Origin of the sequence: Micromonospora fiedleri (assembly GCF_016774385.1) — a bacterium.
GTDB lineage: Bacteria > Actinomycetota > Actinomycetes > Mycobacteriales > Micromonosporaceae > Micromonospora > Micromonospora gifhornensis.
This window is the reverse complement of sequence record NZ_JAETXL010000004.1, coordinates 283899-397650: the sequence shown is the minus strand read 5'-3', so window position 1 is coordinate 397650 and position 113752 is coordinate 283899. Positions and strand designations below refer to the sequence as shown.

107 protein-coding genes, 2 tRNA genes, 2 pseudogenes and 1 riboswitch (1 of these 112 running past the window's edge) are annotated in these 113752 nt (G+C 70.6%); of the genes and pseudogenes, 72 read left to right on the top strand and 39 right to left on the bottom strand.

What is annotated here, in order from left to right; all coding sequences use genetic code 11:
• Positions 1-57 precede the first annotated feature (57 nt).
• The 4 genes and pseudogenes from JMF97_RS12820 to JMF97_RS12805 all read left to right on the top strand — a co-directional run.
• Positions 58-966, top strand: coding sequence for a hydroxymethylglutaryl-CoA lyase (locus JMF97_RS12820; protein WP_203221981.1), 909 nt, complete (start codon positions 58-60; stop codon positions 964-966).
• A gap of 197 nt (positions 967-1163) precedes the next feature.
• The gene (locus JMF97_RS12815) at positions 1164-2696 is read left to right on the top strand and encodes an acyl-CoA carboxylase subunit beta (protein ID WP_203221773.1); all 1533 of its coding nucleotides are present in this window, start codon (positions 1164-1166) and stop codon (positions 2694-2696) included.
• An 86-nt stretch (positions 2697-2782) separates the two neighbouring features.
• Positions 2783-3931: an acyl-CoA dehydrogenase family protein gene (locus JMF97_RS12810; protein ID WP_203221772.1), complete on the top strand. Its 1149-nt coding sequence runs from the start codon at positions 2783-2785 to the stop codon at positions 3929-3931.
• A gap of 112 nt (positions 3932-4043) precedes the next feature.
• Positions 4044-5807, top strand: a pseudogene (locus tag JMF97_RS12805) (ATP-binding protein); the annotation flags it as partial.
• A gap of 242 nt (positions 5808-6049) precedes the next feature.
• Here JMF97_RS12805 and JMF97_RS12800 read toward each other — a convergent pair.
• Positions 6050-6562, bottom strand: a complete 513-nt coding sequence (locus JMF97_RS12800; protein WP_203221770.1) for a MarR family winged helix-turn-helix transcriptional regulator — start codon at positions 6560-6562, stop codon at positions 6050-6052.
• A 103-nt stretch (positions 6563-6665) separates the two neighbouring features.
• Here JMF97_RS12800 and JMF97_RS12795 point away from each other — a divergent pair, with 103 nt between their 5' ends.
• Entirely contained in the window at positions 6666-7247 is a 582-nt protein-coding gene (locus JMF97_RS12795) for a YceI family protein (protein ID WP_013730747.1), read from the top strand.
• Between the two features lie 334 nt (positions 7248-7581).
• Positions 7582-9060, top strand: a complete 1479-nt coding sequence (locus JMF97_RS12790) for a glutamate-cysteine ligase family protein (RefSeq protein WP_203221769.1) — start codon at positions 7582-7584, stop codon at positions 9058-9060.
• Positions 9061-9064: 4 nt separating this feature from the next.
• Here JMF97_RS12790 and JMF97_RS12785 read toward each other — a convergent pair whose 3' ends face one another.
• Entirely contained in the window at positions 9065-10483 is a 1419-nt protein-coding gene (locus tag JMF97_RS12785) for a hypothetical protein (protein ID WP_203221768.1), read from the bottom strand.
• A 121-nt stretch (positions 10484-10604) separates the two neighbouring features.
• Here JMF97_RS12785 and JMF97_RS12780 point away from each other — a divergent pair, with 121 nt between their 5' ends.
• Both JMF97_RS12780 and JMF97_RS12775 read left to right on the top strand, forming a co-directional pair.
• Positions 10605-11294, top strand: coding sequence for a PASTA domain-containing protein (locus JMF97_RS12780; protein ID WP_203221767.1), 690 nt, complete (start codon positions 10605-10607; stop codon positions 11292-11294).
• 72 nt (positions 11295-11366) lie between these two features.
• Positions 11367-12119 (top strand): PASTA domain-containing protein, encoded by a 753-nt coding sequence (locus tag JMF97_RS12775; RefSeq protein WP_203221766.1) that lies wholly within the window; start codon positions 11367-11369, stop codon positions 12117-12119.
• 8 nt (positions 12120-12127) lie between these two features.
• On the opposite strand, the gene JMF97_RS12770 is transcribed toward JMF97_RS12775, so the two are convergent.
• Both JMF97_RS12770 and JMF97_RS12765 read right to left on the bottom strand, forming a co-directional pair.
• The gene (locus JMF97_RS12770) at positions 12128-12616 is read right to left on the bottom strand and encodes a hypothetical protein (RefSeq protein ID WP_238359248.1); all 489 of its coding nucleotides are present in this window, start codon (positions 12614-12616) and stop codon (positions 12128-12130) included.
• A gap of 102 nt (positions 12617-12718) precedes the next feature.
• Positions 12719-13006: a hypothetical protein gene (locus tag JMF97_RS12765; RefSeq protein ID WP_203221764.1), complete on the bottom strand. Its 288-nt coding sequence runs from the start codon at positions 13004-13006 to the stop codon at positions 12719-12721.
• 564 nt (positions 13007-13570) lie between these two features.
• Between JMF97_RS12765 and JMF97_RS12760 the strand changes: the two genes are divergently transcribed.
• The 3 genes from JMF97_RS12760 to JMF97_RS12750 all read left to right on the top strand — a co-directional run bounded on the left by JMF97_RS12760 (position 13571) and on the right by JMF97_RS12750 (position 15247).
• Complete coding sequence (locus JMF97_RS12760; protein WP_203221763.1) at positions 13571-14452, top strand: helix-turn-helix domain-containing protein; 882 nt, start codon at positions 13571-13573, stop codon at positions 14450-14452.
• On the top strand, positions 14422-14643 hold the full coding sequence (locus JMF97_RS12755; protein ID WP_043719173.1) for a DUF397 domain-containing protein: 222 nt from the start codon (positions 14422-14424) through the stop codon (positions 14641-14643). Before JMF97_RS12760 ends, JMF97_RS12755 begins: the two co-directional genes overlap by 31 nt.
• 199 nt (positions 14644-14842) lie before the next feature.
• Positions 14843-15247 (top strand): hypothetical protein, encoded by a 405-nt coding sequence (locus JMF97_RS12750; RefSeq protein ID WP_013730756.1) that lies wholly within the window; start codon positions 14843-14845, stop codon positions 15245-15247.
• On the opposite strand, the gene JMF97_RS12745 is transcribed toward JMF97_RS12750, so the two are convergent.
• The gene (locus JMF97_RS12745; protein WP_203221762.1) at positions 15215-15817 is read right to left on the bottom strand and encodes a hypothetical protein; all 603 of its coding nucleotides are present in this window, start codon (positions 15815-15817) and stop codon (positions 15215-15217) included. The two genes, JMF97_RS12750 and JMF97_RS12745, sit on opposite strands and share 33 nt — an antisense overlap.
• 219 nt (positions 15818-16036) lie before the next feature.
• Between JMF97_RS12745 and JMF97_RS12740 the strand changes: the two genes are divergently transcribed.
• On the top strand, positions 16037-17911 hold the full coding sequence (locus JMF97_RS12740; RefSeq protein WP_203221761.1) for a S8 family peptidase: 1875 nt from the start codon (positions 16037-16039) through the stop codon (positions 17909-17911).
• 70 nt (positions 17912-17981) lie between these two features.
• Here JMF97_RS12740 and JMF97_RS12735 read toward each other — a convergent pair whose 3' ends face one another.
• The 3 genes from JMF97_RS12735 to JMF97_RS12725 all read right to left on the bottom strand — a co-directional run bounded on the left by JMF97_RS12735 (position 17982) and on the right by JMF97_RS12725 (position 20059).
• Positions 17982-18812, bottom strand: coding sequence for a WecB/TagA/CpsF family glycosyltransferase (locus tag JMF97_RS12735; protein ID WP_412101274.1), 831 nt, complete (start codon positions 18810-18812; stop codon positions 17982-17984).
• Positions 18776-19909, bottom strand: coding sequence for an NAD-dependent epimerase/dehydratase family protein (locus JMF97_RS12730; protein WP_199743911.1), 1134 nt, complete (start codon positions 19907-19909; stop codon positions 18776-18778). The genes JMF97_RS12735 and JMF97_RS12730 overlap by 37 nt, the downstream gene beginning before the upstream one ends.
• Positions 19910-19973: 64 nt before the next feature.
• Positions 19974-20059 (bottom strand) — tRNA-Leu (locus tag JMF97_RS12725).
• Positions 20060-20286: 227 nt separating this feature from the next.
• Here JMF97_RS12725 and JMF97_RS12720 point away from each other — a divergent pair.
• From JMF97_RS12720 to JMF97_RS12685, 8 genes are all read left to right on the top strand, one after another.
• Positions 20287-21075, top strand: coding sequence for an FHA domain-containing protein (locus JMF97_RS12720; RefSeq protein WP_043719182.1), 789 nt, complete (start codon positions 20287-20289; stop codon positions 21073-21075).
• 6 nt (positions 21076-21081) lie between these two features.
• Positions 21082-21570: an FHA domain-containing protein FhaB/FipA gene (locus tag JMF97_RS12715; protein ID WP_013730762.1), complete on the top strand. Its 489-nt coding sequence runs from the start codon at positions 21082-21084 to the stop codon at positions 21568-21570.
• Positions 21567-22994 carry a PP2C family protein-serine/threonine phosphatase gene (locus tag JMF97_RS12710; protein ID WP_203221759.1) on the top strand — a complete coding sequence of 476 codons (1428 nt, stop codon included), beginning with the start codon at positions 21567-21569 and terminating at the stop codon, positions 22992-22994. The genes JMF97_RS12715 and JMF97_RS12710 overlap by 4 nt, the downstream gene beginning before the upstream one ends.
• Positions 22995-23021: 27 nt before the next feature.
• Positions 23022-24509 carry an FtsW/RodA/SpoVE family cell cycle protein gene (locus tag JMF97_RS12705; protein WP_203221758.1) on the top strand — a complete coding sequence of 496 codons (1488 nt, stop codon included), beginning with the start codon at positions 23022-23024 and terminating at the stop codon, positions 24507-24509.
• On the top strand, positions 24506-26011 hold the full coding sequence (locus JMF97_RS12700; protein ID WP_203221757.1) for a peptidoglycan D,D-transpeptidase FtsI family protein: 1506 nt from the start codon (positions 24506-24508) through the stop codon (positions 26009-26011). Before JMF97_RS12705 ends, JMF97_RS12700 begins: the two co-directional genes overlap by 4 nt.
• Before the next feature lies 1 nt (position 26012).
• Positions 26013-27419: a serine/threonine-protein kinase gene (locus JMF97_RS12695; RefSeq protein ID WP_203221756.1), complete on the top strand. Its 1407-nt coding sequence runs from the start codon at positions 26013-26015 to the stop codon at positions 27417-27419.
• Positions 27416-29245 (top strand): Stk1 family PASTA domain-containing Ser/Thr kinase, encoded by a 1830-nt coding sequence (gene pknB / locus JMF97_RS12690; RefSeq protein WP_203221755.1) that lies wholly within the window; start codon positions 27416-27418, stop codon positions 29243-29245. The genes JMF97_RS12695 and pknB overlap by 4 nt, the downstream gene beginning before the upstream one ends.
• 65 nt (positions 29246-29310) lie before the next feature.
• On the top strand, positions 29311-29811 hold the full coding sequence (locus tag JMF97_RS12685) for a SanA/YdcF family protein (protein WP_307816887.1): 501 nt from the start codon (positions 29311-29313) through the stop codon (positions 29809-29811).
• A 19-nt stretch (positions 29812-29830) separates the two neighbouring features.
• Here the strand turns inward: JMF97_RS12685 and JMF97_RS12680 are convergent, their stop codons facing one another.
• From JMF97_RS12680 to JMF97_RS12665, 4 genes are all read right to left on the bottom strand, one after another.
• On the bottom strand, positions 29831-30481 hold the full coding sequence (locus JMF97_RS12680; RefSeq protein ID WP_203221753.1) for an aminodeoxychorismate/anthranilate synthase component II: 651 nt from the start codon (positions 30479-30481) through the stop codon (positions 29831-29833).
• Positions 30482-30486: 5 nt separating this feature from the next.
• Positions 30487-30789 (bottom strand): hypothetical protein, encoded by a 303-nt coding sequence (locus tag JMF97_RS12675; RefSeq protein ID WP_203221752.1) that lies wholly within the window; start codon positions 30787-30789, stop codon positions 30487-30489.
• Positions 30789-31652: a class E sortase gene (locus JMF97_RS12670; RefSeq protein ID WP_203221751.1), complete on the bottom strand. Its 864-nt coding sequence runs from the start codon at positions 31650-31652 to the stop codon at positions 30789-30791. Before JMF97_RS12670 ends, JMF97_RS12675 begins: the two co-directional genes overlap by 1 nt.
• Positions 31653-32875: 1223 nt before the next feature.
• Positions 32876-33673: a DUF881 domain-containing protein gene (locus JMF97_RS12665; RefSeq protein ID WP_013730772.1), complete on the bottom strand. Its 798-nt coding sequence runs from the start codon at positions 33671-33673 to the stop codon at positions 32876-32878.
• Positions 33674-33896: 223 nt separating this feature from the next.
• Here JMF97_RS12665 and JMF97_RS12660 point away from each other — a divergent pair, with 223 nt between their 5' ends.
• The 4 genes from JMF97_RS12660 (at position 33897) to JMF97_RS12645 (ending at position 39262) form a co-directional block, all read left to right on the top strand.
• Positions 33897-34160 carry a cell division protein CrgA gene (locus JMF97_RS12660; RefSeq protein ID WP_013730773.1) on the top strand — a complete coding sequence of 88 codons (264 nt, stop codon included), beginning with the start codon at positions 33897-33899 and terminating at the stop codon, positions 34158-34160.
• A gap of 274 nt (positions 34161-34434) precedes the next feature.
• Entirely contained in the window at positions 34435-36633 is a 2199-nt protein-coding gene (locus JMF97_RS12655) for a (Fe-S)-binding protein (protein ID WP_203221750.1), read from the top strand.
• Between the two features lie 254 nt (positions 36634-36887).
• On the top strand, positions 36888-37901 hold the full coding sequence (locus JMF97_RS12650; protein ID WP_232510724.1) for a C40 family peptidase: 1014 nt from the start codon (positions 36888-36890) through the stop codon (positions 37899-37901).
• 174 nt (positions 37902-38075) lie between these two features.
• Positions 38076-38209, top strand: a riboswitch (cyclic di-AMP (ydaO/yuaA leader).
• 12 nt (positions 38210-38221) lie between these two features.
• Positions 38222-39262: a C40 family peptidase gene (locus tag JMF97_RS12645; RefSeq protein WP_203221749.1), complete on the top strand. Its 1041-nt coding sequence runs from the start codon at positions 38222-38224 to the stop codon at positions 39260-39262.
• Between the two features lie 73 nt (positions 39263-39335).
• On the opposite strand, the gene dcd is transcribed toward JMF97_RS12645, so the two are convergent.
• On the bottom strand, positions 39336-39914 hold the full coding sequence (gene dcd, locus JMF97_RS12640) for a dCTP deaminase (protein ID WP_013730777.1): 579 nt from the start codon (positions 39912-39914) through the stop codon (positions 39336-39338).
• A 75-nt stretch (positions 39915-39989) separates the two neighbouring features.
• Here dcd and JMF97_RS12635 point away from each other — a divergent pair, with 75 nt between their 5' ends.
• Complete coding sequence (locus JMF97_RS12635) at positions 39990-40535, top strand: pyridoxamine 5'-phosphate oxidase family protein (protein ID WP_203221748.1); 546 nt, start codon at positions 39990-39992, stop codon at positions 40533-40535.
• A gap of 67 nt (positions 40536-40602) precedes the next feature.
• On the opposite strand, the gene JMF97_RS12630 is transcribed toward JMF97_RS12635, so the two are convergent.
• On the bottom strand, positions 40603-41613 hold the full coding sequence (locus tag JMF97_RS12630) for a zinc metalloprotease (protein ID WP_203221747.1): 1011 nt from the start codon (positions 41611-41613) through the stop codon (positions 40603-40605).
• Between the two features lie 214 nt (positions 41614-41827).
• On the opposite strand from JMF97_RS12630, the gene JMF97_RS12625 reads away from it, so the two are divergent.
• Positions 41828-41901: transfer RNA gene (locus tag JMF97_RS12625), tRNA-Gly, on the top strand.
• A 303-nt stretch (positions 41902-42204) separates the two neighbouring features.
• Positions 42205-42616: pseudogene (locus tag JMF97_RS32220) on the top strand (transposase); the annotation flags it as partial.
• Between the two features lie 185 nt (positions 42617-42801).
• Here the strand turns inward: JMF97_RS32220 and JMF97_RS12615 are convergent.
• Positions 42802-43311 (bottom strand): hypothetical protein, encoded by a 510-nt coding sequence (locus JMF97_RS12615; protein WP_203221746.1) that lies wholly within the window; start codon positions 43309-43311, stop codon positions 42802-42804.
• 31 nt (positions 43312-43342) lie between these two features.
• The gene (locus tag JMF97_RS12610) at positions 43343-43603 is read right to left on the bottom strand and encodes a hypothetical protein (protein WP_203221745.1); all 261 of its coding nucleotides are present in this window, start codon (positions 43601-43603) and stop codon (positions 43343-43345) included.
• A gap of 56 nt (positions 43604-43659) precedes the next feature.
• Here JMF97_RS12610 and JMF97_RS12605 point away from each other — a divergent pair, with 56 nt between their 5' ends.
• Positions 43660-44484 carry a transposase family protein gene (locus JMF97_RS12605; protein WP_203220950.1) on the top strand — a complete coding sequence of 275 codons (825 nt, stop codon included), beginning with the start codon at positions 43660-43662 and terminating at the stop codon, positions 44482-44484.
• 228 nt (positions 44485-44712) lie between these two features.
• Here the strand turns inward: JMF97_RS12605 and JMF97_RS12600 are convergent, their stop codons facing one another.
• Entirely contained in the window at positions 44713-45444 is a 732-nt protein-coding gene (locus JMF97_RS12600) for a TIGR04255 family protein (RefSeq protein WP_307816905.1), read from the bottom strand.
• Between the two features lie 825 nt (positions 45445-46269).
• On the opposite strand from JMF97_RS12600, the gene JMF97_RS12595 reads away from it, so the two are divergent.
• From JMF97_RS12595 to JMF97_RS12580, 4 genes are all read left to right on the top strand, one after another.
• On the top strand, positions 46270-47481 hold the full coding sequence (locus JMF97_RS12595; RefSeq protein ID WP_203221743.1) for a helix-turn-helix domain-containing protein: 1212 nt from the start codon (positions 46270-46272) through the stop codon (positions 47479-47481).
• 95 nt (positions 47482-47576) lie between these two features.
• Positions 47577-47999, top strand: a complete 423-nt coding sequence (locus tag JMF97_RS31995) for a hypothetical protein (RefSeq protein WP_203221742.1) — start codon at positions 47577-47579, stop codon at positions 47997-47999.
• Complete coding sequence (locus JMF97_RS12585) at positions 47996-48262, top strand: hypothetical protein (protein WP_203221741.1); 267 nt, start codon at positions 47996-47998, stop codon at positions 48260-48262. Before JMF97_RS31995 ends, JMF97_RS12585 begins: the two co-directional genes overlap by 4 nt.
• Positions 48263-48482: 220 nt before the next feature.
• Positions 48483-49361, top strand: coding sequence for an LLM class flavin-dependent oxidoreductase (locus JMF97_RS12580; RefSeq protein ID WP_203221740.1), 879 nt, complete (start codon positions 48483-48485; stop codon positions 49359-49361).
• Positions 49362-49373: 12 nt separating this feature from the next.
• On the opposite strand, the gene JMF97_RS12575 is transcribed toward JMF97_RS12580, so the two are convergent.
• Positions 49374-49805 (bottom strand): ASCH domain-containing protein, encoded by a 432-nt coding sequence (locus JMF97_RS12575; protein WP_203221739.1) that lies wholly within the window; start codon positions 49803-49805, stop codon positions 49374-49376.
• Between the two features lie 109 nt (positions 49806-49914).
• Between JMF97_RS12575 and JMF97_RS12570 the strand changes: the two genes are divergently transcribed.
• Positions 49915-50430 carry an alpha/beta fold hydrolase gene (locus JMF97_RS12570; protein WP_203221738.1) on the top strand — a complete coding sequence of 172 codons (516 nt, stop codon included), beginning with the start codon at positions 49915-49917 and terminating at the stop codon, positions 50428-50430.
• A 111-nt stretch (positions 50431-50541) separates the two neighbouring features.
• On the opposite strand, the gene JMF97_RS12565 is transcribed toward JMF97_RS12570, so the two are convergent.
• Entirely contained in the window at positions 50542-51084 is a 543-nt protein-coding gene (locus JMF97_RS12565; protein WP_203221737.1) for a phosphoribosyltransferase, read from the bottom strand.
• Between the two features lie 180 nt (positions 51085-51264).
• On the opposite strand from JMF97_RS12565, the gene JMF97_RS12560 reads away from it, so the two are divergent.
• The 4 genes from JMF97_RS12560 (at position 51265) to JMF97_RS12545 (ending at position 55541) form a co-directional block, all read left to right on the top strand.
• Positions 51265-51900, top strand: coding sequence for a septal ring lytic transglycosylase RlpA family protein (locus JMF97_RS12560; protein ID WP_203221736.1), 636 nt, complete (start codon positions 51265-51267; stop codon positions 51898-51900).
• 100 nt (positions 51901-52000) lie between these two features.
• Positions 52001-53128 (top strand): PP2C family protein-serine/threonine phosphatase, encoded by a 1128-nt coding sequence (locus JMF97_RS12555; RefSeq protein WP_013730793.1) that lies wholly within the window; start codon positions 52001-52003, stop codon positions 53126-53128.
• Between the two features lie 128 nt (positions 53129-53256).
• Entirely contained in the window at positions 53257-55113 is a 1857-nt protein-coding gene (locus JMF97_RS12550; protein WP_203221735.1) for an acyl-CoA dehydrogenase, read from the top strand.
• A gap of 158 nt (positions 55114-55271) precedes the next feature.
• Positions 55272-55541 (top strand): DUF6458 family protein, encoded by a 270-nt coding sequence (locus tag JMF97_RS12545; protein WP_013730795.1) that lies wholly within the window; start codon positions 55272-55274, stop codon positions 55539-55541.
• A gap of 78 nt (positions 55542-55619) precedes the next feature.
• Here the strand turns inward: JMF97_RS12545 and JMF97_RS12540 are convergent, their stop codons facing one another.
• Positions 55620-56159, bottom strand: coding sequence for a SixA phosphatase family protein (locus JMF97_RS12540; protein WP_203221734.1), 540 nt, complete (start codon positions 56157-56159; stop codon positions 55620-55622).
• Between the two features lie 115 nt (positions 56160-56274).
• On the opposite strand from JMF97_RS12540, the gene JMF97_RS12535 reads away from it, so the two are divergent.
• Positions 56275-56559, top strand: coding sequence for a DUF6458 family protein (locus tag JMF97_RS12535; protein ID WP_013730797.1), 285 nt, complete (start codon positions 56275-56277; stop codon positions 56557-56559).
• Between the two features lie 59 nt (positions 56560-56618).
• Here the strand turns inward: JMF97_RS12535 and trhA are convergent, their stop codons facing one another.
• Positions 56619-57296, bottom strand: coding sequence for a PAQR family membrane homeostasis protein TrhA (gene trhA / locus JMF97_RS12530; RefSeq protein WP_203221733.1), 678 nt, complete (start codon positions 57294-57296; stop codon positions 56619-56621).
• A 107-nt stretch (positions 57297-57403) separates the two neighbouring features.
• Here trhA and JMF97_RS12525 point away from each other — a divergent pair, with 107 nt between their 5' ends.
• Genes JMF97_RS12525 through JMF97_RS12515 form a run of 3 tightly spaced genes read left to right on the top strand, consistent with a single transcriptional unit; the run spans position 57404 to position 59650 of the window.
• Positions 57404-58066: a 5-oxoprolinase subunit B family protein gene (locus tag JMF97_RS12525; RefSeq protein ID WP_203221732.1), complete on the top strand. Its 663-nt coding sequence runs from the start codon at positions 57404-57406 to the stop codon at positions 58064-58066.
• Entirely contained in the window at positions 58063-58917 is an 855-nt protein-coding gene (locus JMF97_RS12520; RefSeq protein ID WP_203221731.1) for a 5-oxoprolinase subunit C family protein, read from the top strand. The genes JMF97_RS12525 and JMF97_RS12520 overlap by 4 nt, the downstream gene beginning before the upstream one ends.
• Positions 58901-59650 carry a LamB/YcsF family protein gene (locus tag JMF97_RS12515; protein WP_203221730.1) on the top strand — a complete coding sequence of 250 codons (750 nt, stop codon included), beginning with the start codon at positions 58901-58903 and terminating at the stop codon, positions 59648-59650. The genes JMF97_RS12520 and JMF97_RS12515 overlap by 17 nt, the downstream gene beginning before the upstream one ends.
• 75 nt (positions 59651-59725) lie before the next feature.
• Here the strand turns inward: JMF97_RS12515 and JMF97_RS12510 are convergent, their stop codons facing one another.
• The 6 genes from JMF97_RS12510 to pdhA form a co-directional block, all read right to left on the bottom strand.
• The gene (locus tag JMF97_RS12510) at positions 59726-61561 is read right to left on the bottom strand and encodes an NHL domain-containing thioredoxin family protein (RefSeq protein WP_203221729.1); all 1836 of its coding nucleotides are present in this window, start codon (positions 61559-61561) and stop codon (positions 59726-59728) included.
• 129 nt (positions 61562-61690) lie between these two features.
• Complete coding sequence (locus JMF97_RS12505) at positions 61691-64237, bottom strand: hypothetical protein (RefSeq protein ID WP_203221728.1); 2547 nt, start codon at positions 64235-64237, stop codon at positions 61691-61693.
• 342 nt (positions 64238-64579) lie between these two features.
• On the bottom strand, positions 64580-64717 hold the full coding sequence (locus JMF97_RS12500) for a hypothetical protein (RefSeq protein ID WP_013730805.1): 138 nt from the start codon (positions 64715-64717) through the stop codon (positions 64580-64582).
• Between the two features lie 215 nt (positions 64718-64932).
• Positions 64933-66372 (bottom strand): dihydrolipoamide acetyltransferase family protein, encoded by a 1440-nt coding sequence (locus JMF97_RS12495; protein ID WP_203221980.1) that lies wholly within the window; start codon positions 66370-66372, stop codon positions 64933-64935.
• A gap of 5 nt (positions 66373-66377) precedes the next feature.
• Entirely contained in the window at positions 66378-67367 is a 990-nt protein-coding gene (locus JMF97_RS12490; protein WP_203221727.1) for an alpha-ketoacid dehydrogenase subunit beta, read from the bottom strand.
• Entirely contained in the window at positions 67367-68542 is a 1176-nt protein-coding gene (gene pdhA / locus JMF97_RS12485; RefSeq protein ID WP_013730808.1) for a pyruvate dehydrogenase (acetyl-transferring) E1 component subunit alpha, read from the bottom strand. The genes JMF97_RS12490 and pdhA overlap by 1 nt, the downstream gene beginning before the upstream one ends.
• A gap of 517 nt (positions 68543-69059) precedes the next feature.
• Between pdhA and JMF97_RS12480 the strand changes: the two genes are divergently transcribed.
• Both JMF97_RS12480 and JMF97_RS12475 read left to right on the top strand, forming a co-directional pair.
• The gene (locus JMF97_RS12480; RefSeq protein WP_203221726.1) at positions 69060-69902 is read left to right on the top strand and encodes a hypothetical protein; all 843 of its coding nucleotides are present in this window, start codon (positions 69060-69062) and stop codon (positions 69900-69902) included.
• A gap of 70 nt (positions 69903-69972) precedes the next feature.
• A complete protein-coding gene (locus JMF97_RS12475) occupies positions 69973-70602 on the top strand; it encodes a phosphatase PAP2 family protein (RefSeq protein ID WP_126712393.1) in 630 nt (209 codons plus the stop codon).
• 51 nt (positions 70603-70653) lie between these two features.
• On the opposite strand, the gene JMF97_RS12470 is transcribed toward JMF97_RS12475, so the two are convergent.
• Genes JMF97_RS12470 through JMF97_RS12460 form a run of 3 tightly spaced genes read right to left on the bottom strand, consistent with a single transcriptional unit; the run spans position 70654 to position 75431 of the window.
• A complete protein-coding gene (locus JMF97_RS12470; RefSeq protein ID WP_203221725.1) occupies positions 70654-71874 on the bottom strand; it encodes a hypothetical protein in 1221 nt (406 codons plus the stop codon).
• 57 nt (positions 71875-71931) lie between these two features.
• A complete protein-coding gene (locus JMF97_RS12465) occupies positions 71932-73608 on the bottom strand; it encodes a GTPase (RefSeq protein WP_203221979.1) in 1677 nt (558 codons plus the stop codon).
• A 5-nt stretch (positions 73609-73613) separates the two neighbouring features.
• Positions 73614-75431: a GTPase domain-containing protein gene (locus JMF97_RS12460; RefSeq protein ID WP_203221724.1), complete on the bottom strand. Its 1818-nt coding sequence runs from the start codon at positions 75429-75431 to the stop codon at positions 73614-73616.
• Positions 75432-75652: 221 nt separating this feature from the next.
• Between JMF97_RS12460 and dnaK the strand changes: the two genes are divergently transcribed.
• The 5 genes from dnaK (at position 75653) to JMF97_RS12435 (ending at position 80577) form a co-directional block, all read left to right on the top strand.
• On the top strand, positions 75653-77530 hold the full coding sequence (gene dnaK / locus JMF97_RS12455; RefSeq protein WP_203221723.1) for a molecular chaperone DnaK: 1878 nt from the start codon (positions 75653-75655) through the stop codon (positions 77528-77530).
• A gap of 46 nt (positions 77531-77576) precedes the next feature.
• The gene (grpE, locus tag JMF97_RS12450; RefSeq protein WP_203221722.1) at positions 77577-78353 is read left to right on the top strand and encodes a nucleotide exchange factor GrpE; all 777 of its coding nucleotides are present in this window, start codon (positions 77577-77579) and stop codon (positions 78351-78353) included.
• Between the two features lie 85 nt (positions 78354-78438).
• A complete protein-coding gene (dnaJ, locus tag JMF97_RS12445; RefSeq protein ID WP_203221721.1) occupies positions 78439-79626 on the top strand; it encodes a molecular chaperone DnaJ in 1188 nt (395 codons plus the stop codon).
• Between the two features lie 29 nt (positions 79627-79655).
• Positions 79656-80093 carry a heat shock protein transcriptional repressor HspR gene (locus tag JMF97_RS12440; protein WP_203221720.1) on the top strand — a complete coding sequence of 146 codons (438 nt, stop codon included), beginning with the start codon at positions 79656-79658 and terminating at the stop codon, positions 80091-80093.
• 211 nt (positions 80094-80304) lie between these two features.
• On the top strand, positions 80305-80577 hold the full coding sequence (locus JMF97_RS12435) for a hypothetical protein (RefSeq protein WP_203221719.1): 273 nt from the start codon (positions 80305-80307) through the stop codon (positions 80575-80577).
• 136 nt (positions 80578-80713) lie between these two features.
• Here JMF97_RS12435 and JMF97_RS12430 read toward each other — a convergent pair whose 3' ends face one another.
• Entirely contained in the window at positions 80714-81142 is a 429-nt protein-coding gene (locus tag JMF97_RS12430) for a hypothetical protein (RefSeq protein ID WP_203221718.1), read from the bottom strand.
• Between the two features lie 269 nt (positions 81143-81411).
• On the opposite strand from JMF97_RS12430, the gene JMF97_RS12425 reads away from it, so the two are divergent.
• From JMF97_RS12425 to JMF97_RS12390, 8 genes are all read left to right on the top strand, one after another.
• A complete protein-coding gene (locus tag JMF97_RS12425; protein ID WP_203221717.1) occupies positions 81412-82533 on the top strand; it encodes a hypothetical protein in 1122 nt (373 codons plus the stop codon).
• 101 nt (positions 82534-82634) lie between these two features.
• Positions 82635-85226 carry an ATP-dependent chaperone ClpB gene (clpB, locus tag JMF97_RS12420; RefSeq protein ID WP_203221716.1) on the top strand — a complete coding sequence of 864 codons (2592 nt, stop codon included), beginning with the start codon at positions 82635-82637 and terminating at the stop codon, positions 85224-85226.
• 119 nt (positions 85227-85345) lie between these two features.
• Positions 85346-85723, top strand: coding sequence for a hypothetical protein (locus JMF97_RS12415; RefSeq protein ID WP_203221715.1), 378 nt, complete (start codon positions 85346-85348; stop codon positions 85721-85723).
• Positions 85724-85875: 152 nt separating this feature from the next.
• Positions 85876-86811: a hypothetical protein gene (locus JMF97_RS12410; protein ID WP_238359244.1), complete on the top strand. Its 936-nt coding sequence runs from the start codon at positions 85876-85878 to the stop codon at positions 86809-86811.
• Between the two features lie 136 nt (positions 86812-86947).
• Positions 86948-87610, top strand: coding sequence for a hypothetical protein (locus JMF97_RS12405; RefSeq protein ID WP_203221714.1), 663 nt, complete (start codon positions 86948-86950; stop codon positions 87608-87610).
• Between the two features lie 14 nt (positions 87611-87624).
• On the top strand, positions 87625-88434 hold the full coding sequence (locus tag JMF97_RS12400; protein WP_203221977.1) for an SDR family NAD(P)-dependent oxidoreductase: 810 nt from the start codon (positions 87625-87627) through the stop codon (positions 88432-88434).
• Between the two features lie 169 nt (positions 88435-88603).
• Positions 88604-89134: an orotate phosphoribosyltransferase gene (locus tag JMF97_RS12395; RefSeq protein ID WP_203221713.1), complete on the top strand. Its 531-nt coding sequence runs from the start codon at positions 88604-88606 to the stop codon at positions 89132-89134.
• 57 nt (positions 89135-89191) lie between these two features.
• Positions 89192-89569, top strand: a complete 378-nt coding sequence (locus JMF97_RS12390) for an ArsR/SmtB family transcription factor (protein WP_007454255.1) — start codon at positions 89192-89194, stop codon at positions 89567-89569.
• Positions 89570-89618: 49 nt separating this feature from the next.
• On the opposite strand, the gene JMF97_RS12385 is transcribed toward JMF97_RS12390, so the two are convergent.
• The 4 genes from JMF97_RS12385 to JMF97_RS12370 all read right to left on the bottom strand — a co-directional run bounded on the left by JMF97_RS12385 (position 89619) and on the right by JMF97_RS12370 (position 94981).
• Positions 89619-90554, bottom strand: coding sequence for a DUF368 domain-containing protein (locus JMF97_RS12385; RefSeq protein ID WP_203221712.1), 936 nt, complete (start codon positions 90552-90554; stop codon positions 89619-89621).
• Between the two features lie 119 nt (positions 90555-90673).
• The gene (locus JMF97_RS12380; RefSeq protein ID WP_203221711.1) at positions 90674-93199 is read right to left on the bottom strand and encodes a polynucleotide kinase-phosphatase; all 2526 of its coding nucleotides are present in this window, start codon (positions 93197-93199) and stop codon (positions 90674-90676) included.
• A gap of 67 nt (positions 93200-93266) precedes the next feature.
• Positions 93267-94688 (bottom strand): 3' terminal RNA ribose 2'-O-methyltransferase Hen1, encoded by a 1422-nt coding sequence (locus JMF97_RS12375; protein ID WP_203221710.1) that lies wholly within the window; start codon positions 94686-94688, stop codon positions 93267-93269.
• An 80-nt stretch (positions 94689-94768) separates the two neighbouring features.
• Positions 94769-94981 (bottom strand): hypothetical protein, encoded by a 213-nt coding sequence (locus JMF97_RS12370; RefSeq protein WP_013730832.1) that lies wholly within the window; start codon positions 94979-94981, stop codon positions 94769-94771.
• A 162-nt stretch (positions 94982-95143) separates the two neighbouring features.
• On the opposite strand from JMF97_RS12370, the gene JMF97_RS12365 reads away from it, so the two are divergent.
• Positions 95144-95527, top strand: a complete 384-nt coding sequence (locus JMF97_RS12365; protein WP_203221709.1) for a phage holin family protein — start codon at positions 95144-95146, stop codon at positions 95525-95527.
• Between the two features lie 165 nt (positions 95528-95692).
• Complete coding sequence (gene fbaA / locus JMF97_RS12360) at positions 95693-96718, top strand: class II fructose-bisphosphate aldolase (RefSeq protein ID WP_203221708.1); 1026 nt, start codon at positions 95693-95695, stop codon at positions 96716-96718.
• 112 nt (positions 96719-96830) lie between these two features.
• On the opposite strand, the gene JMF97_RS12355 is transcribed toward fbaA, so the two are convergent.
• Positions 96831-98078 carry an LOG family protein gene (locus JMF97_RS12355; RefSeq protein ID WP_203221707.1) on the bottom strand — a complete coding sequence of 416 codons (1248 nt, stop codon included), beginning with the start codon at positions 98076-98078 and terminating at the stop codon, positions 96831-96833.
• Between the two features lie 282 nt (positions 98079-98360).
• Here JMF97_RS12355 and JMF97_RS12350 point away from each other — a divergent pair, with 282 nt between their 5' ends.
• Positions 98361-98789, top strand: coding sequence for a DUF3151 domain-containing protein (locus JMF97_RS12350; RefSeq protein ID WP_203221706.1), 429 nt, complete (start codon positions 98361-98363; stop codon positions 98787-98789).
• Positions 98790-98982: 193 nt separating this feature from the next.
• On the opposite strand, the gene JMF97_RS12345 is transcribed toward JMF97_RS12350, so the two are convergent.
• Both JMF97_RS12345 and JMF97_RS12340 read right to left on the bottom strand, forming a co-directional pair.
• On the bottom strand, positions 98983-101178 hold the full coding sequence (locus JMF97_RS12345; protein WP_203221705.1) for a MinD/ParA family ATP-binding protein: 2196 nt from the start codon (positions 101176-101178) through the stop codon (positions 98983-98985).
• 69 nt (positions 101179-101247) lie between these two features.
• Complete coding sequence (locus tag JMF97_RS12340) at positions 101248-102246, bottom strand: diacylglycerol kinase family protein (RefSeq protein WP_013730838.1); 999 nt, start codon at positions 102244-102246, stop codon at positions 101248-101250.
• 124 nt (positions 102247-102370) lie between these two features.
• Here JMF97_RS12340 and JMF97_RS12335 point away from each other — a divergent pair, with 124 nt between their 5' ends.
• The 4 genes from JMF97_RS12335 to JMF97_RS12320 all read left to right on the top strand — a co-directional run bounded on the left by JMF97_RS12335 (position 102371) and on the right by JMF97_RS12320 (position 106855).
• The gene (locus JMF97_RS12335; RefSeq protein WP_203221704.1) at positions 102371-103660 is read left to right on the top strand and encodes an adenylosuccinate synthase; all 1290 of its coding nucleotides are present in this window, start codon (positions 102371-102373) and stop codon (positions 103658-103660) included.
• Positions 103661-103836: 176 nt separating this feature from the next.
• Positions 103837-104763, top strand: a complete 927-nt coding sequence (locus JMF97_RS12330; protein WP_203221703.1) for a type IV toxin-antitoxin system AbiEi family antitoxin domain-containing protein — start codon at positions 103837-103839, stop codon at positions 104761-104763.
• 90 nt (positions 104764-104853) lie between these two features.
• On the top strand, positions 104854-106101 hold the full coding sequence (gene purD / locus JMF97_RS12325) for a phosphoribosylamine--glycine ligase (protein WP_203221702.1): 1248 nt from the start codon (positions 104854-104856) through the stop codon (positions 106099-106101).
• Between the two features lie 151 nt (positions 106102-106252).
• Entirely contained in the window at positions 106253-106855 is a 603-nt protein-coding gene (locus JMF97_RS12320) for a MauE/DoxX family redox-associated membrane protein (protein WP_203221701.1), read from the top strand.
• A gap of 7 nt (positions 106856-106862) precedes the next feature.
• Here the strand turns inward: JMF97_RS12320 and JMF97_RS12315 are convergent, their stop codons facing one another.
• Positions 106863-107840 (bottom strand): alpha/beta fold hydrolase, encoded by a 978-nt coding sequence (locus tag JMF97_RS12315; RefSeq protein WP_203221700.1) that lies wholly within the window; start codon positions 107838-107840, stop codon positions 106863-106865.
• A gap of 371 nt (positions 107841-108211) precedes the next feature.
• Between JMF97_RS12315 and JMF97_RS12310 the strand changes: the two genes are divergently transcribed.
• The 9 genes from JMF97_RS12310 to JMF97_RS12270 form a co-directional block, all read left to right on the top strand.
• On the top strand, positions 108212-108925 hold the full coding sequence (locus JMF97_RS12310) for a hypothetical protein (protein ID WP_307816885.1): 714 nt from the start codon (positions 108212-108214) through the stop codon (positions 108923-108925).
• Positions 108925-109437 (top strand): hypothetical protein, encoded by a 513-nt coding sequence (locus JMF97_RS12305; protein WP_203221699.1) that lies wholly within the window; start codon positions 108925-108927, stop codon positions 109435-109437. Before JMF97_RS12310 ends, JMF97_RS12305 begins: the two co-directional genes overlap by 1 nt.
• Complete coding sequence (locus tag JMF97_RS12300) at positions 109434-109988, top strand: hypothetical protein (RefSeq protein ID WP_203221698.1); 555 nt, start codon at positions 109434-109436, stop codon at positions 109986-109988. The genes JMF97_RS12305 and JMF97_RS12300 overlap by 4 nt, the downstream gene beginning before the upstream one ends.
• Before the next feature lie 2 nt (positions 109989-109990).
• The gene (locus JMF97_RS12295) at positions 109991-110179 is read left to right on the top strand and encodes a hypothetical protein (protein WP_203221697.1); all 189 of its coding nucleotides are present in this window, start codon (positions 109991-109993) and stop codon (positions 110177-110179) included.
• An 18-nt stretch (positions 110180-110197) separates the two neighbouring features.
• Entirely contained in the window at positions 110198-110755 is a 558-nt protein-coding gene (locus tag JMF97_RS12290; RefSeq protein WP_203221696.1) for a hypothetical protein, read from the top strand.
• Between the two features lie 77 nt (positions 110756-110832).
• Positions 110833-111339 (top strand): SigE family RNA polymerase sigma factor, encoded by a 507-nt coding sequence (locus JMF97_RS12285; RefSeq protein ID WP_203221695.1) that lies wholly within the window; start codon positions 110833-110835, stop codon positions 111337-111339.
• Positions 111336-111953, top strand: a complete 618-nt coding sequence (locus tag JMF97_RS12280) for a hypothetical protein (RefSeq protein ID WP_203221694.1) — start codon at positions 111336-111338, stop codon at positions 111951-111953. Before JMF97_RS12285 ends, JMF97_RS12280 begins: the two co-directional genes overlap by 4 nt.
• Before the next feature lie 110 nt (positions 111954-112063).
• Positions 112064-112696: a DUF1449 family protein gene (locus tag JMF97_RS12275; protein ID WP_013730849.1), complete on the top strand. Its 633-nt coding sequence runs from the start codon at positions 112064-112066 to the stop codon at positions 112694-112696.
• A gap of 166 nt (positions 112697-112862) precedes the next feature.
• Positions 112863-113752 carry the 5' portion of a flotillin family protein gene (locus JMF97_RS12270; protein WP_203221693.1) on the top strand. It continues 1132 nt past the right edge of the window, so 890 of the gene's 2022 nt are visible here — the first part of the coding sequence; the start codon lies at positions 112863-112865; the stop codon falls past the right edge of the window.

Sequence of the window (113752 nt, the reverse complement as noted above, 5' to 3'; positions counted from 1 at the left end):
GGGTGGGGTGCCATGCTGAGAGGGAGAGGAGAGGTTGAGGTGGTTGGGATGAGGGAACTGCCGGGGGTCGTGTCCATCCGGGAGGTTGGGCCGCGTGATGGGCTGCAGAACGAGGAGCCGATTCCGACCGAGGCGAAGGTGCGGCTGCTCGACGCGCTGTCCCGCACCGGGGTACGGCGGATCGAGGCGGTGTCGTTCGTGCACCCCAAGGCGATTCCGCAGATGGCCGACGCCGACGAGGTGTGGCAACGGGCCACGAAGGTCGACGGGGTTCGCTACTCGGCGCTGGTGCCGAACACCCGAGGCGCGCAGCGGGCCCTGGCCGCCGGGTTCACCGAGATCGAGGTGGTTGTCTCCGCCAGTGACACGCACAACCGGCGCAACGTCAACCGTTCCACCGCCGAGTCGCTCGACGACATCGCCGAACTGATCGACCTGCTGCACGGTGCCGGCGCGCAGGCCGAGGTGATCATCGCGACCAGCTTCGGCTGCCCGTACGAGGGGGACATCGACCCGGCAAGGGTCGCGGCCATCGTGGACCGGGTGGTCGCCGACGGCGCCGACCGCGTGGCCTTCGGCGACACCACCGGCATGGGTACGCCCCGACGGGTCCGTGACCTGCTCACCGCCGTACGCGGCCGCAACGCGGACATCCCGGTGCTGCTGCACTTCCACAACACCCGCGGCACCGCCCTGGCGAACCTGTTGACCGCGTTGGAGTACGGGGTGACCGAGTTCGACGCCAGCGTCGGCGGCCTCGGCGGCTGCCCGTACGCGCCGGGTGCCAGCGGAAACCTGGCCACCGAGGAGGCGGTGCACATGCTGCACGACATGGGCATCGACACCGGCATCGACCTCGACGCCCTGATCGACGCCGCCAAACTCGCCGAAGACCTCACCGCCCGCCGCCTCCCCTCCGGCGTCCTCCGCGCCGGCCCCCGCACCGCCCTGACCCCCCTCCCCTGAACCCCCACACCCCTCCCGCACGGCCCCACCCTGCCCGCGATCTTGCAGTTTGTGTCGCCCATATGCGCTCTTTGTGTCGATATGGGGCGACGAAAAGTGCAAGATCGCGGGGATGGGGGGTGGGCGGGGCGTGGTGGGGGTGGGCGTGGGTGGGGTAGATTAACGATCGTTCAGGCTGGGCGTGGTGGGGAGCCGTGGTGACTGTTGACGGTGGGGCGCTGGAGCAGCTCGGTAAGCGCGTACGGGCCGGTGGCGCGGAGAAGTATCACGCGGCGAACGCGGCCAAGGGGAAGCTGTTCGCGCGGGAGCGGGTCGCCCTGCTGGTCGACGAGGGATCGTTCGTCGAGGACGGGCTCTACGCCAACGCGCTCGCCGACGGGCTGCCCGCCGACGGGGTGGTGACCGGAACCGCCACCATCGACGGTCGCCAGGTCTGCCTGATGGCCAACGATTCCACGGTCAAGGCCGGCAGCTGGGGTGCGCGTACCGTCGAGAAGATCATCCGGGTCATCGAGCGGGCGTACGACACCGGTGTGCCGATGGTCTACCTGGTCGACTCGGCCGGCGCGCGGATCACCGACCAGGTCGAGTTGTTCCCGGGTCGACGCGGTGCCGGCAAGATCTTCTGGAATCAGGTACGCGCCTCCGGCTCGATTCCCCAGGTCTGCGCGCTGTTCGGGCCGAGCGCGGCCGGTGGCGCGTACATCCCGGCCTTCTGCGACGTGGTGGCCATGGTGGACGGCAACGCCAGCATGTACCTCGGCTCCGACCGGATGGTCGAGATGGTCACCGGCGAGAAGACCACCCTGGAGGCGATGGGCGGGGCCAAGGTGCACTGTGCCGAGTCGGGCGTCGGGCACTTCCTCTGCAAGACCGAGGCCGAGGCGCTCGACGTGGTCAAGCGCTACCTGTCGTACCTGCCGGCGAACTGGACCCAGCAGCCGCCGACCGCCGAGGCGGTCGAGGCGCCCGTCAAGGCGGACCTGGCCGCGCTGGTGCCGGCCAGCGAGCGGCAGGCCTTCGACATGCGACGGTACGTCAAGGGCCTGCTCGACGACGGCTCGTTCTTCGAGATCCAGGCGCTCTGGGCCAAGGAGCTGACCATCGGGTTCGGCCGGCTGAACGGCGAGGTCGTCGGCGTGGTCGGCAACAACTCGATGTTCAAGGGCGGGGTGCTCTTCGTCGACTCGGCCGACAAGGCGAGCCGGTTCGTGCAGCTCTGCGACGCCTTCAACGTGCCGCTGCTGTTCCTGTCCGACGTGCCCGGCTTCATGGTCGGCAGCGCGGTGGAGAAGCAGGGCATCATCCGGCACGGCGCCAAGATGATCACCGCGATCTCCGAGGCGACCGTACCGAAGATCTGCGTGGTGGTCCGCAAGGCGTACGGCGCGGGCCTCTACGCCATGGCCGGCCCCGGCTTCGAGCCGGACGCGACAATCGCGCTGCCCACCGCGAAGATCGCGGTGATGGGCGCGGAGGCCGCGGTCAACGCGGTGTACGCGAACAAGATCGCCGCGATCGAGGACGAGGCCGAGCGGGCCGCCTTCGTCGCCGCCAAGCGCGCCGAGTACGAGCAGGACATCGACATCGTCCGGCTGGCCAGCGAACTCGTCATCGACACGATCGTCGAGCCGCACGAACTGCGCGCCGAACTGATCCGCCGCTTCACCGCCGCCCGGAGCAAGGACCGGCACTTCTCCCGTCGTCGGCACGGCGTCACCCCCGTCTGAACCGGCGTCACCGCACGCACCAGCCAGCACCGGCACCGTCGAGGCGTCACGAGCGCTCGTCGGCCGTCCACACAGGAGGAACCCCGATGGACTTCCGGCTCTCCGAGGAGCACCAGGCGCTGCGCGACAGCGTGCGGGACTTCGCCCGCGAGGTGGTCGCGCCGGTCATCGCCGAGCACTACGAGCAGCACACCTTCCCGTACGAGGTCATCCGGCAGATGGGCAAGATGGGCCTGTTCGGCCTGCCCTTCAGCGAGGAGTACGGCGGCATGGGTGGCGACTACTTCGCCCTCTGCCTGGCGTTGGAGGAGTTGGCCCGGGTCGACTCCAGCGTGGCGATCACCTTGGAGGCGGCGGTCTCGCTGGGTGCGATGCCGATCTACCGCTTCGGCACCGAGGAGCAGAAGGCCCGCTGGCTGCCGAAGCTGCTCAGCGGCGAGGCGCTGGCCGGTTTCGGGCTCACCGAGCCGGGCACCGGGTCGGACGCCGCAGGCACCGAGACCCGGGCCGTGCTGGACGGCGACGAGTGGGTGATCAACGGTTCGAAGGCGTTCATCACCAACTCGGGCACCGACATCACCGCTCTGGTCACCGTCACCGCCGTCACCGGCACCCGGCCGGACGGCGCGAAGGAACTGTCCACCATCATCGTGCCGAGCGGTACGCCGGGCTTCACCGTGGCGCCCGGCTACTCCAAGGTCGGCTGGACCGCCTCGGACACCCACGAGTTGACCTTCGACGACTGCCGCGTGCCGGCGGAGAACCTGCTCGGCGAGCGCGGCCGGGGCTTCGCCCAGTTCCTGCGGATCCTCGACGAGGGCCGGATCGCCATCGCCGCGCTGGCCGTGGGCCTCGCCCAAGGCTGTGTCGACGAGTCGATCAAGTACGCCCGCGAGCGGCACGCCTTCGGCCAGCCGATCGGCAACTACCAGGCGATCCAGTTCAAGGTCGCGGACATGGAGATGAAGGCGCACACCGCCCGGCTGGCGTACTACGACGCGGCGGCCCGGATGCTTGCCGGCGAGCCGTTCAAGCGGCAGGCGGCGATCGCCAAGCTGCACGCCAGCACGATCGCGGTGGACAACGCCCGGGAGGCGACGCAGATCCACGGCGGGTACGGCTTCATGAACGAGTACCCGGTGGCCCGGTTCTGGCGGGACTCCAAGATCCTGGAGATCGGCGAGGGCACGTCCGAGGTGCAGCGCATGATCATCGCGCGTGACCTGGGGATGTGACCGGGTTCCGGTGACGGGGCGGGTCGGTCGCCTGTCGGGTTTCGGCATCGACCGGTCGGGTGGTTGACGCTCGCCTGCCGGATGTCGGGCCTGGCCCGTAATGTCCCGGACCATGACTTCGAGTCATGATCGTTCATCCGGGTGGATCGGGTCGTCCGGCCTTGCGGATCTGTTGCGGGGGCATCGCCGGGCCGCCGGCCTCACCCAGGCCGAACTCGCGACTCGTGCCGGCGTCGGCGTACGGACGGTTCGTGACCTGGAACGGGGACGCTCCTCGCGCCCGCAGCGCACCACCGTCGATCTGCTCGCCGATGCGCTCGCCCTGTCCGGTCCCGCCCGTACGGCCTTCGTGGCCGCGGCTCGCAAGGCCGATGGCGGCACCGCTCGGGTCACTGTTGGTGGGCCGGCACCCCTTCCGCCACCGCCCGAGCTGATCGGGCGGGAGCGGGACCTGGCCGAGTTGGTCACCCTGCTGACCGAGCCGCGCGGACCGCAGGTGATCAGCCTGGTGGGGGTGGCGGGCGTCGGCAAGACCGCCCTCGCGCTGGCCGCCTGCCACGCCGTCGCCGCCGCTCGACGAGCGAGCTCGGTCGGGCCGCCGCCGGAGTCCGGTCGTCCGGGCGGTGTCAGCGGGCTGCACGTCGGCGCCGGGTCGGACGTCGCCGATGTGCTCGCTGCCGCGCTGGGCGCCTTCGGGGTGTCCCGGACGACCGAGCTGACCGCCCGGATCGGCGACCCGACGCTGCTGGTGGACGCGGCCGACCGGGCCCCCGATTCGGTGGCCTCTGCGGTGCAGCGTCTCGTCGACGCCGTGCCCTCGCTGCGGATCCTGGTCACCGGTCGGCACCCGGTGGGGCTGCCGGACGAGTGGGTCCGACCGGTGTTGCCACTGGACGTGCCGGCGCCGGGAGACATCGAGCCGTCGGCGCTCGCCGCCTCCCCGGCGGTGGCGCTGTTCACCGCCCGGCTGGCGCAGGTCCGCCGGGAGCCACCGACCGAGGCCGAACTTCCGGCGCTGGCCGCGCTGGTGCGGCGACTGGGCGGGCTTCCGCTGGCCGTCGAACTGATGGCGGCGCGTGGTCGACTGCTCAGCCTGACCGAACTGCTCGACCGCTACGGCGACCGGGTGCTGGACCTCGACATGGCGACCCGCAGCGGTTGGCCGACCGGTCAACCGCGGCCGGACGACACCCGGGTGGCGGGGACGCTGCGCGACGCGGTGGCGACGAGCTACCGGCTGCTCGACGACGAGGAGCGTGCGGCGCTGCGCCGGTTCTCCGCGTTCGACAACCGGTGGTCGATCGAACTGGCCGAGGAGATGCTCGCCGGCACGGCCATCACCGCCGACCCCGTACGGCTGCTCAACCGGTTCATCGAACTGGGACTGCTGCACGTACGCGGGGATGGGCCGTTTCGCTTCCGACTGCTCGACGCGGTCCGCGACTACGCCGTCGAACGGGTATCCGGCGCCGGTGAGTCGGCGGTGATCCAGCGTCGGCACGCGCGGGTGATCACGTGGTTCGTGGAGCGCACCGCACCGGGCCTGGCCGGGACCGACGCCACCGGTGCGGCGGGTCGACTCGACGAGGTGTCCGGGGACATCAGTGCCGCGCTGGCGTACGCCGCGGTGGACGACCCGCTGACCGCGCTGCGCCTGGCGGCCGGCCTGCCGCTCTGGTGGCGGCTTCGCGGGCGCGCCGGTGCCGGGCGGCAGTGGCTGCTGCGGCTGCTGGCCGACCCACGTACCGCCGAGGCCGACGGGGAACTGCGCCTGCGCGCATCGCACGGGGTGGCATCGCTCGCCGACGAGCAGGCCGCTGTGGTGGAGGAGTTGCCGGAGGCCCGCGATCGGTTACGGCAACGGGGGGTGGTGGCGCGGGCGAGGAAGCCCCCTGTTGCCACCCCTCGCTCATCGCCCGCGCCGGCACCCCCCATTGCGCCCCCGGTGACCCGAGACTAGCGAGACGGCGAAAGGCGACCTGTCGTATTTGGTGACCTATCGCCGTTTGTTCGATCGGTTCTGCCGCTCTTTCTGCCGCTGACGTCACCCTCGGCTGCTGGGCCGACCACCGATAGTTCAGTGGCGGGGGTTGATAACGCGGCACCTGCCAACGATGATCAACAGTCGGTGGACTTGGCGTTCTCCGGTCCAGTGGCCGGGTCACCACTGCCGGCCGTGGCGCAGGGATGCACCGCGTCCCGCACCTGGCGCAGGCCGTCGAGCAGGGCGTTCAGGGCGGGCGGATCCAGTTGGCCGGTGAACCAGTCCTCGATGAGTTGGAGGTGACCGGGCAGGCACTCATCGAGCCGACGCAGGCCAGCCGGCGTCACCACGGCGAACGAGCTGCGCCGGTCGGACGCGCAGGCACGTCTGACGATCAGGCCGTCACGTTCCATCCGGTCGACCACCCGGGTCACGCCGCTGGTGGACAGCGAGGTCTGGGCCGCGAGGTCGGTCATTCTCAGTTGGTTGTCGGGCGAGCGGGTGAGCCGGGTCAGCACCTCGAACTCGACCGGGGACAGCCCGTGTTCTTCCATCTGCGCGGCGAACCGGGCGGACAGCCCGGCATGTACCTCGAAGAGGAGGCCGACAGCCGTGATGCGAGAGTCATCGAACACGTTCGGGTTCACCAGGCCATCCTAGCAGTCCTTGACACGTGGAATATTGTCGAGGGTATAGTTGCTTAGTCAGTCGTTGACCAAGCCAACATTCTCTACCGGAGGGCAGTCTCTCATGACCAGCAGCACCGAGTCGGTTACCCGCGAGTGGAACGGCCTGACCATCCCGGCGGCTGGCACCTACCTGCTGGACGCCGCGCACAAGCGGGTCGGCTTCATGGCCCGGCACATGATGGTGGCGAAGGTCCGCGGTGAGTTCACCGAGGCCAGCGCGACCATCACGATCGCCGAGGAGCCGTTGGAGTCCACGGTCAGCGCGACCATCCAGGCGGCCAGCATCACCACCGCCCAGGCCGACCGGGACACCCACCTGCGCAGCGGCGACTTCCTCGACGTGGAGAAGTTCCCCACGCTGGAGTACCGCAGCACCGGCGTGAAGTCCCACAGCGGTAACGAGTTCGTCCTCGCCGGCGAACTCACCATCAAGGACGTGACCCGCCCGGTCGACCTCACGGTCGAGTTCGAGGGTGTCGGCCGCAGCCCCTTCGGCACCGACATCTTCGGCTTCTCGGCGAGCGCCGAGATCGACCGCGAGGAGTTCGGTCTGACCTGGAACGTCGCCCTGGAGTCGGGTGGCGTCCTGGTCGGCAAGAAGATCAAGATCGAGATCGAGGGCGAGGCCGTCCGTCAGGCCTGACCTCCCGTACGCCCGACAGGCCCGCGCTTCACCGCGCGGGCCTGTCGGCTGTTCACCCCCGTGGCCTGGCCCCACCGTCCCAGGGGCGCTGCCGTCGGTGCCAAATGTCACAGATTGTTCGTCAAGCTGTTCGTAGGCCACGACACCGGCGCTGGGTAGGACTTCTTTCGGCGTGTCCGAACTGGCCCGTCGCTGGTCAGAGCGGCGCTGCTCTGCGGGGACTGCGGCAATGGACCGATCTTCGGGACGGCCAGGTTCGGCGCGTCGGCGAGTAAGGTTCACACTGCGCTGCGGAACGGCACCGTTCCGTCGCGTCGCGCGCCGGGAGGAACACATGGGCAGGGACGTCGATCGGGCCGCATTCTCCCGCGAGGACCGGGTCCTCTACCGGCAGAAGGTCCGCCGTTGCCTGGACGTCTTCGCCCTGATGCTTGACGACTTCGGCTTCGACGCCGACCGGCCGATGACCGGGCTGGAGATCGAGCTCAACCTGGTCGACCCCGCAGCCGAACCCGCGATGCGCAACGAGGAGATCCTCGCCGCCATCGCCGATCCGCTGTTCCAGACCGAGCTGGGACAGTTCAACCTGGAGCTGAACGCCAACCCTCGACTGATCTCCGGTGCCGGCTTCACCGACTACGAACGCGGCCTGCTCGGCAGCCTCAACCGGGCGAGTGAGCGGGCGGCCCGGTCGGACACCCGGATCGTTTTGGTCGGCATCCTGCCCACGCTGACCGAGCGTCACCTGGTCGCCGACAACCTGTCGACGAACGAACGGTACCGGGTGCTCAACGACCAGATCGTCGGTGCGCGGGGCGAAGACATCGAACTCGACATCCGTGGTGTCGAACGGCTGCGTACGCACACCGACTCGATCGCGCCCGAGGCGGCCTGCACCAGCCTCCAGTTCCACCTCCAGGTCGCGCCGGACAGCTTCGCCGACTACTGGAACGCCTCCCAGGCGATCGCCGGAGCGCAGGTCGCGGTGGGTGCCAATTCACCCTTCCTGTACGGCCGGCAGCTCTGGGCGGAAACCAGGATCGCCCTGTTCGAACAGGCCACCGACACCCGTCCGGACGAGCTGAAGGCGCAGGGCGTACGACCTCGGGTGTGGTTCGGAGAACGGTGGATCACCTCGATCTTCGACCTCTTCGAGGAGAACGTCCGCTACTTCCCGCCGCTGCTGCCGATCTGCGAGAGCGAGGACCCGGTCGAGGTCCTGCATGCCGGCGGTGTGCCCGAGCTGGCCGAGCTGCGACTGCACAACGGCACCGTCTACCGCTGGAACCGCCCGGTCTACGACATCATGAACGGGCGTCCGCACCTGCGGGTCGAGAACCGGGTGCTGCCGGCCGGCCCGACCGTGGTCGACATGCTGGCCAACGCCGCCTTCTACTTCGGGCTGGTCCGCGGTCTGGCCGAAGCCGACCGCCCGATCTGGAGTCAGCTCACCTTCAGCTCCGCCGAGGAGAACTTCCACGCCGCCGCCCGACGGGGCATGGACGCCGTCCTGCACTGGCCCCGGCTCGGCGAGGTGCCGGTGACCAGGTTGGTGCTGGACGTGCTGTTGCCCATTGCGTCCGCCGGGCTCGACGCCTTCGGGGTGGCCCCGGCCGAACGCGACCGGCTCCTCGGCATCATCGAGCAGCGCTGTCGTACCGGCCGTAACGGGGCGGTCTGGCAGACGGCGACCGTGTGGGCGGCGCAGCGGCAGCGGGGCCTGGACCGACCGGCCGCGCTGCACCACATGCTCCAGCGCTACGCCGAGTTGCAGGGCAGCAACGAGCCGGTGCACACCTGGCCCGTCGACTGACCCGTCAGCGGGCGCGACGCGGTGGCCGGGCCCGCCGGCTCGAAGCCTCCGGCCCGGCAGTGGCGCCGGTTGCCGGCTCGGCGTCCGTACCCGAGTCGCCCTCGGCGCGGCTAGCACCTGATCTGCCCCCGGCCTCGGCGCGGCCCGCATCCGTGCCGCTCCGGGCCTCGGCGGAGATGACCTCGGACGCCTGCCCCGCCGACGGCTCGGTGGTGCTGCGTCGGGTCGACTCACCGGTGCCGCTCCCGACCGGATCGCCGCTGGCCGGTGTGTCCGCGCTGCCGCGGTCGCCGCTGGCCGGCGGGTAGGTGCCGCCCTGGTCGCCGCTGGTCGGTATGTCCGTACTGTGGCGGCCACCTCGGGTCGGCACGACCGCGCCGCCGGGGTCACCGTTCGTCGGTGCGTCCGTGCTGTCGTGGTCGGCGGGGCGCTGCCGAGGTACCAGCGGGGTGGGTGCCGCGTCGGTGGCCGGCTGCTGCGACCGGCGTCGGGCGGACCGCTGGGCGAGCGCCGCGACGAGGACGGAACCGCCGACACCGACTATTGCCGCGTACGGGGCGATGAGGTGGGCGGACACCTGCTCCGGGTTGATCGCGGTCAACCTCGGTACGGCCAGGAAGTAGGCGATCGCCACCAGCAGCGGACCGGCCGCACCGGAGGCGGTGGCACCCACCCGACGGTCGGCGTCGCGGACGCCTCGGCGGGCGGCCAGCGCGCCGATCACCAACGCCGATCCGAGGGAGAGAATCGCCCCGGGCCAGTAGAAGTAGTCTCGGATCCAGAACTGGTCGCTGTCGGAACTGAGCTGCCAGATGCCCAACTGTGCGGTGGTCAGGCCCCGACCGGCGAGCACCGAGTCGAGTACGGCGACGACCGCGAGCAGCCACAGCCAACCGGCGGTGGCGATCACGTTGGTGGCCGCCGCCCGGCAGCGCAGCGACCAGAGCGCCACCAGCGTGCCGACCAGCACGCCGACCGCGGCGTACCCGGCGGCCATGTCTCGCGGAGAAGGAGTGTCCGGTACCACCGCGACCCGGGCGGGTACGGCGACCAGCAGCACGGTGATCAGCGCGCCCAGTGCGGCGGCACCTGCCAACGCGAGAAACCACAGGCCGTCGCCACCGCGTCCGTCGGTTACCGGCGGTCGGCCCGGGTCAGCTGCCGATTCGGCGTCTGATGTGGACAGCGCCGGGCGTCGGTCCCGGAGCCGCTGGGCGCAGACCGCACCGAAGATGGTCGAGGTGGCGGCGATCCAGGTGGCCCAGATCAGGCTGGCCACCCAGGCGGCCGTGCCGGCGGTCGGCTCGGCCGGCGCCCAGTTCAGGATGCCCAGTCCGTAGCCGAATCCCAGTTGGGCGGCACCGGCGCCGGCTGCCACGCCGGCCGCGGTGGCAATCGATCCTCCCCAGCCCTGTCTGGCCATGCCGGGCAGCGTAACCTCCTGTGCCCGGCGCGGCGAGTCGTGCGCCGTACCGGGTGATTAAGGTGACGGACGGTGTTTGGCGTCGATGGGTACGGTCGCCGTAGATGAGGCGGTGGGCGCAATGACGGGTGAGGTGACGGACGGGCGGACCACGCGGCCCGACACCGGTCCCGATCGGATGACGATGGTGGTCGGTGGTGGTGTCGCGGCGGTGCTGCTAGCGGTCATCGGCGCCGCTGGTGGCTGGGTGCTCGCGGGCGACGAACCGCAGCTGCCGGAGACGCCCGTCGCCGCGAAGGGGAGCCGCAGCCCGAGCGCACCGGCCCCTTCGACACCGCGTGAGCGGCCCGCGCCCACCTCCGGCCCGACCAGTGCCGCCCCGACCAGTGCCGCCGCACCGAGTCCGACCGGGCTGACCGTGCCGGATCTCGTCGGCATGGACCTCGAAGAGGCCCGGAACGAGGTGCGAAAGCGCGGGCTGGAATGGACGTTCGTCTTCGGCACCGGCGACAACCAGAGCGTACGGAGCACTGATCCGGTCGCCGGTACGCCGGTGAAGCACGGCAGCACGATTTCGATCACCGTGGCCGGGGCGGCCCCACTGAACGAGATGCCGGAGGTGGTCGGGGACGACTGCCGGGAGGCGGCGGCCGAACTCTTCGACATGGGCTTCTCGCCTCGCTACCCGGCCGGGCTGGCCGGGAAGGTCACCGAACAGGAGCCCGCCGCCGGCACCGTCGGACGATGGGATGACGTCGTGTACATCCTCTGCGGGATTCTGTCGTCGGATGACGAGTTCCTTCGGCAGTGACAGGCACCCGACACGCTGATCCCGGCCGATGGCGGGCGGAACCGCTAGGTTGACCAGCGTGGGGAGGCCGACATGAGCGAGCGGGGCGAGGAACAGCCGGACGACCGGACACGTCCGTTGCCTCCGCCCGCCGGAGATCCCGACGACACCGCTGTGCTGGGTGGTACGCCGCCCGAAGGCACCGAGGCGGACGCGACAGCTGTGGTGCCGCCGACGCCCCGACCCCAGCTGTGGTCGGGGCGGGCGGAGGTGCGGCCACCGGGTCCGGGTGACGACCGCGAGTTGGCCGCCGGCGAGTGGTACGGCGACGAGCAGGCCGGTCGGCGCTGGTGGCTGCCGATCCTCTGGGGCATCGTCCTGCTGCTGTTGCTCGGCGCGCTCGGAGTGGGGTTGTGGCTGGCACGCCAGGCGGTGGACGAGGACGACTCCCCGCCGCCATCGCCCCAGCCGACCTCGACGGCGCCAACGAGCGCGTCGGCTTCACCAACCCGTTCGCCCTCGGCGGCGCCGACGACCAGCGCCGCGCCGACAGGGCTGCCGCTGCCACCCCTGGTCGGGCTCTCCGAGGATGCGGCCCGAGCCCGGCTGGAAGCACTCGATCTCCAACCCGAGGTCGTGTACCGCCCGTCGGACCAGCCGGCCGGCACCGTGATCGCCACCGACCCGGGCCAGGGTGAGCCCGTCCAGCCCGGCGATGTGGTCAGGCTGGTGGTCGCCACCCCCAGCCCGTCGACGACGGCACCGACCACCGCGCCGACGACGACCGACCCGACGACGACCGGGCCGACCACTGACCCGACGGCCACGGCGAGCCCCACCGGGTGAACGGCGGCTCACCACATCCGTCGTCTGGTGCTGACCAGCCCGAGCCCGGCGAGGGAGATGGCGAGCCCGAACATCCCTGACCAGAACAGCGACCGGCTGAGCGCGTCGGAGCTGTGCCGGTCGCCGGTTCGGTCGGACGTCGCTGCCCGGTGCGCACTGCCGGCGGACGACTCGGAGTCGCCGGGCATCGCGGCCGAGCCGTCAGGCAGAGCAGCCGAGCCGTCGGGCAGAGCAGCCCAGTCGTCGGGCGTCAGTGGTGCCGTGCGGTCGTCGTCGAACTCGTCCCAGGCGGGCGGTGAGCCTCCCGACCTGGTCGGCGGCGTGGCTTCCACCACCGTGATCTCGGGTGCGGGAACCGGCTCGGCCAGCCGGGTGGAGGAGAGGGCGGGATCCCGGACCAGCACCATCAGGGTGATGGCGGCACCGAACAGTGCCAGGATTCCGAAGGCGTGGGCGATACGGGACCGATGGGGCCGCCGCGCGGACAGATTGACCATGGCCATCCCAGGTTCGGGGTCCTGGAGGCGCGGTGGAGACGTGCCGGGGTGGGCACACCGATTCTATGGCGTCGGTGTGCCCGTCGGCGGCGTTTCGAGTGCTCAGCCCACCCGGACCGGGGTCCGGGTGACGGGCCGACGGGCCGAGCGGACGGTGTGCGGTCGCGGCTGCGGCGCGGCCTGCACCAGGTCCAGCCCGGCCCGCTGGACGAAGATCGATCGGCGGTTGACCGCGTCCCCCGCCGCGTTCAACTCGTAACCTTCGAGCCAGAGCCAGCCGTCATAGGTGGGGCGGTCCAGCACCCGGATCACTCGGAAGTGGATGGGTCTGATGAACTGGACACTCGCCGCGCTTGTCACGTTCAGTACGTCACCGGAGCGGGGAAGCACATGGGCTCCTGAAGGGTCGGCCGGCGGGGAGGCCGGCAAGGCTGATCGGGGGAATTGCTGGCTCCGGCGACGAGGTCGTGTCTCGGGAACCGGGTTCGTGGCGTTGACGGGCTTCGCTGCGCTGGTGGCGTACTCGGCCCGCCGTGTCTGGGCTGTCAGGGAAGGTGTCTGGGGCCACCGCCGCCGTCGCGCGTCGGCGACCGGCCACCGGATTCGCGGGGCCGGTCGACGATCGACCGGGTCATCCGGTCGTCGTCTCCGTCGGCACCGCGGTGATCACAGGGGGATACTGGATCAGAACGGTGCGTAGCCCGCGTCATACGGACAGAGTGCATCAGCGTCGTGCTTCATGCAAGTTGCACGTCGACTTTTGCCGATACGTGAGCGGCTCGCGCGAAACGGCGCTTGAACGTGCCGCCACCCGGACGGCACACTGAGGACCGGTTTCGCCCGTCGCGGCCGGTCGAGGACCGGCTCCATCCCTTGCCGCGAAACGCCCGCCGCCTTATGGTCGCGCCCTAGGCGGGCGGCAGACAGCGGCGCGTCGAGGCGGAAGGTGACACCGTGAGCGAGCGGCGCAGTCCGACCATCCGCCGGCGTCGCCTGGGCGCGGAACTGCGCCGTCAGCGCGAGACGGCCGGGATCACCATCGAAGCGGTGGCCGAGCAACTGGAGTGTTCGGCGTCGAAGATCTCCCGGATCGAGACCGGCCACACCACCGCGACGCCCCGGGACGTCCGGGACATGCTCCGGATCTACGGGGTGGTCGGTGCTGAGAGCGACGAGCTGGTGCAGATCGCTCGGGAGGCGAGGCAGAAGGGTTGGTGGCACCCGTACAGCACGGTGCTGGTCGGGGCGTACGTGGGCCTGGAGGCTGCGGCCAGTTCGATCCGGGCGTACGAACAGCAGGTGGTTCCGGGTCTGCTGGAGACCGAGGATTACGCCGGCGCGATGATTCGCGCGGCCCGCCCGGATTTCACCGCGGAACAGGTGCGACAACGAGTGCGTGTCCGACTCGGTCGCCAGTCGTTATTGACCCAGGACGATCCGGTCGATCTGTGGGTGGTGCTCGATGAGGCGGTGATGAGCCGTCCGGTGGGCGGGGACACGGTCATGCGTGACCAGCTCAAGCGGTTGGTGGAGGTAGCCCAGCTGCCGAATGTGACGTTGCAGGTCCTGCCCTTCGAGGTTGGGGCACATGCCGGCATGGACGGCACCTTCACGATCCTGAGCTTCCCCGAACCAGGTGATCCGGATGTCGTGTACGCGGAGAACGCCACGGGTGGGCTCTTCTTGGAGAAGAGCGACGAACTGCAGAAGTACAGCTTCATCTTCGATCACATTCGAGCAGCGGCCATGCGTCCGGAGGAGTCCGTCGGGTACATCGCAAAATTGGCAGAGGAGCCGCTGTGGAAATGGCGACGCAAGGATTCCCCGTGGACCTGACGCAGGCGCACTGGTTCAAGAGCTCGAAGAGCGGGCCGAACTGTGACAACTGCGTCGAGGTGGCGTATGTGACCGGGGCGGTCGGCGTCCGGGATTCGAAGGACAAGGCCGGACCGGCCCTCGTCTTCGCTCCGGGTGACTGGCACGCCTTCGTCGCCGGCACACGGGGCGGCGTCTTCGGACGGGGTTGATCCCGTAGCAACGACCTGGTCCCCGATCGGCACGTCCGGTCGGGGACCACGTCGTCCGCCGCGCTCGGCGGTCCCTCCGTGGGGCCTGGCCCGGTCGGCTGCCGTCGCCACTTCCCACCCGTCTCGTTGTACCTCTCGGTACGCGCTGGTCGACATCCCCCCGAGCAGGGCGGGTAACCGAGCGAGGCAGGCGAGACGAATGACGAGTATCGGATCGGACAACCTCACCAACAGCCCGGGCAAGCCGGAAAGGTTCGGCGGCAAATATCGCGGGGCTCGGCGGGACACCGTGTTGACCGAGGTGGTGTCCACGGACACCGAACACTCAGGGCGGGACACCACGGCACCGAGCGAGCAGGCCACGTCGCCGCTCACCCTGCCGTCGCTGGACCCGAACCCGCTCACCGAACCGTCGTTCCCGGCGACCGGATGGTCGAGCGTGGACGACGGCTCCCTGGCGGATCATCCGCTGCTGCGCGGCCTGCTGATGGAGTTGCCGCCGAGGGGCAGTGTGCCGCCGCCGGGTTGGCTCGACCGCTGGTTCGAGGCGACACGGGCGATCCTGGAGCTGCTATACGTGCAGGGCGCGGGCCGGGCTCGGTGAGGTCGCGGACGGCTGCGGCATGGCCCGCTCGGCGAGCCGGTTGTGGCGCAGCGCGTGGCGGACCCCGATGGCCCCGACGCCCAGCACCCCGATGGTGACCGCCGGCCCGGTGATGCCCGGCCCGAAGAACTCGGCGGCACCGCTGGCCGTGATCAGCGCGGGCAGCAGGGCCAGGCCGGTCACCTGCAGCGGCAGCCCGATCAGTGGGTGGGCGGCGGCGGCCCGTAGCCCGTGTGGTGCCGGCGTCCGGGCGGTGGCGGCCAGTGCGCCCGCTCCGGCCCGGAGCCGACGCACCCGGCGTACGGTGCAGAGCGCCACGACCAGCGCCGGTAGCGCGGCGAGCGCCAGCCCAGCGGCGGCCCGGTCGGCCAGGGTCGCCCCGGCGGTGGTCAGACCGGCGATCGGCAGAGCCACCGTCAGGCCGAGCCCGACCAGCGTGAGCCCGAGCAGCCAGCCGGCATGTCGACGAAGCTCGCGCGCGTGCGTCATCCGGGGCAACCCCTCCGCGAGGTAGCCGGCGGCCCACCAGACGACGGCGACCGGGAGCAGGAGGACGAGGTGGTTCTGCATGCCTGTCAGCCTTGCCCGTTTTCCGGCTCGCCGAATCCGGGACCGCCCCCTGTTCGTCCCGTAGCCGCCCCCCGTAGGGGAACCATCGTTTCATGTTATGAGGGATCCGACATGTTTATCTGTGTCCATGCCTCGAACTACCCTCTCCTTGATCGGCAGTCATCGATCAGTGGGCCATGAGCAATGCGACGAGGGCTGCCGACAGAGGGAGGTAGGAAGATGGTTCTTCGACAGAGGTCCGTTTTCGTCGGACTGGCCGCGTTGGCCATGGTGGCGGCAGCGACGCCCGCCATGGCCGCCGAGCCGGTCGGCACGATCCGAAGCGCCGGCGGCGCCACCGCCGTCAAAGACAGCTACATCGTGGTGTTCAAGGACAGCGAGGTCGGCCGTGCCGCGGTCGGCTCCTCTGTGGACCGGCTGCTGCGGCGGCACGGCGGAGCGGCGGCGCGCACGTACAGCGCGGCCATCCGCGGCGCCGAGCTGCGGCTCAGCGCCAAGGCTGCGGCCCGGATCGCGGCCGATCCGGCAGTGGCGTACGTCGAGCAGAACCACACCGTGCAACTCGCCGCCACCCAGACGAACCCCCCGTCCTGGGGTCTGGACCGGATCGACCAGCGCAACCTGCCGCTGAACAGCTCCTACACGTACCCGAACACGGCCTCGAACGTGACGTCGTACATCATCGACACCGGCATCCGGACGTCCCACTCGGACTTCGGCGGCCGGGCGACCTGGGGCACCAACGCGGTCGACTCCAACAACACCGACTGCAACGGCCACGGCACCCACGTCGCCGGTACGGTCGGCGGCACCGCGTACGGCGTCGCCAAGGCGACCCGACTGGTGGCCGTCAAGGTGCTCAACTGCTCCGGCAGCGGCACCAACGCCGGAGTCATCGCCGGGGTCGACTGGGTCACCGCGAACGCGGTCAAGCCTGCCGTGGCCAACATGAGCCTCGGTGGCGGGGCGAACACCACGCTCGACAACGCGGTGATCAACTCGATCAACTCGGGTGTCACCTTCGTGGTGGCCGCTGGTAACGGCAACAGCCTCGGTGTCCGGCAGAACGCCTGCAACTACTCCCCGGCCCGGACCGCACCGGCGATCACCGTCGGTGCCACCCAGAACAACGACGCCGCCGCGAGCTTCTCCAACTTCGGCACCTGCGTCGACATCCTGGCGCCGGGCGTGAGCATCACGGCCCCGTGGATCACCAACGACACCTCGACGAACACCATCAGCGGTACCTCGATGGCCTCGCCGCACGTCGCCGGTGCCGCCGCCCTGGTGCTCTCGGCCAACCCGTCCTGGAGCAACCAGCAGGTGCGGGACTACCTGGTCAACAACTCCACGCCGAATGTGATCAGCAACGTGGGCACCGGTACCCCCAACCAGCTGCTCTACGTGGTCAACGGCAGCACCCCGCCGCCGACCAACGACTTCTCGGTCTCCGTGTCGCCGACCTCGGGTTCGGTCGCGCCGGGCGGTTCGGCGACCGCCACGGTGTCCACCGCCACCACCAACGGCTCCGCCCAGTCGGTCAGCCTCTCGGCCAGCGGCCTGCCGTCCGGGGCGTCCGCCTCGTTCAGCCCGGCCACGGTCACCTCGGGTGGGTCCTCGGCGCTGACCATCAGCACCTCGGCCAGCACCCCGGCCGGCACGTACCCGGTGACCATCACCGGTAGCGCGGCCTCCGGCACCAAGACCGCCACCTACACGCTGACGGTGACCGGCAGCGGTAGCGGCAGCTGCTCGGGCACCAATGGCACCGACGTCTCCATCCCGGACGCCGGCTCGGCGGTGACCAGCTCGATCACGATCGCCGGCTGCAACCGCAACGCCTCGTCGAGCTCGACCGTGGCGGTGAACATCGTGCACACCTACCGTGGCGACCTGGTCATCGACCTGCTCGCCCCGGACGGCTCGTCCTACCGGCTGAAGAACAGCAGCGGCACCGACAGCACGGACAACGTGAACACCACCTACACGGTGAACCTGTCCAGCGAGGCGGCGAACGGCACCTGGCGCCTGCAGGTGCGCGACGTCTACCGCGCTGACACCGGTTACATCAACACCTGGACCCTGAACCTCTGACCCTGGTACGACAACGGGCCCCCGACCGCTCGGTCGGGGGCCCGTTCGTCGTCAACAACCGGAAGGGCGGTCAGACCGCGAAACCGGCCGGGCGTTCGGTGGCCGGCGCGGGCGGGCGGGCCTTCCACAGGCCGACCTTCTGCGCGAACAACCGGCTCAGGTACGCCGGATTGAGGATCACGTACCGCCGCCACAGCCGCTTCGGCTCCAGCCCGAGCCGCCAGAACCACTCCAGCCCGGCCCGCTGCATCCACGGCGGCGGCTGACGCAGCAGCCCGGCGTGGTAGTCGAACGCCGCGCCGACGGCCATCAACGGCATGTCCAGCAGCGGGCGCATCGCGTACGTGAAGATCTCCTGGCGGGGGCAGCCCAGGCCGACCAGGACGAGCCGGGCGCCGCTGGCCCTGATCCGGTCGGCGATCTCCACGTCCTCGCCCGGCTGCACGGCGCGGAACTTGGACGGCTCCACTCCGGCGATCTTGAGGGCCGGGAACATCCGCTCCAGCGCCGGGATCAGCCGGGCCAGGGTCTGCTCGGTCGAGCCGTACAGGTAGACCGGCAGGCCCTCGTCGGCGCAGCGGGAGAGCACGTGCAGGGTCAGCTGGGGCCCGTAGACCCGGTCGGTCAGCCCCGCGCCGTGCAGCAGGTTCAGTGCCCACCGCACCGGCTGGCCGTCCGGAGTCACCAGGTCGAAGGAGTTCAGCCGGGCGTTGTGCGCCGGGTCCAGCACCCCGGTCATCACCCCGTGTACGGCCAGGGCGGTCAACGCCATCGGCCGACGCTCCTGCGCGGCGGCGATGACCTGCTCGGTCGCGCTGGCGTAGTCGGTGGCGTCGACCAGGACGCCGAGCACGTTGCGCTTGCTCACGGCCGGACCTCGCCGTCGCGCGCCGGAACCCACTTGTCCACGTTGGCCTCGTAGATCTCTCGCATGATCATGGGTACGTCGTACACCTGTTTCCAGTCCGGGTAGTCGGCCTGGAACGCCTCGTTGGAGCCGATCCACCACTTGTGGTCGCCGATCCGGTTGGCCTCGACGTACTCGGTGATCATCTCCTGGCCGGTGATCTGCTCGGCCAGCGCGAACGCCTCCCGGTTGGAGGTGTTGGAGTGCCGACCGCCACCGAGGTTGTAGACGGCGGCCGAGCGCGGGTTGCGGAAGAACGCCTCGAACGCGGAGACCACGTCCGAGCTGTGGATGGCGTCCCGGACCTGTTTGCCCTGGTAGCCGAAGATCTTGTAGGTGCGGCGTTCCATGTTGGCCCGCATCACGTAACCGAGGAAGCCGTGCAGCTCGGTGGCCGAGTGCGCCGGCCCGGTCAGCGTGCCGCCCCGGAAGCAGGCCGTCTTCATCCCGAAGTAGCGGCCGTACTCCTGCACCATCACATCTGCGGCGACCTTGGAGGCACCGAAGATCGAGTGCAGGCAGGCGTCGATCGACATGTCCTCGCGGATGCCCTGCTCGTACGGGTGCCCCGGCTCGATCTCCCAGCGGGTCTCCAGCTCGACCAGGGGCAGGCTGTTCGGGCGGTCGCCGTAGACCTTGTTCGTCGAGCAGTGGATGACCGGTGCCTCGATGCAGTGCTCGCGGACGTTCTGCAGCACGTTCAGGGTGCCTGCGGCGTTCACGTCGAAGTCGGTGAAGGGGTCGCGTACCGCCCAGTCGTGCGAGGGCTGCGCGGCGGTGTGGATCACCACGGCGACGTCCCGGCCGTACCGCTTGAACAGCGCGCCGAGCGCGCCCCGGTCGCGGATGTCGATGCTGTGGTGCGAGTACGCCTCACCCAGTTCGTCGGTGAGCCGGCGGACGTTCCACGCGGTGGACGCCTCCTCGCCGAAGAACTCCTGCCGCATGTCGTTGTCGATGCCGACCACATCGAGACCCAGGCCGGCGAAGTGCCGGACCGCCTCAGAGCCGATCAACCCGCCCGAACCGGTCACGAATGCGACACTCACGAGCCACTCCTGGTCCGTTGGAGGCAGAAACCAGCGAAGCATAGCCTGACGCCCGGTACGCCCGAATAAGAGCGAGGGCCCCGCGAATTCGCGAAGCCCTCGTCACTGGTGGGGAAGGGGGGAGTTGAACCCCCACGTCCTTTCGGACACACGGACCTGAACCGTGCGCGTCTGCCATTCCGCCACTTCCCCGTGGCTTGACCTCGGACAGCGTAGTCATTGCCGTCTCCGCTGTCGCCAGCGGGGTCTCGGCCATGTTACGTGGCTTCGGTCTTTGCCGCGAATGGCATTCGCTGCTCACAGCGGTTACCGTTCGTGGCGGACGAAAGAGTAGCACGACAATCCTGAGCCGTCCGAACGAGGCGTGGCCTGCCGGCCGAGCGGCGTGTGAGCTGCGTGCGCTCTGGACCGATACCATCATGTCCTCGGGACCCGAGGAGGAGCCGGTGAGCGTGCTGCAACGCTTCGAGAAGCGTCTGGAAGGCCTGGTCGAAGGGGCTTTTGCCAAGGTCTTCAAAGGGGTCGTGCACCCTGTGGAGATCCTCAACGCCATGCAGCGGGAGGCCGAGGCGCACAAGGCCATCCTGGCTGGCGGGCGCACGTTGGTGCCCAACCGCTACGTGATCGATCTCTCGCCGTACGACCACAGTCGGTTGGCGCCGTACGCCGCCGCGCTGGCCCAGGAGTTGGCCCAGTCGCAGGCGGAGTTCATCGGCGAGCAGGCGTGGACGGTCTACGGCGACGTGATCGTCGAGATCGAGCGCGGTGAAGGGCTGGACACCGGCATGTTCCGGGTCACCGCCGAGGTCTACACCGGTGGCGAGGTCGCCCCGGTCTCCGCGCCCGGCTACGACGCCGGCCCGTCCGGCTACCCCGCGTACGAGCAGGGTGGCGGCTACGGCCCGCCGCCGGGGCACGGTGGCGGTCGTAACGTGCGACTGGTCTCCGGCGACGGCCGCACCTACCCGCTGCAGATGGGCTCGACCGTGATCGGTCGCGGCGACCAGGCCAACCTGCGTCTGCCGGACGTCGGCATCTCCCGCCGACACGCCCGGCTGGACTTCGACGGTGGGCAGGTCGTGCTGACCGATCTCGGCTCCACCAACGGCACCATGGTCAACGGCCAGCGGGTCTCCGCCGTGGCGCTGAACCCCGGTGACATGATCCAGCTCGGCACCACCACGCTCACCTTCCGCGTGGACGGCTGATCCGCCTTGCCGGAACTCGTCATCACCGTCGCCCGGTTCGGATTCCTCGTCCTCTTGTGGATCTTCGTGTTCACGGTGGTCGGCGTCATCCGGCGGGACCTCTTCGCCGGGGCCCGGTCCGGTCGCCTGGTGGCCGCGCCCCGCACGGTGGGTGCGTCGACCGGTCAGGCGACGGCAAAGCCGGCGAAGGTGAAGCGGGGGCGGGCGGCCCACCAGTTGGTGGTGACCGCCGGTCAACTGGCCGGCACCAGGATCACGCTGGGTGAGGCTCAGATAACCATCGGTCGGGCCGAGGATTCCACTCTCGTCATCACCGACGATTACGCTTCGGCGCGACACGCCCGGCTGGTGCCCCGTGACGGGCAGTGGTTCGTCGAAGACCTCGGTTCGACTAACGGGACGTACCTCGATCGCGCTAAGGTCACCGGACCGACCCCCGTACCCCTCGGCGTGCCGATCCGGATCGGCCGCACCTCTCTCGAATTACGGCCATGACTCTGACCCTGCGCTATGCGGCCCACAGCGACCGCGGTCTGATCCGAGACGGCAACCAGGATTCCGTCTACGCCGGACCGCGGCTACTCGCCGTCGCCGACGGCATGGGCGGTATGGCCGCCGGTGACGTCGCCAGCAACATCGTCATCGGTGCCATGGCGCCGCTCGACGAGGACGTCCCGGGTGACGCCCTGGTCGACGCGTTGCGTTCCGCCGTGGGCACCGCCAACCAACAGCTCCGCGAGACCGTGGACGCCAACCCTCAGTTGGAGGGGATGGGCACCACACTCACCGCGACCCTCTTCTCCGGCAGCAAGCTGGGCATGGTCCACATCGGTGACTCGCGCGCCTATCTGCTGCGCGACGGTGACTTCAACCAAATCACCAAGGACGACACCTACGTCCAGATGCTCGTGGACGAAGGCCGGATCAGCCCGGAGGAGGCGAGCAGCCACCCGCAGCGGTCGCTGCTCACCCGAGCCCTCGACGGGCGGGACATCGACCCGGAGTACTCGGTCCGCCAGGTGCTGCCCGGCGACCGCTACCTGATCTGCTCGGACGGCCTCTCCGGGGTGGTCAGTGCGGAGACCATCGCCGAGACCATGCGGGAGTACGCCGACCCGCAGCAGTGCGTGGAGCGACTGGTCCAGCTCGCTCTGCGCGGCGGCGGCCCGGACAACATCACCGTAATCATCGCCGACGCCACCGACCGCGACATCGTCGAGGCGGCCCCGATCGTCGGCGGTGCGGCCGCGCGGGACCGGGGCATGGCGACCTCGGCCGACGTCTCCACCCCGGCCGCCCGGGCCTCGGCGCTCTCCGCTCCCCGGCCGCCCGTGCCCGAGGAGCCGGCCGGCAACGACGACGAGCCGGAGGCCCGCCGCCGTCCGCTGCGCGCCCTGGCGATGACCACCGCCCTCCTGGTGATCATCGGCGGCGGGGTCTTCGCCGGGTACGACTACACCCAGCGGCAGTACTACGTCGGGGCGACCGACGACGGCCAGGTGGCCGTCTTCCGGGGCATCCAGGGCGAGATCGCCGGCATGGATCTCTCCACGGTCCATTCCAAGAGCACCGCCCAACTGGACGATCTCACCCTCGCCGCACAGGAGCAGGTCAAGCAGGGCATTCCGGCCAGGAACGAGCCCGACGCGGCACGCCGACTGGCGGAACTGACGATGGACAGCCCGACCAACGTCAACCTCAAGCCACTCTGCCCGCCCACCTCCAGCCCGAGCGTCGACCCCACGACGGAGTCGACCTCGCCGCCGCCGAGCACTCCGGCCGGCTCGGCGAGCCCGGTCGGCAGCGGCTCGCCGTCGCCCGACGGCTCGTTGGCCCCGCCGGTGAGCACACCGGACGCCCCGCCCACCGACGCCTTCACGCCCACGGTCGACCCGGCGGCCTGCCGGTCGCCCGAGTAGGCGTCGGCTTCCGACCCGAGGACGATCGTGACCGCAGCGGCCACCCCGGCATCCTCGCCCGCGACCGCGGGCGAGCGGCCCGGCGTACGCCTGGCCCGGTCCCGACGCAACGCCGAACTGTCGCTGCTGCTGCTGGCCATGGCGCTGGTCGCCGCGTACGGGGCGATGGTCGAGGCGAACGTGCTCGACACGGTCACCCCGAACTTCTGGGTGCCGGCCGCAGTGCTCACCGCCGTGTTCCTCGGCATCCACGTGGCGATCCGGTTCCTGGCCCCGTTCGCCGACCCGGCCCTGCTGCCGGCGGTGGCGCTGCTCAACGGTCTCGGAGTCGGCTTCCTGCGCCGACTCGACCTGGGCAACGCGGCTCCGGAGGAGCGCGCCGACCTGGCCATCTTCGCCGGTACCGGTGGTCGGCAACTGGCCTGGACCCTGCTCTCGGTGCTGCTCGCGGCCGGCCTGCTGGCCCTGGTGCGCGACCACCGTTCGATCTCGCGGTACGCGTACACCCTGGGGCTGGCCGGCATCGTGCTGGTCATGCTCCCGGCGGTGCTGCCGGCCAGCATCTCCGAGATCAACGGCGCGAAGCTCTGGATCCGCATCGGCAGCTTCTCCATCCAGCCCGGCGAGTTCGCCAAGCTGGCCCTGCTGGCCTTCTTCGCCTACTACCTGGTCCGCAAGCGCGAGGTGCTCTCGCTGGCCAGTCACCGGTTCCTCGGCATCGACTTCCCGCGCGGCCGTGACCTCGGTCCGGTGGTGGTGGTCTGGGTGATCAGCCTGCTGGTGTTGATCTTCCAGAAGGACCTGGGCACCTCCCTGCTCTACTTCGGCATGTTCGTGGCGACGGTCTACATCGCCACCGAACGGGTCAGTTGGCTGCTCATCGGTCTGGTCCTGTTCTTCGGCGGCGCCTACCTGGCGTACGTGCTCGGTAAGTCGATCGGTGGACCGTTCCTCAATTTCTCGGTCCGGGCCGACATCTGGCTGGACCCCTTCGCCAAGCCGTACGACGAGGGCTACCAGTTGGTGCAGGGGCTGCTGGCCCTGGGCACCGGTGGGTTGTTCGGGGCCGGGCCGGGTGGCGGCCAGCCGACGGAACTGCCCGAGGTGCAGAACGACTTCATCTTCGCCGGGATCGGTGAGGAAATCGGCCTGTTCGGGCTCTCCGCCCTGTTGGTGATCTACCTGCTGATCGTGGAGCGCGGGCTGCGGGCCGGCCTGGCGGTGCGGGACTCCTTCGGCAAGCTGCTCGCCGGTGGCCTGGCCTTCACCCTGGCGCTGCAGGTCTTCGTGATCGTCGGCGGGATCAGCAAGCTCATCCCGCTGACCGGTCAGACCACCCCGTTCCTGTCCGCCGGTGGCTCCTCGCTGATGGCGAACTGGCTGCTCATCGCGGTGCTGCTGCGGGTCTCCGACGCCGGTCGTCGGCCGGTCACCGGCGGCGGCAAGGTGAACCGTCCGTCCGGGGGCCCACCCGAGCAACTGCACGGTGCTCCCACGGAGGTGATCAAGCCGTGAACGCACCCCTGCGCCGGGTCGGTGTCGTCGTCATCGTCCTGTTCGGTCTGCTCTTCGCCAACCTCAACTGGATCCAGGCGTACAAGGCCGACGAATACCGCACCAGCGACTACAACAGCCGGGTCCAGGTCGCCGAGTACGAGCGTCGCCGGGGCAACATCGAGGCCGGCGGAACCGCCCTGGCGGTCAGCAAGGAGACCGACGGCAAGCTGACCTTCCTCCGCACCTACCCCGGCGGGGCGAAGTACGCCCACGTGCTCGGCTACAAGCCGGTCAACCTCGCCGACACCGGCATCGAGAAGTCCGAGAACGACTTCCTCGCCGGCACCAGCGACAAGCTCTTCGCCAACCGGATCAAGGACATGTTCACCGGCGACCGCACCGCCGGAGGCAACGTGCTGCTCACCCTCTCCCCGCGCGCCCAGGACGTCGCGTACGACCAGTTGCGCAACAACAACCGGGGGGCGAGCAAGGGGGCGGCGATCGCCATCGATCCGCGTACCGGGGCCGTGCAGGCCATGGTCTCCATACCCAGCTTCGACCCGAACCCGCTGGCCAGCCACAACACCAACGAGGCGGTCGCGGCGTACAACAAGCTGGATCAGGATCGGTCCCGCCCGCTGCGCAACCGGGCCCTCGGCGAGGTACTGCCGCCCGGCTCCACCTTCAAGATCGTGGTGGCCGCCGCCGCGCTGGAGAACGGCATCGGCAAGGACACCAACATCTCGGCGGGCCCGAGCTACACCCCGCCCACCTCCGGTCAGTCGATCACCAACGCCGCGCCGTCGATCTGCCCGCAGGCGGAGGTGACCCTGATGAAGGCGGTCACCGACTCCTGCAACACCGGCTTCGCCAAGCTCGGCGTGCAACTCGGCCCCGATGCGATCAAGAAGAAGGCCCAGGACTTCGGCTTCGAGCAGGAGGACCTGACCGTGGGTCGGCTCGGCGAAGGCGGTCACGGCGTGGCGGCCAGCCGTACCGGCACCATGGAGAACCCGGACGGCGGCCCCGACCCGGCCGCGCTGGCCCAGTCCTCCATCGGGCAGCGTGACGTGCGGATGACCCCGCTGGAGGGGGCCATGATCGCTGCGGCGGTCGCCAACGGCGGCAGCCAGATGCGGCCGTACCTGGTGCGTCAGCTGCTCGCACCGGACCGCACCACCGTCTACGACACCGCGAACCCGCGCGAGCTGCGCCGGCCGGTCAGCAGCCAGGTCGCCGCCGACCTGCGGGAGATGATGGTCAGCGTGGTGCGCAACGGCACCGGCCGCAACGCGCAGATCAACGGCTACACCGTGGGCGGCAAGACCGGTACCGCGCAGTCCGCGCCGGACCGCCCCGACCACGGCTGGTTCATCGGCTTCGCACTGGACTCCGACGGCAACCCCGTCTCGGCCGTCTGCGTCGTGCTGGAAGAGGCCGGCAGCGGCGGCAGCGCCGAGGCCGCCCGGATCGCCGGCCAGATCATGCGCGCCGCCATCGCCGACCCGGGGGGGCGCTGACATGCTCAGTCCGGGAGTGCAGCTCGGTAACCGGTACCGCCTCGACGAGCGGATCGCCAGCGGTGGCATGGGTGACGTGTGGCGCGGCACCGACCAGGTGCTGGGGCGTACGGTCGCGGTCAAGAGCCTGCTCCCGGCGTTGCTGGACGAGCCGGGTTTCGCCGAGCGGTTCCGGGGCGAGGCCCGGACCATGGCGACGATCAACCACCCGGGCGTGGTCGACGTCTACGACTTCGGCAGCGACCAGCAGATCGCCTTCCTGGTGATGGAGTACATCGAGGGTGATCCGCTGTCGGCCACCCTCAGCCGGGTCGGCCGGCTCACCCCGGCCCGGACGATGGCGCTTGTCGCGCAGGCCGCCGACGCGCTGCACGCCGCCCACGTCAAGGGCATCGTGCACCGGGATGTGAAGCCCGGCAACCTGCTGGTCCGACCCAACGGCACGCTGGTGCTCACCGACTTCGGCATCGCCCGCTCCGAGCTGGTGGGTCAGCTCACCGCGGCCGGTTCGGTGCTCGGTACCGCGTCGTACATCTCGCCGGAGCAGGCCACCGGCCAGGTCGCCACCCCCGCCTCCGACGTGTACGCCCTCGGCGTGGTCGCCTACCAGTGCCTCGCCGGGCGTCGGCCGTTCGAGGGTGACAACCCGCTCGACATCGCCATGCGGCACGTCCGGGAGACGCCGCGTCCGCTGCCGTCGGACATTCCGCCACAGGTCTGTGCGCTGGTCGAGCGGGCGATGGCCAAGGACCCGAAGGACCGCTGGGCGAGCGCCGCCGTACTGGCCGGGGTCGCCCGGCAACTGAAGACGGCACTGTCCCGGCAGGCGCGCCCCGGTGGCTCAGCGCCCATCTCGGCGGCTCCGGCCTCACCGGCCCCCGCTGGGCGCAACCCGGCGACACCGCCGCCCGGCCGGGCCCAGGTGCCGCAGCCGCCCCGCCCGCCCGCGGCACCGCACTCGCCTGCCGCACCCCGGCTGCCGGCCGCGCCACACGCTCCGGCTGCGGGTCACCGGCCGCTGGCCGCACGGCAGCCGGTGGCGCAGCCGCGTCCGACGACTGTCGCACCGGCGGCGACCGGTTACCCACGCGGTGCAGCCCCGGTTCCCCCGGCGTACGCCCCGCAGCCCAATCAGTCACGGCCCGCGCCCAGACGGTCACGGTCCGGCATGTGGTTCCTGGCGATCCTGCTGGGCACGCTGGTCGTGGTCTGTTCGGGCGTGGTTTCCTACAGGCTGAAGGACAGCATCAACAACAGCATGCCGGTCGAGGTGTCCGTGCACACGGTGACGTCCGGCGTGCTGGGGCCCGACGGGCGAGACGATCCGGCCCTGACGGCGTACCGTCGACTGGATCAGCCCCGACCGGGCGACGAGACGACGACAAGCGAAGGACGACGGACGCGATGACAGCGCAGGCCCGCCTGCTCGGGGGCAGGTACCAGGTCGGCGAGCTGCTCGGGTATGGCGGCATGGCCGAGGTTCACCGTGGTCGTGACCTTCGGCTCGGCCGGGACGTCGCGATCAAGATGCTCCGCACGGACCTCGCTCGGGACGCCACCTTCCAGATGCGTTTCCGCCGGGAGGCGCAGAACGCCGCCTCGCTGAACCATCCGGCGATCGTCGCGGTCTACGACACCGGCGAGGAGCAGGCACCCACCGGCGAAACCCTTCCGTTCATCGTGATGGAGTTCGTCAACGGGCGCACCCTCAAGGAGGTGCTCGGCGCCGAGGGCCGACTGCAACCCCGGCGGGCGCTGGAGATCTGCGCCGACATCTGCGCCGCCCTGGACTTCAGCCACCGGCACGGCATCATCCACCGCGACATCAAGCCCGGCAACGTGATGCTCACCCAGACCGGTCAGGTCAAGGTGATGGACTTCGGCATCGCCCGGGCCCTGGCCAGCGGCGCCACCACGATGACGCAGACCAGCGCGGTCATCGGCACCGCCCAGTATCTTTCGCCCGAGCAGGCCCGCGGCGAGGCCGTCGACGCCCGCTCCGACGTGTACGCCGCCGGTTGTGTGCTCTTCGAGCTGCTCTGCGGGCATCCGCCGTTCGTCGGCGACAGCCCGGTCAGCGTGGCGTACCAGCACGTCCGGGAGGCCCCGCCGACGCCGAGCGACCTCAACCCGGAGGTCAACCCGGCGGTCGACGCGATCGTGCTCAAGGCGCTGTCGAAGAACCCGCTCAACCGCTACCAGAGCGCTGGCGAGATGCGCGCGGACCTGCTCCGGGCGGCGGCCGGTCGGCCGGTGATGGCCACCCCGGTGCTGCGCGAGGACGAGACCGTACCGATGTCCGCGGCCAGCGGCTCGGGCTACCCGGCGGGCGGGGCGACGCAGACCCGCCAGATCCCGGCCCGGGTGGGTGACCCGCGTCAGCGGCGCGCCTCCTCCTGGTTGATCGCCATGTTCGCCGCGCTCGGCGTGCTCGCGGTGATCGCGCTGGTGGCCGCGCTGCTGCTCAACGACAAGACGCCCGAGGACGTGCCGGTGCCCACGTTGAGCGGGATGACCCAGCAGGAGGCGTTCGCCCGGCTGGAGGCGGACGGCTTCCAGCCGGAGCGGGGTGACGACGTCTTCACCTCGGACTGCCGTAAGGGTCGGGTGACGAACCAGACCCCGCCCGCCGGGGAGAAGATCGCCCCGAACAGCACGGTCACCGTGCAGCTCTGCGGCGGCAAGCCCGAGGTGACCATTCCGGGCGGCCTTGAAGGCAGCAAGGTCGACAGCGCCAAGCTGCGCCTTGAGCAACTCAATCTCCGGGTCAAGACCGTGGACAAGGACAGCCCCGAAGCCGCCGGGCTGGTGCTCGAGGTCGACCCCAAGGAAGGCGAGAAGGTCGCCGAGAACAGCGTGGTCACCCTCACCGTCTCCAAGGGCAACGTGGTCCGGGTGCCGAACGTGGAGAACCTCACCGAGGCCGACGCGAAGCGGGAACTGGAGAACGCCGGCTTCGAGTGGAACGTGGAGATCGGCCCTGAGGTGCCCGCTGACCGGGCCGGCCGGGTCACCGACCAGAACCCCAACGCCGGTAGCCAGCGGACCAAGGGCACCAAGGTGACGATCTTCGTCTCGGTGCCGGAGCCGGAGGACGACGACCCGCCGACGTCGGCGCCGCCGACCGGGGATCCGACCACCCCGCCGCCGGACGACGATGGTGGCGGCGGCAGTGGCGGTGGCGACGGCGAGCTGTTGCCGATCTTCCCGCCGTTCCGCCTGCCTGGAGAGTGACCGCGCCGAGCGAGTCGGGTCAGGGAGCCGGCGATCCCGCGGCGCGGGTGCCGGACGATCAGCCGGTGACCGAGGACGGACGCCGGCCGGGCATCCGGTTGGCGGGCCGATTGGAGACCGCCGCCGAACTGGTGCGCCAGCAGCGGGCCCGAGTGGTCCTCGTCTCCGGCGACGGGCACGGTGCCTCCGGTGACGAGACGGCGGCGATGACGGCCCACCTCACCGAGCAGCTCGGCGTCGATCCGCAGCGCATCGTCGCCGACCCGTACGGCCTGGACACGTACGACAGTTGTCGCCGTGCGCGGGAGGTGTACGGGGTCGAGCGGGCCCTGATCGTCACCCAGTCCTACCACCTGTCCCGGGCGGTGACACTCTGCCGGCAGCTGGGCGTGGACGCCGACGGGGTGCCCGCCCGCTGCACCGGCTGCGGCACCGGCCTGCTGGTGGAAAAGTCGGTACGGGACTACTTCGCCAGCGGCAAGGCCGCCTGGGACGCGATCCGCAACCGGCCCGCCGCAGTCGACTCGCCGGCACACCCGGGCGTCACCGACGCGCTGACCGACTGAACCCGTGTCGATCGTGGGCTCAGGTGGTGGCGAAGGCGGCCAGGCGGCGGGCGTCCACCTCGGCGGCCAGGGCCGGGGCGCGGTCCAGGGCTTCCGGGTGACCGCAGGTGGCGAGCCAGTTCGCCAACATCAGGTGGCCGCCCTCGGTGAGCACCGACTCGGGGTGGAACTGGACCCCCTCGATCGGCAGGGTGCGGTGCCGCATCGCCATCACGATGCCGGATTCGGTCCAGCCGGTGACTTCCAGCTCGTCCGGCAGCGTCTCGCGCAGCACCGCCAGGGAGTGGTAGCGGGTTGCCGTGAACGGATCGGGCAGCCCGGCGAGAACCCCGCTGTTGTCGTGGTGGACCAGCGAGGTCTTGCCGTGCAGCAACTCCGGTGCCCGGGTGACGGTGGCACCGAACGCCTCGCCGATCGCCTGGTGCCCCAGGCAGACACCGAAGATCGGCAGCTTGCCGGCGTACTCGCGGATGACGTCCAGGCAGATTCCGGCGCGATCCGGGCTGCCGGGCCCCGGCGAGAGCAGCACACCGGCCTCACCGAGCCGGCCCACCTCGGCGAGGTCGATCTCGTCGTTGCGCCGTACGTCGCACTCGACGCCGAGCTGGCCGAGGTACTGGACCAGGTTGAAGACGAACGAGTCGTAGTTGTCGATCACCAGGACGCGCATCGGTCTCACTCGTCCTCGTCGGGGGGTGGGGTGTTGTTCCGGTCGGTGTCGTACGGCAGATCGTGCTCGTCGCCCGCTGGTGCGTCGTCGGCCGGATCGGTGCCGGGCCCGACGTCACCGGGGGCACCCGGCACCTCGGAGTCCTGCTGGGTGACCTGGACGTCCTCGCCGGTGAAGGGCAGCAGCGGCCCGGCCCAGGGGAAGACCACGTACCAGAGCAGCGCGACGACCGTGGTGGCGAGCAGCAGGCTGCCGATCAGCTTGCCGGGCAGCCCGAATGGCAGCTTGCGCCAGATCCACCCGTACATCAGGTCCCCAGCTCAGCCGGGCGTCCCTGGTCCTTCGACTGGGTATGCGTCAACTCCGCATGAATGATCAAGCGCTCGTAGTTGTCGAACTTCGGGTTGCAGGTGGTCAGGGTGAGCATCCGCTTCGTCGGCTTGGCCCCCGGGCTTCCGGGAACCGGGGCCACCACCTCGACCTGGTGCGGCTTGACGATCACATTCTCGGTGACCTGGTAGACGTACCACTGGTCGCGGTCCTGGACGATGATCGGATCGCCCTTGCGAAGCTCGTCGAGACGCCAGAAGGTGGCCCGGTTGCGGTGCCCGGCGACGGAGAAGTTGCCCACCTGACCCGGCATGGCGCTCTCCGGGTAGTGGCCCGGGGCGTACCGGATGTCCTTCTGGGTCACGCCCTCGACCACGATCCATTCCTTGTCGAACTTCGGAATGAAAAGACCGGCGATGGGTTTGCCCTGCACCGGCGGCTTGGGTGAGGCGGAGGCGGAGGGAGTGGCCGAGGGGGCCACGGTCGGGTCGCCCTCGGGCCCCCAGGCCTGCGCCAACTGCTGGCTCAGCTCGTCCTGGTGGGCGTCGACGATCGCCGACTTACCCCAGATCTCGTAGCCCGCGAAGAGCAGCACCACCAGGCCGAAGGTGATCAGCAGTTCGCCGCCGAAGCGCAGACCGGTGCGTACGCGGGACCAGAAGGACGGGCGGGTCAGCTCCGAGTAGACGCTCTTGTAGCCCTCGCCCGTCTGCTCCGCCCGCAACTGCACCACCCGGTCACCCCGGCGTGGCTTGGGCGGCTCGGCCGGCTGGTCGGCGCCGGCGGGCTCCTCGACCTTCGGCGGTCGGGGTACCGCACCCATCAGGGCGGTCGAGTCCATCGCGGGCGGCGTGCCAGGCCGGACGCCGGCAACCGCCGGAATCAGGGCGGTGGCCGCCTCGTCGGCCCGCCCGTCGGACCCGCCCGGTCCGGCCTGCTGGTGTGGCCCGCTGCGGGCCGGCTGCGGGCCGGACGCTGCGAAACCAGCCTGGGGGCCGGACGTTGCGAAACCAGCCTGGGGGCCGGACGCTGCGAAACCAGCCGGTGGGCCGGCCTGTGGCGCAGGGCCGGCCGCGTTCTGGCCAGGACGGCTCGGCTCCGTCGGCCGGCCGCCGCTCGCAGCCGGGGGCGGTGTCGCGGCGGCGTCCCCGATCCTGGGCATCAGCGCAGTCGGACCATCGCCCGACCAACCACTCAAAGCTGGTCCGCTCGGCATCCCCTGCCCCGGCGAAGCGCCGCGTCCGGGCGTGGCACTGTTCCCGGGCGTCGCCTCGTGTCCGGGCGTGACGCCGTTCCCCGGCGTCGCGCGCTGGCCGGGGCCTGGCGGCATGCCGTTCGGGTACTGCGCGCCACCTGCGTGCTGCGTGGCGGGAGGAGGCGGTGCTGCGTGCCCGCCCGGCTCAGCAGGCAGGTACGGCACGGTGGGCCGCTGTACCGAGGTGGCACCCGCAGGCGGTGCACCGGGTCCTTGCGACGCCATGGGCCCCTGCGGTGCTGTCGGCCCTTGCGATGGCATGGACCCCGGCGGCGTCCCGTGCGGTGCCGGGCCACCGTGCGGTGTCGTGGGCCACTGCGGACCTGCCGGCCCCTGCGGCGCGCTGGGCGCTTGCCGCCCGTCGGGCCGGTACGGCGTGGTGGGCCACTGCTGCGCGCTTGACGGCTGCGGTGCGGCCTGAGGGGCCTGCGGGGCGGGTACGCCGTTCTGGGGTCGCTGCGGCGTGAACGCGGCGCTCGCGGGCGGCTGGGGGGTGTCGGTCGGCCGACTCGGCTCGAACGCTCCTCGCCAGGGCGTCGGCCCGACGGGGATGTCCGGCTGGCCCGACGGCAGCGGTACCCCGGTGTTCTGGAGTGGGCCGTCGTTACGCGCCGGCGTGGACGGACGCGGCGGCACCGGCTCGGGCCAGGCGTTGGCCGGACGGGTGGGGGTCGGTTCGGCTCGGTCGACGCGGGGCAGGAAGGCGGTCGCCTCGTCGGCCTGGTCGCGGTGGCGACCGTCGGGACGCTCACTCATGACGGTGCTTCGGCCCCGGCACCGTGCTGATGACTAGATCACGCATGACGGCCTCACTCTGGCACCGTTGCCGAGCGCAGGGTGGTGGAATCCTCGAATGCGGGCACGGTGACCGTGGAAGCATGCTCGGAGTACCCGAGTTGGTAGTTTTCCACCGCGTTCCTGAACCACCGGACTCCCTCGGAAGCGGCGAGGGCCGCTCGAAGCGCGCCGGGATCGCCAATTGCCACGATCTTGAAGGGTGGGGAGTACACCCGGCCGTGCAGCAGCAGGGTGTTACCCACGCAGCGTACCGCGCTGGTCGCCAGAACGCGGACATTCATGATTGACATGGCCTCGGCACCGCCGGCCCAGAGCGCGTTCACCACGGCCTGCACGTCGCCCTGGTGCACGACGAGATCGTCGTTGCTGGCCCCTTCGGGGAGCTTGCCGAGTTGCGGCGCGTCGTTGAGCTCGACCGTCAGCCCGGGACCGGTCAGGGCGGTGAAGCCGGCGACCGCGAGGTTCTCCGTGGCCCGCTCCTGCTGTTCCTTGATCGGCGTGTCCGAGTCCGCGAGGTCGGTCGTACGGCTCTCGACCTCCCGGCGCAGCGTCGCCGCTCGCTCCTCGTTCAGGGCCACCCGCTCCCGGCGGTCCTCGATCAGCTCGGTGAGCTGAGGGCGGCGGTCCTCACGCAGCGCGGTGCCGCCGGCGGTGGTGGCCGTGGTCGTGAAGAGCAGGCCAGCGGCGGCGGCGATCAGCGGTACGCCGATCGACCAGCCAGGGCGTCGCCGCCGCCCGCGCCGCAGCAGGCCGGCGACAAGACGCCGCACCACCTTCTGCCACGAGGCTGCGCCGGACGTGTACTCCACGACCCGTTTCCCCCTGTCTCCGGCCCCGGCGACCGCATCCGTACGGTCGTGGTGGCCCTCGTCCGTCGTCCGTTCCCGGGTTGCCGGGCAACGGTCTGGCCCCCATTCGTGGATTGAGCGGGGCTTCCGGACTACGCTAGCTCTCGAACATTATTGGCCATGGACCGTCGCCCTCGCGCCCGGTTGCAGGCCGGACGAGGTCGTAACCCCTCTGGAGAGCGTCGTGCCCAAGTCTCAGGTCCGCAAGAAGAAGGTGTACACCCCGCCCACGGACGTCCGCCCGGCGGCGACAGCGGCGACGCGCAAGCCCAGCCCGATCTGGCTGCCGGTCACCGCCGTGTCGTTGATCGTGTTCGGCATCGGCTGGCTGGTGGTCTACTACCTCTCCGAGCAGGAGTACCCGGTCATGGAGCTGGGGTACTGGAACCTGGCGGTGGGTTTCGGCGCGATGGTCGGCTCGCTGATCCTGCTGTCTCGCTGGCGCTGATCCACAGCTCATCCGGCAGCGCCGGGTGAGTCGTCGAGGGCCCCGTCGCGCGGATGCTGCGGCTGCCTCCTAGGGTGGGCGCAGGGCGGCGTGGCCCAGGTGCGAGAAGACTCACGTTACTGCTGGGTAACCTTGCGCGTAGGCTGCACTGCATGACCGAGCGGGACGGTCATCGACCGGTCCGGTTCGAGGTGCGCGGCGGCTGAGGTCGCGTACGCACCTCCGACCCGGTCGCCGAGCCGCTCGCCAGGCAGCAGACCGGGAGGCCAACTCGATGGGCAGCGTCCAGATCGTCACCACGATCCTCGCGGCCGCCATCACCGCCGTTGCGGTGTGGCTTGCGGTGCGCGCGGTCATGCAGATGACGGCCGTGATCCGGCTGGGTCAGCCCGACCCGTCCCGGTTCGGTGACAAGGCCAGCCGCACCAGGACCATGCTCGCGGAGACCGCCGGGCACACCCGGATGCTGCGCTGGAGCGTGGTCGGCGCGGCGCACTGGTTCGTGATGGTCGGCTTCATCGTGCTGTCGCTGCTGGTGCTCGAAGCGTACTTCGAGGTGGTGTCCCCGACCGGCGGGCTGCCGCTGATCGGCGGCTGGGCGCTCTACGGCCTGGTCACCGAGTGGATCGGCATCCTGGGCATCGTCGGCATCGTGGTGCTGATCGCGATCCGGCTCGCCAACCGGCCCACGAAGGCCGGTCGCCGCTCGCGGTTCACCGGGTCGACGATGTGGCAGGGCTACTTCGTCGAGGCGGTCGTCCTCGCCGTACTGATCATGGGTTTCCTGATCCGGGGCTTCAAGGTCGCCACCGATCACTTCGAGTACCCGACCTGGGCCACCCCGCTCAGCCACGCGGTCGGCTCGGCGCTGCCGGACTGGCAGTCCGGGGTCAGCGTCGCCGCCCTGATCAAGATCGCCATCTCGATGACCTGGCTCATCGTGATCTCGCTGAACGTGACGATGGGTGTGGCCTGGCACCGCTTCCTGGCCTTCCCCAACATCTTCTTCAAGCGCAAGCCGGGTGCGGCCGGCTCCGGCCTCGGCCCGCTGCGGCCGATGATGAGCGACGGCAAGCCGCTGGACTTCGAGGAGGCCGACCCCGAGAAGGACCAGTTCGGGGTGGCTCAGGTCGAGCAGTTCACCTGGAAGGGCCTGCTGGACTTCAGCACGTGCACGGAGTGCGGCCGGTGCCAGTCGCAGTGCCCGGCGTGGAACACCGGCAAGCCGCTGTCGCCGAAGCTGCTGGTGCTGAGCCTGCGGGATCACGCGTACGCCAAGGCGCCCTACCTGCTGGCCGGCGGCGGCAAGGACCTCACCGGCGAGGAGAAGGCCACCGCCGCGCAGCTCGCCCACGTCGACGTGCTGGCGCTCGCCGAGGCGGAGAAGCCGCTGATCGGCGACGCCGAGGCCGGCGGTGTGATCGACCCGGACGTGCTCTGGTCCTGCACCACCTGCGGTGCCTGCGTCGAGCAGTGCCCGGTGGACATCGAGCACGTCGACCACATCGTCGACATGCGGCGTTACCAGGTGCTGATCGAGTCGAGCTTCCCCTCTGAGGCCGGCGTGATGCTGCGCAACCTGGAGAACAAGGGCAACCCGTGGGGTGCGCCGCAGAACACCCGGGAGGACTGGACCAAGGGCCTCGACTTCGAGGTGCCGCGCGTCGGCGAGGTCGACGACTTCGAGTACCTGTTCTGGGTGGGTTGCGCCGGTGCGTTCGAGGACCGGGCCAAGAAGACCACCCGCGCGGTGGCCACGCTGCTGAACGAGGCGGGCGTCTCCTTCGCCATCCTCGGTGAGGGCGAGACCTGCTCGGGTGACCCGGCCCGCCGCATCGGCAACGAGTTCGTCTTCCAGATGCTCGCTCAGCAGAACGTGGAGACCCTCAACGAGGCGTTCTCCGGCCGCGAGAAGGCCAAGCGGAAGATCGTCGCCACCTGTCCGCACTGCTTCAACACCCTGGGCAACGAGTACGGCCAGCTCGGCGGCGAGTTCGAGGTGGTGCACCACACCCAGTTGCTGGCGCATCTGGTCGCCACCGGCAAGCTCACCCCGGTGCAGCCGGTCGACGGCGGCGTCACGTACCACGACCCGTGCTACCTCGGGCGGCACAACCGGGTCTTCACCCCGCCGCGTGAGGTGCTGGGCAGTGCGCTGGGCGCCGGCGAGATCACCGAGATGCCGCGCAACAGCGAGCGCTCCTTCTGCTGCGGCGCCGGTGGCGCGCGGATGTGGATGGAGGAGCGGATCGGTAAGCGGATCAATGTGGACCGGGTCGAGGAGGCCATGTCCACCGGGGCGAAGACCATCGCCGTCGGCTGTCCGTTCTGCTCGACGATGCTCACCGACGGAGTGAACGGCAAGGGCGCCGGCGAGCAGGTCGAGGTGGTCGATGTGGCGAGCGTCCTACTGCGGTCGGTCCGCCCCGAGCAGGCCCGGGGCGCTGAGGAGGGCGAGCCGGTCGGCAGCTGAGCAAGGCCTGAACAGCTACGGGGTACGGCGGGCTCACGTGGTCCGTCGTACCCCGTATTCATATTTACCCGCGTGACTATAACGAAATGATCGACACCCTTTGTGCGCAACCGGTCGCGCAAACGTGAATCGTTCGTTGGTCGCCTTGATTCCGCCCGGTGCCTTCCCTAATGTTGGGCACCGACCGCCGTAGGTCGTCTGTTCCGCCCCTCTACCGCCCGCGGGACACCCGGCGGTCGGTTGCAAAGGAGTCGCTGCCGGTGGCAACCATGCCCCTCCATCGTCACGTGCCCGGACGGTCGAGCCGTCCAGGTGGTCTGCGGAGAGCCGCTCACCGTCTGCTCGTCCTGGTGGCTGCCGCCGCAGTCGGCGCTGGCCTGCTCTCCGCCCCCGCGCACGCCGAGCCCTCGGTGGAGGAGATCGAGCGTCAGATCGACAAGCAGTGGCAGCAGCTTGAGCCCACCATCGAGCAGTACAACAAGGTGCGGTCGCAGCTGAAGGTCAACCGGAAGAAGTCGGCCGACCTGCAGAAGAAGATCCAGCCGCTGGCCCTGGAAGCCGAACTGGCCATGAACCGGGTGGCGGACCTCGCCTCGCGGTACTACGTGAACGGACCGTCCCAGGAAATCGGCGCGGTGCTGCTGAACGCCAAGCCGGACCTGCTCGGCGAGCAGATGGCCATGCTGGAGCGGCTGGCGGCGTACGAGCGCCAGCAGCTCGAGAGCGTGATGAAGGTCCGCAAGAAGTACGACACGCAGAAGGCCAAGCTCGACGCGCTGATCGCCGACCAGGAGGCGAAGGAAAAGCAGCTCGCGGCGAAGAAGAAGCAGATCGATGCCAAGATCAAGCAACTTGAGCGGTCGCTGCCGGTGACCACGGTCAAGACCACCAACTGCCCGACCATCAACGGGGTGGTCAGCGCGGCGGCCCGCACCGCCATCAAGGTGGCCTGCGCCCAGGTCGGCAAGCCGTACGTCTGGGGTGCCACCGGCCCGAACTCGTTCGACTGCTCCGGGCTGACCCAGTACGCGTACAAGGCCGCCGGCATCTACCTGACGCACTTCACCGGTGCGCAGTGGAACGAGGGCAAGGCCATTTCCAGGTCTGAGGCCCGCCCCGGCGATCTGGTCTTCTTCCGCAGTGACCTGAGTCACGTCGGCCTCTATCTGGGCAACAATCTGATGGTGCACGCACCCAGAGCGGGCAAGCCGGTGAACGTCTCCCCGATCACCACGATGCCGATCGCCGGGTTCCGCCGACCCGGCTGAGCGAGCAGACAGGAACATCACCAGGGCCCTCGGTCAAGCGACCGGGGGCCCTGTTCGTTGTCGGATTTGTGCACCGTGAGTGATGGTGTGGATGTGTTGCGTATCGACGGGGATCGTCCCTACGCTGGGCAATCGTCGGGTCCGATGGCAGTTCCGTCCACCAGGGGCGGTAACGGTCCGACACCGCCGAGTCGCTTGCGCGAGCCGGGGATCCAGGTTCCCGGGGTGAATCCGCGATCACCGCGGTAGGGCGCTCCCTTCCCGCCCGAACCCGTCAGCTAACCCGGTAGGCGGTACGGGAAGAAGGAGTACGGAGCCCGGTGGCACACCATGCCCCGCGGCCACCGTCAGCACGGCCGGCGACGCCCGGCCCGACGACGGCTGCGCCGCGATCCCGCTGGTACCGCTGCACCACCGCACTCGCCGCCCTGTCCGCGACCGCCGTCATGCTGACCGGCGGCGCGACGGCGGCCCACGCCGAGCCGACGGTCGACGCCATCGAGCGCCAGATCGACGCGGACTGGAACCGGCTCGAACCACTCATCGAACGCCACAACGCCACCCGGCAGGATCTCGCCGGCAAGCGCCGGGAGGCCGACGCCCTGGCCGCTCGGATCGCACCGCTTGAGCAGCAGGTCGACGCGGCGATGACCCGGGTCGGCGCGCTGGCGGCACGGGCGTACAAGGGCGGCACGGTCGGTGCCGTCAACGCCCTGCTGGACAGCAGGTCGCCCGGCGAGGTCGTGGAGCAGATCGGCCTGCTCGACCGCTACGCCCACTTCCAGCAACAGGACGTACGCGAGGCGAGCGAACTGCGCGACGAACTCACCACCGCCAAGGCCGGGCTGGAGCGCACCATCGACCAGTTGGCCCGTACGGAGGCCGAGTTCGCGCAGAAGCGCCGCCAGATCGACGCCGAGATCGACCGGTTGCAGCGGCTCCGGCTGCGGGCGTACGGCAATGGAGGCGGCGGCCCGCTGCGTCCGGCGCCCTGCCCGGCCGGCTATCCGGGCGGGCCGGCGGGGGTGGCGGTGAAGTTCGCCTGCGCCCAGATCGGCAAGCCGTACGTGTGGGGGGCCGAGGGACCCCACGCGTACGACTGCTCGGGTCTGATGCTGGCCGCCTGGGCGCGGGCCGGGGTGGCGCTACCGCACAACGCGGCCCGGCAGCGTCAGGTCACCGCGTCGGTCAGCCGCAGCGCCCTACGCCCGGGTGACCTGGTCTTCTACTACCGCGATCTGCACCACGTCGGCATGTACGTGGGTGACGGCTGGGTGGTGCACGCCTCCCGCGCCGGTCAGCCGGTGAAGATGAAACGGATGGACACCAGCCCCATCCACAGCTTCGGCCGACCCGGCTGAGCGTGGTCCTGGCTGAGCTTGGGCCTGGCGTTGGCGTGGTCCTGCCGGAGGCGTGGGCCTGGCGTTGGCGTGGTCAGCGGGTCGGCCAGGTGCGCCAGTTCTGCCAGGCCCGGCTCGGCGTCGGCCCGCGCTGCCCCTGGTAGCGGGAGCCGTAGACGGCCGATCCGTACGGGTGCTCGGCCGGCGAGGAGAGCCGGAAGATGCAGAGCTGACCGATCTTCATGCCGGGCCAGAGGGTGATCGGCAGGTTCGCCACGTTGGACAGTTCCAGCGTGACGTGCCCGGAGAAGCCGGGGTCGATGAAGCCGGCGGTGGAGTGGGTGAGCAGGCCCAGGCGCCCCAGGCTGGACTTGCCTTCCAGTCGACCGGCCAACTGGTCGCCGAGGGAGATGACCTCCAGGGTGGAGGCGAGCACGAACTCGCCCGGGTGCAGCACGAAGGGCTCGCCGTCGGGCACCTCGACCGGTGAGGTCAGGTCGTCCTGCCGGGTCGCCGGGTCGATGTGGGTGTAGAGGTGGTTGTTGAAGACCCGGAACAGCTTGTCCAGGCGTACGTCGATGCTGGACGGCTGCACCAGCGTGGGCTCGAAGGGCTCCAGCGCGAGCGTGCCCGCCTTGATCTCGGAGACCAGGTCGCGGTCGGAGAGCAGCATCGCCACACCATACCGATATGGCTGACCTGCGTGTCGCGCTACCTGTCTAGAACGTATGTTCGATAAGATGTCGACATGGCTTCCTGGTCCGAATTCGCCGCTGACGAGCCTCGACTCGCCGACGAGATCCGCCTTCTCATGCAGCAGTACGGCCCGGGCTTCGGCTACCTGGCCACGGTCCGCGCCGACGGCGGGCCCCGGGTGCACCCGGTCTCCCCGGTGATCACCGACGACGGTCTCTACTGCTTTGTGATCGACTCGCCGAAGCGGCGCGACCTGGAACGCGACGGCCGCTATGCCCTGCACTCCTTCCCGCCGGAGGAGAGCGACGACGAGGCGTACGTCGCCGGTCGGGCCTGGCCGGTCACCGACGACGCCACCGTGGCCCGCCTGGCGCTTGCCGCCCGCGCCGCGCCGCAGGTCGACTGGCGGCTGTTCGAGTTCACGATCGAGGTCGCGATGCTCAGCCGTCGCGGCCACGCCAACTCCGACGTGCCGGGCGAGCACGGCGGGGTGCCGGCCGTCCAGGTCTGGCTCGATCCGACAGCCACCGCCCCGCAGGCGCAGCGGCCCGCGTCGTTGGCGGCCCACTCCGCCCGTCGCGCCCGCTGCGCGGCCTGACACCAGCCGGTGCCGGCCCCGTCGAACGGGACCGGCACCGGAGGCGGTACGTGCCGAAGGGCTCGCGTCAGGCGGCTCGGTAGGTGTTCCAGGCGCTGATCATGCGGCTGGCCTGGCCCGGAGTGAACTGGTACATGCAGGAGTCGTACGAGTAGTCCATGAAGTTGGTGATCGGGTCGAGGCCCGGGGCGGAGCAGGTGTCCCGACCGGTCGGGCAGCCGCTCGCCGGGGAAGCCTCCGCCGGGGTGTCCGAGACCTGGTCACCCGAGCCGGAGCAGCCGCCCTGGAAGGTGTGGTACAGGTTCAGCCAGTGCCCGACCTCGTGGGTGCCGGTGTCGCCCTGGTTGTAGTTGGTGGCCGTGCCGCCGGGCAGCGACTCACTCAGCACCACGACGCCGTCCATGCTGTTCAGCGTGGTCTGCGGGAAGGTCGCCCAGCCGAGCAGGTTGTTGCTCAGCGCCCCCAGGTAGATGTTCAGCGTGTTCTTGCCGCCGACCCGCAACTGGGTCTTCATCTGCCGCTCGGCGGTGGTGCCCTGCCGGATCGGGTACCACGACGTGTTGGTGACCCGGTTGATGCTCTGCAACTGGAAGGCGAAGGCGGTCGCCGCCCCACCGGTTGCCCCGCTGAACGCCTGGTTGAGCACGTTGATCTGCGATTGGATCATCGAGTCGGGGATGTTTCCGCCGGCGCGGGTGGTGTCCCTCCGGATCACGTGCACCACGACCGGGATGGTGACCGACGCGGCGGCGGCCTGGGTGCCGAGGTTACGCTGACCGACCCGCTTGGCCCGCTCCTGGAGCAGGTCGGCGAACTCGGCCTCCCGCTGAAGGACCTGGCTCTTGGTCAGCTCGTTCGGGTCATGCGCGAGGACACCGCCACCGCGGACCCGGGCCGCACTGCCGGTCGGGTCCGCGCACTCCTCGTCGGCGTGCGCGTGCCCGGCGGCCATCGCCGGGCTGGCGGAGATGGTGGCGGCCGGCAGCGCGCCCACCGTTACCAGGCCGAGCGCCATGACCAGTGACGTCGATGCGATGCCGGCGAGGCGCCGGTTCAGCAGGACGGGACGGAGTCCCATAAGCCCACCTCTTTCTGTCGACGCGACCGGGGGGTTGTGTCGCGCCGTGCGGAAAACGTGGGGCAGACGTTACAACCCATCGATAGATTTGAGAATGGGCATATGTTGCTGACCTGAAACTTCTTGCCGCTCGGTGGGCTGGCCCGCCGGCTGGGGTGGCGGGCGGGGTGCCTGGGTGCACGGGGGCAGTGACTCAGGTACAGTGGTCCCGCTTGCGGGTGTAGTTCAATGGCAGAACATCAGCTTCCCAAGCTGACAGTGCGGGTTCGATTCCCGTCACCCGCTCCACGATCAAGGCCCTGGCCAGGACGCGAGTCCCAGCCAGGGCCTTCGTGCAGCGCCTGAACGATGGCGCGGTCAGCTTCCGCCGTCGCGTGTTGGTAGATCAGCGCGGTACCTACACTTCGGGCTGTGGACCAGGACGAGGTTGTGGTCAGGCTCAGCCACGACGAGGCGCTGGTGCTGTTCGAGTGGTTGTCCCGCACCGATGAGCTGACCAACGACTTCGGCGACTTGGTTGAGGACCAGGCCGAGCAGCGAGCGTTGTGGAACCTCACCTGCCTCCTCGAATGGGTGCTTGTCGAGCCCTTCCGCCCCCGCATGACCCACCGTGGTCGCCGCGGCCGGGCCAGCGACCCGGAATGGCAGCAACGCAACCGGCTGACCCGCTCAGCAGCCCGCATGCGTGCGGAGCACGTCGACCGGCTGACCGACACGCTCAGTAACCTGCCTGCCAAGATCGGCGCACCGATCCTGGCCGCCTGGAACACCAAGGAAGACCTGCTCGAACTGCACCGGCTCGCCACCACGATCGAGACCTGGTGGCCCGAAATCCTCGCGTTTCTGCACACCGGCATCACCAAACGCCGGCTCCGAAGGCACCAACCGCGTCATCAAAACCGTCGCCCGCGATGCCTACGGATTCCGCAACCCCGAGAACCAGCGGCAACGCACCCGCACCGCCACAATCCGCCGCCACCGCGGACACCTCAACCCCGCTTAACTTCGAAGAGCCCGTATGCGGGGCAGCCGCTCCAAGGTCAAGGCATTTCGCGTCGCTGCGCGACAGCCCTGCAGGCCCCCGGGTGCCGGGCAGGCCAGGGGTCTGCCCGGATTCACGCGCCGCATCCCTATCACGGCCTTGTCGCCCCACTTGCGCCCTGGCTGCTTGCGTTGCCTACTCACGCCTCATTCCGGCTTGACCTTCTCAAAGTCACGCGCTGACTGTGGCAACGCAACCCTCATCATATATCGGCCATACGATTGAGAAAGCTGTTCCTTGTAGGGGGAATTAAGCCGCAAGCGATTCCCCATCTTCCGAGCCGCTTCCTCTACAGCAGCCTTGTCCATAAGTCGGAGATGATGAAAGTCCACGATTGTCCACTCAATGGCGGGCGGGCCATCGAATTCCGGCAGTAGGGAATAGGCGATGGCGACACCTTGAGTAAGAGCCTTCCGGAATTCTGTTCGCCGGCCGTTCTGATCGTGCTTCGCAAAATCGCTGTATCTTAGCGCAGAGGCGAGCAGGACCTGGGGGATCTTGTTATTCTCGAGGTCGCAAGATTGGCTAAGAACCACCCAAGTGCCACGAAGGGTTTGCACTGAGATACGACCAGGCTGAGTGATGTCGTGGACGACACGCGGCGCCGCAAGATGGAGCACATCTCCCTGCTCTAACTGCTCCTCGTCCTGTACCACTTCGTACCAATCTAGCGCCACTACCCTCGCCCTACTCTGCAAACAGTTTGATTGCCGTTAGGTCTGGCTCTGAGATTCGGTGCATCAGAGGAGCGTCCTCCTCAACTAGGATGTCTTCAAAAATCTCGACCTCACCAAACGCCTCTTCGCGGATAGCAAAGTCGTAGTCGATGACGTCCTGGTCGAACCACTGAGGTGATCTCAGCAGCGCAAAAGTGTTGATTAGTACGACACGGGCGAAGGTGTCGAGTCGGGCGGTGATGGAAACAGGCGTGGAGCCATCGATAGACACGTCCTTGCGACAGAAACACGTCTTCGAGAGGGCTCCACGTGATTGCCTATCGTGCCATGGTCGACGTCCCGAGGGAACTCGTGCAGCATCTCGGCCGGCTGCTTGCCGCCGAGCGTCGAGCCAAGGGGACCCGGCGCGGCACTCGCGCGTTGACCTGCTTCTACCAGGCGTTGTTGGTGCTGATCTGGTTCCGCAAGGGCGAGGACCTGGCCCTGCTCGGCGCGGGGTTCGGGATCTCCCGGGCGACCGCGTACCGCTACCGCGACGAGGGCATCGCGGTACTCGCCGCGCAAGCAAGCGACTTACACACCGCGCTGCGCCGTGCCGCCGACGACGGCTGGTCGCACGTGATCCTCGACGGCAAGCTGTTCGACTGCGACCGCCTCACCGAGACCACCCTGTCGGTCAAGGGCGAGACCATCGACGCCTGGTACTCCGGAAAGCACCGCGACTTCGGCGCGAACATCCAAGCGATCATGCGCCCAGACGGGCTGCCGATCTGGACCTCGCAGGCTATGCCCGCGCATCTGCACGACACCAGCTGCGCCCGCGAACTCGGTGTCACCGCCGCATTGAACTGGTCCGCCGCCGAACTCGACCTGCCCACCCTGGCCGACTCCGGCTACGAAAGCGCAGGCCACGGCATCAAGACACCGATCAAACAGCCCGCCGACGGCAGCCGACTCGCACCCGACAACCGCGCCTACAACCGGCTGCTACGCGGCCTGCGCTGGCAAGGCGAACGCGGCTTCGCCATCCTGACCGGACGCTGGAAAACGCTCCGCCACACCACCGCCAGCCCACGCCGGATCGGCGAGATCGTCGCCGCCGCGCTACACCTGACTCACTTCGAATACCGCTACCTACCCGAATCTTGCTGAGATCACCTCACTGGAAGTTGACATCGGAAAGGAGATGAGTTGTCAGCTCTTCCAGTGGCCCCCACGCCATGGTCGGAAGCATGCTAGCGTTCCACGAACGAACCATCGCTTGGTCGCGCTCGTTGAGCGCCTCCTCAAGACCCCGATGCGGAAGAGCCATCGGCACTAGAGACGAAACAGTCAGCGCATATGGGGCCACAGCGCGGGCAGCTCTCATGGTGAAACTTGTCATTCAAACAACCCCCTCGCCTGATCGGTGATTAATGCTTCAAAAACCGCGTTCTCTTGTTCCTTGAGGTGGTCGATCAATTCCATTGCCGCCGGAAGGTTCATCGACTCATCCTTGATAACATCGATATCGAGCAAGAAATCAGCAGTGTCATCTTCTGACTCGATTGACGCCAAGGTTAGTGCCAGCTTGGTGTTGTCTGATCCCTGGAGCTCTGATCTGTAGAAGAATCCAGTTACGCCGCCAGTAAAGGGTAGAGAGTCGATAGCCGTTACGGCGAAGTGGTGGAAGTAGTCGCTGAGGTTGACAGGGACCTGCTTGATCTTTATTCGGTTGATATATCTTGCGCTAACGCCTGCAATCTCTGCGATACCGAAAAATCCATATAGGTCCCTCATGTCTTGCTCGAAACGCGGCTTCAAATGCTCCCAGCCCTCATAGGGGCGTAGGGATACCACGCCGGCAACATCGGCTCCTACGGTAAGGAGGCGTCGGCCATCCCCCGAGCGGAGTTGGATGCGAGCCGGGCCGGGAGCTACAGAGAAGGAAGGGCCTTCTTCCTGCGTCCCAGACGCGAGGTTTGCCTGGATGGGGCGCTGAACTCTTGGTTTTCCAGGATACCGTTCCTTAAAGCGCTCGAAGAGTTGCCCGGGCGTCGCAACGGTCCACTCCACTGGGGCCGCGTAACGAACCTGGCAGATGGCCTCCTCGATCGGTGGATTTCTGTACACACGCCGAACCACCTGCTGGCCTCTCAATCGTCCAAGGTGCCCGTATTCGCCTGATATATCCCCTAGTGTCACTACGCTACACGGACGTACCTCGCCATCCTGGGACGCCGGGCCGATGCGTCACAGTATCCAACGAGCGAGCTACTTCGACATCCGCCGTTCGTCAGGTAATCACGTCTCACACCCCTCATGTAGGCGAACCGCACCGAGCGTGACTGCCAGGACGTGTCAACGCTTCGTCTTGACGGAGGCTTGCCTGGAGAGAGTCCGACCAGTAGCAACGCGTGTAGCTCAGCCACCTGATCGTCGTGACCTGATGCTCGTCGTCGGGTAGGAAATCAGCCAACCTTCGTCGAGCGCGGCATCGACAACTGCATCATCAAGGACGACGTCGAGATCCTCACCTGCGGGTACCACTACGGGGACCGATAGCGGCCTCGGGCTGGAACTGCGACCGATTCAGGACTGTGAGCCATACGCCGAATGCCACCAGACCGTGGAGATGAGGTTCTGTTCCGTGTCGAGGAGATCGCGTTCGAACTGCTCGACGTTGAGGGACGCAGGCGACTGATCACCAGCTCCGTGATCTCATGGGTTAGTCGCACGCTGTGCGTACCTGGACCTGCTCGACGGGCCGTAACCATCCGAGAGGATGCCCGTGTCCTCGCAGTCAAGATCGATTCCACGATGGCCGAGCGTGCCACGCGAGGATGCAGGAGGCTGCGCGTGTGAGGGGTTATGGGGTGGCCTGCCGGTCGGTAGCGTGGGGCGTGATTGCGGCCGATGGGTCGGTGGTGCATCCCGCGCTACGCGAGGAGGTTCCGGGTGGATTCCTTGCCGGAGTTGACGTTCGGGCAGCGGTTGAAGGTCTACCGGGAGCGGTCCGGGAAGACTCGCGCGGTGCTGGGTGGGCTGGTAGGTCGTAGCGCCGAGTGGGTCAAGGCAGTGGAGACCGATCGCATCCTGCCGCCACGCATTCACATGCTGGATCGGATCGCACGTGCCCTGAAGATCGACGTGTCGGTGTTGGCCGTGGAACTGGGTGACCGGTCTGCGGCGGTCAACGGGCCGGAGCATCCAGCACTGGCGTCGGTTCGGGACGCCGTGAACCGCATCCCGCTCTCCGACGACACCCCGGCGGAGTCGTTGGCCGTTCTGAGGGAGCGGCTTGCGGTGGCGTGGCGGGCGCGGCATCAGGCGTCGGATCACCGTACGGTGCTGGGCGGGTTGTTGCCGGGGTTGCTGCGCGACGGGCAGCGGGCCGTGTTGGCGTACGACGGTGAGCAGCGGCGGCAGGCGCAGGCCCTGCTGGCGGAAACGCTCGGGCTGGCGCAGATGTTCATCGCGTACCAGCCCGCGGCCGAGTTGCTGTGGCGGGTGGCGGATCGGGCGATGGTCGCGGCGCAGGAGTCCGGGGAACCGGAGGCGATCGCGTGTGCCGGGTGGTTCCTGTGCCAGGTGCATCGGGACGCCGGTGACTGGGACGCCGCGATGGCGGTGACGCTTGACGTGCTGTCGGCCCTGGAGTCGCGGGCAGCCGACGGAAGCACGAATCTGCTGGCCTTGTGGGGTGCGCTGAACTTCGAGGCCGCGTACACCGCTGCTCGTGCCGGTGAGGAAGGGCGGGCCTGGCGGTACTGGGACCGTGCGGACCAGGTGGCTCAGCGCCTGCCCGAGGGCTTCTACCAGCCGCAGACGTCGTTCTCGCGAGTCATCATGGGCGCCCACGCGGTGACCGTGGCGGTGGAGTTGCAGAAATCCGGCGAGGCGGTGCGGCAGGCGCGTCGTCATGATGCGGCGGCGATCCCGTCGCGGCCACGTCGGGCACGCCATCTCATCGAGGTCGCGCGGGCGCACTACGGCAAGGACGACAAGGAAGCGACCGTGGCGACGCTGCGGAAGGCGTACGAGTCGGCTCCGGAGACGATCCGCTTCAACGGGTACGCCCGCCAGATCACCTTGGACCTGCTCGACGGGCCGCGTTCCATCCGAGATGACGCCCGTGACCTCGCGGTCAAGGTCGGGCTCGTGCCGTGATCCAGGGGTAGGAACCTTACCCATTCCGCCTCGCCACCGGCCGTAGCTTTCTGCTCACGGGATGCGGCGGGCGGTGCGACAAACGCCTGGTCGCCGTGTCCCCCTCAACCAGGGGGCGGCGACAACAGCGCCCTCGTGATCGGCGAGCGAGGCCACGTGCGGCGTGTTTCGTACGACGAGTATCTCTCCGCTACCGCGTTGACGTTTGCGCGGCGGCATCGGCCGGTGTGGTCCTGGCAGCGCTGGCGACGCGTCTGTCGATGCGGTGCCGACCTGCCCTGTCGTGCCCGGCATCGGATCCCGATCAACCGTGGTCACTGGCCGCAGGAGAGCGAGCAGTGACCGGCGGGCCGGAGCGGCTGATTCTGGCCGTACACGTCCGAGGGCTCGACGGTATGTGTGCGGGTTGCCGGGTGTGGTGGGCGCTGCTGGTGCCGTACCCGTGTTGGCAGGTGGAGTGGGCGACGAGTCGGCAGGCCCGCGCGAGCGTGGCCCGGTTCCTGGAGGGTGTGCGGTGAGTACCCACGGGCCGGTGTTGCCGATCTGGAGTTGTGGTGGCTGTGACCTGCCGTGGCCGTGCCCGACGCGGCGGCGTGAGTTGCGGGCGGAGTATGCCGGTGCGCCGGTGTCGTTGGCCCTCTACCTCGGCGTCTGTCTTGTCCAGGCCGCCGAGGACATGCCTTGGGCGCAGGCCGGGGCGCTGCACCGACGGTTCATCGGCTGGGCCAGGCAGCCTGCGGAAGATCAGCCGGCGGAAGGACGGCGACCGGGCCGGGCGTAGCGGGACGAGACGAGCGTCGGAGCGGGTAGGTGGTCGACGGTCGATACGCTGCCGGCCATGGGAGCGATCAAGCCGTGGCAACTGTTCATTCTCAGCCTGTGCTGTCTGGTGCCGCTCGCCGCGGCGGCTGTCGCTGGCTTCTGGATGGCGCGACGGAACCGCAAGTAGGAGTCGAGATGGTGCGGCGCCCGATGAACGGCGTCGCCGTACCCTGGTGATCATGCGGATTGGCATCGTGATTCTGCCCGACCAGCGCTGGTCGGTGGCCCGGCACCGCTGGCAGCAGGTCGACGAGTGGGGGTTCGACCACGCCTGGACGTACGACCACCTGGGCTGGCGGGATCTGGTGGACGGGCCCTGGTTCGATTCGATGGCCACGCTGACCGCCGCCGCGACGGTGACCTCCCGGATCCGGCTCGGGACGCTTGTGGCCTCGCCCAACTTCCGGCATCCGGCGGCGTTCGCCCGGCAGGTGACGGCGCTCGACGATGTCTCCGACGGGCGGGTGCTGCTCGGGCTCGGCGCGGGTGGCATCGGCTTCGACTCGGCGGTGCTCGGTGGCGAGACGCTGCCGCCACGGCAGCGGGTGGACCGGTTCGCCGAGTTCACCGAACTGCTCGACGCGATTCTGCGCGAGGACGGTACGACGTGGCGCGGGGACTGGTTCGCGGCGGTGGACGCGCGCAACAACCCCGGGTGTGTGCAGCAGCCACGGGTGCCGTTCGTGGTCGCCGCCAACGGACCGCGTTCGATGCGGCTCGCCGCCCGGTACGGGCAGGGTTGGGTGACCATCGGCACCGGTGGCGACGACCTCGACGCCTGGTGGGCGGGGGTGGCCGAGACGGTGGCCCGGTTCGACTCGGTGCTGGCGGCGCAGGGGCGTGACCCGGACGCGCTGGACCGCTATCTCTCGTTGGACGCGGCTCCGGTCTTCTCGTTGAGCAGCGCCCAGTTCTTCGCCGACCAGGTCGGGCGGGCGGCCGAGTTGGGCTTCACCGACGTGATCACGCACTGGCCTCGGGAGAGCAGTTGGTACGCCGGTGACGAGGCGATCCTCGCGGACGTCGCCACCCGCCTCCTGCCGCAGCTGAGAGGCTGAGGACGCCGGGGGTCAGGTGCTCAGGTCGCCGGTGGCGATGCCGCCCTCACCGGCGCTGACCAGGCGGAAGCGGATGCAGACGACCTGGGTGTCGTCGGTGACCGGGGTGCCGATGCGGGCCCAGTAGGCGGCGTGGCCGGCCCGCCATTCCTCGATCGAGCGGTCGCCCTCGCCCTCGGCGCGGGCGAAGTCCCAGGGCACCTCGGCGAAGCGGCATGTCTGCACGTCGGTCACCTCGACGACGCCCAGCAGCGCGTCGTGGTCGTCGACGAGGGCCAGCCGCTCGCCGAGGTGTTCGAGTTCCTCGCCGTCCGAGGCGTACTCGTCGAGCAGGCCGGCGGTTGCGGTCTTCACCCCGTTGAGCACCAGCGTGTTGAGGTGGGTGCGCAGCTCGCCGGGGGTACCGAGGGCGAGGGTGCGCAGGTCACCGATCCGTGGCCACATCCTGCCGAGGGTACCGGCCGACCAGCCGGTGGGTGCCCGGTGACGCTTCGGCCATGCCGCCGCGGCTTTTCTGGCGGTACGGTCGATGCCCGACAAGAAGGAGATGTCCATGGCGGACCGACGTGCGGTGCTCATTCCGGGGCGTGGCTACGACACCCGGTACCCACTGTTCCTCTATCTGGGTGAGGCGCTGCGGCGGGCCGGTTTCGGGCTGCACGGGATCTCCTGGCAGGTGCCGGAGGACTTCGATGTCGACACCATTGGCAGGTGGGTGTGCGATCAGGTCGCTCCGTCCCTGTCCGAACGCACGGATCTGCTGGTCGGCAAGTCGCTCGGCACGCTGGCCGCGCCGCTGGCGGCGGCGCGCGGATTGCCCGCCGTCTGGCTCACCCCGCTGCTGCACCGGGCGGAGCTGGTCGACGCGCTGCGCCGGGCCACCGCCCCGTTCATCCTGGTCGGCGGTACGGCCGACTCGTCCTGGGACAGCGCGACCGCCCGGCGGCTGACTCCGCACGTGCTGGAGATCCCGGCCGCCGATCACGCGTTGATGGTGCCCGGGCCGCTGGCCCACTCGGCCGAGGCGCTCGGCCGGGTCTGCACCGTGGTCGAGGGCTTCGTCCGCTGAGCTGAGGTGCGGGCGGGGTGCGGCTGTGGGCGGGGCGCGGGTGTGGGCGGGGCGCGGGTGTTAACAAGGGGCCCTTGCTCTACCTGAGGCGTTAATAAGGTGCCCTTCCTTTCACTCGGGCAGGGTGGTGAGGGCGTGGATGCGGAGGGTGGTCGCGACGGACGGCGGGCAGTCGACGACCACCGCTGAGGTGCCCAACGGTTCCGCGCCCAGGGACGCGCAGATGTCGTAGAGGGCCTGGACCTGGGCGGCGGTGGCGACCCAGTCGTCCACCACCAGCACCCGGTCGCCCGCGCTCAGGTGCCGGCTCTGCACCGCCAGGTCGACGCGCCGACCACGGAAGTCGGACGGACTCTGCGCCCAGGTCAGTGGCCCGGCGGGCAGCCGTCCGTCACCCGGCTTGTGGGCCGGCACGAAGCCGACGCCGAGCGCGGTGGCGGCCAGCGGGCCGAGTAGGAAACCGGTGACCGCCGGTGCGACGACCACTGTGGGGCGGGCCGCCCGGAACGGTGCGACGAGTGCCGGGCCCAACTCGGCCAGGACGGTCGGGTCCCGCCACCAGCCGGAGACGTCGCTGACCAGGTGGCTCGCGTCCGGGCCCGGGTCGACCCAACGGAACAACTCGACGAGACGCTTGCTGAGCTCGGCGGACATCCTCCTATGGTGCGCCGGGACGTCAGCGGGCACCGGGCCGCCCGGCCGATCGCGGGTCGGATGATCGGCTTCAGGTATCGCCGCAATTCCGGGCATACCACCATGATCACGTTGACTTCGGAAGTGCTTCTCTCGTTATGGTCCGACCCGATTTGATCTGTTGAGGAAAGGACCGGGCCGGTGACTGGTAGGCACACCCGTACCCGAAGGATCAGTTCGCCGGCCGGTATCGCGGCCAGCGCGGTGGTGGCCGTCGCGCTCGCCGTCGGTGGCACCGTCGGCGCCGTACGGCTGACCGCCGGGTCGGAGCCGGTGCGGCCGGCGGCGATCGAGCTGTTGCCCAGCTCCGCCACGCCTGACCTGGCCAGCGGCTCGCCGAGCGCCAGCGCCTCACCGAGCGCGACCGCGAGCCCGACGCCGACCCGTACCGCGCAGGCGCCGTCGCGCAGCAAGCCGCGTACGCCCAGCGCCAAGCCGACGCCGAGCACGAAGCCGACGCCCACCGCGAAGAAGACGACGGCACGATCGGTGGTGGAGACCGGTTCGTGCGGGGCGTCGTTCTACTGGCAGGGTCAGATGACCGCCAACGGCGAGACGTTCAACCCGGAGGACATGACGGCCGCGCACAAGACGCTGCCCTTCAACTCCAAGGTCCGGGTGACCAATCCGGCCAACGGCAAGTCGATCACCGTCCGGATCAACGACCGGGGTCCGTTCATCGCCGGCCGTTGCCTGGACCTGTCCCGGGCCGCGTTCGCCGAGATCGCGTCGCTCGACCTGGGCCACATCGAGGTCCGGTACGAGGTGCTCGGCTGAGCCGGTGCCGGCCGGCGATCGGCTCTGGCCCACGATCCTGGTGGCCAGAGTCCGCTCGTACGACGGGTCAGGTTCGTGCTTTCGTTCACATCTATCAGGCATGCTGTCGGACGTACGCACGCGACTCCTCCAGCCGGGCCGTAGCCCGCTGAGCCCCGGATCCCGCGCCGGCCTCGGCGCGGCCCTCGTTCTGCTCGCAACCGTCTCGGCGGTGGAGTTGGCGGACGGCCGGGCGGCGAACTACATCGCGCTGATGGTGGCCGCTCCCTTCCTGGCCGCCGCGTTGGCGTCCTGGCGGGTGGTGCTCGGCGCCGGCACGGTGGCATCTCTGCTCGGGGCCGGTTTCGCGCTGGCCGAGCGGACGCTGTCGTTGTCCACCGCGGTCGCCGTGGCGGGCATCGTGCTGGGCACCGGCATCGCCGCGGCGGTGGCCTCGGTACGAGAGCGGCAGGCCAAGCAGATCGCCGAGTTGTCCAAGCTCGCGGCGGTCGCCCAGCAGGCGGTGCTGCGCCCGCTCGGCCCTCGGGTGGGTGCCCTGTCGGTGGCCGGGCGGTACATCTCCTCCACCGCGCGGGCGGAGATCGGTGGCGACCTGTACGAGGCGATCGAAACCCCGTACGGCGTACGCATGATCATCGGAGACGTACGCGGCAAGGGGCTGGAGGCGGTCCGGCTGGCCAGCATCGTGCTCGGCTCGTACCGGCATGTGGCCTACGAGCGGGCCGACCTGCGGGCCGTGGTGGCGGACCTGGACCGCGCGGTGGCCCGCAACGTCGGCGACGAGGACTTCGTCACCGCGGCGCTGGTCGAGGAGCGTGGCGGCACGCTGACCATCGTGAACTGCGGGCATCCGGCTCCGCTGCTGCTGCGCGGTGGTGCGGTGATCCCGCTGGAGCCGCCCGCTCCCGCGCCGCCGCTGGGCTTCATGCCGGTGGTGCGTCCCCGGGTGGAGCGGTTGGAGCCGGGCGATCGCCTGCTGTTGTTCACCGACGGTCTCGGCGAGGCGCGTCGGGACGGCGAGTTCTTCCCGACTGCGGACCGGGCCTGGCGGCTGCTCGGGCACGGGACGGTCGCCGACGGCCTGGCGTCGCTGGAGACCGCGCTCAAGGAGTGGGTGCACGGCCGGCTCGACGACGACATAGCGCTGGTGTTGATGGAGTACACGGGCACCGCCAGCGGTGTGACCGCGGTGGTGCCGAGCTGGGAGGTCGGCGCGACCGAGAGCTGACCGGGACGGCCGTGTTCGATCGTGTGTAATTGCTGTCACTTCGGCGAGCGACTTGTCGCTGTCTACCCGCGAGTAATACAGTCGGGGTTACTGATCGGTAACACCTGTCCGGAAGCGGGGCCAGCGGCATGACCCACTACAAGAGCAACCTTCGGGACCTCGAGTTCAACCTGTTCGAGGTGTTCGGGGCGGACCGGGCGTTCGGCCAGGAGCCGTACACCGACCTCGACGTCGACACGGCGCGCACCTTCCTCGCCGAGATGGACCGCCTGGCCCGCGAGGACCTGGCTGCCAGCTACACCGACAGCGACCGCAACCCACCGGTCTTCGACCCGGCCACGCACACCGCGCCGCTGCCGGAGTCGTTCAAGAAGTCGTACCAGGCGTTCATGGACTCCGAGTTCTGGCGGCTGGACCTCCCCGCGGAGCTGGACGGCAGCAACGCCCCCCGGATGCTGTGGTGGGCCCTCGCCGAGCTGGTGCTCGGCTCGAACGCCCCGATCTGGATGTACGCCTCCGGCCCGTCCTTCGCGCACGTGCTGCGCGTCGAGGGCACCGAGCGGCAGAAGAAGTGGGCCAAGCTCTTCGTCGACAAGCAGTGGGGCTCGACGATGGTGCTCACCGAGCCGGACGCCGGTTCGGACGTGGGCGCCGGTCGGGCCCGCGCCATCCCGCAGCCGGACGGCTCGTGGCACATCGAGGGCGTGAAGCGCTTCATCACCTCCGGTGAGCACGACCTGAGCGACAACATCGTCCACTACGTGCTGGCCCGCCCGGTCGGCGTGGAGGGCGTGGGCGGCCCGGGCACCAAGGGCCTGTCGCTGTTCGTCGTGCCGAAGTACCACTTCGACGAGGAGACCGGCGAGCTGGGCGAGCGCAACGGCGTCTACGCCACGAACGTCGAGCACAAGATGGGCCTGAAGGTCTCCAACACCTGCGAGCTGACCTTCGGCGAGCACGGCGTGCCCGCCAAGGGTTGGCTGATGGGCGACAAGCACGACGGCATCCGGCAGATGTTCATGATCATCGAGTACGCCCGGATGCTGGTCGGCACCAAGGCGATCGCCACCCTCTCCACCGGCTACCTCAACGCCCTGGAGTACGCCAAGAACCGGGTGCAGGGCGCCGACCTGCTCCAGTCGACGGACAAGACCGCCCCCCGGGTGACCATCACCCACCACCCCGACGTACGCCGTTCGCTGCTGCTGCAGAAGTCGTACGCCGAGGGTCTGCGGGCGCTGGTCTGCTACACCGCCTCCTGGCAGGACAAGGTCGCCATCGCCGAGGCGGCCGGTGACGAGAAGGCCACCAAGCTGGCCAAGCGGGTCAACGACCTGCTGCTGCCCCTGGTCAAGGGCGTCGGCTCGGAGCGCGCGTACGAGCTGCTCGGGCACGAGTCCCTGCAGACCTTCGGTGGCTCCGGCTTCCTCCAGGACTACCCGCTGGAGCAGTACGTCCGGGACGCCAAGATCGACACTCTGTACGAGGGCACCACGGCGATCCAGAGCCTCGACCTGATCTTCCGGAAGATCGTCCGGGACAACGGCAAGGCCCTGATGGCGGTGGCCGCCGAGATCCAGGAGTTCATCACCACCGAGGGCGGCAACGGCCAGCTCAAGCAGGAGCGCCAGGCGCTCGGCAAGGCGCTGACCGAGATCCAGACCATCCTCGGCGTGCTGACCGGCTGGCTGGGCGAGGCCCAGGGCGGCGACGCCCGCGCGCTCTACAAGGTCGGGCTCGCCAGCCGGCGGTTCCTGCTGGCGATCGGTGACCTGGTGGTCGGCTGGCTGCTGCAGAAGCAGGCGGACGTGGCGCTGAAGGCGCTGGCCGGTGAGGTCTCGGCGGCGGACAAGGCGTTCTACACCGGCAAGGTGGCAGCTGCCCGGTTCTTCTCCCGCGAGGTGCTGCCGCGCATCGGCGCCGACCGGCGGATCATCGAGGGCACCGACCTGGAGATCATGGACCTCCCGGAGGAGATCTTCTGATCTGCGTACAGCGGCTCCGGACGGCCGGTGGGCGTACTTGCCCGCCGGCCGTCGGCGTGTTCGCCCGGCGCGGCGCGGGTAACCCCGGCTCGGACGGGTAACCGTCGCGAGCCAGTCAACGTACGCCCAGAGCAACCGCACGGGGGAGTGCCGCGCACATGGGCATTGGTAGTGGGATCTTCCTGATCGCCATCGGTGCGATCCTGACCTTCGCCATTCGGGCAAACGTCTGGTGGGTCGACCTACGCGCGGTCGGTTGGGTGTTCATCCTGGCCGGCCTGGGCGTCCTGCTCACCACGCTCTGGTTCTGGCAGGATCGCCGCAAGCGGGCGAGGACGCTGATCGTGGAGGAGAACCGACTGTCTCATCCGACCGCGATGATGCCGCCACCTCCCGATCCGCCGCCGCCCACCGCACCACCGAGCTGAGACGACACGCGCGCCGAGTCAGCGGGACGGACAGGCTCCCGCTGACTCGGCGCGTCCGTGTTCAGCCTCGGGTGTGGTTCAGCCTCGGGCGGTGTGTCGGGCGCTGATCGCCGCCGTACCGTGAGCCAGGTCCGCCCACGGCAGCGTGCTCCGGTGCACCACCAGGTCGCTGGTGCGCAGCCCGTCCGGGTCGGCCCGCTGTGGGTCGAGCAGCTCCGACAGCAGCGAGATGCCCGGGTTGTGGGCGATCAGCAGGACCGTGCCGACCGTCGGCTCGACCCGTCGTACCAGGGTCAGCAGATCCTCCGGGTGTGCCTCGTACGCATCCGGCTCGTAACGGACCTCCGGCACCGGACCGGCCGGGCCGCTCTCCGGGGGTGACCCGGTCATGCCCATCTCCACGCCGTGCCAGGTCTGTCGGGTTCGCAGCGCCGCCGAGCAGAGCACCACCTCGGGCAGCAGCCCGTGCCGGGCCAGCCAGGCGCCGGCTGCGGCGGCGTCGGCTCGTCCCCGCGCCGACAGTGGGCGCTCGATGTCGAGACCATCCGCCGTGGGCGGTTCCGCTTTGGCATGCCGCAGCAGCACGAGCGTCCGTTCCTGCACCGCGCCGTCCCTCATGTCACCAGCTTGCCCGATTGGCGATCTCCGTGCCGGGGTAAGTCCAGGCATGCCGCAACCTCATCGATGGCCGCGGCGAAGTGGAATGCAGCTTCGATAGCCGAGGAGACGAGAGATGGGCATCGGTGGCAGTATCTTCCTGATCGCGCTCGGCGCGATCTTCGCGTTCGCCGTGGAGGCGGATCTCGGCTGGCTCAACCTGAGCGTCGTCGGCTGGGTGCTGATGCTCACCGGGGTTGCCGGCCTGCTCGTGACGCTCTACTTCTGGAACTCGCGTCGACGCACCGTGGTCACCCCGGTCCGTCAGGAGCGGGTGGTCGCCGACCGGGCCGTACCGGTGCAGGACGACCGGGTGGTGCAGGAGTACCGCGAGGTGCGCCGGCCTGGTCCCACGGTCTGATCCGCGTACGCGAACCGGGGGGTTGGTGGGTTCGCCCACCGACCCCCCCTGGCGTGCGGTCAGGCGAAGAGGGCGAAGTAGATGGCGATGTGGTGACAAATCGCCGCGACCAGGGTGCAGGCGTGGAAGAACTCGTGGTGCCCGAACACGGTGGGCCACGGGTTCGGCCGGCGCAGCGCGTAGAAAACCGCGCCGACGGTGTAGATCGCGCCACCGACGCTGAGCAGCACCAGCGCCGTGACACCGCCCTGGTGCAGGATGTCCGGCAGGATCACCACCGCGACCCAGCCGAGCGCCAGGTAGAGCGGCGCGGAGACCCACCGTGAGACGTGCGGCCAGACCATCTTGAGGGCCACGCCGGCCAGCGCGCCGCCCCAGACCACCACCAGCATGGTCACGGTGGCGCGGTTGTCGAGCAGCAGCAGACAGAACGGCGTGTACGTGCCGGCGATGAACAGGAAGATCATCGAGTGGTCCATCCGCCGCATCACCTGGAAGCCGCGGGTGGACCAGACGCGACGGTGGTAGAGCGCGCTGGTGCCGAAGAGGCCGCAGACGGTGAAGCTGTAGACGGCGCAACTGATCAGTGGTGTCCAGCCGGGTCGGGCGGCGGCGATCGAACAGAGCACAATGCCACAGACCACGGCGACGAAGAACGCGTACGTGTGCAGCCAGCCGCGCATCCGGGGTTTCCCGATGTCGACCGGCTTGAGCCGGGACGGTGCTGAGGTCGTCACATCATTAGGTTACGGCAGCGTAGGTTACTTTCGGGTAGTGCAACGGGTCACGCTTGCGGACGGGCGGATGACGCGTCCGGGTGCCCCGGTCCGGAAGGATAGTGGGCATGCGGATCAGACGCGTCGGTGGGCACGCCCTGCTCCTCGATTTCGCCGCACCCGCCGACCGTGCGCCCGACACGCCCAACCCGGCCGAGCCGGTGGACCCCGCCCTGGTGGAGGGGTGGCGGGCCGAGCTGTGGCGTCGTCGGGAGCGGGGCGACCTGGTGGCCACCGAGATCGTTCCGGCGGCGGCCACCGTGCTGCTCGACGGCGTACCGGACCCGGCGGCCACCGCCGACGCGATCAGGACGTGGACCCCGACGCCGCCGCTCACCACGTCGGCCGCCGCCGAACCGGTCGAGGTGCCGGTGACGTACGACGGGGAGGATCTGCCCCGGGTGGCGGCACTCTGGCACACGGATGTGCCGTCCGTGGTGCGTCGCATGGCGCAGACCGAATTCCGGGTGGCCTTCTGCGGCTTCGCACCCGGCTTCGGCTACCTGACCGGGCTCCCCGCCGAACTGGCGGTGCCAAGGCTGCCCTCGCCGCGACCCCGGGTGCCGGCCGGTTCGGTGGCACTGGCCGGCCCGTACGCCGGGATCTACCCCACCGCCTCACCCGGCGGTTGGCTGCTGGTGGGGCGTACCACGCTGGCCCTGTTCGACGTGCGCGCCGACCCGCCGGCCCGGCTCACCCCGGGCACCCCGGTGCGCCTGCTGCCGACATGAGCGAGATCGAGGTGCTGACCGCCGGGGCGCTGACCACCGTGCAGGATCTGGGCCGTCCCGGCTGGGCGCACCTCGGGGTCCCCCGCTCCGGCGCGCTCGACCCGGAGGCGTTACGGCTGGCCAACCGGCTGGTCGGCAACCCGGAACCGGCGGCCGGCCTGGAGATCACCATGACCGGCTGCGCACTGCGCCTCACCCGGGCCACCACCGTTGCCGTCGTCGGGGCCGAGGTCGACGTCCGGGTCGGCGAGCGGCCCGGCGACACCGGTCGTCCGCTGGCCGTACCGGCGGGGGCGGTGTTGCGGATCGGTCCCGCCCGACGGGGTCTGCGCTGCTGGCTGGCGGTGGCGGGCGGCATCGCGGTGGATCCGGTGCTGGGCAGCCGGGCCACCGACACCCTCGCCGGACTCGGACCGGCGCCACTGCGCGACGGCGACCGGCTGCCGGTGGGCGTACTGGTCGGCCCACCCGCCCCGGTCGACGTCACCGTGCCGATGGCGCACCCGCAGGAACTGCACCTGACCGCCCGGCTCGGGCCACGATACGACTGGTTCGACGCCGTGGCGCTCGACCGGCTGTACGGCACGGCGTACACGGTGAGTCCGTTGAGCAACCGGGTCGGCGCGCGACTGACCGGCGCACCGCTGCCCCGCGCGGTGCTCGGGGAACTGCCCAGCGAGGGTGTCGTTCTCGGCGCGGTCCAGGTGCCGGCGGACGGCCAGCCGTTGATCTTCCTCGCCGACCATCCCACCACCGGCGGATATCCCGTCATCGCCGTGGTGGACGACGTGACCCCGCTCGCCCAGGCCAGACCAGGCACTACCGTCAGGTTCCATGGACCTCAACGCTGATCTCGGTGAAGGCTTCGGTGTCTGGCAACTCGGCGACGACGAGGCACTGCTGGACCTGGTCACCTCGGCCAACGTGGCCTGCGGCTTCCACGCCGGCGACCCGGTGACGATGCGCCGGGTCTGCGCCGCCGCCGCCGAACGCCGGGTCGCCGTCGGCGCCCAGGTCGGCTACCGCGACCTGGCCGGCTTCGGCCGCCGACACATCGCGTACGAGTTCGCGGAACTGCGGGACGAGGTCCTGTACCAACTCGGTGCGCTCGACGCCTTCTGTCGCGCGTACCGCACCCGGGTCCGCTACCTGAAGCCGCACGGCGCGCTCTACCACGCGGCGGCCCGCGACGAGACCCAGGCGGCGGCGGTGGTGGCCGCCGTCAACGACTACGACCCGGAACTGCCCCTGCTCTGCCTGCCCGGTTCGGTGCTGGCTCAACTCGCCCAGGGCGCCGGGCTGCGGGTGGTGGCCGAGGGCTTCGCCGACCGCAACTACCTGCCCAACGGGCAACTGGTGCCGCGTACCTCGCCCGACGCCCTGGTCACCGACCCGATGGAGGTGGCCCGCCGGGCCGTACGGATGGCCACCGAGCAGACGGTGGTGGCCACCGACGGCAGCGTGTTCCCGTGCGTCGTCGACTCGATCTGCCTGCACGGCGACAGCCCCGGCGCGGTGGCCGCCGCGGAACTCGTCCGTGCCGCCCTCATCGACGCCGGTGCCACCCCCACCCCCTTCACCTGAGGTGAAAGGAAGGGCACCTTGTTAACGCCTGCGGTAGATGAGGGGCCCCCTGTCAACAATCCGCCCGATGCGGCGTCAGCCGGCGTCGAGGCCGCGCAGCACCAGGGGGAGGCGGGTCGCGCTGCCGGTGGCGACGCGTACCGGGATGCCCCAGTCCTGTCGGGTCAGGTGGCACGCCGCATGCTCGACGTCGGCGTCGCAGGTGGCCGCCTGGGCGGTCACCTGCAGCACGCCCTCGGTCACCGAGTCGGAGAGCACCAGCCGACGGGACAGCTCGGTGCTGGTGCCGGCCCCCTCGACCAGCAACTCCGGCGGGGACGCGGACACCATCAGCCGGGTGGACGGGCCGTACGTCTCGTCCAGCGTCTGCCCGGGCGCCGGGGTGAAGATCACGTCGAGCGTCACCTCACCGGCCGCCAGGTCGGTCGGCTTGCGTTCGGTACGGTGGCGCGGGCCGTCGACGGTGCTCGCGCCGACGGCGGAGAGCGCACCCGGAGCCAACCGGGTGATCCGGTGTCCGGCGGACTCCATCACCAGCACCGCACCCTCCGGGGTGAGCGCCAGGTCGCTCGGCTCGGCCAGCTCGGTGGCCACTGTCGACACCTCGTCCGTCGCCGGGTCGTAGCGCCGCACCGCCCCGTTGTAGGTGTCCGCGATCAGCACCGAACCGTCGGGCAGCGCGCAGACGCCCAGGGGATGCTGGAGCAGCGCCTGCGCCGCCGGACCGTCCACGTGACCGAAGTCGAACAGGCCCTGGCCGACCACCGTACCCATGACGTCGTCCTCGACGTACCGGATGGCGCTGCTCTCGCTGTCGGCGACCCAGAGCCGACGGCCGTCGGCGGAGACGGCGAGCCCGGACGGCTGCGCCAGCCAGGTCTCCGCCAGCGGCCCGTCGCGCAGCGCCTCCACCGTCGTGCCGGCGTACATGCCGGCGGTCCGCTTGATCGGATCGAACCACCACAGTTGGTGGATGCCGGCCATGGCGATGACGACCTTGTCGTCGTACCAGGCGAGGTCCCAGGGCGAGGAGAGGTCGACCGAGAGCGCGTCGTGGGCGTGGTCGTCGACCGTGGAGCGCCACTGCCGCCCGGTGCCGGCCACGGTGACCACCTCACCGCTGCTCAGGCGTACGCCGCGCAGCAGGTGGTTGACCGTGTCGGCGACCACCAGGTCGTAGCCGGCCACCTCGGCCACGTGCGGCGGGAGCAGGCACAGCCCCTGTGGCTCGGAGAAGGTCGCGGTGTCGGCCGTACCGTCGACCCGGCCACGGCTGCCGGTGCCGATGGTGCGCAGCAGCGTCTCCCCGTCGGCGGCCAACTCGACCACCCGGTGCCGGGCGGAGTCCGACACCAGCAGGGTGCCGTCCGGCCCGACCAGCAGCTTTCCGGGGAAACGCAGGGTGGTCTGCGGCTCCGCCGGCGGGACGTACGGGCCGTCGCCCCGGTGCAGCGTGCCCTTGGCCTCGTGGGTGGCGACCAGGTCGTCGATCAACCGGGCCAACCCTTCGGCGTGACCCTCGCCGGCCATCGTGGCCACCACGTAGCCCTCGGGATCGATCACCGCGAGGGTCGGCCAGGCGCGGGCCGCGTACTGCTGCCACATGTCCAGCTCAGGATCATCGAGTACGGGATGGTGCACGCCGTACCGCTCGACGGCGTCGGCCAGCGCGACCGGGTCCTTCTCGTGCTCGAACTTCGGCGAGTGCACCCCGATCACGACGAGGACGTCCGCGTACTTCTCCTCGAGCGGGCGCAGTTCGTCAAGCACGTGCAGGCAGTTGATGCAGCAGAACGTCCAGAAATCGGCGATCACGATCTTGCCGCGGAGGTCGGCAAGCGTCAGCTCGCGTCCACCGGTGTTCAGCCAACCCCGACCCCGCAGCTCCGGCGCCCGTACGCGTGCACTCATACCCCCATCGTGCCGTACCGCAGGCCGCGCCGGCCCGCTGGGCGTGATCTCCCGGTGATCCGCACAGTTGCGCCGGAATTGCGGTATCCCGACGGCTTGGATACCGCAATTCCGGCGCAACGGAGCCGATCAGCCGGCGGAGTTCTTCAGGCAGAGCACCGGGTTGGCCACGTCGCCGCGCAGCTCGACGTACGGCAGAGCCGGGTCGGGGCACTTGTCCTTCGACTCGACCTTCGACACCACGCTGAACGACTCCGGCTCCCCGCACACCGCCTCGACGGCGGAGTCGCCCGAGCGCTTGACGCAGGAGCCGACCGCCGGGTCGAAGGCGTTGTCGTCCGAGCCGCCGAACTTGCCGAGCAGCAGCAGCAGGCCGAGCGGGATGGCGAGGATGAGTACCGCGGCGACCAGCACCGCGGCGAGCACCCGGCCGTTGCGTACCTTCGGTGGCGGCGCGTCGGCGGCCGGCTCGGCGACCGGCTTGAACGCGTCGAAGCGGCCCTGCTCCGGCTCGGCTGCCGGCGTGCCCGGACTCCACGGCGCGTTCGCCTGGGGCCCCGGCGGGAAGGCCGACGTGTGGTCCGGGCCCGACTCCGGACGGGCGGGGGAACCGTAGGTGACGCCGGGGCGGTCGGTCGGGCCGCCGAACGGGTCACGAGCCGCGCCGCCGAACGGGTCACCGGCCGGGCCACCGAAGGGATCACCGGCCGGGCCACCGAAGCGGTCGGCCGGTCGCTCCGGCTCGGGGTGCGGCTTGACGCCGTTGACCGGCCGATCGGTGGCCGGCGCGTCGGCGAAGGCGGGCAGGCCCGGCGGGAAGGCCGGGGACGCGGGAGCGGCTGCGCCGGTGAAGGCGGCCGGTCCAGCCTGCTCGTGATCGGTGAAGCGTGGTTCGGGGCCCTGGCCGAATCGGGGCGGCTGGGGCTGCTCCTCGCGCTCCTGGACCGGCTCCTCCGGCTCCGGACGGGCCGGCCGGCCGTACACCCGAGGTGCCGGCGTGCTGGTCGGAATGGCCGTGTGGTCGGCCGGCGGGGTGACCCGGCTGGCCGTCGGCACCGACGCGCTGGCCGAGACGCCGCCGGCCGCCGCCGTCGGCGGGGTGGCCCGACCGACCGACTCGGGCGAGGTACGGGGAGCGGGGATCGACGCCTCAGCCGGCGACTTCGGCTCGTCCGGCCGCGACTCGGGCTGCCCCCAGCTGCCGGCCGGCTGGTCGGCACCGGGGCGCTGACCCGGCGTGGACTGGTCGCCGGGGTACTGGCCAGGGGCGGAATAGTCGGCCGGGGGTGCCGCAGCCAGGCTGGCACCGGGGACCCGCTGCTCCTGCGGCGGCAGCGGAACCATGTTGGCCGGCGAGATGCCGGGTGCCGGCGCGGGCTGGTACACCGGGCTCTCCTCGGCACGCCCGGTGTCGGATCGGGACGCCCCTGCCTCGGGTGCCCCGCCGCCACCCCAGGCCTCGCCGGGTGCCCACGGCTCGATCTCGGTCAGCGGCGCGCGGTCGGCGGCGTTGCGGGACGGCAGCGGCGATGCCGATCCGCTGGCAGCCTCGGTGGGCGTCCAGGCCGGGGCCTGGTCCTGAGCCCAGCCAGCCGGTTCCGGCTGGCGTCCCTGACCGACGGCCCAACCGGGTTGTTCCTGCTGCTCGCCCGGCCAGGCACCGGCGCGGGCCGGGTCGCCGGGAGCGGAATGCTGCTGCGGTGCCGGGTCGGCCGGTGGCACCTGGGCGGTGGCCCGGGCGGCCGGCTCGCCGCGCGTCGCGGCCTGATCGGTCTGAGCCCAGTCCGGCTGCGCGGACGGACCGCCCTGCGCCCACTCCGGTTGGGCTGCTGGGCTGGTCTGCGCCCAGTCCGGCTGCGCCGGCGGGTTGGCCTGAGCCCAGTCGGGCTGGGCGGGCTTGGCCTGGGCCCAGTCTGGCTGCGCGGGGGAGTTGCCCTGCGCCCAGTCTGGCTGCGCGGGGGAGTTGCCCTGCGCCCAGTCCGGTTGAGCAGGCGGGCTGCTCTGCGTCCAGTTGGGCTGCGCGGGCGAGTTGCTCTGCGCCCGATCGGGCTGCGAAGGCGAGTTGGCCTGCGCCCAGTCGGGCTGCGGAGGCTTCGCCTGCGCCCAGTCCGGCTGCGCCGACTCGGGTGCGCCGGCGGCCCAGCCGGGCGGTTGCTCCGCCGGGCGGGGGGCGGAGTTCCACTCCGGCTGCTGGTTGCCCTGCCAACTGGCGGGTGGGGAGCCTGACTGGCTGCTGGCGGACTGGTCCGACGAGGTCTGGTGGGGTGTCCACTCAGCTGGCTGGGTGCTCTCTGATGTGGTGGCACCACCCCAGGCCGGGTTGCTCTGCCCAGCGTTGGCCCAGGCCGGCTGGTCCGACGTGGACGCTGCCGGCCAGTTGGCGGCGGGCTGCTCGCCCGGTGGGTTCCAGGACGCCTGGCCGCTGGCAGCCGGCGTCCAGGTGCCGGAGTTCGGCGCCTGCTGGTTGCCCCAGCCGGCACCCGGCTGACTCGCCCAGGCGGGAGCGGCCTGGTCGGGTCGGGCCGGCGGTGGGGGGGCCCAGCCGAGGTCCGGGGCGGGTGCGCCGTATCCGTTCTCCTGCTGAACCGGGCGGTCGCCGTACGGCGCCGATCCGCCGCCGCCCGGCGGCACCTCGTCCGGCTCGTGGCCGGGGTGGTGCGGGCCCTCGGACGTCATGCGTGCGCCTCCTCCATCACATGTCGGCCGCCGTCGCCGATCGTCTCGGCCGGGCAGCCGGCGGTGCCGGCGTGCCGGCCGTGCCGGCTCCCCCCGCACCGTATCCGGTGGTCACCGGGGCGCATCCGGGGAGCGCCAATCATCACTGTCCGTTGCCGGTTGGTGTCGATTCGCATCTATCGCATCGACCTTCCCGGGCCGGGGATGACGACCGTGCCCCACCGTACCGGGCGCTGGGGCGAGGCGGTATCCCGGTGTCAGGGCATGGGCGCAATGACAACGACCCGCCCGGTGATCCGGGCGGGTCGTCGTCGGGGAGGAGGTGAATAAACGTCGTGGGCGTCAGTGCATGTGACGCTGGGCGATGACGAGGATCTCGTCGCGTACGGCCGGCGAGCTGGCGGAGCGCAGGGCCCGCTCGATGGCCCGGGCGCGGCGGTTGGCGTCGCGGCGGCTACGGATTCGCTCGATCATGCTCATGGTGTTCTCTCCTGCTAGCTATTCGGTTGTCGGCCCGTTGATGTCTCTATTGAACAGCAAAACCTCGCCAACATCCATCGATTATTAGGTGAGCTGCGCCACGAGCCTACGAATCTTAGGCGTGGGGTGCGATGTGGACCGGCATTCTTCACTCAACGGCAACGGCCGGTGTGCCGGGCGTTCACCCGTGGCACACCGGCCGTCGTCGCAGCGCGTCAGGTCCAGGCGAGCAGTGCCGCCTCGGGGTCGGTGAGGAAGTCACCGATGTCGCGCAGGAACTTCGAACCCAGCTCACCGTCGATGATCCGGTGGTCGAAGGAGAGCGCGAGGGTGGTCACCATGCGTGGTTTCACCTTGCCCTTGTGCACCCAGGGCTGCTCGCGTACCGCCCCGAAGGCCAGGATCGCCGACTCCCCCGGCGGCAGGATCGGGGTCCCGGTGTCCACCCCGAACACACCGACGTTGGTGATGGTCAGCGTGCCGCCCGACATGGCAGCCGGCGAGGTCCTGCCGGCCTTGGCGGTCTGCACCAGGTCCGTCATCGCGTCCGCCAACTCCCGCAGGGTCAACCGGCCGGCATCCTTGATGTTCGGCACGATCAGACCGCGCTCGGTGGCCGCCGCGATGCCCAGGTTGACGTACTCCTTGACGACGATCTCGTCGCCGGCCCAGGTCGAGTTGACCATCGGGTGTCGCTTGACCGCCAGCAGCACCGCCTTCGCCACCAGCAGCAGCGGCGAGACCCGTACGTCGCGCCACTCCCGCCGGCCACGCAGCCGGTCCAGCGCCTTCATCGTCCGGGTCATGTCGATGGTGAGGAACTCGGTGACATGCGGAGCGGTGAACGCCGAGCGGGACATGTTCTCGGCGGTGAGCTTGCGTACCCCCTTGACCGGGATGCGCTGCTCGCGGTCGGCACCGAAGCTCGCGGCGGAGGTGGCCGCCGCGCCGACCGTCAGCGGCTCGGCCGCAGCCGACGACGCCGCCGCCACCGCCTGCTGGACGTCCTCCCGGGTGATCGAGCCGAGCGGGCCCGAGCCGGTCAGCGTACGCAGGTCGACGCCGAGATCCTTGGCGAGCTTGCGTACCGGCGGCTTGGCCAGCACCGGTCCGCCGTGGTGACCGTTGCCGTTCACCGCCGGCACCGGCGCGGCCGGCACCGGCGCCGGAGCCGCAACGACCGGGGCCGGCGCGGCCGGGGTGGTGGCCTGGGCCGGGGCCGCGCCCTTGCGGGGACGGCGCTTCGCGGCGGTGGTGCGCGGGCCGTAACCGACCAGGACGGCGGTACGACCACCCGGTGCGGGACCGCCGATCAGGCCCGGCTCGACCGCGCCCTCCGCCGGGGCGATGTCGACGGCGGCCAGCGAGGCCGCCGAGGGCGCGGGCAGATCGTCGACCGGTCCGGCGCCCGGGTCGGTGTCGATCGCGATGATCGGCGTACCGACCTCGACCGTGGTGCCCTCCGGGTGGAAGATCGCCTGCACCTGACCGGCCCACTTCGCGGGGATCTCCACCGCCGCCTTGGCGGTCTCCACCTCGACGATCGGCTGGTTCAGTTCGATGGTGTCGCCCACCTTGACCAGCCAGGCGAGGATCTCGCCTTCGGTCAGGCCCTCACCCAGGTCGGGAAGGTTGAACTCCTTGATCCGGGACATGCCGCTCACCAGCCGAAGGTGCGGTCGACGGCGTCGAGCACCCGGTCGAGGTCGGGCAGGTACTCCTCCTCCACCCGGGCGGCCGGGTAGGGGGTGTCGAAGCCGGTCACCCGCAGCACCGGGGATTCCAGCGAGTAGAAGCACTCCTCGGTGATCCGGGCGGCGATCTCCGCGCCCAGGCCCACGTTGGACGGTGCCTCGTGCACCACCACCGCGCGACCGGTGCGCCGCACCGACTCGTACACCGCACCCAGGTCCAGCGGGGAGAGCGTGCGCAGGTCGACGACCTCCAGGTTGCGGCCGTCCTCGGCCGCGGCGGTCGCCGCGTCCAGACAGGTGCGCACCATCGGGCCGTACGCCAGCAGGGTGGCGTCCGTGCCGGGCCGTACCACCCGGGCCGAGTGCAGCGGGTACGCCTCGGACAGCGGCGCGTCCAGGTCGACCTGGCCCTTCTCCCAGTAGCGCCGCTTCGGCTCCAGGAAGACGATCGGGTCGTCCGAGGCGATCGCCTGCTGGATCATCACGTACGCGTCCTGCGGGTTGGCGCAGGAGACGACCTTGAGCCCGGCGGTGTGGGCGAAGTACGCCTCGGGCGACTCCGAGTGGTGCTCCACCGCACCGATGCCGCCACCGAAGGGAATTCGGATGACCATCGGGATGCGCAGCTTGCCGCCCGAGCGGTAGTGCATCTTCGCCACCTGCGACACGATCTGGTCGTACGCCGGGTAGACGAAGCCGTCGAACTGGATCTCGCAGATCGGCCGGTAGCCCCGGATGGCCAGGCCGACCGCGGTGCCGATGATGCCCGACTCGGCGAGCGGCGTGTCGATCACCCGCTGGTCGCCGAAGTCCTTCTGCAACCCGTCGGTGATCCGGAAGACGCCGCCGAGCTTGCCGACGTCCTCGCCCATGATGACGACCTTGGGGTCGTTCTCCAGGGCCTTGCGCAGGCCGACGTTGAGGGCCTTGCCGAGGGTGAGCGTCTCCGTGGCCATCAGTGCGCGCTCCCCTCGAACGAGTCGAAGTACTTGTTGAACTGCGCGCGCTGCTCGTCGAGCAGCGGCGACCCGTTGGGGTAGACGTGGTCGAACATGGTGACCGGCTCCGGGTTCGGCATGGCCAGCACCCGCTCGCGCAGGTCGATCGCCTCCCGGCGGGCCTGCTCGTCGACCTCGGCGAAGAAGTCGCTGTCGGCGATCTTCTCCCGTTCCAGGAAGGCCTTCATCCGGGCGATCGGGTCCTTGGCCTGCCAGGCCTCGACCTCGCTGGCGATGCGGTAGCGGGTCGGGTCGTCGGAGGTGGTGTGCGCCCCCATCCGATAGGTGTACGCCTCGATCAGGCTCGGGCCCTGCCCGTTGCGGGCGTTGTCCAGCGCGTGCCGGGCCACCGCGTACGTGGCCAGCACGTCGTTGCCGTCCACCCGCACACCGGGGAAGCCGAAGCCGGCGGCCCGTCGGTACAGCGGAACCCGGGTCTGCCGCTCCAGGGGCTCGGAGATGGCGTACTGGTTGTTCTGGCAGAAGAACACCAGCGGGGCGTTGAAGACGCTGGCCCAGACGAATGCCTCGTTCACGTCGCCCTGGCTGGTGGCGCCGTCGCCGAAGTAGGCGATGACCGCCTCGCCGTCCTCGCCGCCGGTCTTGCCGTCCATCGCGACGCCCATGGCGTACCCGGTCGCGTGCAGGGTCTGCGCCCCGATCACGATCGTGTACATGTTGAACTTGAACTCGTTCGGATCCCAGCCGCCCTGGTCGACGCCGCGGAACAGGCCCAGGGGCATGATCGGATCGATGCCACGGCAGTAGAGGACGCCGTGCTCCCGGTAGGTCGGGAAGGCCATGTCCTGGGCGCGTAGCGCCCGTCCGGAACCGACCTGCGCGGCCTCCTGGCCCAGCAGGCTGGCCCACAGGCCCAGTTCGCCCTGCCGTTGCAGGGCGGTGGCCTCGGCGTCCAACTTCCGCACGAGTACCAGGTCACGGTAGAGGCCGCGGTACTCCTCGTCGGTGAAGTCGACGCGGTACTCGACGCCGTCCGGGCCGGTGACGCTGTCGATGCGCTCACCCGACGGGGTGAGCAGTTGCACCAGTTCCGGATCGCCGGTCGCGGCTTTCCTGGATCGGGGTGCGGCTCGCCGGCCGCGGGTGCTGGCCCCGGGGTCGCCCTTTGCCATCCGTCTCTCCCTGTCGTGTCTGCGTCGGCACCGGGGGGTCACCCGGCCGCGCGACTCGTGAGCCCGCCCCGGCTGGTGCCGGGATCGGTTCCTGGCGACCGCGCCTAGCCCCGGTGGGGGTTGCCGCGCGGCCTGAGCCGGATTCATGGCCGAACCCGGTTCGGGAGCGCCGGCGCCCAGTCGCGCCTACCGCGTGGGTGCGCGGAGGTCACGGCTGCGCTGCCGTCGTGGCTCCATATTCGCATCACAGGTGAGCCGCCCCACACCCTGCCTGCCCCGCATCCCAGGCCGGTCCGGTTCGTTACCTGAAATGCCGAGGTGTCGGCTCCAATGACGCCCGGACGTTCCGGTGGTGATTTGTCGCCATTCGGCCATATGAGCGTTTCGACACGCGGTGGGGGGTTGGCTGACCCGGAGTCGCTGACCGACGCTGTTTCCGGCTGGACCCCGATCCCCTCGGCGGTCCGCCGGGGCAGCTCATCACGGTCCAGGCCCGGGCGACGACGAGGAGTGCGTGGTGTCGGAACCAGACGAGGGCGCCGGGAGTTCCGGCCGGCACCGGGCACCCGGCAGCTACCGCCGGGTGGTGGGTACCCACCGCGCCGTACGCACCGCCGGTCCGTCCCGCGGTTACCTGCTGACCGTGGCGCTGCTCGCCGGCACGGCCTCGATGCCGGTTCTCGCCGCGATCAGCACCGGCTCGGCGACGGTGGGCAGCACCGCCCTGCCGGACAGCGGTACGCCGTTCATCCCGACGCCGTCCATCGGGCCGGTGGTGATCCCGCCGCCGCCCACTGGCGCCCCCACAGCCACCTCGACGGCGGTGCCGTCGACCGCTCCGGCCGCCCCGCCGATCGACCCGGTGGACCGGCCCGACCCGGGTCCGACGTCGGTGGACCTGACACCCGAGCGTCGCCCGGAGCTACCGGACAGTGAACCCCGACCTCGGCCGCCCAGCCCGGTGCCCGCGCCGCTCCCGCGCCCGACGCCGACTCCACACCCCACGCCGACCCGGCCGGTGCCGGGAGTCACTCCCGCGCCGCCGGCCACACCCACCTCGCCACCGCCGGTCCCGACTGACCCGCCCGTGCCGAGTGATCCCGCGAGCCCGTCCGCCTCGCCGGACCCGGACGGTGCCGGGCCGAGCGCATCGGCGGAACCGCCGGACCCGACCGACCCGTCGGCGAGCACCGACCCATCCGCCACCGACCCACCCGCCACCGACTCGCCTGCCACGACGGAGCCGTCCACGTCGGCGAACCCCCACCTGCCCCGGGACCCCGCCACGCCCGACGGGCCCAGCGCCTCGGCGGGTCCGAGCAGCTCGGGCAAGCCGGCCTGCCCCACTCCGGATCACTAGGGAAGCACCGGGTCACCGACGGTACGGTGAGAAGGCTGTCGACGGGCCGGAGCGGAGCGGGGGTCTGATCTTGGTCGACCGTGACCTGGTCGCTGACGACGTCGCTGCGGCCCGGCCCGGCCCAGGGCTGCGACTGGCCCGGATCGTCACCGAGTTGACCGCGCCCGCCGTCCTCGTCTCCCTGCTCACCGTCGTCATCGGCTGGCACAGCGCCCAGGGCAGGTTGAGCGGTGTGGGCTGGGGGTTGGTCGCGGTCGTCTTCGCCAGCCTGCTCCCGATGGCGTACATCGTCGGCGGGGTGCGTCGCGGCCGACTCACCGATCATCACGTCCGGGTACGCGAACAGCGGCGGATTCCACTGCTGTTCGGGCTCGGTTCGGTGGCTGCCGGGCTGGCCCTGCTCGCGGTGCTCGGCGCGCCGCGACCCGTGCTGGCCCTGGTCGCCGCCGGACTTGTGGGTCTGGTGGTCGCGGTGACGGTCAGCCAGTGGTGGAAGATGTCGATCCACTCCGCGGTCGCGGTCGGCACGCTGGCGGTGCTGCTCGTCACCTTCGGCGTCTGGGTGCTCGTGGCCACCCCGCTGCTCGGGCTGGTCGGCTGGTCACGGGTGCGGCTGGGCGATCACACCCCCGCCCAGGTGCTCGCCGGTGGCGTCCTCGGTGGCCTGGTCGCGGCCGTGGTCTTCACCGTGCTGCGCTGACCCGGGGCGATCCGAGTGCGGTCGCCGTGACGACTTCGCCACGGCCCGCGGTCAGCCGTCGTCGGAGAGGCGGTGCCGGTTGGCGTCGATCCAGGCGTCGAGGGCGGCCGGATCGTCCGGGTCCACCCCGTCGGCCATCAACTGCGCCACCGCCGCGGTCGCCGGGCTGCGCCGCTCGCCGGTGGCGTAGAGCCGGACGAACTCGGGCACCATCTCGGCGATCGCGGTGTCCGTACCGGCGGCGGCCGTTTCCGGCAGCCCACGTCTGCGGGCGGCGTACGCGGCCCAGGCCCGCAGCACCCGGGGCAGCATCGCCGCGTCGTCCATGTCGAGTACGGCCCGACGGTGCACCCAGTCGAGCAGGAAGAACCCGGCCACGGTCGGACTCCAGCGCAGCGGGTCGGCGTCGGCGAAGGTGGCCGCGTGGTCGAGCAGCAGGCCCAGGCAGAAGTGCAGCGAGGCCAACTCGGCACCGTCGACGTCGTCGAAGCCCGCCCGGTTCGCCTCCGGCGAGGCGAGGAAACGTCGGATCTCGTCGGCCCGTACGGCTGCCGGCAGCGGATCGTCGGACAGCACCGGCACCGCACCCTGCCAGGCCGGCAGGATCGCCAGCCGTGCCCCGACCAGCGCCCGATCCGTGGCCAGTGAGGTCGTCCCGGGCAACTGCCCCAGGTGGTCGGTTACCGCCAGATGCCGGCTCACCTCGCCCCGCATCCGGCTCGGATCCTCCTCCCGGAACCAGGTCAGCTCGTCCTCGGCGCACAACTGTCGGACCTGGGCCAGGATCCGGCTCGCCGGCCCGCCGACGAAGACGTCCTTGGCGATGCCGATGTTGTGGTCGACCAACGCGATCAGCGCATGTTCCGGCCCGCCGACCGTGTCGTCGTAGGCGAAGGTCGCCAGGTAGGAGGTCTGGTCGCCGTAGACGTCGCCGTACGCCCAGGTGCCGGTGAGGTGCACCCGGCCGAGGTGACCCGACCAGGCCGGAGCGGCAGCGCCGGGGCGGACCCGGTCCGCGCCCTTCGCGTCCGGCACGAGGGCGGCGAAGACGGCGCGTACGGTGGTGGCGGCGAGAGCCCGCCGTCGCGAGGTGGCCGCGAGAAAACCGGCCACGAACTCGCGTACGGCCGTCTCCCGGTCCGTCTCCGCGACCTCGTACACGCTGCCCAGCAGGGCCGCGCCGAGCATTTCCGCGTCGAGGGCCGTGTCGAGCTTGGTCACGTCGCGGGCGGCGTGCAGCACCGCTTCGTACGGGGTCTGTGGCGTGGCCATGACCCGACACTACGCCGCTCGGGGCCCGATGACTGGTGAGCAGACGTGCGGCGTCGCTCAGCGATGCCGGGCGACCTCGAGGACGGTCCGCGCGTCGGCGTGCGCGGCGATCACCGTCCGAACCGGTGTGAGCACGTACTCCTCGCCGACCTTCGTCACCGCGCCGGTCAACCGGGCCTCGGCGCGCTGTCGGGCCCGCCGGGCGGCCCACCGTGCCACCGGCCGGGTCAGGGCCGCCATCAGCAGCCCGGCGAAGAGCCCACCGAGCAGCAGCAGGGTCGGCACGGGCACCTCACCGACCATCGGATGACGCAGCTCCGGCAACCCCAGGGCCCGCAGCGCGTAGCCGAGGGCGAGCCAGCCGAGCCCGGCCACGGCGGCCAGGGTCACCAGCCACTGCAACCCGCCGACCAGTCGCCACCAGAGGCGGGGCCGGTCCATCCCCAGGTCGGTGTCGGCGATCGCGCGGTCCAGGGCGTCCGGCAGGTCGACGAGCCGGGACCGGGCCGCCGCGGTGACCGCGTTCGGCCAGGCGCTCGGCAGGCCGGTGCCGGCCCGCTCGGCCACCGTGCGGACCGCGAGCCCGAGCGCGGACCGGTCGGCGACGCTGGGCTCGGGCACGGATGTCGCGGCGACCAGGCTCTCCGCCGGGTCACGCGGATCGCCCGACCGGTCGGGGAGGTGCAACCGGCGCAGCGGATCGGGACGCAGCCGCCGCCAGAGGCGTACCAGTGGCCATCCGGTCGTGGCGGCGGCCCGGTGTCGGTACGCCTGCTCGACCGCGTCTGCCACCGTCGGTACGCCCGCCGCGGCGACCAGCGCCCGATCCAGCGCGGCCAGCGCCGGGTCGTCAGTGGTCAACGCCGGGCGTGGCGCGCCGACCATCTCGTCCAGCGCGGCGACCACGGCGTCCACGTCACCGGAGAGTCGACGCAGTGCGGCCTGCCGTTCGGCGACGCTGCGCTCCAACGCCCCGCGCAGCCCCCGGGTCCCGGCCGGGTCGGCGATCGTGGTGGTCAGCAGCGGCACCCCGTCGAGCCCGTCGGCGTCGAGCAGTCGGCGCAGGTCGGCCACCACCCGGTCGACATCGGTCGGGGGCAGCCGGTCGACCTGGTTGAGCACGACCACTGTGACGTCGCGGTGCCGGTGGAACTCGCGCAGGTAGCTGTCGTGCACCACCCGGTCGGCGTACTTCTGCGGGTCGACCACCCAGACCACCAGGTCCACCAGGCCGAGCAGCCGGTCCACCTCCAGCCGGTGCGAGTGCTGCACCGAGTCGAAGTCCGGCAGGTCGAGCAGGATCAGCCCGTGCAGTGTGGACTCGTCGTCGCCGTCCAGCAGGCTCTCCCGGACGAACCGGTGCCGTGGCAGTACGCCGAGCCAGTCCAGCAGTCGGGTGCCACCGTCGAGCGGCCCCCACACGCAGGCGTGCGTCACGCCGGTGGTGGGTCGGCGCACCCCGACCGGAGAGAGATCCATCCCGGCCATCGCGTTGAACAGGCTCGACTTGCCGCTGCCGGTCGCACCGGCGAGCGCCACGACGGTGTGGTCGCGGGAGAGCGACAGCCGGGTGCCGGCCCGCTCGACAAGCGTGCGTGCCGGCACCAGCGGAGTGTCCGGCAGTTGGCCGTCGACGATGCCGAGGAACCGGCGGATCGCCTCCAGCCGGGCGACCAACTGGTCGGCGTCGACCCGGCCGTCGGCCCGTAACGCCTCACGCAGGCGTCCGCCCATCCCCATCACAGCCGCTCCCGGGCGCTTGTCGCGTCGGCGAAGCCGCTGGCCAGCCTGGCCGCCTCCACCCGCTCGGCGGCCTGGCGCAACGCGGTGGCGGTCTGGTCCGCCGGCCGGGCCTGCTCGGTCCGGGTGAGGAAGCGGGCGGCCTCGGTGTCCAGCAGGGCGCGTACCCGTTCCAGCAGGTCCGCCCGGGCCTTGTCGGCGAGCGTCCGCACGGCCTGGTCACCGAAGATCGCCTGAAGCACCGCCTGCCCGGCGAGGGTGGTGCCCGCGCCGGTGGCGACCTCCAGCCCGGTCGGGATGAACGCGGTCGAGGCGAACACGGCGATCATGACGGCCAACCCGGTGGCGTTCACCGCGTAGGCGGCCGTACGGGCCACGAACCGTCGGTCGCCGCCCTCGGTTCGGACCAGTTCCAGCACGCCCCGCTGCCAGTCCCGGACCAGCCGCTCGGCGCGCTCGGGCAGGTCGTCGCCGTGGTGGGCGAGGTCCGGCACGAGCAGCGCGGCCCCGGCCGGATGAGCCTTCCAGCCGGTGTACGCCTGCTCGGCCGCCTCGGCGGCCACCGCCCGCAGCAGGGTGACCAGCTGAGACTCGATCGCCTCGCGCAGCTCGGCGGCGGGTGCCGGACGTCGGCTGAACGCGGCCACGAGCCGGTCCCGTAACCGGCCGATCCGCGCCTCCAGACTGCGGAAGAAGTCGCTGGTGCCGACGAACTCCTGCCAGCGGGCCAGCACCTCACCGCGGAGCAGCCGACCGTCGCGCAGCCCCTGCTCGACCGTTCGGTTCGCGGCCCGGTACGCGGCGCGTACCCGATCGTCCAGCGCGTCGGCAGCGGCCACCTGCTCGTCCGCAGCGGCGGCCAGGCTCTCCACGGCCGGTTGCAGCGCGATCAGCGCGCCACCCAGGGTCTGCCGGACCACCGCCGAGCGGGCGTCGGCGTCGGCGGCGAGCCGGGCGAACCAGTCGGCCAGCGGCGCGGTGACCCGGGCGGGCAGCAGCCCTTGCCCGTCGACCCAGGTCTCCGGCAGCACGAACAGCGGCGCCGAGCCCAGATCCTGCTCGGCGAGCATCTCGGCGAGGTGCCCGGCCACCTCGTCGGTGGCCTCGGCCGGCACCCGGTCGAGCACCATGGCGATCACCGCGCCCCGGGCCCGCGCGCCGCGCAGCAGTCCCCAGGGGACGGCGTCGGCGTAGCGGGCGGCGGTGGTCACGAAGAGCCAGAGGTCGGCGGCGGCGAGCAGTTGACCGGCCAACGCCCGGTTGGCGTCGACCACCGAGTCGATGTCGGGGGCGTCCAGGAACGCCAGGCCGGGGGCGAGCGCGGGGGCGGTGACCAGGTGCAGGCTGCGCGGGTCGTCGCTGGGCTGGTTGGTACGGGTGAGGCCGGGCAGCAGCTCGCCCCGGCGGAACCAGGACGAGTCGGCCGGGTTGCAGACCAGTACGGGTGAGCGGGTGGTGGGGCGCAGCACCCCAGCGGCGCTGACCCGCGCCTGCACGAGGCTGTTGACCAGGGTCGACTTGCCGGCGCCGGTGGATCCGCCGACCACCACGAGCAGCGGCGCGTCGAGGCGGGTGAGCCGGGGCAGCAGGTAGTCGTCGAGCTGGTCGGCCAGCGCGGCGCCGATCCGCTCGGCGGGCTCGGCCGAGGGCAGCACCAGCGGGAACGTGGCGGCCCCGATCGCGGCACGCAGGCCGGACAGGGCGTCGGGCAGGCGGTCGTCGGCGGCGGGCCGGTCCTCCCCGGCGTCGGTACGGCCGGTGCGGGCTGCGACGGCGGGCGCGCCGGAGAGTGAGGCGGGATCGCCGTTCGTCGTCACCGCTAAAGCGTGCCCGACCGACACAAGGTAAGACAACCGGTCAGTAGCGAGCGGTGAGTTGCGCCGACTCGACTCAACCTTGACTTGACGATTGCGGTGGGCGTGGCACTATTGAGTCAAGTTCACTCAACTTGAGGTGGGGTCGCTGCGGGCGGCGCCCGCCGGGCGGTGCGACGGGGGTGCTCGTCACCTGCCCAACGTTACGAAGCGAGGAAGCGAAGATGGCACGTGCGGTCGGTATCGACCTCGGCACGACGAACTCCTGCGTCAGCGTCCTGGAGGGCGGTGAGCCCACCGTCATCGCCAACGCTGAGGGCTCGCGGACGACCCCTTCGATCGTCGCGTTCGCCCGCAACGGCGAGGTGCTCGTCGGTGAGGTCGCCAAGCGCCAGGCGGTGACGAACCCGGACCGGACGATCCGTTCGGTCAAGCGGGAGATCGGCACCAACTGGTCCGTCGACATCGACGGCAAGAAGTACACCCCGCAGGAGATCTCGGCCCGGACGCTGATGAAGCTCAAGCGGGACGCCGAGGCCTACCTGGGCGAGCAGATCACCGATGCGGTGATCACCGTCCCGGCGTACTTCAACGACGGCCAGCGTCAGGCCACCAAGGAGGCCGGTGAGATCGCTGGCTTCAACGTGCTGCGGATCGTCAACGAGCCGACCGCGGCGGCCCTGGCGTACGGGCTGGACAAGGGCTCCAAGGAGCAGACCGTCCTGGTCTTCGACCTCGGTGGTGGCACCTTCGACGTGTCGCTGCTGGAGTTGGCCGAGGGCGTCATCGAGGTCAAGTCGACGAGCGGTGACAACCTGCTCGGCGGTGACGACTGGGACCAGCGGATCATGGATCACCTGGTCAAGACCTTCCGTGGCGAGCACGGCATCGACCTGTCGCAGGACAAGATGGCGATGCAGCGGCTCAAGGAGGCGGCCGAGAAGGCCAAGATCGAGCTGTCCGCCGCCACCACCACCAACATCAACCTGCCGTACATCACCGCCGGTGCGGCCGGTCCGCTGCACCTGGACGTGACGCTGAGCCGGGCCGAGTTCCAGCGCATGACGCAGGACCTGCTGGACCGCTGCAAGGTCCCGTTCGAGCAGGCCGTCAAGGACGCCGGGATCAAGGTCGCCGACGTCGACCACGTGATCCTGGTCGGCGGCTCGACCCGGATGCCGGCCGTGACCGACCTGGTCAAGCAGCTCACCGGCCGGGACCCGAACAAGGGCGTCAACCCGGACGAGGTCGTCGCCGTCGGCGCCGCCCTCCAGGCCGGCGTGCTCAAGGGTGAGGTCAAGGACGTCCTGCTGCTCGACGTGACCCCGCTGAGCCTGGGCATCGAGACCAAGGGCGGCATCTTCACCAAGCTGATCGAGCGCAACACCACCATCCCGACCAAGCGCTCGGAGGTGTTCACCACCGCCGACGACAACCAGCCCTCGGTGCTGATCCAGGTCTTCCAGGGCGAGCGCGACATCGCCGCGTACAACAAGAAGCTCGGCACCTTCGAGCTGACCGGTCTTCCGCCGGCCCCGCGTGGCGTGCCGCAGATCGAGGTCACCTTCGACATCGACGCGAACGGCATCGTCAACGTCCACGCGAAGGACCTGGGCACCGGCAAGGAGCAGAAGATGACCATTACCGGCGGCTCCTCGCTGCCGAAGGATGACATCGAGCGGATGCGCCGGGACGCCGAGGAGCACGCGGAGGAGGACAAGCGTCGTCGCGACGAGGCGGAGGCCCGCAACGTGGCCGAGGCCCTGCAGTGGCAGACCGAGAAGTTCCTCGCCGAGAACGGTGACAAGCTCCCCGCCGAGAACCGCGAGAAGCTCAACGAGGCCCTCGGTGAGCTGCGTGGTGCCCTCGGTGGCAGCGATATCGATAAGATCAAGTCGGCGCACGAGCGGCTGGCGCAGGTCTCCCAGGAGGCGGGCTCGCTGCTCTACGCCCAGCAGGGTGAGCAGGCTGAGGCAGGCGGCGCTGCTGGTGGTGCCGGTGCCGCTGGCGCGGCCGGTGCGGCCGGCGCTGGTCAGGCCGGCGCGCGGCCCGGTGCCGACGACGTGGTCGACGCGGAAATCGTCGACGAGGACAAGAAGTGACGGTCCGGACGACGCAGGCTCACGGGCAGAGGGATGAGGTAGTCGTATGACGGAGAAGCCACGAGCCGCTGACCCGGGTGACACCGGGTCGGCGCCGGGTGGCTCGGCGTCGGAGCCGGCCGCCGGCGATGCGCCGCGAGTCGTCATCCGCAACAACCGCAAGATCAGCCAGACCTCCGAGCCGGAGGGCGCGGCTGCCGACGCCGGGTCGGATGTTCCGGCCGAGGGTCTGGTCGAGGATGCCGAGGTGGTGGTCGACGCCATCCAGGTCGAGGCCGCCGCGTTGAGCGAACCGGCCACCGACGGGCCACCGGTGGTGGACTCTCCGGCCAGTCCGGTCGGCGAGCCCACGACCGAGAAGGCGTCGGACGGGGCGACCGGCGGGCTCGGTGCCGAGCTGGCGGCGCTGCGCTCCGATCTTGACGAGCGCACCCGGGACCTGCAACGGGTCACGGCCGAGTACGCCAACTACCGCAAGCGGGTCGAGCGCGACCGTGGGCTGGTCACCGAGCAGGCGACCGGCTCCGTGCTGGCCGCGCTGCTGCCGATCCTGGACGACCTGGACCGGGCCCGGGAGCACGGCGACCTGGTCGGTCCGTTCGGTTCGGTGGCCGAGCAGCTGATCGCCGCGTTGGGCAAGTTCGGCCTGACTCCCTTCGGCGAGCAGGGCGATCCGTTCGACCCGACGCGGCACGAGGCGGTGGCCCACCAGACCTCGCCCGACGTCACCGAACCGACCTGCGTGCAGGTGATGCGACGGGGCTACCAGATGGGCGAGCGACTGCTGCGGCCGGCGATGGTCGCGGTGGCCGATCCGGAATAGTGCGCGACGGTGACCGGGGGCGTCCCGTCCGCCGATCGACGGCGGACGGGACGGCCCCGGCCCGGCAGTGGGGAGGAGGTGGACGTTGAGTTCCAAGGACTGGATCGAGAAGGACTACTACGCGGTCCTGGGCGTGGCGAAGACCGCCTCCGCTGATGAGATCAAAAAGGCGTACCGGAAGCTGGCCCGGGAGTCGCACCCGGACCACAACCCCGGTGACCCCAAGGCCGAGGAGCGCTTCAAGGCGGTCTCCGAGGCGTACGCGGTGCTGGGCGACGACACCAAGCGCCGCGAGTACGACGAGATGCGGTCGCTGTTCGGCTCGGGCGCGTTCCGCCGGGGCGCCCGCCAGCCGGGCCAGCCCGGCGGGATGCCCTTCGACGTCTCCGACCTGTTCGGCGGGGGAACTCCCGGCGGAGGCGGTCGGTTCGCCGGCGGCAACATCTCCGACCTGTTCAGTTCGATCTTCACGGGCGGCCAGGGTGGCGGCGCCGGGGGCGGTGCGCCCGGTCCGGCGCGCGGGCGGGACGTCGAGACCGAGGTGGCGCTCGACTTCGACGACGCGGTGCGGGGCGTGACCCTGCCGCTCACGCTGCGGGCCCCCGGGGTCTGCGACACCTGCCACGGCAATGGTGCCAAGCCGGGCACCCAGCCGAGGGCCTGTCCGGTCTGCCACGGTGCCGGGGTGACCACCCGCAACCAGGGTGCCTTCAGCTTCTCCGAGCCGTGCCGCAACTGTCAGAGCGTCGGCACCGTCGTCGACGAGAAGTGCCCGGAGTGCCAGGGCACCGGCGGCGTCACCAAGACCCGTACGCTCAACGTCCGCTTCCCGGCGGGGGTGGCCGACGGCCAGCGGATCCGGCTGGCCGGCCGGGGCGAGCCGGGCACCCGCGGCGGCCCGGCAGGTGACCTGTTCGTGCACGTCAAGGTTCGGCCCGACGACCTGTTCGGGCGCACCGGCGACGACCTCACCCTGACCGTCCCGATCACCTTCACCGAGGCGGTACTCGGCACGGATCTGCGGGTGCCGACCCTCGACGGCGCGGTGACCCTGCGGGTGCCGCCGGGTACGCCGAGCGGGCGGGTCCTGCGGGCTCGGGGCAAGGGAGTGAGTCGCCGGGACGGGCAGACCGGCGATCTGCTCGTCACGCTGGACGTGGTGGTGCCCGCCGGGATCTCCGACGAGGCGCGGACGGCCCTGGAGACGTTCGCGGCGCACACCCCGCCGGCGGCTCGGGAACATCTCGACGCCCGGGTGCGTCGGTTCAGTTGACTCGGTGAAGCGGTGCGGAGGTGAGCGGCATGGACGGGTTCGTCGGTTCGGATGACCCCGCCTACGAGGCCAAGGTGCTGATGATCTCGGTTGCGGCGCGGATGGCAGGGATGCACCCGCAGACGCTGCGTCAGTACGACCGGCTGGGCCTGGTTCAGGCCGGCCGGGCAGCGGGTGGCGGGCGGCGGTACAGCGTCCGGGACGTGGTGCTGCTGCGCGAGGTGCAGCGGCTCAGCCAGGACGACGGGGTCAACCTTGCCGGGATCAAGCGGATCATCGGTCTGGAACGGCTGTTGGAGCAGGCCCAGCACCGGGTCGCCCAGTTGGAGGCCGAGCTGGAGGCCGCGTACCGGCGGATGGCCGAACTGGAGTCGCTGGCCCGCTTCCCCGGTCGCGATCTGGTGCCGACCAACCAGACCTCCACCGCCTTGGTGGTCTGGCGTCCCCGCCGCAACCCCGACCGCTGACCACCAGTTCGAAGATCGCGCTCGATCACGGATCGGGTGGCCCGGCACGACCGCCGGGCCACTCGATCCAGGATCGAGCGCGATCACTTTTTCCGGCGGGAGGAATTCGTTTCGGACCTGTTTCGGCAAATCCGAGCGGGAGACAGGTTGTCTTCGTTAGCCTCCACGTTAATGGTCTAACTATCCCAATCCGGACTCGGCGGGGGGAGCCATGGCGGATTCGGCGAAGAAGGTGGCCGAAGCGGCGGAGCACCGGCTCGACAACCTGGCCGAGAACGTACGGGAACGGTTCAACCGGCTCACCAAGGGCCGCTTTTCCGACCAGGTCAAGTCCGGCCGCTTCGGCGGCGACACCAACAGGCCCGGCGACCGGAATGCCAGCGGCAGCCGGAGCGTTCGGCCTGTGCAGAGCGGTCGTGGCGGTCACGGCGCCGGCCAGGCGCGCACCGACCAGCATCGACGCGAGCGAGGCGGATCGCACTGACGATCCGCCGACGTGCGGGCCGGGAGCCACGGGGGGTCCCGGCCCGTTCGCGTGAGCTCACCTCACCGAGTCGACCGGCCACCCAGCCGCCCTTGCCCTGAGCAGGCGCGGAGCTGACGGCCTGCCCTGAGCAGGATCAGAGTCGGCGGCCCTCGCGGACCAGGCCGCCCTCACACCACTCGCGGTAGACGAACAGCTCCGGACGGGTCAGCAGCACCCGGCTGTTGTGCGCCCAGGTACGCATCATCTCGTCACCGTTGCGCTCGGCCTGGTCCACCAGCTTGCGGAAGCGCCGCCGAGGATGCGCCCGGAAGTTCGTCCGGATCCCGTCCGCGGCGTAGATGTAGAGGCAGTGCAGGGCGAACCGTCGCGCCGGACAGGTCGGGTCCATGGCCAGGTCGAACAGCGTCATCACCAGCCGGTCGCCGGAGACCAGCAGGTCCCAGTCCGGTGGCATGGAGGTCAACGGCACCGAATCGGGGTTGTAGGCCCACGACCGCAACTCCGCCGGGGACGGGTCGACGGGGTTGGCGAAGCCGTGGAACGTTGACTCCTGCACGCTCACCGGCCAACCTTCCGCTCTGCCCGCGGGGGCGTCGTCCGCTCTCCGCGAACCCTGGCTGCTGGGGCGACACGGTAACGCGGTACCGGTCAGTACGGGTAGCCCCTCCCGGAAGCAAATCTCCGCCCGTTGGCCGGGCCGCATCCTCCGGACGGCCGACCCGCGGTAGCCGATGGCCGGACTCCGTCATCATGTCGTGGCGTACCCCGACGCCCGGTAGGGCGGCCTGATGCCACGAACAGGGCTCAGGCTACTTCCGTGACGGAGGCTGAATGACTACCCGCCGACATCGTTGGATGGCGATGGCCGCCCTGGTGCCGACGCTGGCGGGCTGCTCGATCGGAGACATCCGCCGCCCGCCGCCCACGCCGACCCCGGTGCCGTCGAGCGCGGCGCCGTCAAGTCCGCCGCAGATCGCGGAGGTCCGCGGGAGTCGGCTCGCCGTACCGCGACAGTACGACCGGCCGTACGTCGAGTTCGTCGACGCCTTGCGGGGTTACGCCCTCTTCGGCTCCTGCGACGGCCAGCCACCCGGCCGGAACTGTCCCGCCCTGCTCTGGTCCACCGGCGACGGGGGACGTTCCTGGCAGCGGCTGCGGCACCCGAAGCCGGTGGCCGACAACCAGCAGTTGTACACCGCGCCGGGACTGCTGGCCCTGTGGGCCGAACCGTACGGCTGGTGGACGTCCACCGACGACGGCGGGACCTTCCGGCACAGCCCGGGTGACGTCGCGCCCCCGCAGTGGCGGGCCACCCAGGGCAGGTTCCAGATCAGCGAGAAGACGGGCAAGGTCGGCCGCTGGACCGGCCGGACGCTGCGTCCGCTGGCCACCCAACCGCCGCTGCCCGCGCTGAACGCGGTGGCCCTCGGTGACGCGGTGACCGTGCGGGACGGCACCCGGTACGAGGGGCCGCTGGTGGCGGCCGGGGCGGGCGAGGACGGCCGGCCGTACGCGGCGATCTCCTGGGACGAGGGGCGCAGCTGGGAGCCGACCACACTGCCCGCACCCGACGGCGAGGTGTGGCTGCTGCGGGCGGAGCCGGTGGCCGGCGAGCTCTGGCTGATCGGTGAGCGGCCGGACCGGATCAGCTTTCCGGCGCTGTGGCGACTCGAAGGCGCCTCCTGGCAGCGGGTACGCGCCGAGGGACAGCCGGGAGCCGGCCGAGCCGTTCCGCTGGGCGCCGGGGTGGTGGCGGTGGTCAGCTCACGGGGCGCGGGAGCGCTGCTCGGCGGCCGGTACGTCGACCTGCCCCGCTGGCCGTTGACCGACCGGCATTACCTGCGACGGCTGCCCGACGGCACCCTGTTCGCGGGCACGTCGGAGACCATGCTGCTCGGCATCGGGCACATCGCTGACCGCAGCTGGGTGGAAGTGGTGCTGGAGACGACCTGAATCGCTGTTGGCGTGGGATAGCTCACACCGTTAGAGTTGAGCGGAATAGACTCAACTCTGGTTCTGTCGGTACCAGTGGACACGCCGATCCAGGGGAGCCCATGAACACCGAACGCCTCACCACCCGCAGCCGCGAGACCATCACCGGCGCCGTCGCCCTGGCCAACCAGCGCGGGCACGCCACCGTGGAGCCGTGGCACCTGCTGCTGTCGTTGCTCGACACCGAGGGTTCGACCGCTGCCGGCCTGCTGCGCGCCGTCGGGGCCGACCCCGCCGAGCTGCGCCGAGTCACCCAGCGGGCCCTCGACGCGCTGCCCGCCGCACGGGGTTCCAGCATCGCCGAGCCGACCCTGGCCCGTGAGTTCGTCAACGCCATCGGTGCGGCCGAGCAGATCGCCCGCCCGCTCGGCGACGAGTACACCTCCACCGAGCACCTGCTGGCCGGGCTGGCCCGGGTCGGCGGTGCCGTCTCCGGGGCGCTGAAGGCCGCCGGTGCCACCGAGGAGACGCTTGTCGCCGCCTTCCCGAAGGTGCGGGGCGGGGACCGCCGGGTCACCAGCGCCGACCCGGAGCAGACCTACCAGGCCCTGGCCAAGTACGGGGTCGACCTGACCGCGAGCGCCCGCGACGGCAAGATCGACCCGGTGATCGGCCGGGACTCCGAGATCCGTCGGGTGATCCAGGTGCTGTCCCGGCGCACCAAGAACAACCCGGTGCTGATCGGCGAACCGGGCGTCGGCAAGACCGCCATCGTGGAGGGCCTGGCCCAGCGCATCGTCGCCGGAGACGTACCCGAGTCGCTGCGCGACAAGAAGCTCGTCTCGCTCGACCTCGGCGCGATGGTCGCCGGTGCGTCGTACCGGGGGCAGTTCGAGGAGCGGCTCAAGTCCGTCCTGGAGGAGATCAAGAACTCCGACGGGCAGGTCATCACCTTCCTCGACGAGCTGCACACGGTCGTCGGTGCCGGCAAGGGCGAGGGCTCGATGGACGCCGGCAACATGCTCAAGCCGATGCTGGCCCGCGGTGAGCTGCGCATGGTCGGTGCGACCACGCTCGACGAGTACCGCGAGCACATCGAGAAGGACCCGGCCCTGGAGCGCCGCTTCCAGCCGGTGCTGGTCGGTGAGCCCACCGTCGAGGACACCATCGGCATCCTGCGCGGGCTCAAGGAGCGCTACGAGGTGCACCACGGCGTACGCATCACCGACGCCGCCCTGGTCGCTGCCGCCGCGCTCTCCGACCGGTACATCACCGACCGGTTCCTGCCGGACAAGGCGATCGACCTGGTCGACGAGTCGGCGTCCCGGCTCCGGATGGAGATCGACTCCCGGCCGGTCGAGGTGGACGAGATCGAGCGGGCGGTCCGCCGGCTCGAAATCGAGGAGATGGCGCTGGCCAAGGAGCCGGACGCCGCCTCCGCCGAGCGCCTCGAACGGCTGCGCAAGGAGTTGGCCGACAAGCGCGAGCAGCTCACCGCCCTGTCCGAGCGGTGGAAGCTGGAGAAGACCCACATCACCAAGCTCTCCACCGCCAAGGAGGAGTTGGAGCGCCTCGGTGGCGAGGCCGAGCGGGCCGAGCGCGACGGCGAGCTGGAACGCGCCGCCGAGCTGCGCTACGGCCGCATCCCGGCGCTGAACAACGAGCTGAAGCAGGCGGCGGAGGAGCTGGCCCGGCTCCAGGCCGACGGCGCGATGCTCAAGGAGGAGGTCGGCGCCGACGACATCGCCGCCGTGGTCGCCTCCTGGACCGGCATCCCCGCCGGCCGGCTGCTGGAGGGCGAGACCGCCAAGCTGCTGCGGATGGAGGAGTCGCTGCGCGAGCGGGTCGTCGGCCAGGCCGAGGCCGTCGGCGCGGTCTCCGACGCGGTACGCCGTGCCCGGGCCGGTGTCGCCGACCCGGACCGTCCGACCGGCAGCTTCCTCTTCCTCGGCCCGACCGGTGTCGGCAAGACCGAGCTGGCCAAGGCGCTCGCCGGGTTCCTCTTCGACGACGAGCGCGCCATGGTCCGCATCGACATGAGCGAGTACGGCGAGAAGCACTCGGTGGCCCGTCTGGTCGGTGCCCCACCCGGCTACGTCGGGTACGAGGAGGGTGGCCAGCTCACCGAGGCGGTACGCCGCCGGCCCTACTCGGTGATCCTGCTGGACGAGGTGGAGAAGGCCCACCCGGACGTCTTCGACGTCCTGCTCCAGGTGCTCGACGACGGCCGGCTCACCGACGGTCAGGGGCGTACCGTCGACTTCCGCAACGCCATCCTGATCCTCACCTCGAACCTGGGATCGTCGGTGATCAGCGACCTGACCCTCGCCGAGGAGCAGCGGCGTGAGGGTGTGCTCGCGGTGGTCCGGTCGCACTTCAAGCCGGAGTTCCTCAACCGGCTCGACGACATCGTGGTCTTCGCCGCCCTCCAGGGCGACGACCTGCGGGCCATCGTGGACATCCAGATCGCCCGGCTGCGCCGCCGGCTCGCCGACCGCCGGTTGACGCTGGACGTCACCGACGCTGCGCGCACCTGGCTCGCCGAGCACGGGTACGACCCGATCTACGGTGCCCGGCCGCTGCGCCGGTTGGTCCAGTCCGCGATCGGTGACCAGCTCGCCAAGGCGCTGCTCGCCGGCAAGATCCGAGACGGCGACACCGTACGGGTCGACCTCGCCGACACCAAGGACGGCCTATCGGTCACCGCCGCCTGACCGCCGAACCACCCACCACGGGCCCGCGTCCTCGCGACGCGGGCCCGTCGTCGTCAGCGGCGCGGGTCGCCCGCGGAACAGGGCGTGCGCCGCCCGTGGGTCCGGGTCAGGATGGAGACATGTTCGCGATGGGACGACAGCACGACGAGTTGGCGGATGCGGCCGCGGCCCTCGCCAACGCGGAGACGGTCACCTTCGGTGGGGTGGGGCTGGCCGGAACCATGTTGCCGGAGACCGAGGCCTACCAGCGGATCGAGGAGCTGGCGGCCGACCGCCCCGAAGAGGTACGCGGGCAGCTCGAACGCCTGCTGTCGACGGGCACACCAGCCGCCCGGGTGTACGCGGCCACTCTCCTGGAACGGCTCGATCCGGCAGCCGGACAGGCGGCCTGGGCCGGGCTGCGCGCCGATCCCGCACAGCTGCAGACCGCCACCGGCTGCGTGCTGGACAGCACCACCGTCGGTGCGTACGCCGCCAACCGGCTCGCCGAATCCTGAGCCCGTCGGTGGTCGCTTCGCGCCGAAGCATGGATTCATCTCGACTGATCGACCGCCGTTGCCGCAGGTGACGCGCGGTGCGGCCGGCACCTCAGGCGTGCCGAACTGGTCTGGTGCCGATACGGTGAAGCGCGTTCCCGAGAAGGAGAGAGATGGCTGATCCTCAGAGCACTCCGACCCGGTCTCGGCCGGGTGTGGTAACCCTATCCACCTATTTGCTGTGGTTGTTCGCGATCTGCCAGCTGATCAGCGCGATCATCACCCTGGCCACCATCGGCGCCGTCCGCGACGCGATGGAGGAGGCCCTGCAGGGCAGCAGCGCCGAAGGGCTGGAGGGGATCGCCGACCTGACGGTCGCCGTCGGTGTCGGCACCTCCATCTTCATGCTGGCGGCGGCGCTGGCACTGGCCGGTCTGGGCCTGGTGAACCTGCGGGGCAAGAACGGTTCGCGGATCGCCACCTGGATCGTCGGCGGCATCCTGTTCTGCTGCAACGGGTTCAACATGCTGGGCAGCCTGGGCGGTGGCCTTGCCACGCCGAGCGACACCAGCGGGGACATGCCCAGCGCGGAGGAGATCCAGCGCCGGGTCGAGGAGGCGCTGCCCTCCTGGGCGACTCCGGTCAGCATCCTGCTCGGCGTGATCAGCCTGATCTCGCTGCTGGTGGCGCTGATCCTGCTGGCGCTGCCGAAGGCCAACGAGTTCTTCCGTAAGCCGGCGGCGCAGTGGGAGCCGCCGACTCCCGGCGCCGCCTACCCCGGCTACCCGGCCCAGCCGGGTTATCCGGCTCAGCCGGGCTACCCTGGCCAGCCTGGCCAGCCCGGCCAGCCGGGCTACCCGGGCCAGCAGGGTTACCCGGGTCAGCCGGGCTACCCCGGCCAGCCCGGTGAACCCGGCTATCCGGCGGCGCCCGGCCAGTCCGCCGAGCCCGGCTATCCGGCGACGCCCGGCCAGCCGCCGCAACAGTCCGGTGAGCCCGGCTACCCGCCGATCCCGGGACAGACGTCCTCGGGCCCGTCGGGCGAGCAGGGCGGCCAGAATCCGCCGGGGCAACCGGGCGATCAGCCGCCCAGCGGCAACTCCAACTGATCGAGGCTGATCGGCTGGTCGAGCCCCGGTCCGGCCCGGACGGCCCGCGCCGGGGCCTCGACACGCCCGAACCGCCGAGACTGTGACGGTCCCTCCGAGTAGGTTGCTTCCCGAACGCCTACCGGAGGGACTCGTCGTGTCGTACCCCGAACAGGTGCCGGTCGGTCGGCCTGCCGCGGTCCGGCTCGCTGTGGCGGTGCTGGCGGTGATGGCGCTCGGTGCCCTCGGTTACGCGCTGGCGGGCCTGATCGCGTTCGGCGGCATCGGCGACCGGCTGCGTGCCGCGGCCGCCGGCAGTTCGCAGAGCGGCAGTGAGATCGACGCGATGGCCACCCTCCTGCGGACCTCGGTCCTGCTGTCGACGGTGGTGAGTGCGCTCGCCGGGTTCCTGCTCGCCGGCCTCGCGCTCGGTGTGGCGGCAGGCCGATCCGGTGCCCGGGTGGGCACCTGGGTGATCGCCGGCTTCGGTGTGTCGTTCGGCTGCTGCGGCCTGCTGGTTCAGCTCATCCAGTACTTCACACCGTTGAATCTCCGCAACGATCCGTCCCTCACCGAGCTGTTCGGTCTGGCCGCGGACGGCTACCCGCCCTGGTGGATTCCGCTCACCGTGACCCTTTCGGTCGCCCAGGTGCTCGGTTACCTTGTGGTAGCCGTACTGCTGGCCCTGCCTTCGGTCGGTCCCTGGTTCCGCCGCCGCTCGGCACCTGCGGCGACGCCGCCTCCGCCGGGCGGCGCACCGCCGTACCAGCCTTATCCGCCGCCCGGGGCAGCGCCGCCGCCCTCCTATCCGCCGAGGTGAGCAGTCCCGTGACCGTGCCGTCCGACCAGCCGACCGCCGGTCGCTGGGCGCTGATCACCGGAGCGACCGCAGGCATCGGAGCGGCCTTCGCCGGTCGACTGGCCGCCGACGGGTGGCACCTGGTGCTGGTGGCCCGGGACGGGACCCGGCTCGCTGCTCAGGCCGCCGAGCTGACCGGCCGGTACGGCGTGGAGACCGAGACCATCGCCGCCGACCTGTCCACTGACGACGGTTGTGCGCAGGTGGAGCAACGAGTCGCCGCGACCCCGCCCGTCGAGTTGCTTGTCAACAATGCGGGGATCAGTCTGAACACGCCGTTCCTGCGATCGTCGGTGGCGGACGAGACCCGGTTGCTCCGGCTCAACGTGCACGCCGTCATGCGGCTCACCCTTGCTGCGCTGGTCACGATGACCGAACGGCGGAACGGGGCAGTGATTAATGTCTCGTCCGTCGCCGGGTTCGGCGCGCTCATGCCCGGATCGACGTACTCGGCGAGCAAGGCGTGGGTGACCAACTTCAGTGAGTCGGTGGGCCAGTCCGCGCGCCCGTTCGGCGTACGGGTGATGGCGCTCTGCCCCGGCTACACGCGTACCGAATTTCATCAGCGAGCCGGCATCGACATGTCGAAAACCCCGGAATGGATGTGGCTCAACGCCGCCGACGTGGTCGACGATGCCTTACGTGACCTGGGAAAAGGCAAGTTCGTCAGTGTTCCGTCGTGGAAGTACAAGCTGGCCGTGGCGGGCCTGCGGCACGCGCCGCGTGGCCTGCTCGACCGGGTCGCCCGGGACACCCGTGGCCGCATCGGCCGGGACCGCGGCTGACTGACGCAGCTCCGTGGGCCGGAAACGACCGCCCCGAGGGTGGATCACTCGAATCACGGTGGCGGCTAACCGAGTGTAACGGGCATCGTCACTCATCGGTCGCCCGGACGGGTTGCCGCAGGTAGCCCGCGCACGCGGCACACAGGTGTGCGCAGTACCCTCTACCCCCATGGGGGACCACGACGACCTGCGTAAATTCATCTCTGACCTGGCTGTGGTCCACGGCCGGGTGGTGCTCTCCTCGGGGCGGGAGGCCGACTGGTATGTCGACCTCAGGCGCGTCACGCTCCATCACCAGGCGGCCCCGTTGGTCGGCCGGGTGATGCGGGACCTGACCGCCGACTGGTCGTACGACGCAGTGGGTGGTCTGACATTGGGAGCTGACCCGATCGCCCTGTCGATGCTGCACGCCACCGGGCGTCCGTTGGACGCTTTCGTGGTGCGCAAAACCGGCAAGGCGCACGGACTTCAGCGACGGATCGAAGGCCCTGATGTGGCCGGTCGTCGGGTGCTGGCGGTGGAGGACACCTCCACCACAGGTGGAAGTGTGTTGACCGCCGTCGAGGCTCTTCGCGAGGCCGGGGCCGATGTCGTGGGGGTGGCCGTTATCGTTGATCGTGGTGCCGGCGATGCGGTGCGAGCCGCCGGATTGCCCTATCGGGCGGCCTATACGTTGGCTGACCTCGGCCTTGTGGCGTAAAAGTTTGCCGATTCGGATCTGCTGATATGCAGGCGGATCGATGCTGCTGGTGGAAGGATGGAATACGTGGGAACTGCGTTGGCCGAAATGACTATGCCTCAGATCTCGCCGCTTGCCGGTGAGCCGATCGAACGCGCCGACGCCGAGCGGCTGGCGGGGGTCCTCAAGGCCCTTGCCGACCCCGCTCGGCTGCGGCTGCTCAGCCTGATCCAGTCGGCGCCCGAGGGCGAGGCGTGCGTGTGCGATCTGACCGCACCGCTCGGCCTCTCCCAGCCGACGGTCAGTCACCACCTCCGCATCCTCACCGAGGCCGGCTTGCTGGAGCGGGAGAAGCGCGGTGTGTGGGCCTACTACCGACTGGTCCCGAGCGCGATCGCCACGATCGCCGACCTGCTGACCCCGCCGCGTAAGCGGGCCACCAAGAAGGCTCGCTGACTCGCAGCCGTCTGGTGGCTGCCCACGGGTAGCCACCAGACGGCGGGTGTCAGTGCCGTTGAGGTGTCTCGTACGCCTCCTCGGTGAGATCCTGGGCGGCGCGGCGCAACCGTCGACGTTCGGCGACGACCATCGCCGTGACCACGGCGATGCCGACCAGGAACAGCGCGGTGATGGGCAGGATGTTGTCGCCCGGCGCGTGGAGGGTCCGCTCGTCGGACTGCCACGGCCAGAGTGCCCGAAGGCTGCCCAGCAGGGCACCGGACATGACCGCGAGGGTCATCCGGCGGTGCTGCTCCAACAGCCACTGAAGCAGCTTGACGAAGAGCGACAGGCCGATCACCATGCCGGTCGCGAAAATCGCCAGGTAGCCGAAGTCGCGGTCGTTCAACGCGGTGATCGTCGGCTCGTACAGGCCGACGGTCAGCAGCAGGAACGACCCGGACACCCCGGGCATCACCAGGGCACAGACCGCGATGGCCGCTGCCACCAGCACGACCAGCGGATGCGGGTCGAGAGTGGCCTGCGGCAGACCGGTCAGCGCGAACGCGCCCACCGCGGCGAGGACGAGGGCCGCGATCTCCTTGCGCCGCCACGGTGCGCCCACCATCGACACCGGCACCAGCACCGAGGCGAGTACCAGCCCGAGGAAGAGCCCTCGGGTCTGCTCCGGATAGTCGGTGAGTAGCGGTTCGAGGGTCTTCGCGGCGATCAGCAGGCCCGGCAGCATGCCGATCAGCAGCGGGACGACCACCTCCCAGTGCACCTGGCGAAGCTGCTGCCTGGCGCGGATCCCGCCGCGCCCGCGCGGCAGGTCCGACGCGGCGAACCGGATCGCGCTCACCACGTGGCCGGCAGAGGCGATGACCCGTTCGTACACGCCGGTGACCAGTGCGATCGTTCCGCCACTGATCCCTGGTACCGCCTCGGCCACACCGATGGCAGCGCCGCGTACCCCGTGCCCCAACCGTTCGCCAAATGCCACGAAGAATCCGTCCTGTCGGTCGCCCGGCCTGACCGAATGGCCTCCGGCGCGGCCACCCAGGCTACCGGTACGTGATCCGACGGCCTGGGCCGGTCACCGTCGAGGGTCGGCCGACCGGATCACAGTCGAGGGTCGACCGGCTCGGACTCGCAGGCCAGAATGGCGAAGACCAGCTCGTGTCGGCGCCACAGCGGTGCACCATCGGCCAGGGCATCCAGCGCCGCCAGGCCGAGCCCGTGCTCGCGCAGGGCCAGCCCCCGCTTGCGACCCAGCGACCGGCTCCGCAGCGCGGCCAACTGGGCCGGCTCGGTGTAGCTCGGGCCGTAGATGATCCGCAGATACTCCCGCCCCCGGCACTTGATGCCCGGCTGGAGCAGGGAACCCCGCTCGCTGCGGGCCGCCGGACCGGCGTACGGCTTGACGACCATGCCTTCGCCGCCGTCCGCGGTCAACGCCAGCCACCAGTCGGTGGCTTCGCGTACCGCCTCGGTGTCGGACAGGTCGACCACCTGACGACGGGTGGCGGTGAAGAACTCCGGGTCCGCCGCGCAGAGCCGGTCGGCCAGGGCGAGGTGCCAGCCGTGATCGCGGTCGGCGTAGCTCGCCTTCCGTCCCGCCAGTACCGCGAACGGTGCCAGGGTCACGCCGCGCAGACCCTCCGTCGGGCGTACGTACGCGCGATAGGCGGCCGAGTAGGCGAGCAGGTCGGCACGCTGACCGGCCACCCGATCGCGCAGAACACCGACATCCAGCCCACGGGCGGCCGCCGCGTCCAACGCCGCCAACGCTGCCGGCAGCGCCGCCCGACCGGCCGCGCCGACGCTCGCGTACTGCTCGCGGATCAGGCCACCGGCCTTGGCCGACCAGGGCAGCAGCTCGCAGTCGAGCAGCAACCAGTCGGTGTCCAACTCCTCCCAGAGCCCGGCGGCGGAGACCGCCGTGCGCACCCGGGCGAGCAGTTCAGTGTCCAGCGGGTCACCGAAGAAGGGCCGACCGGTGCGGGTGTGCACCACCCCGCCACCCGGACCGAACGGGCCGCCGTCGGCCTCCCGGCAGACCAGCACGACCGCGCGGGAGCCCATGTGCTTCTCCTCGCAGACCACCCGGTCCACCCCGGCCGCCCGGTAGTCGGCGAAAGCCTCCGCCGGGTGCTCCAGGTAACCGTCCAACTTCGAGGTCGAGCACGGTGCCATGGTGGGCGGCAGCCAGGCCAGCCAGCGCGGGTCGACCGCGAAGCGGCTCATCACCTCCAACGCGGCGGCGGCGTTCTCCGCCGGCACGGTGAGCGAGCCGTACGGGTGCTCCACGTGCCGTCGGCCGACCACGTCGGTCAGCTCCAGCACCTCGTCGGGGCGGGCCGGTGCGGCGGTCAGCGGGCGGACCGGGGCGTACCACTCACGCTCCGCCGGCACCGCCACCAGTTCCCGTTCCGGGTAGCGCAGCGCGGTCAGCCGGCCGCCGAAGACGCAGCCGGTGTCGATGCAGATGGTGTTGTTGACCCACTCCGGCTCCGGGGTGGGGGTGTGACCGTAGACCACCGTCGCCGAGCCCCGGTACTCCCGCGCCCACGGGTAGCGCACCGGCAGGCCGTACTCGTCGGTCTCGCCGGTGGTCTCGCCGTACAGCGCGAACGCACGTACCCGGCCGGAGGCCCGGCCCTGGTACTCCTCCTTCAGCCCGGCGTGCGCCACCACCAGCCGGCCGCCGTCGAGCACGTAGTGGCTGACCAGGCCGTCGACGAAGGTCGCCACCTCGGTGCTGAAGTCGTCCGGCTCGGCGGCCAACTGCTCAAGCGTCTCCGCCAGACCGTGGGCCACCTTCACGTTGCGCCCGCGCAGCTTGCGCAGCAGCTTCTGCTCGTGGTTGCCCGGCACGCAGAGCGCGTGCCCGGCCGCGACCATGCCCATCACCAGGCGGAGCACGCCCGGGGAGTCCGGGCCGCGGTCCACCAGGTCACCGACGAACACGGCGGTACGCCCCGCCGGGTGCGTGGCGTCCACCGCCCGACCCGCCTCGTCGCGGTGCAGCTGCCAGCCCAGCCGACCGAGCAGCGACTCCAGTTCGGCGCGGCAGCCGTGCACGTCACCGACGATGTCGAACGGCCCGGTCAGCTCCCGCCGGTCGTTGAACAGCCGCTCGAAGCGGATCTGCGCCGTGTCGATCTCGTCGACCCCTCGCAGCACGTGCACCTTGCGGAAGCCCTCCCGAGCCAGCTGCGCGTACGTCCGGCGCAGGTCGCGGGACATCCGGGCGAGCACCTGCTTGCCGAAGGTGCGGTCGGCCCGGGCCTCGGTACGCGCCCAGGCCAGCGCCTCCGGCACGTCCAGCACGATGGCCACCGGCAGGACGTCGTGCTCGCGGGCCACCCGGACCAGGGCGGCCCGGGCGTGCGGCTGGAGGTTTGTCGCGTCGACCACGGTCAACCGACCCGCCCGCAGCCGCTTGCCCGCCACGTAGTGCAACGCGTCGAAGGCGTCCGCGGAGGCGGACTGGTCGTTCTCGTCGTCGGCGACCATCGCCCGGAAGGCGTCGGACGAGAGCACCTGACTGGGCGCGAAGTGCCGGCGGGCGAACGTGGACTTGCCGGACCCGGAGACGCCGACCAGCGCCACCAGCGCCAACTCCGGAACATCCAGTACCGCCACCACGCCTCCTTGAAAGGAAGGGCCCCTTCTTAACGCCTCCGGTAGAGCAGGGGACCCTTGTTAACACTCAGGTTCGGGTGAACACGGCCAGCTGGGTCGGCGCGCCGACCTGCGGGTCGTCGTCGCCGACACCGCGTACGACGGCGGAGTAGCCGTACGTCGCACCGATCCGGTCCACCCACTCGGCGAACTCGGCACGGGTCCATTCGAAGCGGTGGTCGGAGTGCCGGAACGCGCCCGCCGCGAGACCCTCGTACCGGACGTTGTGCTCGACGTTGGGCGTGGTCAGCACGACCGTGGCCGGTCGGGCGTAACCGAAGACCGCGTCCTCCAACGCCGGCAGGCGAGGCGGATCGAGATGCTCGATCACCTCCATCAGTACGGCGGCGTCGTACCCGCGCAGCCGCTCGTCCCGGTAGGTCAGCGCGGACTGGTGCAGGGTGACCCGGTTGCGCTGCCGCTCGGGCAGCCGGTCCAGTCGGATCCGGCGAGCGGCCAGGCCGAGCGCCTGGGTGGAGACGTCGGTGCCGACGATCTCGGTGAACCGGCGGTCCCCGATCAACGTGGCCAGCAGCGCACCGCCGCCGCAGCCCAGGTCAAGTACGCGCTGTGCACCGGCCTCGACAAGCGCGGCGTGCACCGCCTCCCGACGCCGGGCGGCCAGTGACGCCCGAGGTGCCTGGGCCGGTCGGTCCTCCGCGCCGTCCTCGAGGCCCGGCTCGTCGGTGGGGCACTGCGCGGCCAGCCGCTCCAACGCCTGACCGGCCAGGGCCCGCCGGTGGGCCAGGTAGCGACGCACGATCAGCCCTCGCTCCGGGTGGCCGGCGAGCCAACCGGCACCGACCCGCAGCAGCTTGTCCACCTCGTCCGGGGCCACCCAGTAGTGCTTGGCGTCGTCCAGCACGGGCAGCATGACGTACAGGTGGTTGAGGGCGTCGGCGACCCGGAGCGTGCCGGTGAGGGTGAGGTCGACGTAGCGGCTCTCGCCCCACTGCGGGTGCTGCTCGTCGAGCGTGATGGCGGTGGCGGTCACCGTCCAGCCGAGCGGGCCGAACAGTCGGGTGGCCACCTCGGCACCGCCCCGGCAGCGCAGCACGGGCACCCGGATCTCCAGCGGGATGCTGGTGGCCGCCAACTCCGGCCGGTCCCGGGACTCGCCGCGCAGCGCCGACCGGTACACCCGCGACAGCGCCGAGGCGAGCAGGCTGGACGCGGCGTACGGCCGGTCGTTGACGTACCGCCCGAGGGTGAAGCTCTCCGGGGTCGCGGTCGGCTGCCGCCCACGGCCCCGGCCCCGCGCGGCGGCCAGCTTCGCCGGGTCGACGTCAAGCAGGAGAGCGGCGGTGCACCGCGCCTCGTCGGCATGCGGATAGAACACGTGCGCCGTACCGACCGGCACGTCGAAGGCGTGCGTCCGGTCGGGATGCTTGACCAGCAGGTGACCGAGATCGGTCGCCGGTCGGTGCGTCGTGGTCAGGGTCAGCAGCACCGGGCAATGGTGTCAGCTCCGCCGATCTTGCGTCGTCCCGTTTTCGGCCGGTCCTGCACCGACGCTGCGGTACCCGTCGATCAGCGGTAGTCGTCCTCGTCGGCGGCGACCACCCGGGCCTGCTCCATCGCGTCCCAGTCGTCGACCTCGAAGCCGCGGTGCGGCTCGTCGTCGGCCCGGGTCGGGTCGACCACGGCGGCCTGCTCGATCGCGTCGGCCGGCTCAGCCTCCAGATCGCGCTCCTCCGGGCTGAGGTGGTCGCCGGGGGCGAAGTCCTCGTCAGGCTGACCCATTCGATGCCTCCGGGTAGTCGGTGGACGGTACCCACCCACGGTACGGGCTGCGCCCGCACCTCGCTGGCAACCGACCTGCCGGGCGCGTGAGGGTACGCCGTGACCGCAGGTCAGTCGGCCGAACCGACCCGCCGGTGGCCGCCCCGATGCCAGGATGTGGACGTGGGCTTCCTCATCCGACTGGCGACCACCGCCGTGGCACTGTGGGTCACCACGCTGATCGTGCCCGGAGTCGAGGTGACCGGACGCAGCGGCTACGACACCGCCTTCACCCTGCTCATCGTGGCGTTGATCTTCGGGGTGATCAATGCGGTGCTCAAGCCGCTGATCAAGGTGGTGGGCTGCGTCTTCTACCTGGTGACTCTCGGCCTGTTCGCGTTGGTGGTCAACGCGTTGTTGTTCCTGTTGACCGACTGGGTCGCCGGGGTGCTGAAACTGCCGTTCCATGTGAACGGTTTCTGGGCGGCCTTCTGGGGCGCCATCGTGATGGCAGTGGCCACCTGGCTGATCAGCGTCATCGTGCCCGACTCGACGGACCGGCGGTGAGCGCTCGGCGCGCTGGGCCGGTTGTGCCCGGCCGCACGAGCTACGGGATACTGCCCGCGGAGGACAGCGCGGTCCGGCGTGCCCAGTGGTATCAGGCGCCGTAAACCGGCACGCAAGGAGAACAGCGGCCGCACGGCCGACAGCGGCAAGTAAGGAGCGTTCGACATGCCCATCGCTTCCCCCGAGGCTTACGCCGAGATGCTGGACCGCGCCAAGGCGGGCCGGTACGCGTACCCGGCGATCAACGTGACGTCGTCGCAGACGCTCAACGCGGCGCTCAAGGGCTTCGCCGACGCGGAGAGCGACGGCATCATCCAGGTCTCCACCGGTGGCGCCGAGTACCTTTCCGGCCCTTCGATCAAGGACATGGTCACCGGCGCGGTGGCGTTCGCCGCGTACGCGCACGAGGTGGCCAAGAAGTACCCGGTCAACATCGCGCTGCACACCGACCACTGCCCGAAGGACAAGCTGGACAAGTTCGTCCGGCCGCTGATGGCCATCTCGCAGGAGCGGGTGAAGGCCGGCCAGGAGCCGCTGTTCCAGTCGCACATGTGGGACGGCTCGGCCGTGCCGGTGGCGGAGAACCTGGAGATCGCCGAGCAGCTGCTCGCCGAGGCCGCCAAGGGCAAGATCGTCCTGGAGATCGAGGTCGGCGTCGTCGGCGGTGAAGAGGACGGTGTCGAGAACGCCATCAACGACAAGCTCTACACCACCGTCGAGGATGGCCTGGCCATGGTCGAGGCGCTCGGCCTGGGCGAGAAGGGCCGCTACATGGCGGCGCTGACCTTCGGCAACGTGCACGGCGTCTACAAGCCGGGCAACGTCAAGCTGCGCCCCGAGGTGCTCAAGCACATCCAGGAGGCGGTCGGCGCCAAGTACGGCAAGGAGAAGCCGCTCAGCCTGGTCTTCCACGGTGGCTCCGGCTCGCTGCTGTCCGAGATCCGCGAGGCGCTCGACTACGGCGTGGTGAAGATGAACATCGACACCGACACCCAGTACACCTTCTCGCGCCCGGTGGCGGACCACATGTTCCGCAACTACGACGGCGTACTCAAGGTCGACGGCGAGGTCGGCAACAAGAAGATGTACGACCCGCGGGTGTGGGGCAAGGCCGCCGAGGCCGGCATGGCCGCCCGCGTGGCGGAGGCCTGCGAGCACCTGCGCTCGACCGGCACCACGATGACCAAGTGACGTACTAGACGTCCCGACGGCGGCGGTCAGGCTCCTTCCCGGAGCCTGACCGCCGTCGCTTTGTTAACAAGGGGCCCTTCCTCTACCGGAGGCGTTAACAAGGTGCCCTTCCTTACCGCAGCAGCAGGCGGACTGCCTCGTGGGCGTCGTCGGTGAGGTGCACGGTGTCGGAGAGGTCACCGAAGGGCGAGGTCGCCAGCAGCGGACGCAGCAGCGACTCCACCGGCAGTTCCTCGGTCCAGTAGGCACGGTCCAGGAACACGTAGGCACCGCTGGCCCCGTCGGTGCCGTAGTAGGTCTTGGTGGCCGCCTGGAACACCTCCTGCACCGTGCCGGCCCGGCCGGGCGCGAAGACGATCCCGCCCCGGGCCAGCCGCAGGATGGTGTCCTCCCGGATGGCGTTCGAGAAGTACTTGGCGATCCGGCCGGCGAACAGGTTCGCCGGTTCGTGGCCGTAGAGCCAGGTCGGCACCGCCAGCCCGCCGCAGTGGGCCCAGTCCAGGTCACCGGTGGCCAGCTCGGTCGAGTCGGCCTGGTACGCCGTCGCCGGCTCGGTGCCGTCCGGCGGTGGGGTGACCGAACGGCCGAACAGTTCCCGGACGCGAAGTGCCACCGCCGTGTAGCGGTCGTGGTCGCTGAAGTCGGGTGCGGTGGCGAGCAGATCGATGGCGGCGGTCAGATCCTCGGCCGGGCGGGTCGACAGGTACGCGCCCAGGTTGGCGGCCTCCATCACGCCCGGCCCGCCGCCGGTGACCACCAGCCGGTTCGCCCGCGCCAGCTCCCGGCCGAGCACGGCGGCCATCCGGTACGACCGGCTGCCCCGGCGTACCGCGTGCCCGCCCATCACGCCGACCACCGACTGTGGCCCGTGCGCGGTCAGCCAGGCACGGGTGGCATCGGCGAGGGCGTTGTCCACGCCGTGGTCGTGCAGCCGCTGGCCGAGCGCCTCCCGGACGTCGGGCAGCGCCCCGCCGTGGGCCCGGAAGTGCGCGTACACCCGGGCGTCGTACATCGCCTCGAACCCGCCCTCGGCGAAGCCGGCGGCCAGCTCCTCCGGGGTGTAGAGGTGCGGCGGCTGGGTCGGGTAGGGCAGCCCGGAGAACGGCGGCACCACGTTCGCGCCACGCCGGACCAGGTCGGCGCCGACCTGCCGGGAGGCGAAGCGGCAACCGACGAAGAGCGTCCCGGCCACCTCGACGGCGGTGAAGTCGGGGACCGGGTCGAGATCCAGCCGAAGTCCCTGAACGGTGAGGCCGACCAGGCTTCCGCTGGCCAGCCGCCGGTCGAACTCGGCCCGGGTCTGAATCTCGTTTGTCCAGGTGTGCGGCTCGATGACGTCCGCGGGGGGTGGAGTCGGCACCTGATCATCCTGCCCCGCCGGCTCAACCCGCGCCGACCTGCCCCGGCCCGACGTCGGCCTGCTCGCCGCTGGACGGGAGCGTCGGCGCCGTTGGGCGGGAGCCCGGCGGCCTGGCCGGGCTCCCGCAGATCCGGTTCCTGGGGAGGCTCCGGAGATTCAGTTGTAATGGATTTTTCCGATTGGCGGCATGGGCCGCAGGCGTGACGGACCTCTCGGCCGTTCAGCCAGCCGGCTTGCCGGACCCGCTCGCGTAGCGCCGGTCGATGCGGGTTGAATGGGACGATGCAGAACCTCCTACCTGAGCCACCCGCCACGCTCCTGCCCGCCGACGAGGAGGCCGACGCCGCCCTGGCCACGGCGGAGCAGGCCGGCAGCGACGAGGCGTACGCCGAGGCGGCGGCCCGGTTCCCGAGCCACAGCGCCGCCTGGGCCGTGCTGGCCACCCGGGCCTTCGCGCAGGATCAGGCCGTCGCGGCGTACGCGTACGCCCGCACCGGCTACCACCGTGGCCTGGACCAGCTGCGCCGCAACGGTTGGAAGGGGCACGGCCCGGTGCCCTGGTCGCACGAGCCGAACCGGGGCTTCCTGCGCTGCCTGTACGTGCTCTCCCGGGCCGCCGACGAGATCGGCGAGGCCGACGAGGCGGCCCGCTGCGCCCAGTTCCTCCGCGACTGCGACCCGGCCGCCGCCGACGCCCTCGCCAGCAACTGACCCCCGGGCCGCCTCTCACCGCAGCAACCCACCTGCCCTGAGCGCCGCGGTGACGCCGCCCACCAGCATGATCGCGCTCGATCCCGGATCGAGTGGTCTCCCCCGCGTTGGAAGCCACTCGATCCCGGATCGAGCGCGCCAGCTCCCCGCCCGCGCTCGCGCGGGGACTCGCTCGCGCGGGGACTTGCTCGGGCTACAGGCCCTCGGCGACGGCTGCGGCGATCTTGAGCCAGGCGTCGCGGGTGGCCGCTGAGAGGCCGGCGTAGCGGATGGGCTCGCCGGTGTCGATGAGCCGCTCGTAGGGTGCCAGCAGCACCGCCCGGGTACGCGCGGCGAAGTGTTCCTGGATCGCCGGCAGGTCGATCTCCTTGCGCGACGGCGGCATGGAGACGACCGTGACCGCCTGCCGGACCAGCCGTTGCCGTCCGCTCTGCTCCAGGTGGTCGAGCATCCGGGCGGCGGTCTCGGCCGAGTCGTTACGGGCCGACATGGTGACCACCAACTGGTCGGTGGCGTCCATCGCGGCCTGCCAGTTCTGTGCCCGGACGTTGTTACCGGTGTCCACGAAGATCAACTTGTAGAACCGGCTGACCACCTCGCGGATCTCACCGAAGGCCGCCGCGGTGAGCATCTCGCCCCCGGTCGCCGACTCGTCCGAGGCGAGTACGTCGAACATCCCCTCGCCCTGCGAGCGGACGTACTGCGACAGGTCGCCGACCCGGCCGTGCGCACCGTGGAACTGACCCAGATCGCGCAGCAGGTCCCGCACCGTACGGGAGTGGAAGTCCTGCTGGGCGCGCATGCCGAGGGTGCCCTGGGTCTCGTTGTTGTCCCAGGCCAGCACGTAACCGCCACGCTTCTGCCCGAAGGTCATGGCGAGCAGCAGGATGGCCACCGTCTTGCCGGCACCACCCTTGGGGTTGACCACGGTGACCTGGCGCAGCCCGCCGAAGTTGCGGCGCACCATCTCGATGTCGCGCTTGAGTTCGAGTTCGTGCCGGCCCGGCGGCAGCTTCACCAGGCCCGTCTTGTTGACCACTGCGCGTACGCCCATCGTCGCGACCGGGTCGGTGGGGCGCACCTGCCGCCGTCGCGCGAAGTCCTCTGCAGTGGGTGCGCCACCCGTCTCCTGCGTCCAGCCCTGATCCGCGTACCCGGTCCGGGGCGCGGGCTCCGTCGGCTGGTACGGCACCGGCGGTGACACCGCCGGCGGGCCCTGCTGCTGCCAGGGGGCCGGTTGCCAGGCCGGCTGCGGCGGGAAGGGCCCGGGTGGTGCCGCGTACGGCGGCGTGACCTGGGGTGCGCCCGGCCCGGGGTGAGGCGCGGCAGGTGCCCTGACGTCAGCCGGCGGCGGCACCGCGCCCGTGAAAGGCCCCGGCTGGAGTACGGACGCCTCGGGACCCGCCACGACACCCTGCTGAGGTACGGGAACGTGCGGTAGCGGCTCGCCGTGCGGTGCGGGAGGGTGCGGCACCGGATCGCCGTGCTGGGGTGTGGCCACACCGTGCTGTGGCACGGGGAAGCTTCCGCGCTGGGGCGGCGGGAAAGCCGCCTGATGCGGTCCGGGCTGCTGGGGCACCGCAGTGCCGGACACCGGCGGCGCGGACGGCACCGGCGGGAGTGGCTGAGCCGGCCCGGCCCAGGTGGGGCGGGGCACACCGACCGCAGCCTCGGCCGTGCCGCCGTTCTCCGGTGGGGTGGCGACACCGGACCGCTGTGGCGGCTGCGCCCACGGTGACTCCGTCGGTCGGGTCGTCGAGGTCGCGTCGCCGCTCTCCGCTGCCGCGGAGTCCGCCACGGCGTCGGGCGTGTCACCCCGCTCCGCCGGACCGTTGTCGCTCACCGCGCGTGGCCCACTGTCCCTGCTCGGCGCGAGGGCGGTCGGCGGATCGAGAGTGAACGGCAGGTCCAGGTTGACCTGGCCGGACTCCGGCGGCGGCCCGACCGGGGTCGCTCGTCCGGATGCGGTCGGCGGCGCCGAGAACGAGCCGCCGTTGCCCGGCCCCCATGCGCTGGCGGCCGGACCCGGATCCGGATCAGCGGAAACGGCCGGTTGCGGCGGGGTGGGCGGCGCCGGTGCCCAGCCGGTGGCGGGCGGCCCACCGCCGGTCAGCGACGGGTAGTCGGCGGGCGACGGCGGGACGGCCGGATATCCGCCCGGCGTCGCGGAGTGGGTGGCCGGCGGGTAGTCACCGGGTGACGTCGCCGGTCGGCCGCCGGGCGGTGGGGCGACAGGCGATGGAGCGGTAGGCGGGGCGGGCGGTGGGGCGTCCCACCCCGACGTGCCGAAGCCGTCGATCTGGTCGGGTGGCCAGAGTGGTTCGATGTCCCGTTCCGGCACCCCATGCTGGCCGGGCACGTGCACCCGGTCGGCGTTCTCGTCCACCACGGTTCCTCCCCAGTCCTCCAGCCGAGGATAGGCCCACCGGACGATCTCGGCCGCCGGTGCGGGACGCGGTCAGGGCGTCCAGACCGCCCAGGCGCCCGGCTCGGTCCACCAGGACCGCTTACGGGTCAACTCGCCCTGCACACCGTCGTCGAGGTAGGGCAGCGCGGCCTCGTCGCGAGGCAGCACCGAGGCGGCCCGACCCCGTGCCCGGCGCACCTCCAGGCGTACCCGCCGACGGCCCAGCCGCGACCGGGTGACCACCGGTACGGCCACCGCCACCTCGACCAGCCCGTCGCTCGGGTCCGGGTCGGCGAGCAGGGTGACGTCGTCGAGCCGGGCGTAACCGCCCGCGTTGCCGATCACGCAGGCCAGCAGGGGATCGTCGCCGTCGGAGAGCACGGCGTCGTCCACCTCGACCCGGCCGCGCCAGTGCAGCGGTCGGCCGTCCTCGCTCGCGGCGCCGAGCAGGGCGCCGTCCAGCGTGACCGAACCACCGTCGTTGCGCAGCAGGTCGAGCCGTCGGGGCGTACCGTCGAGCACCGCGGCGGCCACCGCGGCCGGATCGCGGGGCAGGCCGAGCTGCGCGGCCAGGTCGCGGTGCGTGGTGCTGCGGGCCGGGTCCAGCGGCAGTACGCCGATCGGCGGCAGGTCCGGCACGGTCCGGTTGCCGGCCAGGTCCGCCGGGCGACGGCTGGGCGGTGGGGCGTACCGCCGGACCAGCCGGCGCAGCACGGCGCGCAACTGTGCGTCACCGGCGACAGCGACCACCAGGCGGATCTTGGAATCCGGGTCGGGCCAGGTGAGGCCGTCGGGCCGGGCCGGGCCGTCCAGCCGGGCCAGCACGTCGTCGATCTCCGCGTCCGAGCGGGCGGTCACCGCCTCCACCCGGGCGCCTCGGGCGGTCAACGCGTCCGCACAGGCCAACACCGGTACGCGGGGCGTCTCGCAGCGGTCGTCGCGGTCCTTGGTCGCTGCCACGTCGCCGCCACAGCAGGCTTCGCCGCTGCCGCACCCGGCCCCGGAAGCGTCCCGCTCCGAGCCCAGAGTGAGCAGCACCACGTCGTACACGGGTAGCTCCTCCTGCTTTGTCTGCGCGACCCCTGCCGGTCGAGCCGTCACTACTTGTTAACCTGACACCCCGGGCTCGCTGACCGGTCGCCATCTGGCACCCGAGCCTTCTGGAGGCGAGAAGATGCCAGCGATCGTGCTCATCGGCGCTCAGTGGGGCGACGAGGGCAAGGGCAAGGTTACCGACCAGCTGGGTGAGCGGGTCGACTACGTCGTCCGCTACTCGGGCGGCAACAACGCAGGCCACACGGTGATCACGCCGGACGGCCAGAAGTACGCCCTGCACCTCATGCCCTCCGGGGCGCTGTCCCCGAACGCCGTGATCGTCATCGGCAACGGTGTGGTGGTCGACCCGAAGGTGCTGCTCAGCGAGATCGACGGCCTCGCCGAACGGGGCGTCGACGTCTCCCGGCTGCGGATCTCCGGCGACGCGCACCTGATCATGCCGCACCACCGGGCGCTGGACCGGGTGGTGGAGCGCTACCTGGGCAGCTCCCGCATCGGCACCACCGGCCGGGGCATCGGCCCGGCGTACGGCGACAAGGTCGCCCGGATGGGCATCCGGGTGCAGGACCTGCTCGACCCGGGCATCCTGCGCAAGAAGCTGGAACTCGCGCTGCGCGAGAAGAACCAGGTGATGTTCAAGGTCTACAACCGCAAGGCAATCGACCTCGACGCCACCATCGAGGAGTACCTGGAGTACGCGGAGCGGCTGCGGCCGTACATCGCGGAGACCCGCTCGATGCTCTGGGACGCGCTGGACCGCGGCGACACCGTCCTGCTGGAGGGTGCCCAGGCCACCATGCTCGACATGGACCACGGCACCTACCCCTTCGTCACCTCGTCGAACCCGACGGCCGGCGGGGCGTGCGTGGGCGCGGGCATCCCGCCGACCGCCATCACGAAGGTGATCGCGGTGAGCAAGGCGTACACCACCCGCGTCGGCTCCGGTCCGTTCCCGACCGAGCTGTTCGACGACAACGGCGCCCACCTGCGCAAGGTCGGCCACGAGTACGGCACCACCACCGGCCGGGAGCGTCGCTGCGGCTGGTTCGACGCCGTGGTCGCCCGCTACGCCTGCCGCCTCAACGGCGTCACCGACCTGGTGATCACCAAGCTGGACGTGCTGACCGGCCTGGCCACGGTCCCGATCTGCGTCGGCTACGAGATCAACGGCAAGCGTGTCGACGACATGCCGATGACCCAGACCGACTTCCACCACGCCACCCCGATCTACGAAGAGCACGACGGCTGGTGGGAAGACATCACCAAGGCGCGAACCGAGGAAGACCTCCCCGACAACGCGAGGCGCTACATCGCCCGCATCGAGGAACTCTGCAACACCAAGGTCTCAGTGGTAGGCGTAGGCCCCGGCCGCGAAGAAAACGTAACCCGCCACCCCCTCCTCCCTTAGCCCCCTCTCCCCTTTCTGTGTTGATCAAGAGGTTTGTGTCTGACCAGCGGCGATTTCAGACGCAAACCTCTTGATCAACTCCGCCTCCGGGTGCCGCCTTGGGGTGTTATCCACAGGGTTTCTGGGGTTATCCACAGGGGCGGCGGGGTGGGGTGGGGGTACGGCAGGTTGGGTGGGTGGGCGAATTCGAGCGGTTGTGCCAGCTGAGTGCTGGGCGGGACGGGGTGGTGACGGCGGCGCAGGCGCTGTCGGTCGGGTACACCAGGGATCAGGTTCGGCATTTCGTCCGATCGGGGCGCTGGACCAGGGTGGCCCGGGGGCGCTTCGTGCCGAATGCCGAGCGGGATGTGCTCGGGCTGCGGCGGGGCAGGATCCGTGCGGCCGTGGACAGCCTGGGGCCCGGGGCGGTCGCGGTCCTGGACACCGCTGCCGAGCTGCACACCATCGCCGGTCTGCGGGCCACCTCCCAGATCCACGTCTCCGTGCCGGTGGACCGACCGCGCCCGCAGCGCGCCAGGGACCCCGATCTGGTGGTGCACCAGCTCACCCTCGATCCAGCCGAGGTCGACACGGTCGCCGGGATTCCGGTCACGACCGCGATCCGTACCGTCGCGGATGTCATTCTTCGGGTCCCTCGCTACCCGGCGGTCTGCCTTCTCGACTCCGCCCTCAACCGGCAGCTGTTGACCGATGATGATCTAGCGATGATCCCCGCCCTGATCAGGGGGCGGCGGGGCGCGGTCGCGGCGCGGACCTGGCTGGCCCAGGCGGACGGCCGGGCGCAGTCACCGCTGGAGACACGGTCCCGGCTGCGGTGTGTCGACGGCGGTGTCCCGCCGGAGGAACTGCAACTGGAGGTACGCGACCAGGACGGCTACCTCCTCGGCGTGGGTGATCTCGGCTGGCGTACCGCCCGGCTGATCGCCGAGGCCGACGGCCGCGACCCACACCGCACCCCCCAAGCCCTCTACGAGGACCGCCTCAGGCAAAACCGCCTCGTCAACGCCGGCTGGCGCATCCTCCGCTTCACCTGGGCCGACACCCTCCGCCCCGACTACATCCCCCAAGCCGTCCGCCAAGCCCTCCGCAATCCGCGGAGTTGATCAAGAGGTTTTGGTCTCGGGGAGCCGGATCTGAGACGCACACTTCTTGATCAACAGGGGTGGGGGTGGGGGTGGGTAGGATGCCGGGTCGTGCGGGTTTTGTTGTTGGGTGGCGGGGGGCGGGAGCATGCGCTCGCGCTGCGGCTTGCCGAGGATGCGTCCGTTTCCGAGTTGATCTGCGCGCCGGGTAACCCGGGGATCGCGGGGGTCGCCCAGCAGCGGTCGGTGGACATCGTCGATCCGGGTGCCGTCGCGGCGCTCGCCGTCGAGGTGGCGGCGGACCTGGTGGTGATCGGGCCGGAAGCGCCGCTGGTCGCCGGGGTCGCCGACGCGGTACGCGCCAAGGGCATCCCGGTCTTCGGGCCGAGCGCCGAGGCGGCCCGGCTGGAGGGGTCGAAGACGTTCGCCAAGGACGTGATGACCGCCGCCGGTGTGCCCACCGCTCGGGCGTACACCTGCACCGAGGCCGAGGGCGTCGGTAAGGCGCTCGACGAGTTCGGCCCGCCGTACGTGGTGAAGAACGACGGGCTCGCGGCCGGCAAGGGCGTCGTGGTCACCGACGACCGGGCGGCGGCGCTGGAGCACGCACAGGAGTGCGGCCGGGTGGTGATCGAGGAGTACCTCGACGGCCCCGAGGTGTCGCTGTTCGTGGTGACCGACGGCGAGGCGGCGGTGCCGCTGCTGCCGGCGCAGGACTTCAAGCGGGTCGGCGACGGCGACACCGGCCCGAACACCGGCGGCATGGGAGCGTACGCTCCGCTGCCCTGGGCCCCGGCCGGTCTGGTCGACGAGGTCATGCGCGACGTGGTGTACCCGACGCTGACCGAGATGCGTCGCCGGGGCACCCCGTTCTCCGGTCTGCTCTACGTCGGGTTGGCGATCACCGCCAAGGGTCCTCGGGTGATCGAGTTCAACGCCCGCTTCGGTGACCCGGAGACCCAGGTGGTGCTGGCTCTGCTGGAGACTCCGCTGGCCGGGCTGCTGCACGCCGCCGCCACCGGCACGCTGGCCGACCACCCGCCGCTGCGCTGGCGCGCCGGTGCCGCCGTGACCGTCGTGGTCGCGGCCAAGGGCTACCCGGCCACGCCGCGTACCGGTGACGTGATCACCGGGGCGGACCGTCCGGGGATCATCCACGCCGGCACCCGCCGGGCCGACGACGGCGCGTTGCTCTCCGCCGGCGGCCGGGTCCTCTGCGGTACGGCCACCGGCGCGGACCTGGCCGCCGCGCGCGATGCCGCCTACCAGTTGGTACGCGAGGTGACGCTGGAGGGCTCACACCACCGCTCCGACATCGCCGCTGTCGCGATCGACGGGGGAGTCGTCGTCCCCCGCTGACCGCCGCACACACCGGTTCGCCGAGTCGGTGCAGGCGGCGGCACCGTCGCTGCACACCGCCGGTTCACTTCAGGACCGTCGGTGGCGCCCCGACACCCTCCATGCCCACCTGGACCTGTGGATCTGGTGCTGGCCGGACTGAGGAGGCACGGTGAGTGGGTTGTCGACGCTGGTGACCGTGGTGGCTCTGGGCGGTGCGTTGCTGCTGTTCGTGGCCGGTGTCGGCCATGCCGCCCGCCCGCAGCGGGTCCGGGCGCTGCTGGCCCGGCAGGCGCTGCTGCCGTCCGTCGTCCGGATCTGGACCGGTCGGCTGCTGGGTGCCACCGAGGTCGGTGTCGCCGTCGTGGTCCTTGGTGTCGTGCTGCTCGTACCGCAATTGTCGACGGTCGGATACGCCCTGCTCGCGGTCACCTACGCCGTCCTGGCGGGCTACGCCGAGGTGCTTCGACGGCGTCGCCCCGGTACACCCTGCGGCTGCCTGGCGGGTGGCCGATCCACCGGACTCCCGGTGGTGATCCGCGCACTGATCTTCGCCGCAGCCGCCACCGCAGCCGCCGCCGTGGTCGGGTCGGTGGGCACGGCGGCAGAAGGCGGTGCGGTGATCCGACCGGGACTCGAATTGTGGTTGGCCGCCGCCGTGACGGCGGCAGCCGGGTGGCTGGTGCCGGAGCTGGTCAGCGGCGGAGCCGTCGCCGACAGGTCGGGAACACCCCCGCCCCGTCCTGGCTCAACGGCGGGGACCGGGATCGACTGAGGGGCGGTCAGGGACGCGCGGTGCCCTCGTAGAGATCCAGATAGAGCCGGTTGAGCTCGTCGGTTCTGCCCTGCAGGACCTTCGGGCTGACGATGTCGTGGCCGATGCCGGAGTCGCGCGGCAACTCGTACGTCGACAGCGTGATGCCGTTGCGATCGGCGATCGCCCGGGGGATGCCGATCGCCTCCTGATGGTCGATGAGGTCGTCGTTGGCGGAGGTGACCACGGCTATCTCGCGCAGGTTGGGGTTCTTCGGGTCGGCGTTGAAGTTCCGGACGAGTCGGAGGTACTGCGACAACGCCGCGTACGAGAAGCCGTTGGAGTTGGTCCGGTCGGGCAGGATGCCGAACCCGTAGAGCACGATGAGGGGTTTGATCGCGAAGCCGGGCGCCTGTGCGGCGTTGGGCTTGTAGAAGGGTGACAGCACGAGCGTCCGGCTCACCACGTCGGGACGGTGCCCGGTCAACCAGGTGGCGAGCATCCCACCACCGGAGAGGCCCACGACCCCGACCTCGTCGCCCAGTCCGGCGGTCAGGTTCAAGGCGGCGTTCGCATACTCGGTCAACTCGTCGGCCCGCACCGTCGCGTGCGCCGTCCGGTCGTGCAGGCCGTGTCGTGGGGCGCGGGGTACCCACACGTTGTAGCCCTGTTCGAAGTAGAGCTTGGCCAGATCGCTGAACGGTTCGGGGCAGCCGGTGTAGCCGTGCAACAGCAACACGGCCTTCGCGCTTCTGGTGTCGTGGGTCAGCAGTTGGCTGCGGCAGCCCGGGTCCACCTCGGTGTCGGCTGTCTCTGCCGCGATGATCTGCGTCGCCCGCTGCCTCGCCGACTCGAAATCGAGGACTTCGGCCTCGGCGCGCTGTAGTTCGGCACTCCGCAGCGGCCATCCGTAGACCGTCGCCGCAGCCGCCACGGTCAGGGCGACGACCACCGCGAGCACGAGCGCGATCCGGGCGAGCGGACGACGAGATCGTACGAAGCGCAATGCCTGACCTGGACGCAACGCTGGTGTCCCTTCGGTGGGAGTGCTCGTCGGCATCCGGCCGACGACCAGGCATGCCCCTGCAACGGTCGACGTCAACGGGCGGATGATCGTTCGATCACCGCGTTGTGGTTTCGCTCTCACCCGCGAAAAACGGCGAAGCGCCAGGAACATTGAAAGATCAGGTCGAGTCGACCTCGTCGGCGGTTATCCACCGAATTTCAGCGGCTCGCATTGGCGATATGGATGCTCGGGGGCGGATAGCCCGAAGCAGCATCCGAGTTCACGGCGCGTACGGGTGATGCCGACCCGCCACACAGGACACCCGTCGGCCAGCGCTGTTGCTACGGTCTGCCACCAGGGAGGGAGATCAAGTGCCCGGTCAGAGTCTTGAGTTGGTGGCGCCCAGCGCCGCGGTGGTGAATGTCGAGCTGGCCGAACTTCCTCGGGTCACAAGCGTCGCGGCCCACGTTCGTTTCGCCAGTGGTGCCTACGGGCGCGGATTCCAGATCGGACCTCGCGGCTATCACGATTTCGCCTGCACCTACATGGTCGCCGCGAATCCGGTCGACCGCCTCCTCGTCCACGGTCGCGAGGTCGTCGTGTCGGAGTCGCTGGACAAGCACACCTCGGTCGCCACGCTGATCGGTGACTACCACGAGCTGATGACGGTGTTCGGTGGGCCGGCACCGCGCCGCGAGAGGCTTGTCGAACTCTTCGCCACGTTGGAGATCGCCGACCAGGTGCGTGGAATGGTGGTAAGACCCAGGCGGGAGACGCTGCTCGGCACGATGAGCGAGCACATCGCGCTCTTCGCCGAAGGGCTTGGTTCGGTGTCGATCCCGGGGCCCGCCCACGCCGCCGGTCTTCAGCCGCGCCATCAGGGCGCCCGGACGATGTTCGGTGAGGTGTGGCGGTCGCCGCTGCCCGGCGTCACGTCGGCCGCCCAGCTGACCGACTACACGTACATCCTCGGTTTTCCGTCCGCGATGGCGGAGGTGGTCTTCGCCGACGCCGACGACGCGGTGTCGGATGCCGACAAGCTCGCCTGGCTGGAGCAGATCAACATTTCCTGGACGGTCGGCTGATGTCGCCGTCGGTGGCGCTGACCATCCTGAACTGGATCGTCATCCTCATCCTGTTCCTGGCGGTCGGGGCGCTCCTGCGGGAGGTCCGGATGCTCCGCGCGTTGGTGGTCCGCGAGGTCAGCTACTCGTCCGCCGGGCCCGATCTGGTGCTGGGGGCCACGGTGACGGACGGCGCGGATCGCGTCGTGCTCGCCTCGGACACCGGCTGCCCGTTGTGCGGTGCCGTGACGGCGCGACTGGCCGAACTGGCCGGCGCTGCGGGAGTCCGCCCGGTCCTGCTCACCTACGAGGACGTCGAGCAGTGGCCGGAGGCCGTCCGGCAGGAGTTCGACGTCGTGTCGGACCGGGACGAGTGGCAGAAGATCGCCCATCTGAGCCCGCCGGTGCTGATGGCCGTCCGGGCCGACGGCCGGGTGGTCGATCTCGCGTTGCCGGTCGACGTCGGGTCGGCCGAGCGGCAGTTCGACCTGGTGCGGAAGAAGATCGTGCACCGCGAGGGGAGTGCGTCATGACGTTGACGTTCGAGCAGATTCCCGACCTGTCCGTCGCTGCGTCCGACGCGCCGCGAAGCAGGGCGCTGACCAGACTGCGGGTGAAGCCGCAGCGTCGGACGGTCCTGCGCGGAATCGCGTTCAGCGCGCTCGCGGTGGGTGGTTTCGTGGCGTCCGCCACCTCCCGCTTCTCGTCGCCGGCCCACGCCGAGACCGGGCCCGGCGGCCTGACCGGCTGGGACCGCAACGACTGCAAGGACGCCTTCCCGAACGGCTACACGCCACAGAAGGACAACGTGGGTTCGCACACCGCCAGGGCGGCTGCCTGCTTCGGCGGAGCGTACCGGGGCAGCACCTACTGCGCCTCGGGATGGCATCGCTCCGGCACGGTGCGGGACGAGCCGGTCACCTACACCTACAAGCCGGTCTCGAACTCCTGCGGCGCGACGACGAAGAAGAACGCGTGGCGGTGGACCACTCCCGACGGTGTCTGGTGGCGCTGTTCGGACGGCAACACCACGGTCTCGGCCGGCGGCACGACGAACACCTACTTCACCATCTGCCGGTACTGACCATGGCCGGGTCCCGAAGTGCCGTGCTGCGGCGGCGGTTCTGGCATCCGTACACCGGTATGGGTTGGGTGGTCGGCCTGACCGTGATCGTGGCGGCAGCCGGCCTTCGGTACGACGGATGGTGGCCCACGGTCGGGCTCGTGGCGGGCCTGGCTCTGACGGCCGGCTTCGCCACCAGCGGCTCCACTTGAAGCAGGAACTCAGCCGCCGTGCTGAGCTCGCCGGTCTGGCGAGGTCTCCCTGCTCTCTACTTCTGCCTCGGGCTCGTCGCCGGCGGCCTCGTCAGCGCAGCGGCCCTGCTGCTGGTCGGCTCCGTGTTGCGAGCCCCGCTTCCGCCGCCGGTGCGGATCGGGATCGTGCTGGTCGCCGCCCTGGTGGTGACCCTGCGTGAACTCGGCGTGCTGCGCTTCCCGCTGCCGGAGAACAAGCGTCTGGTGCCGGAGAGCGTCTTCCGGCTGGGCCGGTTCGCGGGGCCCTTCCAGTTCGGTCTGGAGATGGGCACCGGGGTGCGGACGTACCTGCCCAGCGGGCTGGCGTACCTGACCGCGGTGGTGCTGTTGCTCTTCGCCACGCCGCTGACGGCCGTCGCCGCCGGTGTCGGATTCGGTCTGGGCCGGTCGCTGATGACCACGTCGGCCCTGCACTTCGACGACTCCGGCGGCTGGAACCTGGAGTGGGGCCACCGGTCGACGGCTGTCACCAGGGTGCTCCTGGTCGGCTACCTGGCCGCGTTGGCGGTGCTGGTCTCGTCACTGCTGCCGGCGTGAGCATTTCCGGTCGGTCGACCGGATCGCCTGCAACAGATCGCCGTGCCCGCGGCGTACTAGTGGCGAGGGGAGGTGGGATGGAAGCCGACGAGTTCGAGATGTTCGTGCGCCAGTCCACACCGGCGTTGCGGCGGTATGCGCGTGCGGTCGCTGCTGATTTTGATCAGGCGGAGGATCTTCTCCAGGAGACCTACGTGCGGATGGCCGGTGCGTGGCACCGCCTGCTGACCGAGGGCAACCCGATCGGGTACGCGAAGACCGTGATGGTCCGACTGCACATCAGCTGGATGCGCACGCTCGTCCGCCGAGCCCGGATCGTCGCACCCGTACGCCCGTTGGTCGCCGATGGCGGCCTCGGCCGCGTCGACGACCACGACCAACTCCGCCGGATGTTGGCCGGCCTCCCTCCCCTGCAGCGGGTGGTGCTGGTGTTGTCCTATCTGGACGACATGACCGACGAGGCGATCGCCGAAGCCATCGGACGACGCCCGGCCACGGTCCGTTCGCTGCGTCATCGGGCCCTCGGCGCGATCCGCGCCGGGCTGCCCACCCACGCCGGTGCCGATCGGAAGGTAGCGGGATGAGCGACGTGCAGCAGGCCCTTCTTGAGGTCTGGAACTCCGACCCCGACCACTATCCGGCCGCCCCGGATCCGCTGCCGGGCGTGCGTGCCCGACTGCGTCGGCGTCGCCGTGCGCAGACCGCCGGTGTCGGGCTGGCCCTGTCCGCCGTGGTCGGCATCGGGGCGGTCGGCGTCATGGTCGCCGAGCGCAGCGCGGTGCCGCCGACCGGCCCGACCTCCGCCAGCCCGGCCGATTCCGCCGGCCCGGTCGCCCCCGATCTGCGGGGACTGCCGCCCTATCTGGGGTCGGTCGACGCCACCGAGGCGGTGCTCAAGTCGCAACAACCGCAGCTGGTGCCGACCGGAACCCGGGCGGCGTACGAGGGCAGCGGCCCGGTGACCCGGGTCATCGCGGTGTTCGACTTCACCGCACCGACCGGCCTGCCCGGAACGCCACGCGAGGTCACCGTGCCGAGCGGCGCCCAGGTGCTGACGACGGACGACCCGGTGACGTCGACGGCGTACCTGACGGCGTGGCGGACGGATGGCAGCTCCCTGTTCCTGGCCGTGACCGCGGACCAGGCCGAGGTACGGTCTGCGACGATCGATGCACTGATCGAAGCCAATCTCGGCTGATCTGCCCGATCCGGCCGGTGGCAATGGGTCGATCGGCCGCAGTGAGCATTGACATACCGTGTCACGATCATCGTGGTCGGGACCTCGCCGACCACGGGGAGGAGGACGCGGTGACCGGTTTTCTCGGCGCGGCACTCAGCTTTCCCACCGTGCTGTTCAGCTTCCTGCTGGTGGTGGTCGTCGGCTACTGGCTGCTGGTGTTGACCGGTGTGCTGGATCTGGGTGACGACCTGGACGTCGACGGTGGGGCCGGCACGTTCCTCGCCGGCCTCGGCCTCGGCGGCGTGCCCAGCGCCATCATCTTCTCCCTGCTCGTCGCCGTCGCCTGGTTCGTCAGCCTGGCCGGCACCGCGCTCCTCGACGGTCTGGGCTTCGGTTCCGGCACCCGGGTGCTTGTCTCGATCGGCGTCCTGCTGGCTGCCGCGTTCTGCGCGTGGCTGGTGACCCGGTTGGTGGCCATACCGCTGGGGCGGCTCTTCCCGGCCGAATCGGACGCCACGAGGCATGCCTTCGTCGGGCGCCTGTGTGTCGTGCGGACCGGCACGGTCACCGCCGACTTCGGTCAGGCCGAGGTGACCGCGCCCGACGGTTCGTCGGCGGTGGTGCAGGTCCGGCAGCCGGGCGAGGAGAAGATGCCCGCCGGCAGTTCCGCCCTGATCTACGACTACGACACCGAGGGCGAGTTCTTCTGGGTGATGCCCGCCGGGCCCGCCTTCGATCCGCTGAGACATTCCGCCACGTAGCCCGCCCGGTGAAACCGCGCCGCCCGCGGATCACCCCGACTTGCCCTGGGGCAGCCGCCCCCATCACCGGCCTGTCCCACGCTGCCCCCGAGACGTCTCGAAAGGAGGATGCGCGGGCGTCCCCTGCGGCTTCTGCCGTCGGCGTCGACCGCCTGCGCGCCCAACCATGGAAGTCATCACCACCGGAATCGGTGTACTCCTCGCCGTCGTCCTGCTCGTCGCGCTCGGCGTGGTGTTCATGGTCAGTCGGTTGTTCCGCAAGGTCGAGCAGGGCAAGGCGCTGATCGTCTCCAAGGTCCGGCGGGTCGACGTGACCTTCACCGGCGCGGTCGTGATGCCCGTGCTGCACAAGGCCGAGATCATGGACATCTCGGTCAAGACGATCGACATCGAACGGACCGGCAACGAGGGTCTGATCTGCCGCGACAACATCCGGGCCGACATCCGGATCACCTTCTTCGTCCGGGTCAACAAGACCGTCGAGGACGTCATCAAGGTGGCGCAGGCGATCGGCACCGCGCGGGCCAGCGACCGGGAGACGTTGCAGGAGCTGTTCAACGCGAAGTTCTCCGAGGCGCTGAAGACGGTCGGTAAGCAGCTCGACTTCGTCGACCTCTACACCAAGCGTGACGAGTTCCGCGACCAGATCATCCGGGTGATCGGCACCGACCTCAACGGCTACAGCCTGGAGGACGCGGCGATCGACTTCCTGGAGCAGACGCCGATGTCGCAGCTCGACCCGGCGAACATCCTGGACGCCCAGGGCATCCGGAAGATCACCGAGCTGACCACGCAGGAGAACGTCCGGACCAACGAGTTCCGGCGCAGCGAGGAGAAGGAGATCACCCGCCAGAACGTCGACGCCAAGGAAGCGATCCTTGAGCTTGAGCGACGGCAGGCAGACGCCGAGGCCAAGCAGCAGCGCGAGATCGAGACCGTACGGGCTCGCGAGCAGGCCGAGGTCACCCGGGTACGCGCCGAGGAGCGGCTGCGCGCCGAGACCGCGAACATCCGTACCGACGAGCAGTTGGGCATCCAGCACGAGAACCGGGCCCG

Bases quoted from the DNA above. Each gene is read 5' to 3' on its own strand.
- JMF97_RS12810 (WP_203221772.1), top strand. From the start codon at position 2,783: ATGGACTTCCGGCTCTCCGAGGAGCACCAGGCGCTGCGCGACAGCGTG.
- JMF97_RS12795 (WP_013730747.1), top strand. From the start codon at position 6,666: ATGACCAGCAGCACCGAGTCGGTTACCCGCGAGTGGAACGGCCTGACC.
- JMF97_RS12790 (WP_203221769.1), top strand. From the start codon at position 7,582: ATGGGCAGGGACGTCGATCGGGCCGCATTCTCCCGCGAGGACCGGGTC.
- JMF97_RS12785 (WP_203221768.1), bottom strand. From the start codon at position 10,483: ATGGCCAGACAGGGCTGGGGAGGATCGATTGCCACCGCGGCCGGCGTG.
- JMF97_RS12780 (WP_203221767.1), top strand. From the start codon at position 10,605: ATGACGGGTGAGGTGACGGACGGGCGGACCACGCGGCCCGACACCGGT.
- JMF97_RS12775 (WP_203221766.1), top strand. From the start codon at position 11,367: ATGAGCGAGCGGGGCGAGGAACAGCCGGACGACCGGACACGTCCGTTG.
- JMF97_RS12770 (WP_238359248.1), bottom strand. From the start codon at position 12,616: ATGGTCAATCTGTCCGCGCGGCGGCCCCATCGGTCCCGTATCGCCCAC.
- JMF97_RS12755 (WP_043719173.1), top strand. From the start codon at position 14,422: ATGGCGACGCAAGGATTCCCCGTGGACCTGACGCAGGCGCACTGGTTC.
- JMF97_RS12750 (WP_013730756.1), top strand. From the start codon at position 14,843: ATGACGAGTATCGGATCGGACAACCTCACCAACAGCCCGGGCAAGCCG.
- JMF97_RS12745 (WP_203221762.1), bottom strand. From the start codon at position 15,817: ATGCAGAACCACCTCGTCCTCCTGCTCCCGGTCGCCGTCGTCTGGTGG.
- JMF97_RS12740 (WP_203221761.1), top strand. From the start codon at position 16,037: ATGGTTCTTCGACAGAGGTCCGTTTTCGTCGGACTGGCCGCGTTGGCC.
- JMF97_RS12730 (WP_199743911.1), bottom strand. From the start codon at position 19,909: ATGCTTCGCTGGTTTCTGCCTCCAACGGACCAGGAGTGGCTCGTGAGT.
- JMF97_RS12720 (WP_043719182.1), top strand. From the start codon at position 20,287: ATGTCCTCGGGACCCGAGGAGGAGCCGGTGAGCGTGCTGCAACGCTTC.
- JMF97_RS12710 (WP_203221759.1), top strand. From the start codon at position 21,567: ATGACTCTGACCCTGCGCTATGCGGCCCACAGCGACCGCGGTCTGATC.
- JMF97_RS12695 (WP_203221756.1), top strand. From the start codon at position 26,013: ATGCTCAGTCCGGGAGTGCAGCTCGGTAACCGGTACCGCCTCGACGAG.
- pknB (WP_203221755.1), top strand. From the start codon at position 27,416: ATGACAGCGCAGGCCCGCCTGCTCGGGGGCAGGTACCAGGTCGGCGAG.
- JMF97_RS12680 (WP_203221753.1), bottom strand. From the start codon at position 30,481: ATGCGCGTCCTGGTGATCGACAACTACGACTCGTTCGTCTTCAACCTG.
- JMF97_RS12675 (WP_203221752.1), bottom strand. From the start codon at position 30,789: ATGTACGGGTGGATCTGGCGCAAGCTGCCATTCGGGCTGCCCGGCAAG.
- JMF97_RS12670 (WP_203221751.1), bottom strand. From the start codon at position 31,652: ATGGACTCGACCGCCCTGATGGGTGCGGTACCCCGACCGCCGAAGGTC.
- JMF97_RS12655 (WP_203221750.1), top strand. From the start codon at position 34,435: ATGGGCAGCGTCCAGATCGTCACCACGATCCTCGCGGCCGCCATCACC.
- dcd (WP_013730777.1), bottom strand. From the start codon at position 39,914: ATGCTGCTCTCCGACCGCGACCTGGTCTCCGAGATCAAGGCGGGCACG.
- JMF97_RS12635 (WP_203221748.1), top strand. From the start codon at position 39,990: ATGGCTTCCTGGTCCGAATTCGCCGCTGACGAGCCTCGACTCGCCGAC.
- JMF97_RS12630 (WP_203221747.1), bottom strand. From the start codon at position 41,613: ATGGGACTCCGTCCCGTCCTGCTGAACCGGCGCCTCGCCGGCATCGCA.
- JMF97_RS12605 (WP_203220950.1), top strand. From the start codon at position 43,660: ATGGTCGACGTCCCGAGGGAACTCGTGCAGCATCTCGGCCGGCTGCTT.
- JMF97_RS12580 (WP_203221740.1), top strand. From the start codon at position 48,483: ATGCGGATTGGCATCGTGATTCTGCCCGACCAGCGCTGGTCGGTGGCC.
- JMF97_RS12575 (WP_203221739.1), bottom strand. From the start codon at position 49,805: ATGTGGCCACGGATCGGTGACCTGCGCACCCTCGCCCTCGGTACCCCC.
- JMF97_RS12570 (WP_203221738.1), top strand. From the start codon at position 49,915: ATGGCGGACCGACGTGCGGTGCTCATTCCGGGGCGTGGCTACGACACC.
- JMF97_RS12565 (WP_203221737.1), bottom strand. From the start codon at position 51,084: ATGTCCGCCGAGCTCAGCAAGCGTCTCGTCGAGTTGTTCCGTTGGGTC.
- JMF97_RS12555 (WP_013730793.1), top strand. From the start codon at position 52,001: ATGCTGTCGGACGTACGCACGCGACTCCTCCAGCCGGGCCGTAGCCCG.
- JMF97_RS12550 (WP_203221735.1), top strand. From the start codon at position 53,257: ATGACCCACTACAAGAGCAACCTTCGGGACCTCGAGTTCAACCTGTTC.
- JMF97_RS12545 (WP_013730795.1), top strand. From the start codon at position 55,272: ATGGGCATTGGTAGTGGGATCTTCCTGATCGCCATCGGTGCGATCCTG.
- JMF97_RS12540 (WP_203221734.1), bottom strand. From the start codon at position 56,159: ATGAGGGACGGCGCGGTGCAGGAACGGACGCTCGTGCTGCTGCGGCAT.
- JMF97_RS12535 (WP_013730797.1), top strand. From the start codon at position 56,275: ATGGGCATCGGTGGCAGTATCTTCCTGATCGCGCTCGGCGCGATCTTC.
- JMF97_RS12525 (WP_203221732.1), top strand. From the start codon at position 57,404: ATGCGGATCAGACGCGTCGGTGGGCACGCCCTGCTCCTCGATTTCGCC.
- JMF97_RS12520 (WP_203221731.1), top strand. From the start codon at position 58,063: ATGAGCGAGATCGAGGTGCTGACCGCCGGGGCGCTGACCACCGTGCAG.
- JMF97_RS12515 (WP_203221730.1), top strand. From the start codon at position 58,901: ATGGACCTCAACGCTGATCTCGGTGAAGGCTTCGGTGTCTGGCAACTC.
- JMF97_RS12510 (WP_203221729.1), bottom strand. From the start codon at position 61,561: ATGAGTGCACGCGTACGGGCGCCGGAGCTGCGGGGTCGGGGTTGGCTG.
- JMF97_RS12505 (WP_203221728.1), bottom strand. From the start codon at position 64,237: ATGACGTCCGAGGGCCCGCACCACCCCGGCCACGAGCCGGACGAGGTG.
- JMF97_RS12500 (WP_013730805.1), bottom strand. From the start codon at position 64,717: ATGAGCATGATCGAGCGAATCCGTAGCCGCCGCGACGCCAACCGCCGC.
- JMF97_RS12495 (WP_203221980.1), bottom strand. From the start codon at position 66,372: ATGTCCCGGATCAAGGAGTTCAACCTTCCCGACCTGGGTGAGGGCCTG.
- JMF97_RS12490 (WP_203221727.1), bottom strand. From the start codon at position 67,367: ATGGCCACGGAGACGCTCACCCTCGGCAAGGCCCTCAACGTCGGCCTG.
- pdhA (WP_013730808.1), bottom strand. From the start codon at position 68,542: ATGGCAAAGGGCGACCCCGGGGCCAGCACCCGCGGCCGGCGAGCCGCA.
- JMF97_RS12470 (WP_203221725.1), bottom strand. From the start codon at position 71,874: ATGGCCACGCCACAGACCCCGTACGAAGCGGTGCTGCACGCCGCCCGC.
- JMF97_RS12465 (WP_203221979.1), bottom strand. From the start codon at position 73,608: ATGGGCGGACGCCTGCGTGAGGCGTTACGGGCCGACGGCCGGGTCGAC.
- dnaK (WP_203221723.1), top strand. From the start codon at position 75,653: ATGGCACGTGCGGTCGGTATCGACCTCGGCACGACGAACTCCTGCGTC.
- grpE (WP_203221722.1), top strand. From the start codon at position 77,577: ATGACGGAGAAGCCACGAGCCGCTGACCCGGGTGACACCGGGTCGGCG.
- JMF97_RS12440 (WP_203221720.1), top strand. From the start codon at position 79,656: ATGGACGGGTTCGTCGGTTCGGATGACCCCGCCTACGAGGCCAAGGTG.
- JMF97_RS12435 (WP_203221719.1), top strand. From the start codon at position 80,305: ATGGCGGATTCGGCGAAGAAGGTGGCCGAAGCGGCGGAGCACCGGCTC.
- JMF97_RS12425 (WP_203221717.1), top strand. From the start codon at position 81,412: ATGACTACCCGCCGACATCGTTGGATGGCGATGGCCGCCCTGGTGCCG.
- clpB (WP_203221716.1), top strand. From the start codon at position 82,635: ATGAACACCGAACGCCTCACCACCCGCAGCCGCGAGACCATCACCGGC.
- JMF97_RS12415 (WP_203221715.1), top strand. From the start codon at position 85,346: ATGTTCGCGATGGGACGACAGCACGACGAGTTGGCGGATGCGGCCGCG.
- JMF97_RS12410 (WP_238359244.1), top strand. From the start codon at position 85,876: ATGGCTGATCCTCAGAGCACTCCGACCCGGTCTCGGCCGGGTGTGGTA.
- JMF97_RS12395 (WP_203221713.1), top strand. From the start codon at position 88,604: ATGGGGGACCACGACGACCTGCGTAAATTCATCTCTGACCTGGCTGTG.
- JMF97_RS12390 (WP_007454255.1), top strand. From the start codon at position 89,192: ATGGAATACGTGGGAACTGCGTTGGCCGAAATGACTATGCCTCAGATC.
- JMF97_RS12370 (WP_013730832.1), bottom strand. From the start codon at position 94,981: ATGGGTCAGCCTGACGAGGACTTCGCCCCCGGCGACCACCTCAGCCCG.
- fbaA (WP_203221708.1), top strand. From the start codon at position 95,693: ATGCCCATCGCTTCCCCCGAGGCTTACGCCGAGATGCTGGACCGCGCC.
- JMF97_RS12350 (WP_203221706.1), top strand. From the start codon at position 98,361: ATGCAGAACCTCCTACCTGAGCCACCCGCCACGCTCCTGCCCGCCGAC.
- JMF97_RS12335 (WP_203221704.1), top strand. From the start codon at position 102,371: ATGCCAGCGATCGTGCTCATCGGCGCTCAGTGGGGCGACGAGGGCAAG.
- JMF97_RS12305 (WP_203221699.1), top strand. From the start codon at position 108,925: ATGTCGCCGTCGGTGGCGCTGACCATCCTGAACTGGATCGTCATCCTC.
- JMF97_RS12300 (WP_203221698.1), top strand. From the start codon at position 109,434: ATGACGTTGACGTTCGAGCAGATTCCCGACCTGTCCGTCGCTGCGTCC.
- JMF97_RS12295 (WP_203221697.1), top strand. From the start codon at position 109,991: ATGGCCGGGTCCCGAAGTGCCGTGCTGCGGCGGCGGTTCTGGCATCCG.
- JMF97_RS12285 (WP_203221695.1), top strand. From the start codon at position 110,833: ATGGAAGCCGACGAGTTCGAGATGTTCGTGCGCCAGTCCACACCGGCG.
- JMF97_RS12280 (WP_203221694.1), top strand. From the start codon at position 111,336: ATGAGCGACGTGCAGCAGGCCCTTCTTGAGGTCTGGAACTCCGACCCC.